At 42.1% G+C, this 115,343-nt stretch carries 93 protein-coding genes, 1 tRNA gene, 1 pseudogene and 1 riboswitch (2 of these 96 only partly in view); of the genes and pseudogenes, 63 read left to right on the plus strand and 32 right to left on the minus strand.

All coding sequences use genetic code 11. The features are described from left to right. Window positions 1-284, minus strand: the start of a protein-coding gene (locus OCU87_RS09935) for an ABC transporter ATP-binding protein (protein WP_062690553.1). 388 nt of this gene lie to the left of the window's left edge; the window shows 284 of its 672 coding nt (coding positions 1-284); the start codon lies at window positions 282-284; the stop codon falls past the left edge of the window. A gap of 252 nt (window positions 285-536) precedes the next feature. Further along, entirely contained in the window at window positions 537-1,904 is a 1,368-nt protein-coding gene (locus OCU87_RS09940) for an MATE family efflux transporter (protein ID WP_062690552.1), read from the minus strand. A gap of 220 nt (window positions 1,905-2,124) precedes the next feature. On the opposite strand from OCU87_RS09940, the gene OCU87_RS09945 reads away from it, so the two are divergent. Next, window positions 2,125-3,591 (plus strand): SDR family oxidoreductase, encoded by a 1,467-nt coding sequence (locus OCU87_RS09945; RefSeq protein WP_261857025.1) that lies wholly within the window; start codon window positions 2,125-2,127, stop codon window positions 3,589-3,591. Between the two features lie 84 nt (window positions 3,592-3,675). Here OCU87_RS09945 and OCU87_RS09950 read toward each other — a convergent pair whose 3' ends face one another. From OCU87_RS09950 to rsuA, 3 genes are all read right to left on the minus strand, one after another. Continuing rightward, the gene (locus OCU87_RS09950; RefSeq protein ID WP_261857026.1) at window positions 3,676-4,341 is read right to left on the minus strand and encodes a DUF2913 family protein; all 666 of its coding nucleotides are present in this window, start codon (window positions 4,339-4,341) and stop codon (window positions 3,676-3,678) included. Between the two features lie 9 nt (window positions 4,342-4,350). Then, a complete protein-coding gene (locus OCU87_RS09955; protein ID WP_094957658.1) occupies window positions 4,351-5,541 on the minus strand; it encodes a Bcr/CflA family multidrug efflux MFS transporter in 1,191 nt (396 codons plus the stop codon). Window positions 5,542-5,778: 237 nt separating this feature from the next. Beyond that, window positions 5,779-6,474: a 16S rRNA pseudouridine(516) synthase RsuA gene (gene rsuA, locus OCU87_RS09960; RefSeq protein WP_261857027.1), complete on the minus strand. Its 696-nt coding sequence runs from the start codon at window positions 6,472-6,474 to the stop codon at window positions 5,779-5,781. A 267-nt stretch (window positions 6,475-6,741) separates the two neighbouring features. On the opposite strand from rsuA, the gene OCU87_RS09965 reads away from it, so the two are divergent. The 7 genes and pseudogenes from OCU87_RS09965 (at window position 6,742) to OCU87_RS09995 (ending at window position 14,750) form a co-directional block, all read left to right on the plus strand. Further along, window positions 6,742-7,236: a GNAT family N-acetyltransferase gene (locus OCU87_RS09965; protein WP_062690547.1), complete on the plus strand. Its 495-nt coding sequence runs from the start codon at window positions 6,742-6,744 to the stop codon at window positions 7,234-7,236. Between the two features lie 81 nt (window positions 7,237-7,317). Continuing rightward, complete coding sequence (locus OCU87_RS09970; protein ID WP_094957657.1) at window positions 7,318-9,063, plus strand: DEAD/DEAH box helicase; 1,746 nt, start codon at window positions 7,318-7,320, stop codon at window positions 9,061-9,063. Window positions 9,064-9,336: 273 nt separating this feature from the next. Continuing rightward, window positions 9,337-9,621 (plus strand): annotated as a pseudogene (locus tag OCU87_RS25000) (PAAR domain-containing protein); the annotation flags it as partial. 197 nt (window positions 9,622-9,818) lie between these two features. Then, window positions 9,819-10,646, plus strand: a complete 828-nt coding sequence (locus OCU87_RS09980) for a DUF4123 domain-containing protein (protein WP_261857029.1) — start codon at window positions 9,819-9,821, stop codon at window positions 10,644-10,646. Further along, window positions 10,636-12,519, plus strand: coding sequence for a hypothetical protein (locus OCU87_RS09985; protein WP_261857030.1), 1,884 nt, complete (start codon window positions 10,636-10,638; stop codon window positions 12,517-12,519). The genes OCU87_RS09980 and OCU87_RS09985 overlap by 11 nt, the downstream gene beginning before the upstream one ends. A gap of 126 nt (window positions 12,520-12,645) precedes the next feature. Then, window positions 12,646-13,770, plus strand: coding sequence for a hypothetical protein (locus tag OCU87_RS09990; RefSeq protein WP_261857031.1), 1,125 nt, complete (start codon window positions 12,646-12,648; stop codon window positions 13,768-13,770). A 41-nt stretch (window positions 13,771-13,811) separates the two neighbouring features. Further along, window positions 13,812-14,750 (plus strand): SEL1-like repeat protein, encoded by a 939-nt coding sequence (locus OCU87_RS09995; RefSeq protein WP_261857032.1) that lies wholly within the window; start codon window positions 13,812-13,814, stop codon window positions 14,748-14,750. A 94-nt stretch (window positions 14,751-14,844) separates the two neighbouring features. Here the strand turns inward: OCU87_RS09995 and OCU87_RS10000 are convergent, their stop codons facing one another. Further along, window positions 14,845-17,001, minus strand: coding sequence for a TonB-dependent hemoglobin/transferrin/lactoferrin family receptor (locus tag OCU87_RS10000; protein ID WP_062690544.1), 2,157 nt, complete (start codon window positions 16,999-17,001; stop codon window positions 14,845-14,847). Between the two features lie 389 nt (window positions 17,002-17,390). On the opposite strand from OCU87_RS10000, the gene rplY reads away from it, so the two are divergent. After that, on the plus strand, window positions 17,391-17,669 hold the full coding sequence (gene rplY / locus OCU87_RS10005) for a 50S ribosomal protein L25 (RefSeq protein WP_062690543.1): 279 nt from the start codon (window positions 17,391-17,393) through the stop codon (window positions 17,667-17,669). 65 nt (window positions 17,670-17,734) lie between these two features. Here the strand turns inward: rplY and OCU87_RS10010 are convergent, their stop codons facing one another. Then, window positions 17,735-17,986, minus strand: coding sequence for a DUF1289 domain-containing protein (locus OCU87_RS10010; protein ID WP_189337872.1), 252 nt, complete (start codon window positions 17,984-17,986; stop codon window positions 17,735-17,737). A gap of 201 nt (window positions 17,987-18,187) precedes the next feature. Between OCU87_RS10010 and OCU87_RS10015 the strand changes: the two genes are divergently transcribed. Next, window positions 18,188-18,499 (plus strand): hypothetical protein, encoded by a 312-nt coding sequence (locus OCU87_RS10015; protein WP_062690542.1) that lies wholly within the window; start codon window positions 18,188-18,190, stop codon window positions 18,497-18,499. Between the two features lie 100 nt (window positions 18,500-18,599). On the opposite strand, the gene OCU87_RS10020 is transcribed toward OCU87_RS10015, so the two are convergent. Beyond that, a complete protein-coding gene (locus tag OCU87_RS10020; protein WP_261857033.1) occupies window positions 18,600-20,984 on the minus strand; it encodes a DNA polymerase II in 2,385 nt (794 codons plus the stop codon). Between the two features lie 72 nt (window positions 20,985-21,056). Continuing rightward, a complete protein-coding gene (locus OCU87_RS10025; RefSeq protein WP_083540926.1) occupies window positions 21,057-21,830 on the minus strand; it encodes a hypothetical protein in 774 nt (257 codons plus the stop codon). A gap of 381 nt (window positions 21,831-22,211) precedes the next feature. Here OCU87_RS10025 and OCU87_RS10030 point away from each other — a divergent pair, with 381 nt between their 5' ends. Both OCU87_RS10030 and OCU87_RS10035 read left to right on the plus strand, forming a co-directional pair. Beyond that, window positions 22,212-23,645, plus strand: a complete 1,434-nt coding sequence (locus OCU87_RS10030) for an EAL domain-containing protein (protein WP_261857034.1) — start codon at window positions 22,212-22,214, stop codon at window positions 23,643-23,645. A 90-nt stretch (window positions 23,646-23,735) separates the two neighbouring features. Continuing rightward, window positions 23,736-24,062, plus strand: coding sequence for an HI1450 family dsDNA-mimic protein (locus OCU87_RS10035; protein ID WP_062690537.1), 327 nt, complete (start codon window positions 23,736-23,738; stop codon window positions 24,060-24,062). 88 nt (window positions 24,063-24,150) lie between these two features. Here the strand turns inward: OCU87_RS10035 and emrD are convergent, their stop codons facing one another. The 3 genes from emrD to OCU87_RS10050 all read right to left on the minus strand — a co-directional run bounded on the left by emrD (window position 24,151) and on the right by OCU87_RS10050 (window position 28,627). Further along, a complete protein-coding gene (gene emrD / locus OCU87_RS10040; protein WP_189337874.1) occupies window positions 24,151-25,332 on the minus strand; it encodes a multidrug efflux MFS transporter EmrD in 1,182 nt (393 codons plus the stop codon). 456 nt (window positions 25,333-25,788) lie between these two features. Next, on the minus strand, window positions 25,789-26,388 hold the full coding sequence (locus OCU87_RS10045) for a GTP cyclohydrolase II (RefSeq protein ID WP_062690535.1): 600 nt from the start codon (window positions 26,386-26,388) through the stop codon (window positions 25,789-25,791). Window positions 26,389-27,334: 946 nt separating this feature from the next. Continuing rightward, window positions 27,335-28,627 carry an alpha/beta hydrolase gene (locus tag OCU87_RS10050; RefSeq protein ID WP_261857035.1) on the minus strand — a complete coding sequence of 431 codons (1,293 nt, stop codon included), beginning with the start codon at window positions 28,625-28,627 and terminating at the stop codon, window positions 27,335-27,337. A 311-nt stretch (window positions 28,628-28,938) separates the two neighbouring features. On the opposite strand from OCU87_RS10050, the gene OCU87_RS10055 reads away from it, so the two are divergent. After that, window positions 28,939-29,844: a manganese-dependent inorganic pyrophosphatase gene (locus tag OCU87_RS10055; protein WP_261857036.1), complete on the plus strand. Its 906-nt coding sequence runs from the start codon at window positions 28,939-28,941 to the stop codon at window positions 29,842-29,844. A gap of 92 nt (window positions 29,845-29,936) precedes the next feature. Here OCU87_RS10055 and OCU87_RS10060 read toward each other — a convergent pair whose 3' ends face one another. Continuing rightward, window positions 29,937-31,199, minus strand: a complete 1,263-nt coding sequence (locus OCU87_RS10060; RefSeq protein WP_261857037.1) for a patatin-like phospholipase family protein — start codon at window positions 31,197-31,199, stop codon at window positions 29,937-29,939. A 164-nt stretch (window positions 31,200-31,363) separates the two neighbouring features. After that, on the minus strand, window positions 31,364-31,453 hold the full coding sequence (cydH, locus tag OCU87_RS10065) for a cytochrome bd-I oxidase subunit CydH (RefSeq protein WP_157072620.1): 90 nt from the start codon (window positions 31,451-31,453) through the stop codon (window positions 31,364-31,366). A 147-nt stretch (window positions 31,454-31,600) separates the two neighbouring features. On the opposite strand from cydH, the gene OCU87_RS10070 reads away from it, so the two are divergent. The 6 genes from OCU87_RS10070 to panP all read left to right on the plus strand — a co-directional run bounded on the left by OCU87_RS10070 (window position 31,601) and on the right by panP (window position 37,785). Then, window positions 31,601-32,203 carry a porin family protein gene (locus OCU87_RS10070; protein ID WP_261857038.1) on the plus strand — a complete coding sequence of 201 codons (603 nt, stop codon included), beginning with the start codon at window positions 31,601-31,603 and terminating at the stop codon, window positions 32,201-32,203. A 395-nt stretch (window positions 32,204-32,598) separates the two neighbouring features. Next, on the plus strand, window positions 32,599-34,080 hold the full coding sequence (locus OCU87_RS10075) for a sodium-dependent transporter (protein ID WP_062690530.1): 1,482 nt from the start codon (window positions 32,599-32,601) through the stop codon (window positions 34,078-34,080). Window position 34,081: 1 nt separating this feature from the next. Beyond that, entirely contained in the window at window positions 34,082-34,183 is a 102-nt protein-coding gene (locus OCU87_RS10080) for a MetS family NSS transporter small subunit (protein WP_141226244.1), read from the plus strand. A gap of 214 nt (window positions 34,184-34,397) precedes the next feature. Continuing rightward, the gene (locus OCU87_RS10085) at window positions 34,398-34,910 is read left to right on the plus strand and encodes a hypothetical protein (RefSeq protein WP_094957406.1); all 513 of its coding nucleotides are present in this window, start codon (window positions 34,398-34,400) and stop codon (window positions 34,908-34,910) included. 119 nt (window positions 34,911-35,029) lie between these two features. After that, on the plus strand, window positions 35,030-36,010 hold the full coding sequence (locus OCU87_RS10090; protein ID WP_261857039.1) for a DUF2860 domain-containing protein: 981 nt from the start codon (window positions 35,030-35,032) through the stop codon (window positions 36,008-36,010). Between the two features lie 119 nt (window positions 36,011-36,129). Then, window positions 36,130-37,785, plus strand: a complete 1,656-nt coding sequence (gene panP, locus OCU87_RS10095) for a pyridoxal-dependent aspartate 1-decarboxylase PanP (RefSeq protein ID WP_062690528.1) — start codon at window positions 36,130-36,132, stop codon at window positions 37,783-37,785. Window positions 37,786-38,240: 455 nt separating this feature from the next. On the opposite strand, the gene torR is transcribed toward panP, so the two are convergent. Then, the gene (torR, locus tag OCU87_RS10100) at window positions 38,241-38,954 is read right to left on the minus strand and encodes a two-component system response regulator TorR (RefSeq protein WP_062690527.1); all 714 of its coding nucleotides are present in this window, start codon (window positions 38,952-38,954) and stop codon (window positions 38,241-38,243) included. Between the two features lie 201 nt (window positions 38,955-39,155). On the opposite strand from torR, the gene torC reads away from it, so the two are divergent. From torC to OCU87_RS10120, 4 genes are all read left to right on the plus strand, one after another. Next, on the plus strand, window positions 39,156-40,322 hold the full coding sequence (torC, locus tag OCU87_RS10105) for a pentaheme c-type cytochrome TorC (protein WP_062690526.1): 1,167 nt from the start codon (window positions 39,156-39,158) through the stop codon (window positions 40,320-40,322). Between the two features lie 71 nt (window positions 40,323-40,393). After that, the gene (gene torA / locus OCU87_RS10110; protein WP_062690525.1) at window positions 40,394-42,922 is read left to right on the plus strand and encodes a trimethylamine-N-oxide reductase TorA; all 2,529 of its coding nucleotides are present in this window, start codon (window positions 40,394-40,396) and stop codon (window positions 42,920-42,922) included. 197 nt (window positions 42,923-43,119) lie between these two features. Next, window positions 43,120-43,770 (plus strand): molecular chaperone TorD, encoded by a 651-nt coding sequence (gene torD / locus OCU87_RS10115; RefSeq protein ID WP_261857040.1) that lies wholly within the window; start codon window positions 43,120-43,122, stop codon window positions 43,768-43,770. 441 nt (window positions 43,771-44,211) lie between these two features. Further along, a complete protein-coding gene (locus OCU87_RS10120; protein WP_261857041.1) occupies window positions 44,212-44,757 on the plus strand; it encodes a hypothetical protein in 546 nt (181 codons plus the stop codon). Between the two features lie 145 nt (window positions 44,758-44,902). On the opposite strand, the gene OCU87_RS10125 is transcribed toward OCU87_RS10120, so the two are convergent. Next, entirely contained in the window at window positions 44,903-45,301 is a 399-nt protein-coding gene (locus OCU87_RS10125; RefSeq protein WP_062690522.1) for a hypothetical protein, read from the minus strand. 173 nt (window positions 45,302-45,474) lie between these two features. Here OCU87_RS10125 and OCU87_RS10130 point away from each other — a divergent pair, with 173 nt between their 5' ends. Together OCU87_RS10130 and OCU87_RS10135 are read left to right on the plus strand one after the other, a co-directional pair. Further along, entirely contained in the window at window positions 45,475-46,638 is a 1,164-nt protein-coding gene (locus tag OCU87_RS10130) for an efflux RND transporter periplasmic adaptor subunit (protein WP_261857042.1), read from the plus strand. Beyond that, complete coding sequence (locus OCU87_RS10135) at window positions 46,638-49,871, plus strand: efflux RND transporter permease subunit (RefSeq protein WP_261857043.1); 3,234 nt, start codon at window positions 46,638-46,640, stop codon at window positions 49,869-49,871. Before OCU87_RS10130 ends, OCU87_RS10135 begins: the two co-directional genes overlap by 1 nt. Before the next feature lie 137 nt (window positions 49,872-50,008). On the opposite strand, the gene hutZ is transcribed toward OCU87_RS10135, so the two are convergent. The 3 genes from hutZ to hutW form a co-directional block, all read right to left on the minus strand. Next, window positions 50,009-50,566, minus strand: coding sequence for a heme utilization protein HutZ (hutZ, locus tag OCU87_RS10140; RefSeq protein ID WP_261857044.1), 558 nt, complete (start codon window positions 50,564-50,566; stop codon window positions 50,009-50,011). 183 nt (window positions 50,567-50,749) lie between these two features. After that, window positions 50,750-51,268, minus strand: a complete 519-nt coding sequence (gene hutX, locus OCU87_RS10145; RefSeq protein WP_261858368.1) for a heme utilization cystosolic carrier protein HutX — start codon at window positions 51,266-51,268, stop codon at window positions 50,750-50,752. A 144-nt stretch (window positions 51,269-51,412) separates the two neighbouring features. After that, a complete protein-coding gene (gene hutW, locus OCU87_RS10150) occupies window positions 51,413-52,792 on the minus strand; it encodes a heme anaerobic degradation radical SAM methyltransferase ChuW/HutW (RefSeq protein WP_062690519.1) in 1,380 nt (459 codons plus the stop codon). Window positions 52,793-53,249: 457 nt separating this feature from the next. Between hutW and OCU87_RS10155 the strand changes: the two genes are divergently transcribed. The 15 genes from OCU87_RS10155 (at window position 53,250) to OCU87_RS10225 (ending at window position 68,260) form a co-directional block, all read left to right on the plus strand. Next, on the plus strand, window positions 53,250-53,996 hold the full coding sequence (locus OCU87_RS10155) for an energy transducer TonB (RefSeq protein ID WP_261857045.1): 747 nt from the start codon (window positions 53,250-53,252) through the stop codon (window positions 53,994-53,996). A gap of 3 nt (window positions 53,997-53,999) precedes the next feature. Continuing rightward, a complete protein-coding gene (locus tag OCU87_RS10160; RefSeq protein WP_094958696.1) occupies window positions 54,000-54,713 on the plus strand; it encodes a MotA/TolQ/ExbB proton channel family protein in 714 nt (237 codons plus the stop codon). Then, window positions 54,710-55,132, plus strand: a complete 423-nt coding sequence (locus OCU87_RS10165) for an ExbD/TolR family protein (protein ID WP_062690517.1) — start codon at window positions 54,710-54,712, stop codon at window positions 55,130-55,132. The genes OCU87_RS10160 and OCU87_RS10165 overlap by 4 nt, the downstream gene beginning before the upstream one ends. Further along, window positions 55,129-55,974: a heme/hemin ABC transporter substrate-binding protein gene (locus OCU87_RS10170; RefSeq protein ID WP_094958695.1), complete on the plus strand. Its 846-nt coding sequence runs from the start codon at window positions 55,129-55,131 to the stop codon at window positions 55,972-55,974. The genes OCU87_RS10165 and OCU87_RS10170 overlap by 4 nt, the downstream gene beginning before the upstream one ends. Window positions 55,975-56,001: 27 nt before the next feature. After that, window positions 56,002-57,039, plus strand: coding sequence for a FecCD family ABC transporter permease (locus OCU87_RS10175; protein WP_083540923.1), 1,038 nt, complete (start codon window positions 56,002-56,004; stop codon window positions 57,037-57,039). Further along, window positions 57,036-57,851 carry a heme ABC transporter ATP-binding protein gene (locus tag OCU87_RS10180; protein WP_241148904.1) on the plus strand — a complete coding sequence of 272 codons (816 nt, stop codon included), beginning with the start codon at window positions 57,036-57,038 and terminating at the stop codon, window positions 57,849-57,851. The genes OCU87_RS10175 and OCU87_RS10180 overlap by 4 nt, the downstream gene beginning before the upstream one ends. A 330-nt stretch (window positions 57,852-58,181) precedes the next feature. Further along, on the plus strand, window positions 58,182-59,186 hold the full coding sequence (purR, locus tag OCU87_RS10185) for an HTH-type transcriptional repressor PurR (RefSeq protein WP_062690514.1): 1,005 nt from the start codon (window positions 58,182-58,184) through the stop codon (window positions 59,184-59,186). A 276-nt stretch (window positions 59,187-59,462) separates the two neighbouring features. After that, a riboswitch (cyclic di-GMP riboswitch) is annotated at window positions 59,463-59,568 on the plus strand. 125 nt (window positions 59,569-59,693) lie between these two features. Then, a complete protein-coding gene (locus tag OCU87_RS10190) occupies window positions 59,694-60,284 on the plus strand; it encodes a TfoX/Sxy family DNA transformation protein (protein ID WP_062690513.1) in 591 nt (196 codons plus the stop codon). Window positions 60,285-60,609: 325 nt separating this feature from the next. Continuing rightward, the gene (locus OCU87_RS10195; RefSeq protein ID WP_239928832.1) at window positions 60,610-61,002 is read left to right on the plus strand and encodes a hypothetical protein; all 393 of its coding nucleotides are present in this window, start codon (window positions 60,610-60,612) and stop codon (window positions 61,000-61,002) included. Between the two features lie 143 nt (window positions 61,003-61,145). Beyond that, window positions 61,146-61,769 (plus strand): carboxymuconolactone decarboxylase family protein, encoded by a 624-nt coding sequence (locus OCU87_RS10200; protein WP_062690512.1) that lies wholly within the window; start codon window positions 61,146-61,148, stop codon window positions 61,767-61,769. A gap of 10 nt (window positions 61,770-61,779) precedes the next feature. Continuing rightward, complete coding sequence (gene lpdA, locus OCU87_RS10205; protein ID WP_261857046.1) at window positions 61,780-63,990, plus strand: dihydrolipoyl dehydrogenase; 2,211 nt, start codon at window positions 61,780-61,782, stop codon at window positions 63,988-63,990. Window positions 63,991-64,031: 41 nt separating this feature from the next. Continuing rightward, window positions 64,032-65,204 carry an ABC transporter substrate-binding protein gene (locus OCU87_RS10210; RefSeq protein ID WP_261858369.1) on the plus strand — a complete coding sequence of 391 codons (1,173 nt, stop codon included), beginning with the start codon at window positions 64,032-64,034 and terminating at the stop codon, window positions 65,202-65,204. A gap of 114 nt (window positions 65,205-65,318) precedes the next feature. Beyond that, complete coding sequence (locus OCU87_RS10215) at window positions 65,319-67,031, plus strand: ABC transporter permease (protein WP_390960823.1); 1,713 nt, start codon at window positions 65,319-65,321, stop codon at window positions 67,029-67,031. Beyond that, window positions 66,997-67,662 carry an ATP-binding cassette domain-containing protein gene (locus tag OCU87_RS10220; protein ID WP_261857048.1) on the plus strand — a complete coding sequence of 222 codons (666 nt, stop codon included), beginning with the start codon at window positions 66,997-66,999 and terminating at the stop codon, window positions 67,660-67,662. Before OCU87_RS10215 ends, OCU87_RS10220 begins: the two co-directional genes overlap by 35 nt. Next, on the plus strand, window positions 67,655-68,260 hold the full coding sequence (locus OCU87_RS10225; RefSeq protein WP_062690509.1) for a CDP-alcohol phosphatidyltransferase family protein: 606 nt from the start codon (window positions 67,655-67,657) through the stop codon (window positions 68,258-68,260). Before OCU87_RS10220 ends, OCU87_RS10225 begins: the two co-directional genes overlap by 8 nt. A 67-nt stretch (window positions 68,261-68,327) precedes the next feature. On the opposite strand, the gene punR is transcribed toward OCU87_RS10225, so the two are convergent. Further along, window positions 68,328-69,230 carry a DNA-binding transcriptional activator PunR gene (gene punR, locus OCU87_RS10230; protein WP_062690508.1) on the minus strand — a complete coding sequence of 301 codons (903 nt, stop codon included), beginning with the start codon at window positions 69,228-69,230 and terminating at the stop codon, window positions 68,328-68,330. 106 nt (window positions 69,231-69,336) lie between these two features. On the opposite strand from punR, the gene punC reads away from it, so the two are divergent. The 10 genes from punC to OCU87_RS10280 all read left to right on the plus strand — a co-directional run bounded on the left by punC (window position 69,337) and on the right by OCU87_RS10280 (window position 81,917). Further along, window positions 69,337-70,545, plus strand: coding sequence for a purine nucleoside transporter PunC (punC, locus tag OCU87_RS10235; RefSeq protein WP_261857049.1), 1,209 nt, complete (start codon window positions 69,337-69,339; stop codon window positions 70,543-70,545). 416 nt (window positions 70,546-70,961) lie between these two features. Further along, window positions 70,962-71,690 carry an arginine ABC transporter ATP-binding protein ArtP gene (gene artP / locus OCU87_RS10240; protein ID WP_062690506.1) on the plus strand — a complete coding sequence of 243 codons (729 nt, stop codon included), beginning with the start codon at window positions 70,962-70,964 and terminating at the stop codon, window positions 71,688-71,690. 143 nt (window positions 71,691-71,833) lie between these two features. Next, complete coding sequence (locus OCU87_RS10245; RefSeq protein ID WP_261857050.1) at window positions 71,834-72,577, plus strand: arginine ABC transporter substrate-binding protein; 744 nt, start codon at window positions 71,834-71,836, stop codon at window positions 72,575-72,577. A gap of 11 nt (window positions 72,578-72,588) precedes the next feature. Beyond that, on the plus strand, window positions 72,589-73,284 hold the full coding sequence (artQ, locus tag OCU87_RS10250) for an arginine ABC transporter permease ArtQ (protein WP_261857051.1): 696 nt from the start codon (window positions 72,589-72,591) through the stop codon (window positions 73,282-73,284). After that, window positions 73,281-73,949, plus strand: a complete 669-nt coding sequence (artM, locus tag OCU87_RS10255) for an arginine ABC transporter permease ArtM (RefSeq protein ID WP_062690504.1) — start codon at window positions 73,281-73,283, stop codon at window positions 73,947-73,949. The genes artQ and artM overlap by 4 nt, the downstream gene beginning before the upstream one ends. A gap of 362 nt (window positions 73,950-74,311) precedes the next feature. Beyond that, the gene (locus OCU87_RS10260) at window positions 74,312-77,452 is read left to right on the plus strand and encodes an EAL domain-containing protein (RefSeq protein WP_062690503.1); all 3,141 of its coding nucleotides are present in this window, start codon (window positions 74,312-74,314) and stop codon (window positions 77,450-77,452) included. 76 nt (window positions 77,453-77,528) lie between these two features. Further along, window positions 77,529-77,873 carry a hypothetical protein gene (locus OCU87_RS10265; protein WP_062690502.1) on the plus strand — a complete coding sequence of 115 codons (345 nt, stop codon included), beginning with the start codon at window positions 77,529-77,531 and terminating at the stop codon, window positions 77,871-77,873. A gap of 747 nt (window positions 77,874-78,620) precedes the next feature. Further along, window positions 78,621-79,844, plus strand: coding sequence for a sodium/glutamate symporter (gene gltS / locus OCU87_RS10270; protein WP_261857052.1), 1,224 nt, complete (start codon window positions 78,621-78,623; stop codon window positions 79,842-79,844). 249 nt (window positions 79,845-80,093) lie between these two features. Continuing rightward, entirely contained in the window at window positions 80,094-80,339 is a 246-nt protein-coding gene (locus OCU87_RS10275) for a YdcH family protein (protein ID WP_062690501.1), read from the plus strand. 345 nt (window positions 80,340-80,684) lie between these two features. After that, the gene (locus OCU87_RS10280) at window positions 80,685-81,917 is read left to right on the plus strand and encodes an L-lactate MFS transporter (protein WP_261857053.1); all 1,233 of its coding nucleotides are present in this window, start codon (window positions 80,685-80,687) and stop codon (window positions 81,915-81,917) included. Window positions 81,918-82,088: 171 nt separating this feature from the next. Here the strand turns inward: OCU87_RS10280 and OCU87_RS10285 are convergent, their stop codons facing one another. Next, a complete protein-coding gene (locus tag OCU87_RS10285; protein ID WP_261857054.1) occupies window positions 82,089-83,387 on the minus strand; it encodes a phosphatase PAP2 family protein in 1,299 nt (432 codons plus the stop codon). Window positions 83,388-84,195: 808 nt separating this feature from the next. Here OCU87_RS10285 and OCU87_RS10290 point away from each other — a divergent pair. After that, on the plus strand, window positions 84,196-86,511 hold the full coding sequence (locus OCU87_RS10290; RefSeq protein WP_261857055.1) for a cytochrome-c peroxidase: 2,316 nt from the start codon (window positions 84,196-84,198) through the stop codon (window positions 86,509-86,511). A gap of 154 nt (window positions 86,512-86,665) precedes the next feature. On the opposite strand, the gene OCU87_RS10295 is transcribed toward OCU87_RS10290, so the two are convergent. Next, window positions 86,666-87,280: a cob(I)yrinic acid a,c-diamide adenosyltransferase gene (locus tag OCU87_RS10295; protein WP_062690499.1), complete on the minus strand. Its 615-nt coding sequence runs from the start codon at window positions 87,278-87,280 to the stop codon at window positions 86,666-86,668. 336 nt (window positions 87,281-87,616) lie between these two features. Between OCU87_RS10295 and OCU87_RS10300 the strand changes: the two genes are divergently transcribed. From OCU87_RS10300 to OCU87_RS10315, 4 genes are all read left to right on the plus strand, one after another. Next, complete coding sequence (locus OCU87_RS10300) at window positions 87,617-89,710, plus strand: methyl-accepting chemotaxis protein (protein WP_062690498.1); 2,094 nt, start codon at window positions 87,617-87,619, stop codon at window positions 89,708-89,710. Window positions 89,711-90,048: 338 nt separating this feature from the next. Further along, the gene (locus OCU87_RS10305; RefSeq protein WP_261857056.1) at window positions 90,049-94,848 is read left to right on the plus strand and encodes a fibronectin type III domain-containing protein; all 4,800 of its coding nucleotides are present in this window, start codon (window positions 90,049-90,051) and stop codon (window positions 94,846-94,848) included. A gap of 278 nt (window positions 94,849-95,126) precedes the next feature. After that, window positions 95,127-96,731, plus strand: coding sequence for an ABC-F family ATPase (locus OCU87_RS10310; RefSeq protein WP_083540922.1), 1,605 nt, complete (start codon window positions 95,127-95,129; stop codon window positions 96,729-96,731). 334 nt (window positions 96,732-97,065) lie between these two features. Next, window positions 97,066-98,244, plus strand: coding sequence for a dicarboxylate/amino acid:cation symporter (locus tag OCU87_RS10315; protein ID WP_261857057.1), 1,179 nt, complete (start codon window positions 97,066-97,068; stop codon window positions 98,242-98,244). Between the two features lie 76 nt (window positions 98,245-98,320). Here the strand turns inward: OCU87_RS10315 and OCU87_RS10320 are convergent, their stop codons facing one another. Then, a complete protein-coding gene (locus OCU87_RS10320; protein ID WP_157072618.1) occupies window positions 98,321-98,488 on the minus strand; it encodes a hypothetical protein in 168 nt (55 codons plus the stop codon). A gap of 249 nt (window positions 98,489-98,737) precedes the next feature. Here OCU87_RS10320 and OCU87_RS10325 point away from each other — a divergent pair, with 249 nt between their 5' ends. Continuing rightward, window positions 98,738-100,024, plus strand: a complete 1,287-nt coding sequence (locus OCU87_RS10325) for a DEAD/DEAH box helicase (protein ID WP_062690681.1) — start codon at window positions 98,738-98,740, stop codon at window positions 100,022-100,024. Between the two features lie 81 nt (window positions 100,025-100,105). Here the strand turns inward: OCU87_RS10325 and OCU87_RS10330 are convergent, their stop codons facing one another. After that, window positions 100,106-101,407, minus strand: coding sequence for a serine hydrolase domain-containing protein (locus OCU87_RS10330; protein ID WP_261857058.1), 1,302 nt, complete (start codon window positions 101,405-101,407; stop codon window positions 100,106-100,108). A 104-nt stretch (window positions 101,408-101,511) separates the two neighbouring features. Between OCU87_RS10330 and OCU87_RS10335 the strand changes: the two genes are divergently transcribed. Next, entirely contained in the window at window positions 101,512-102,399 is an 888-nt protein-coding gene (locus tag OCU87_RS10335; RefSeq protein ID WP_261857059.1) for a LysR family transcriptional regulator, read from the plus strand. 238 nt (window positions 102,400-102,637) lie between these two features. Here the strand turns inward: OCU87_RS10335 and OCU87_RS10340 are convergent, their stop codons facing one another. The 6 genes from OCU87_RS10340 to OCU87_RS10365 form a co-directional block, all read right to left on the minus strand. Then, the gene (locus OCU87_RS10340; RefSeq protein WP_261857060.1) at window positions 102,638-103,153 is read right to left on the minus strand and encodes a hypothetical protein; all 516 of its coding nucleotides are present in this window, start codon (window positions 103,151-103,153) and stop codon (window positions 102,638-102,640) included. A gap of 399 nt (window positions 103,154-103,552) precedes the next feature. Beyond that, complete coding sequence (locus tag OCU87_RS10345) at window positions 103,553-104,125, minus strand: uracil phosphoribosyltransferase (protein ID WP_261857061.1); 573 nt, start codon at window positions 104,123-104,125, stop codon at window positions 103,553-103,555. After that, on the minus strand, window positions 104,122-105,381 hold the full coding sequence (locus OCU87_RS10350; protein ID WP_261857062.1) for a hypothetical protein: 1,260 nt from the start codon (window positions 105,379-105,381) through the stop codon (window positions 104,122-104,124). The genes OCU87_RS10345 and OCU87_RS10350 overlap by 4 nt, the downstream gene beginning before the upstream one ends. Then, entirely contained in the window at window positions 105,378-106,289 is a 912-nt protein-coding gene (locus OCU87_RS10355; protein ID WP_261857063.1) for a radical SAM protein, read from the minus strand. Before OCU87_RS10355 ends, OCU87_RS10350 begins: the two co-directional genes overlap by 4 nt. Next, window positions 106,282-107,514 (minus strand): ankyrin repeat domain-containing protein, encoded by a 1,233-nt coding sequence (locus OCU87_RS10360; RefSeq protein WP_261858370.1) that lies wholly within the window; start codon window positions 107,512-107,514, stop codon window positions 106,282-106,284. The genes OCU87_RS10355 and OCU87_RS10360 overlap by 8 nt, the downstream gene beginning before the upstream one ends. Window positions 107,515-108,140: 626 nt before the next feature. After that, a tRNA-Ser gene (locus tag OCU87_RS10365) sits at window positions 108,141-108,230 on the minus strand. A 287-nt stretch (window positions 108,231-108,517) separates the two neighbouring features. Between OCU87_RS10365 and OCU87_RS10370 the strand changes: the two genes are divergently transcribed. The 4 genes from OCU87_RS10370 (at window position 108,518) to rluA (ending at window position 112,348) form a co-directional block, all read left to right on the plus strand. Next, entirely contained in the window at window positions 108,518-109,522 is a 1,005-nt protein-coding gene (locus OCU87_RS10370) for a putative 2-aminoethylphosphonate ABC transporter substrate-binding protein (RefSeq protein WP_261857064.1), read from the plus strand. A gap of 17 nt (window positions 109,523-109,539) precedes the next feature. Continuing rightward, complete coding sequence (locus OCU87_RS10375; protein WP_261857065.1) at window positions 109,540-110,619, plus strand: TauD/TfdA family dioxygenase; 1,080 nt, start codon at window positions 109,540-109,542, stop codon at window positions 110,617-110,619. Next, complete coding sequence (locus OCU87_RS10380; protein ID WP_261857066.1) at window positions 110,619-111,230, plus strand: HD domain-containing protein; 612 nt, start codon at window positions 110,619-110,621, stop codon at window positions 111,228-111,230. Before OCU87_RS10375 ends, OCU87_RS10380 begins: the two co-directional genes overlap by 1 nt. Before the next feature lie 398 nt (window positions 111,231-111,628). Next, window positions 111,629-112,348, plus strand: a complete 720-nt coding sequence (rluA, locus tag OCU87_RS10385) for a bifunctional tRNA pseudouridine(32) synthase/23S rRNA pseudouridine(746) synthase RluA (protein WP_261857067.1) — start codon at window positions 111,629-111,631, stop codon at window positions 112,346-112,348. 7 nt (window positions 112,349-112,355) lie between these two features. Here rluA and OCU87_RS10390 read toward each other — a convergent pair whose 3' ends face one another. Beyond that, the gene (locus OCU87_RS10390) at window positions 112,356-113,252 is read right to left on the minus strand and encodes a LysR family transcriptional regulator (protein WP_261857068.1); all 897 of its coding nucleotides are present in this window, start codon (window positions 113,250-113,252) and stop codon (window positions 112,356-112,358) included. 146 nt (window positions 113,253-113,398) lie between these two features. Between OCU87_RS10390 and OCU87_RS10395 the strand changes: the two genes are divergently transcribed. Beyond that, window positions 113,399-113,704, plus strand: a complete 306-nt coding sequence (locus OCU87_RS10395) for a monooxygenase (protein ID WP_261857069.1) — start codon at window positions 113,399-113,401, stop codon at window positions 113,702-113,704. Between the two features lie 24 nt (window positions 113,705-113,728). Further along, entirely contained in the window at window positions 113,729-114,100 is a 372-nt protein-coding gene (locus OCU87_RS10400) for a hypothetical protein (protein WP_261857070.1), read from the plus strand. Window positions 114,101-114,224: 124 nt separating this feature from the next. On the opposite strand, the gene OCU87_RS10405 is transcribed toward OCU87_RS10400, so the two are convergent. Beyond that, window positions 114,225-115,343 carry the 3' portion of a ferredoxin reductase family protein gene (locus OCU87_RS10405; protein ID WP_261857071.1) on the minus strand. It continues 213 nt past the right edge of the window, so the window shows 1,119 of its 1,332 coding nt (coding positions 214-1,332); the start codon falls outside the window, past its right edge — the gene reads right to left on this strand; its stop codon occupies window positions 114,225-114,227.

Consider the following 115,343-nt stretch of genomic DNA (forward strand, 5'->3'; position numbering starts at 1 on the left):
AGCAAATTAAATTGTTGAAATACAAGACCGATATTATTACGGCGAAAAGCGGTACGTTCGCGTTCAGAGATAGCATGTAATGCGGTATCACCGACCCACACCTCACCACTGTCGACAGAATCTAGGCCAGCAATTAAGTTAAGTAAGGTACTTTTACCTGAACCGCTCTCCCCCATTAAAGCCAGTTGTTCACCTTGCTTTAACGATAACTCTGCCCCTTGAAGGACGGAGTGATACTCGTTGCCATCTTTGTACCCTTTACAGAGTCCTGCAAGCCGTAACATCTATGTCCTCGAAATTTTAAACGTCAGTAAAACCGCTAGGTCTGATACTAACTTCAACAAAATATTGTCAGTATATGTAGGCAGTGAATTTACCGTAAACCTAGACAGCGAGGAAGCACTTTGAGAGTTTGACTGTGATTAAAATGAAAGATTTTACAAACCGCCTACATATAAACCATCAAGCTTACAGCACACCAACATATTAGGGCATATTGGCACTCTGTGCCTCAGCCCTTTTATCACTATACCCGATTACGCAACCAAGTTGTTCATCCAAGCCTTAGAGCGAACACGGAAAATACACCCAACCCACTTCACTAACTCTTCAATCACTAGCGCAGCATAAATCCATTCTAACGGTAACTTAAATACCAATGCCATCATGGCGGTGATAGGAATACCTATTAGCCACTGAGCAGTTAGATCTTGATAAAAACAAAATCGAATATCCCCACCAGCACGTAATACCCCAACAATCATTGTCATTGGAATACTGCGTATAATGACCATTACGGCTAAGATTGAGAAAAAGTTCTCTGTCAGCTCACGTGTTTCAGGTGATAGTGCTGAAAATAAATCCAGCACGGTGTTTTTCGTAAGCAGCATCAGTACAGCAATCGCGATACCACATAGCACATTGAAGATCGAAACCGCCCATGCCTGCTGATACGCTTCTTCCATCTTATTAGCGCCAAGCTGGTTACCTATCATGACAGCGGCAGCATTAGATACACCAATCAGCATAGCAAGAGCGAAAGATTCAATCGGCGTAATAACAGACAATGCCGCTAATCCCTGCACGCTAACTTGTCCAATGATGGCATGGTAAACAAAAATCCCCATAGACCAAGCCAAATGGTTAAACGTTGTTGGCAGTGACAACGTCAGAAAACGTTTCACCAACGGCCAGTGACAAGCCTCTTTCAACAAAACAAGGTCAAAAGCAAGCAAGTGCTTCTTACCGTATAAATATGAAAACAATAAAGCGACTTCAACCAAACCACTGATCAACGTTGCCCAAGCAGCGCCCGCAATACCCATTGCCGGAAAACCCCAATGGCCAAAAATCAGTATCCAGTTCAAAAACAGATTCAGGCCAATACCAATAGCACTAAAAAAGGTACTAATGCCCGGCTGATGCATTGCGCGTAAACCAACAGCCATGCTGCTACCCCACGCAACAGCAAATAAGCTTCCCGATGTAATCGCTAAATATTCAGCGCCAAGATGAATAACCTCAGGGGAGTCTGTCGCTAGACCAACAACAAATTTAGGGGCGAATAGGAAAAGTCCCCCACTGATGCTGGCTGTAATCGTCGTCATTACTACGGTTAACGCCGTACTCTGTTGTACACCTCGGCGATTCCCAGCCCCCCAGTATTGTGCAGTAAGCAACGCACCACCTGTTGTCACACCAAACAACATAATTGTCGCGACAAAAAGGGCTTTACCTGCAATACCAATGGCTGCAACTTCAAGCTCACCTAATTGGCCAAGCATCAAAATATCGACCAAGCTTCGACTCGAAAACAACATGGTTTGTAACGCAATAGGCAGAGCAATAAGCAATAAGCGACGAAGAAAATCACCGCGTAATTGCTGAAGAACCAGATGACGCATTAGCAGCCTCACATACAGCAAAAGTTGTTGAATATTTAAGGAGAAACCCTTAAGGAAAGACAGCGCGAATTTTATCCACTACAGTTGTAATAACAACCACTTTTACAACGTTTAATCAGATATAATTCATCAAGTGGTTAATTGTTATTAATGGTTATGGACAGCATTAAAGAAACACACTATTTTTGGCTTTTTAAGCTTAAGCATGGAGCATGATGTAATGATAAAAACCGTTCTTGTTGTTGGAGCTTCGGGTTATATAGGTAGTCACCTCGTCCCCGAGCTAGCCAACAACGGGTATCACGTTAAAGCAACAGGCCGTAGTTTATCGCTAATGCAAAAACGTGGCTGGGGTAATATTCATAACATCGAATTAATTGAGCTCGATTTAAGCCTCAAAACCGATCTGACTCCTATTTTAGAGGGGGTCGATGCCGTTTTCTTTTTGGTTCATGGTATGGCTCATGGGCATGACTTTATTGAATATGAACTCGACGTGGCACGTCACTTCAGTTTTGCATTGAAACAAAGTCAAATACAGCGCGTTATCTATCTAGGTGCTTTACAACCAGATCACGGTCATTCAAAGCACCTTGCGGCACGTAAAGCGACAGGAGAAATACTTCGCGAGTCAGGTAAAATCGTGACAGAACTTCGTTCGGGGATCATTATTGGCCCTGGCTCTGCCGCCTTTGAGGTAATGCGCGATTTCGTTTATCACTTACCTATCATGTTTACACCCAAATGGGTTCGCTCACGCAACTCCCCTATCGCACTTAGAAATCTCCTTTACTACTTAACTGAATTGCTTCATTTCATGCCAAGTCGTCATCAAATATTGGATGTTTCTGGACCTGAACCATTAACCTATTCACAGCAAATGAAGCAGCTTGGTACGTTAATGGGCAAGAATATTCATATCGTGCCGTTACCCTTTCTATCCCCCAAATTAGCCGCCCAGTGGTTACGAGTGATCACATCAGTGCCGACCGATATTGCCAAAGCCTTAATTGGCGGTCTACAGCACGATCTCACTGCGCATGGTGAAGCGATCCAAGCATTAATTCCGCAATATCTCCTCACTTACGATGAAGCGGTAGAAGAGGCCTTAGCCCACGAAGAAGAAGTTGTAAGAAGTGAAATGTGGGGATTTGACCCAAATGCCCTTGCCCGTTGGAATAAAGGATTTGGCTATTACCCTAAACATGCAGGCTATACACTTAAAACGGATGCAAGTAAGGAAGATTTGTGGAAAGTGGTCACGCAAATCGGGGGAAAGCAAGGGTATTTCTATGCCAATGGATTATGGCGGATTCGAGAATGGTTAGATGCTCTGGTAGGCGGTAATGCTTTAAAACGTACACCGCGTACGGGAGATAAAGGTAGCCTAAAGCTTGGCGATTATATTGACTCTTGGAAAGTAATTAACATTCACAAAAATCGATTTTTATCATTGCTGTTTGGGATGAAAGCGCCAGGACTAGGTCGTCTTGAGTTTTCAATCGATGACCATGGTGATTACCGTACCATCGATATTCGTGCTTGGTGGCACCCCGCGGGTTTTATGGGGTTACTTTATTGGTTTGCAATGATGCCTGCACACCTGTTTATTTTCAGAGGAATGACATTTGCTTTGGTCAAAGCCTGTAAAGCACAAGCCAAAGAAGGCAAGACGATAACGCAATAGCACTTCAGCAACCTCCCCCCCTGAATTACAGGCAATAAAAAAGCGGGATAATCCCGCTTTTCAAATCCGAATGTTCAGCGATGATTACTGACGCGTTGGCAACTCGGGTAAATAACTACCATTGTTATCAGGTTGAATAATGTATTCACCGTGATATTTAACAATCGATTTATAATCAGTCACTTTGTAAAGCAACAGACCGTTGCCGAATGCAGCATCGATCAACGCTTGTGTATTACCACGAATAAAAATCGAGAGTGGCTTCACTAAGCGCTTCGCATCTTGCCCTTCAGCGGCATCAAATGCTTCTTCAAACTTTTTACAACACACAACAAGTGATGCTTGACCGTCTGTATGGTGCTTCACTTTACGGTTAATTTCGTGTTCTGTTGTCACTTGCCAATCTTGCTGCTCAACTTGACTGAAGAAGTTGGTAAAGTTTTCATCGGTAATGGTCTTAGCAACTTTCTGCTCATCCATCACACCGGCATAAGTTTCAGCTAGGTTTTCAAACAATAAACGAAGTTGAGCATGTTGCCCCATACTTCGCGCTTGTTGCTGCCAGCTCATCAGCGTTTTAGCCATACAATGCTCAAAGCGATGTTGCTTAATCGCCTTTGTTACCCAAGCACTAATGTAATGAGCTTCGCTCACAGGGTTAACAGGTGTTTTACCTGCCTCTTGAGAAGCTTGCAGCTCTGCTAAGCCTTCTGTCACTAACTTATATAATTCTTGATAAAACAGCGTCATTTTCTTCACTTACGCATCACGAGATAAAAATAGATAAAAACCAGCAGATAATACTGCACAAAGCGCCATACTCAAAGCCATTGGCCATACTGTAGCATCTGGCATTAGTGCGACAGTACCACCAACAACTGTACCTGTACCAAATCGCATGGTTCCCGCTAAGGAAGACGCGGTACCCGCCATATGCGGGTATTTAGAGAGCAGGCAAGCCATGGTGTTACTACCAATAATAGAGATAGTACCAACAAAAAGCATGACAGGCACAACTACGGCCCACAAGCCCAAACCAAGCAACTGGCCAACAATCAAACCAAAACCGGCAACTAGCTGTACAATTAAGCCAAAACGTAACATCCAGTGCGAACCTTTTTGCTTAACCATTCGCCCATTAATACTGGTCATCAAAATTAAGCAAACAACGTTAAGCCCAAATAAATAACCAAAGTTTTGAGTGCTCACATGGTACAAATCAATATATACAAACGAGCCAACGGTTAGGAACGTGAACATACCAGCAAACGAAAAACCACTACAAAAAATCAAGCCAACAGCTGTTTTGTTAGTTAGTAGCCGAGCATAATTACGTAACGTTGAGCCAATATTAAAAGGTAAACGTTTTTCTTTAGGTAGGGTCTCTGGGATTTTCATAATAACAGCAAGCAAAACAATCACTGCAAAAGCGGCCAATACCCAGAAAATAGCGCGCCATCCAAACCACACCGCAATGTGACCACCAATCATTGGAGCCGCCAGTGGTGCAATTGTCATGACTAATGTAATAAACGACATGGTACGAGCAAACTCTTCACGCTCAAACATATCACGGACCAACGCCTGCACAATAACCGCAGCGGCTGCGCCTGAAAAACCTTGTGCAGCACGGATCCAAGTCAGTTCTACAATGTTCTGACTTAGTGCGCTAAATACAGCAGCAATACCAAATAAAATGGTACCAATAATAATGATGGGTTTTCGACCATAGCTATCGGCCAATGGACCATGTAACAACTGACCAATTGCAAAGCCTGCGGTATATGCCGTTAACGTGCTCTGGACAAGGCTTGGAGAAACAGCCAAGTCACGTGCAATAGTCGGCATTGCTGGTAAATACATATCTATCGCTAATGGCGTTAAGGCGGAAATTGCCCCCAAGATAAGTATCAGCATAAAGCTTAGCTTTTGAGTTTCTTCTTTGGTCATACAGTCTCTTTTAATGCATAAAATTCAGTGAACCCCCTATTGTACGATATATTTGCAGCATTACTCTTTCTTTGTAAGAAAGGATACATTTCTTATTTTGTACAGAGTTAAAATCAGCTTACAGTCTGTGTCAGCCCTACTAAGCAGTAGCTACATACAACAAAGCCTCCGCTCATTTATATAAATGAACGGAGGCTTAATCAAAATAACGACTTATCTTAGAGGTTAACGCTGCATTTACTTATTAAATGACGCAACTTCTTCAGGGGTCAATTTGCGGAATTCACCCGGCTCAAGATCGTCATCTAGAGTAACTGCGCCAATACGGTCACGGTGTAGCGCTTCAACTTTATTGCCAATAGCGGCAAACATGCGTTTCACTTGATGATACTTACCTTCAGTGATCGTAATAAACGCTTCACGTTCACCCACGATCTCTAGTTTTGCAGGACGAGTAAGCGAATCTTCCCCGCGTAACTCAACACCATTGGCAAAAAGTTCAATAGCAGACTCTTCAAGCGGGTCAGCCACTTCTACGTAATATGTTTTTTCACAAACGCGACGCGGTGACGTTATACGGTGAGACCATTGGCCGTCATCCGTCAGCAGTACAAGACCTGTCGTATCGCCATCTAAGCGACCAGCCACATGCAGCTTTTCAGGGCTAACAATATCTAGCAGCACAAACACGGTTGGATTGTGATCATCAACATGCGAGCACACAAAACCTTCAGGCTTGTTAAGCATGTAATATTGAGGGCCGGTTAATGCCAATGAGCGGCCATTAAACTCCACATCGCAATCATCGGTAATTTTCATTGAAGTACTTTTAACGACAACGCCGTTCACTTCAATCATTTTATTGTTAAGTAGCTTACCGGCTTCACGACGAGTAATGCCTAATGTCGTACAAAGAAATTTATCAAGCCTCATTGGTGGCTCCGCGTGTTACAAAATGTGCCGCTATTATAGAAAGCTGGACTATAACTTGCATTAAAAACTTATCAATATTGGTATCTGATTCTGTGTGAACTCACTGTATATACGCTACGTTTTATATAAGCAAGAATGTTCTTAGCTTTGATATATACATCAAAAAAATAGAACATTCCTGACATTTATTGGTCATAAAAGAGTAACCTTTAATCTTATAATTCGCGTATAACTACAAGCAGAACGCCTAACAATGAAGGTCAGACTATGAACATCTCTCTTGTTGCGCCAAACACCTCATCTATTGATAAGCTACTGAATTTAGTAGAAGAACTGTTTGATTATGAAGCTTTACCACAAAAGGTAGAGCAAACTCAACAAGCTATGCATCAATTACTTAACTCGCCAGAACTCGGCCAAGCGTGGTTTATTGAAGCTGATGAAGCAGGCCAAAAAATGCTGGTTGGTCATATCATTATTAGTTACAGCTTTAGCCTTGAACATGGCGGGCGAATCGGCTTAATTGATCAGTTTTATTTAAAGCCAGAATGGCGCCAACAAGGGATTGGGACACAATTATTGCCTCAAATTGAGCACCATCTTTCGAAAAATGGAGTAAAGGCACTCTCTTTGGAAGTGAATATTGGTAATGCAGGCGCACGTAGCTTCTATGAAAAACAAGGATTCATCCCTCGCCGTCAGTTCTGCATGATGACAAAATCGATTAAACAAGAAGAGGTTTCTTTGCATATTGCATCGTAAATCAAATCGGGTTCACTGTTCATCTATACAGTGAACCTATGCTACACTCGTCGGGTTTCTTCAATCTGGCAGCATACCTACATGTACACCCTTCGCCCCTATCAGCAAGACAGTGTTAAAGCGACTATTCACTACTTTCGCAAACATTCTTCCCCAGCGGTACTTACCCTACCGACAGGCGCAGGAAAAAGCCTTGTTGTCGCAGAGCTTGCCCGTATTGCGCGTGGGCGAGTATTAGTGCTCACTCACGTAAAAGAACTGGTTGAACAAAACCACGCCAAGTATGAAAGCTATGGTTTGAAAGCATCTATCTTCTCGGCAGGTTTAGGGCGAAAAGAAACAGACCAGCAAGTGGTATTCGCGTCAGTACAATCGATGGCAAACAGCCTAGATGCCTTCAAAAATGAGTTTTCGCTACTGGTTATTGATGAATGCCACCGAGTGCCAGAAGATGAAAACAGCGCTTACCGTAAAGCCATAAGCCACCTGCAAAACATTAACTCTGGGATCAAGATTTTAGGTTTAACCGCCACCCCCTACCGACTAGGTATGGGCTGGATTTACAAATACCACACACGTGGCCAAGTACGTACTGAGCAAGATCGCTTCTTCCGTGATTGTATTTTTGAGCTCCCTATCCGTTACTTACTCGACGAAGGTTTTTTGACTGAACCCAAAATGATGGATATGGCAGTAATGGGCTATGATTTTTCAAGCCTAACCCCATCCTCAAATGGCCATTACAAAGAAGCCGATCTAGATAGCGTGATTGAAAAATCAGCACGCGCAACACCGATGATCATCGACCAAGTTATTGACTATGCCAAAGATCGCCGCGGCGTCATGATCTTCGCATCAACAGTTAATCACGCGAAAGAAATCATGGGCTACCTTGCCAATGAAAACGCAGCATTGGTTGTGGGTGATACGCCAATAGAAGAACGTGACCGTATTATCACTGCATTTAAACAGCAAGAAATTAAATACCTTGTTAATGTCTCGGTACTAACAACGGGGTTCGATGCTCCACACGTTGACTTAATCGCCATTTTGCGCCCAACAGAATCCATCAGCCTTTATCAACAAATAGTAGGTCGAGGTTTACGACTGTATGAGGGTAAAACAGAATGCCTCGTTCTAGAATACGCGGGTAACTGTTACGACTTATTCCAACCCGATGTTGGCGATCCAAAACCAAACAGCGACAGTGAAGTCATCATGGTTCCCTGCCCTGCCTGTGGTTTTAAAAATAGCTTTTGGGGCAAGTTAGATCCTGCTGGTTTTCTGATCGAGCACTACGGGCGACGTTGCCAAGGGTATTTTGAAGACGATGACACCGGCGAGCGTGAAGAGTGCGGTTACCGCTTTAGGGCCAAATACTGTGAAGAATGCGGCGCTGATAACGATATTGCCGCAAGACGCTGCCATCTTTGCGACGCGGTTATGGTCGACCCTGATAAAAAGTTACGTGACGCATTAAAACTCAAAGATGCAATGATCATGAAATGTCAGGATTTACGCTTAGAGCCCGGCAAAAACAAATTTGGCAAACCTCAGCTTAAAGTTATTTATATTGGTGACGAAGGTTCTGAGATCAGTGAAATCTGGACGCTTTCAAATAAAGGCCAAAAAGAGAACTTCTTGAAAAAGTTTATCAACCCGCATTTAGTCGATAGACATCGCCCGTTTACTGATACCGCACCGACTAAAGTAGCCAATAACGAACATAGGCTTCGCCCACCAGAAATCATTATTGCAAGAAAAAGCGGTCGATTCTGGGCAATACGCGATAAGCTCTTTGATGTGGACCAGTATCAGAAAGACTGAATAAAATTCTAGCTAATATTAAATTACCATGGAAGGTAATTGATAGTATGTCTATTTATACACGTCAATAGACATACTATTGACTCTATTAATTACACCATGCAAAAAGCTGAGATATAAATCCATAATTTTAATTTTGCATTCGATATAACCCTGCACCAAATTGTCCGCCCCCTCTTCCCCATGATAAGTTTAATTCACATTATTAATTGCTAACTCTCTGCGATTGTTTTCAATTTAGTTCCAACAACGTGTTATATAAAGAGGCTTACTTTGGGTAAACCCGCCGCATTTATTGGTTGCTACCACACCTGCCCTGATCGTACAGGTAAAATCCCTCATGTTGGCGGCCCAGTTGCTGTTGGTTCTCCTAATGTGTTCATTGGCGGAATGCCTGCAGCACGCAAAGGCGATAAGCTTGTATGCATCGGCCCACCTGACAGTATTTCTTCAGGCTCTTCGGGGGTGTTCATTAATGGCAAACCCGCCGCCCGCATGGGAGATTCGACCTCTCATGGAGGCAAAATCATTGTCGGAAATGGCACTGTTGTTATTGGAGAGAAATGCAGTGGGCCAGCGGGTGGAACAACCCGTAGTGAATCAGGTACAAATTCAGAAACACCGGAACGTTTAAATATTAGAGCCAGTGATAATTTTGACGAGTCGATAATAAGAGCAACTCAAGTTGAAGCTCAAATAATTCCCGTCTGTGGCGCACAGAGCAACGGTGATTGCACCTTGGGTGAAAAGTGTAAATGCACGAAATAACCACTAAAGATATCCTATACTCAGAGCGTATGAGCGAGGCTGAAATCTATTTACTATTAGATATCAATTATTATGGAAATATCCAGAAGGATATCTACCCACTAATAATTGATAATGATTGGGTTCCAATATTTTGTAATAGCCCATATAAACATTTACTTGATACCAGCCCTATACTAATAAAAGTAAAACCTTGCAACACCCAATTAATTGAAGATGTAAAGAACAGACTGTCTGGAATTATAGTCACATCTTCTTGTGGAATAAGCTCATTACAAGAAATGTTGATTGATATTCTAACCGTTGAAAGTGATGATAATTGTGAAGGAACATGTTTTCTACGTTATTTCACACCAATAACAGCAACTAGTCTTTTGAAAAATTATAACAGTTTATTCATAGAACAATTAGATGCAATCGCAGTCCCTGATTACACACGAGAATCATGGCTATTACATGATAAATTAGCTGTAAAAAGTAAACCATCCCCGCTTATCACAGTACAATTAAAAGAGACAATCGAAAACGAAAGGATGGCCTATTACCTCGGTTACTTCAACAGATGGAAAGCTGTCAGTAAATCATCCATATCAAAAGTGGCTCTATCGTTAAACATATTATTAAGAACAAATGATATTAATGATAAAACCTTCAAAAAATGGGAGTGTTTACTGTTAAGTGCAACGGATGTAATAGACCACCATTACTGGTTTAACCTACTTGAACAAGATTTAGCTATCGAAGACAAATGGAATCAAGCCTGCTTTCTAATTGATACAATTCGACATAAAAAAGGACTTATTAATGATAAATGAAGTTGAGTTACCAAATCCTGATATGTCGCCCGAGGCTGAACCCTATCCTGCAAATTGTAAAGAAGTAAACAGTTGCGAATTAGAGGGAAAACTTGAAGAATATAAAGACATTGCCTATTTTGTTGGAAGTGACAGTTTTTACTTACTCACAGAAGAAGCATGTGAAAAGTTAGGTGTGGCAGAAGATAAGCTGCAAGAGCTGATTGATAAAGACACAAATATTCTCATAAGCCTTTCGGAAGCCGATGCCTTAGATGGCTTAGTTAAAGCAGACTTAGAAGCCTTCATACCTTTTACTAAATTAAAACAATATAATAGAGATAAAGCCTGGATTAAAAATGCACCAAATGAAGCTAAAAAACACAAAGAAAGTTATGGTTCTTTTGCTCCTCGTGAAGGTTTTACCTATATATATAATGAAAAAAAATCTTTCATAGAAAAATGTCAATTTGAAGCAATAGATATAGCTCAAAAAAAAGGGTACATTTATGATAATGGTTTATTATACAGTCCTAGAGAAACAGAAATAAAAAAACTGTTAAAAAAATACATTACAGCCAAAGCTAACTTTCTTAAAGACAACACAACTTCACCAACAGATCAAATAGTGACATTAGAGAGTGAAATTAAATCCCTTGCAAATTTTTATGCTATCAACAATTTAAGTTATCACGTCGAGGATGCAGCTAAACTTGCTAAACTTCGAAAAGAAAACGAATTAAACAGTAAGGTACGATCCTATAAGAAACTCACTGATACAATAGCTGAACTCGCATTTATTGGAATTGCAACACCAGAGCTAGCCTTAAGTATGGATTCTAAAAATAAAATAGGGTCTTTAAGCGATAGTGATTTAACAGATACAAAAGAGACGACAACTCAAGAGTATGGGCAAAACCTTCTTGCTCTTTATTATGGCTACGAAAGTAAAGAAAATGAGATCAACACAAGGATAAGAACTAAGTTAAGTGAACTGTCTAGAGCTACAAATCAGTATGCAATCCCTCCACAAGCAATTCTTGATACTGAATACGAAACGCTTAAATTAATAATAAAAAAGAAAAACAAGATAAAAAATCATGCTCAACAGGCCGTGGCAAGTAGCAAAGGAACATTCTTTTTAGTATGGGATGTTGATGATTACCAATCAAAGCCGATGCAGTCTTTAATGCAAGATAACTATCCTCTGCGCGAGTACCTGCGCGCTGAGTCAGCACAATCATCAGAGACTAACATAGCTCAAGGTTTAAAATATTTGAGCCTAATTCATCTCCCTCAAACTAAAGAAGATCGTAATAGTGGACTATACAAATCAAGACAGTCACCCGATGACGCATTCTTTAGATTACTCGCTTCAGATGTTAAAAAAATAAGGATACTAAGCAGTTGGTTTGATGAAGATGGTTTTTTTAACGCCGATAAAGTACAAGAACATTTCAAGAATAAAAACATTACTATCCAATCACTTAATGGTGACATTGAAAACTGGCGACTAACAATATCAAAGATACTTTACGCTAGGAAACTAAAAAACAGAATCAACCCTTTCAACGATAGCTATCAAGCTCAGCTAGTAAGACTGATCTCTAAGGCCAGTCGCTCAGAGTATCTAGGTAAGACTCTCTCTATTGAAAATGAAAATACAACAACTTCAAATATTGCTAAAATAAGCAAAACTAATAGCAATAATGGAAAAAGTAAGTACGAGTTAGGTAAATTTGAAGCAAAAACAGAGTTTGCTCTTCGAACTGGAAACATTAGTCTTTTTGAGGCTACTACAGGTGATAAATATTTTAGTCTGCCACAAGACGATAGTATAAATGCTCAATCAACTCTAGATTTTACTTATAAAGACTCAGATGGAAACAAGTAAATCTGTACTTATGCTATAGGAGCACTGCAAGCTAAGTTCTCATGTGATGCTTTTGGTTTCGCGGGTGTAAATCTTGCTGTATCACAACAACTTCAACTTGAAGATGGCAGCTTAAGCATACCAACGTTGTTTAAAAAAGAAGGCAATAGTGGTGACGAGCGATTTAGTTCCGATGCGACCTCATTAAAAGCAGAAGCTAAAATTGGTGTTGAACTTGGTTGCTTTATTCTATGGCACCTACCTATACAGAAAAATCACGAACAACAAGAATGGATACCAGATTATATAGTTCCATCAAATGTAAAAATGATGACACTCATAAAAGCAGCAGTCAAAGTATCTGTAGGTAAAGAGCTTCAGTGCCCTATCTACTTTTCTATGAAAAATAAAAAATTGAATGTTACTGTAACTATTCCAGTAAAACTCAGCCAAGTCCAGTTCACAGGTGAAATAAATGGTGAAGCACTAGGCTCTTGGGTTTGGATGTTCCAACGAATTTTACGTAAGTGCAATTATCACAAAGTGGAAATTGCAGATGATGAAAGCTTTAAGCAACTATCAACACTCAGTCGGGTAATGTTATATACCACAACCAATATCGGATTCTTCTTGGCACAAAAAAAAGACACGTGGGATAAGATTATCGACCTTTTCGATACTAACAATGCGGGTAATGTTGCTTATGCTATAACTTACGGCAATGTTCCTGTGCTAAGAGCATGGGTTAAAAGCATGAACCCAGAAGCTTTAGGCCCCCTAATAAAAAGATTACTAGCTACAAGTGAAAACTTAAAAATAAAAACTGAAAAATCTGAATTTTTAATTTTAAACTCAGTCGAAGTAAGGTTATTGCAACAAACAGCATTATGTAAAATATTTAAATGGCTATCAGATAATTCATCAATATCCGTTATAGAGTTAAGATATACGGAAAGGCAGGTCGAGGAATCATTTTATCTAATTTCGGATAGAATATATCCAAACATTAAGCAGAAGAAATTATTAACTTTCAATGAAAACACTGATCATATCATAAAGTTTCTATCAAAAAAAATACAATTCACTGACATTAATAATAGCGATTTATACTTACTGTATAAACTAGAAAGTCTACATTGGCAGAAGAACTTAGATAAAATCACAAGTCGGCTATACAATGAAACACTTAAAAAAGAAGATACTTACAATAAGCAAATAAAAACAGAACTGTTCAGACGTTCAGAGATAGCTAAAGAGTACATGGGGTTATGATTAAATATCTAACAATAACACTTCTATTCAGTTACAACTGCATGGCAGAGGGAAATAAAACTCTTGACATTGGCAGAATACTTTACTCACAAAACAAGTATAGTCAATCAAGAGAAATATTAGAGCCTTTAATTCAAGAAAGCTCTGCTGCTTCTTATATTTACGCCAAAACTTATGCAGATAACATATTCATTCAAAACAAAAATGAACATAAATACTTATTGAATTCAGCAAGAATTGGAAATATAAATGCTATTGTTGATCTAAGTTTATCAAGATCACTTGGAGATCGAGAAAAATGGAAGAAACTAGCATTAATAATTTTAGAAGAAAGAGCAAAGAAAGATGATACATATGCTATGTACTTGCTATCTATTCTTGATAATAGGATTAAATGGCTAAAAAGAGCATCTTCACTGGGTGATGGTAGAGCTCAATATAACTTATATGAAAGTTATAAAAACGGTGATGGTTTTTTCATATTTGATAGTAGTAGGAAAAATGCTACTCAAGCGCTTTTAACACTATCATTTGAAAACAAATTCAACAAAGCAATCATACAAAAGTCACGTGAAAAATCCCATCAAGGAAATCTAAATATGTCACTGTCAATTATAAAGCCATTATTAGATAAAGGAGATGCTAGCGCTATTATTGCGATTGCCAACATGCATAATTTCACTCACAACGAAAATAAAACCAACCGACTATTAATAGCCAGCCAATATTACGCCATACATAGCCACTTTATTAAGAATGAACAATATGAAGATGGTATTAGCCTATCAAAAAAAATGTCAGACCGAATAAACAAATCATTATCTAGCGAAGATTTAGCCATCGTTAAGGAGAGAACTAACAATTACATCAATGACCATGTTGTTTATTACGAGCACAATAAAGATTATGGTTATTCACTTACAAATGATGAAATGATTTTTTTTAGGAAACGGTTAATTAGTATTGACAGCCCACTTTAGAGTAAATCAAACATTTAATAATATAATTAATTTTTTAATAAAAACCGCACTTTCGTGCGGTTTAATTTAATTACTTTAAATATCTCAAACTAACTTAGAAAGAGTAATCTAGGTTGACACCCCAGTTGCGGCCTGGTTGTGTGCGACGATCAATGCCTTTAGTTGACTCAGTAACACCATTGAGATCTTGGTATAGCCAGTATTTCTCATCGAATGCGTTAAACAAGCCAGCACGAAGCGTAAGGTCTTGAGTTGGGCGGTAGTAAGCTGTTAGGTCAACCACAGCGTAGCTTGGTGCTTCAACGTTAGCTTCCGTGCCTTGAGCTGGTTTTTCCCATTCATCGCCAGATTTAGATGCGACAACGGTTAAGTTAACCACACTACCCCACTTCTCGCTTGGTGAATCATAGCCAACGCCAACGACTGTTGTTAACGGTGCTACTGTTTCAATTGCTTCACCCGTTTCTTTATTCTCGCCTTTTGCATAAGCCACAGACAAACGAGAGTATGTACCCATTGGTGCACCCATTGCTTCATCTAGGTATAAACTACCTTTGAATTCAGCTCCGTATATTTTAGCTTTACCAATGTTTTTCTTGGTGTACACATCTTTATTCTCTGAATCTTTACCAATATGGTCTTCAGCAATAAAGTTTTTGTAATCATTATAGAAACCAATAAGCTCAAGATCGCCGAATTGATTATTAGCACGTAGACCCATTTCGTACGATTGGCTTTCTTCTGGTTTCAAATCTGGGTTTGGTAAGTAAGTCGCCCCCATACCATAGAAGTAGTACAAATCTTGTAGCGTTGGTGCTTTAAAGCCTTGGCTAAATTGAGCGAAAGTACTTACATTTTGGTTAAAGTGGTACACCGCACCTAACTTACCAGTGAAAGCATCACTTTTATGTTTAGGGTATTTGCTGGTATCGGTTGGCTTTGCTTCAAATGCATCGTAACGAACACCTGCTGTAACCACTAATGCATCTTCAAATAAGAATGCCTGATCTTGTAAGAAAACACCCCATTGTGTTGAGTCTGCTTCTGGAATTTCAGGGGCTTTTTCCTTACCAGTGCCTGTATCAAGGTTTGTATCGGTATAGTTAAGTACAAAGCTTTCTTTTAAACCTGAAAGACCATAAATAACTTGATGACGGCTTGAGCCCAGCGCTAACTCTTTGCCAAACTGAGCATCAAACTGATAGCTATTCCCAACACCATTACGATTACGGGTTCTTAAGCCTTTCGCATCGGTATGATCTTGTGTGTCATGATCACTCTCGATTTTTTGCCAGTTTACCTGCCAGTTTAATGTATCAAATGCTACATTATTGGCTAGCCACTCATGTTCGAATCCAACACGGACGCGCTGATCGTCATCTTCCGCATAATTGTTGGTGTATTTATAGCCAGGCATCATTTCGAAGCCTTCTTTGCTTAAAAGACGCCCTTCGCCGGAACGTGTGAAGTATTCACCAGTGAGACCAACGCGGTGATCATCATTTATTTGGTAAAACGCTTTTGCCAGTACATTATCTTGGCGTAATGCATATGGATCAACTTGACCACGCTCAGGGCCATTAATATCTGCGCCGTCACTATGTGCTTTTGTTTCTTTACCGTCTAAGTGCGTGTAGATAACCATTGTTTCTAGGTCACCTGTACGGTTCGCAACAGTTAGCGTTTGTTTAAAGCCTTCGTCCGCACTTTGATAACCCGTTTTGAAACCTACATGAGTATCATCGCCGTGGCCCAGTAAATCTTCAGGGTTTTTAGTACGAAGCATTACAGCACCGCCAAGAGCATCACTACCGTACAGAGCTGATGAAGGGCCTTTGTTTATTTCAATGGCTGTTAGCGTATCGATCTCATACATATTTTGATTAAAACGCATTTCAGCAGAGCCTGGATTGTAAGACACGGGCTGTTTAACACCATCAATCATCACTTTGACATGGCTTTCATCCATTCCTCGGATATTAAAGCCATTTAAACCAAATCGACCACCACCGCCGTTAACACTCACACCGGGTTCGTACTTAACTGCATCACGAATATCTGTTGCTAGATTTTCAGTCATGTCTTCAGAGGAAATTTTAGCAATACTGCTAGATACATTCTTGATACTCTCTTCCGAACGAGTTCCCGATACAACAACTTCATCGAAAACCGATACAGTTTCTTGAGCGTGTATAAGAGGTGATACTGCGAGTAAAATCGATGTCGTAACGAGCGATAGTTTGTATTTCATGTTCCCTGCTTAATAATATTATTATCAATTTGTATTTTGTTGCTGAGAATTATTACAAATACAAACGATAATTACTATCATTAGTAATATGATCCAGATCGCACTTTTGATGTTTATTTGCTTAATTTGGCATTTGTCAATGCGTCATTTTACTTCTATGGTCTTTTTATAGCCACACATCACATCATCCTAACAATATGGCTTTGTTCAAAATTAAAACAACCACATCACTTAATACGCTCGATGACTTTTATATTATTGATTGAAGATAAAAAGCTATAATTCACCTTGCGTTATCTAGTGTGCGACGGTAGAATTCGCGCTCGTTTTTAACGACATTGAGCAAGGTCGCATTGCTCAGTGAATTATTTATTAAAAGAGTATATAAAATGAAATTTGAAGCAGTTGTACGTACAGATCTAGGTAAAGGTGCGAGCCGCCGTCTACGTCTTGCAGAAAAGTTCCCAGCTATCATCTACGGTGGTGAAGCAGCTCCTATCGCTATCGAACTTTTACACAGCGATGTGATCAACCAAATGGATAAGCCTGAGTTTTACGAAGAGATCACTCTAGTAATCGACGGTCAAGAAATTAAGGTTAAGCCACAAGACATCCAACGTCACGTGTTCAAGCCTAAAGTTGAACACATGGACTTCAAACGCATCTAATTGCGTGTTCATTGTGAATTTTGAAAGCGCCTTTTAGGCGCTTTTTTTATGCTTATTAACTGCAATCAAAATAACCCTTGCTGTGGGTTATCCTCCCCGGCTTCAACTGACTCATTCGCTTTGGCTTTTAGCATACGAATATATCGCTGACGACATAAGCGTAGTGTATTTCTTTGTTCAGACGCATCCATTGACTGCCAATTAAACCGCTCATTTCTATTGCGCATACACCCTCTACAATATCCACGTTCATTCATTTGGCATACGCCAATACACGGGCTTGGAATAGAGAAAAATTCTAATTGCTCCACATTCATCTACCCCGCAAATTACTACGCTATTCTATTGAATATAGTCAACAATCACGTATTTATCAGCGTTTAGCCACCACATTAGTGTAATTAAATTGCAGCTAATTTTGTTGGTTTACTTGATGATGCTCTTTATTTGTTATAGCGTTGGTTGAGGAACTATACATAATAGATGCATAGCTATATCGCTATTAGCAGGAGGGAACCATGGATTTTTTTGTACCATCAGCTGAAACTCGCTCTCAAGCAGAATCAGTTTTCACTTCTATCGGCAATCATGTTTCAGCGCCATCTCAAGAAAAACGCATTCATCAAATTGAATGGAAACATGAAGGTGACACATGCCAGTGTGAGGTTGGCAAACCGCTTCCAACCATTTTCCGTAACGATGAAACTGTATTAGCCATTTTCGACTGTGGTGATATATTGAAGATTTGCACTCCTAATCGTGGAGCCATTAAGTTTGATCCGATTCATGCTAATAAGAGTGATATCGTTTCTATTGCTTACTTCGATTAATCTACACGTCACTTAATGCTAAAAAGTAGCTCAGTGGTTTACTGAGCTACTCACTCCGCATGAACTAATCTTTACTATTTGCCTATCCGCCTGATATAAACTAAAACAAGCCCATCTGTGGGGCTATTAACTCTTCAAAGCTCGTTCCAATAAACGGCAATATACCATCTGCTACAGGCTTCAATTGCTTGTCTATATAATGCTGATAATCGATAGTACTTTGCAGTGCTTCTTTCGGCTCTGGGCCATTTAGTGTAATGATATACTCAATCCAACCACCATGCTGGTATTGCAAAGGCCGTCCAAGTTTTTTATTTATTGCATCGGCTTGCCGAGCTGCACGCACATGCGGTGGAACATTTTTTTGATATTCTGACAACTTACGACGCAGCCGTTTGCGATACACTAACTTATGATCAAACTCACCACTATTTGCGCGTTCTACATAATCACGGATGTATTCGTCTACGTCTTCATTATGGAAAACCTTGTGGTAAAGCGCCTGCTGAAACTCTTGTGCTAGCACCGTCCAGTCTGTTCTAACTGTCTCTAGCCCTTTAAAGATGATCTCTTGTTGGCCATTGCGCTCAATTAGCCCGGCATAACGCTTTTTACTGCCCGTTTCTTGCCCTCTTATCGTTGGCATCAAGAACTTATGGTAATGCGTTTCGTATTCAATCTCTAACGCAGACGACAAACCGTATTCTTGGGCTAAGTGCTCTGTCCACCAAGCATTGATATGTTTAACCAACGCATGGCCAATTTTATCCGCAGCTACCGCACTATGAGCAGACTTTAAAGAAACAAATGTTGAATCTGTATCACCATAAATAACTTCAAAACCTTGTTGCTCAATCAATTCACGCGTTAGTTTCATAATTTCATGCCCGCGCATCGTGATTGATGACGCTAAGCGATGATCAAAAAACCGACAACCTGACGATCCTAGTACGCCATAAAAGGAATTCATGATAATTTTAATGGCCTGCGAAAAGGCTTTCTCGCCATCTAACTTTGCTTTATCACGCGCAGTCCATAATGCTTCTATCATCTCGGGTAAGAAGTGTTTTTCACGGTGAAATTGCCCACCACGAAACCCTGCAATAGCTTGATTATCCGCCTTGCCTTCTTCCAGCAATAAACCTTCCACCAGCCCCATAGGATCAATCCGAAAAGAACGAATAATGGATGGATATAGCGACTTAAAATCAAGGACCAGTACCGAATCATATAAACCAGGTTTAGAATCCATCACATAGCCACCAGGGCTTGCGATCCAATTTTCGCTTTCTAAATTAGGCGCGACATAGCCAGCACGATGGAGCTGAGGTAAGTATAAGTTAGTAAATGCCGCGACAGAGCCACCAACACGATCAAGTTCAACACCAGTCAAACGTGAACGTTCAATCGCAAAATCCAGTAGATGAGTGTGTTCAAAAATACGGGTGACAAGTTTACAATCTTGTAGGTTATACCGCGCAAGTGACAGCTTGTCGTGCTTGAACATATGGTTAATTTCAGCCATACGATCATGCACATTATGGATCGACTTTCCTTCACCTAGCAGCTCTTGTGAAACAGATTCAAGTGACCAAGATCGGAAGTTGTACGTTGCCGTTTTTAAGGCATCAATACCATCTAACACCACACGGCCCGGAATCGAGATAAAACCCTGCTGGTTATTATTACTTGATTGTCGCCAATGCGGTGTTTGCTTTCCCCTACCAATCCGTAACGACAAGTTATGCCATTCCGCCCGCTTTAACAAAAGACGAAAATCAAAATCCACCACACTCCAGCCAATCACGATATCGGGATCATACTGTTGAAACCAAACTTCTAGTGCGAGTAACAGGGCTTTCTCATCATCGACCCATTGGATCCAATCAGGCTGATCAGCATGCTCTATTTGTTGCGGTTTACCCACCATGATAACGCGACTATCACGTTCGCTGTGTAACCCAACAGAATAGAGAATGCCTTTTTCAGAGCATTCAATGTCGAGTGAGACCATCGAAAATTCAGGTTGGTATTCCCCTGCTTTTGCTTTCGCTTGCTGAAATTCGACATATCCACCTTTCGTGATGGGCTTACCTGTAAAAACAATACCACCGCGGATAAAGCGCTCCATTAAAAAGCGATCAGCTAAACGTATATCTGCTTCATAACAGGCAATATTTTGTGCTACCAGTATTAATGGGATCTGATGGCTATCGCGTAACGTATCGCAATAGCATGCCCCCATAGGCTGATGTTCAAAGGACGATAATTGAACATCACGCCATGTCGTATTTATCTGTGCTTGTCGTAATAACTGCTGTGCATGCGTTTTGTATTGAGCGGGAATAAAGCAAACGGGTCTATCACCACGAATAACAAGCCGCACTGGTCCTTGATCTGTCTTCACCCAAAGAATGATTTCTGTTTGACCCTGAGAGTCTCGACTTTGTCGGGTTAATACAAACCCAGAGGAATATGAATGCAATGAAGCCTCAGCAATAATGGCAAAAATGAATGGTGAGAGTGCTAACGTTTAAGCAATAAAATAGAGTCGGAATCAACCAATACGACGGTTAGTTTTATCAAATTCTTCAACCAGCCAACCACCAAACTGATCCATTAAAAATATGGCGGCTTTTTTAGGCACTTGAGTGCGACTAGCCAGAATAAACGCTCTTTCTATGTCCATTAAATGCTCAGGGAAATACTCTAAGAAGACATCCGCACCTTTATTGATATCAAGCTCCCACTGTTGCTTACGATGTAGCACTAAGCAATACGCGCTCCAAATCATCTTCTTACCAATATGTTCACAATAATCGAGATAATTTTCAGTCACTTTTGTTTTCATTATTTTATGACGATATTCGCTAAGCTGCGTTTTTATATCACCATTTAAAGTACGCGCTATATCCCAGCTAATTTCAAAGTGACCAAAGCGACTAGAGAGATCATCGCCATTCAAGCAGACAGAACAATGCTTTAACCAGACTCCCCACTCAAAAATACCCGCTAACCCAAGTACATCATCAAGGACCACCACTTTGGTCGTGACATTACGCACGTGTGGATAATGATTGCTTAAACGCCACGTTATAGCATTCAATGCCGATGCTTCATTGCTTTGGAGCTTATGTTTTACAACAATGGTAAAATTGACATCAGACTTTCCCCAAACGGCATCGCGCCTCGCTACACTGCCATTTAAGTAGATACTATGAAAGGCAGTGCTCAAGCCAGATCTAAACTGCTTAACAGCATCTAGCAGTACTGGCATGTATTCTTGTTGAAACCCGTGGTCTCTACTCAAAACGGGCAGTCTTTTTGTCACAATTGTGTCCTGCTTTCTTGTCATTCGATCGTGTTTTATCAGCAAAATAATATACGATTTCGGGCCATTTTGACATGCAATCTCAACGCTCTGCCCTTGCGCATAAAAAACACGCCATACACTTTAAATTCGGTTATTTACCGTACGCAAAAAACAAACACTTTGAAAAATTAATCTAAATCAAAATTTATCAATTTTCCCAGCATTAATGACAAAAAAACTGTGCAACAAGTTTGCTTTACTCTATATTGCTCCACCTTTCTTCGGTTATGTGTTCACCTGCGTATGTTCAGCAAAAAAAACGTTCTTTTTGCCTCTGTGTTTTTTATTCTAGCTATGTCGCTAAATTTCGCGTGGGTAGCCGCTGAAACAAACCATCGAATGAACCATACAGCTCAACGTGCTGTTGTGCGCATAGACAATTTATTCTTTGGCGTTGAACACAAACTAGCAAGCATCGATACCGTTAAAAACTTTTGCAGTCAAAATGATAGGCTGTTGCTCGAAGACATTATTTTCGACTCCGTATCAATTAAAGGTATCAGCTTTATAAAAAATAATAAGATCATTTGTTCTGATCGTAGTCAGCAGCAAAATCTTGATATTTCATCTGAACTTCCTACCAACTTAGCTCAACGATCCGACCGAATAAGTTATACCGCTTACGATCAGCGAAGAAACAAAAAGAACCTCTATTATCTTGTTCCCTACAAAGACATGTGGGTAAGGGTTTCACTTCACTTAGCCTATATGGATTTTTGGATTAGCGATTTCGGTCAGCGTAACATGATGAAGGCGCAAGTAGTATATGGTGGGAAATTCATCGCTGGTAACAAAAATATTAGCAGCAGAGATTTAATCAATCATGTTGAGATTACATCTAAGCACTACCCATTTTCAGTCGCTCTTGGCTATAACAGTGCGCTGTTATTACAGGCATTTAACGACCAAATACTGTTTGCTTTGATGGTCGCTTCATTACTCACAGCCTTATTACTAGTCATGCTTTACTCATACAATAAAACCCGTCGTACGCTTGAATCAGAGATCCAACAAGGCATCAAAAACAATGAATTTACGGGGTACCTTCAGCCAATTGTATGCAGTAATACGGAAAGATGGCTCGGCGCAGAAATACTTCTTCGCTGGGAACACCCTATAAATGGCTTAACATCACCAGCAGAATTTTTAACTATTGCTGAAAACACAGGCTTGATCAACGAGATAACATTAACATTACTGGCAGAAGCCGGTCGTAACAAAACAATACTCGACAAGATATCTACTACGCATTACTTGTCGCTTAATGTTACTGTTTCTATGATTGCGAGCCCTTATTTTGTTCATAAACTCATTAATATCATCCGCCAATTCCCCTCGCTACAGAAAGGATTGGTACTCGAGTTTACAGAGCGAGAAACATTTACCGACGATGAATTAACACAGTTACAAAGTGGCATGACACGCCTGCGAAAAGAAGGGGTAACATGGGCGCTGGATGATTTTGGCTGCGGTTACTCAGGACTATCGCGCTTGCAACAGCTAAGCTTTGATATTTTAAAAATAGACCGCACCTTTATCGCAGCCTCAAGTAACGCAGGCACCACACCTTCAATTCTTGATAGCATTTGTGAACTCGCAAAACGCTTTAAATGCATCGTTATTGCAGAGGGCGTTGCAACCATAGAACAAGCAGATCGGATCCGACAGCTTAATATAGAGTGCTGCCAAGGCTATTTGTTTGCTAAACCTATGAGCGTAAAAAACTACATCCAACAACTACAAGCTAAGATTGTAGCCGAGAACATCATATAGTCACCCATCTATGCCTATGAGATCTCCAAATTACGTTAGTATCAAGATATACTGCCCATAATTGTAAATAGTAAGAGTTATAAGCACTATATGGAAAACCAAGACCTGATCTCTTTCGATGATGTGATCGACGCTGCATACGATATTTTTCTAGAGATGGCTCAAGACAACTTAGAGCCAGTTGATGTGATTCTTTTCACTGCGCAATTCGAAGACCGTGGTGCAGCCGAACTTGTCGAAACGGGTACAGATTGGCCAGAACACGTTGGTTTTGCTATCGATGGGGATGTTTTCGCTGAAGTACGCATTGGCCTTGTAAATGAAGAGGACGATGTACTTGATGACGTGTTTGCGCGCCTTCTTATTAGCCGCGACCCAGAAAATAAATTCTGTCATATTTTATGGAAACGCGATTAAGCTAATCGCATAATTTAAACAAAAAAGGCAGGGCTAACTATGAAAATAGTCACCCTGCCTTTTCTTTAAGTAGAATACCGAGGTTGCGCTACACCAATAGCTCCGTATCGTGCTGCTGACCTTTACGCACCCAACTCAAGCTCACCATGACGATAAAAGACATAACTATCATCACAATGCCTAAGCTTAATTGATTATCCGCAGGCATCATTGATGCTGCTAATGTCGCTAAGCCCGCACCTAAGTTTTGCAAACCACCCAGTACCGCACCAGCAGTACCCGCGTGATTAGGGAATGGTTCAATTGCTGCTGTTGTTGCTGCCGGGAATAATACCCCTGCCCCAATGAAGTACAAGAACGCACCTCCAATCAGTGAACTCACCGTAACTGTACCCGCTAGGCCTGGAACTAAAATAGTTACGGCACCGAGAACAATCGCAGACATACCTAAGTAAAGTACGCGGGTATTACCCATTTTTTTCACTAGGTTAGCAGAAAGCCATGAACCACCAAGGTAACCAGGTAATGGCAAAACAAACAAAAAGCTCACCATTGTTGGTTCTAACTTCAATACGCTACCTAACAACACACCAGCCGCGGCTTCAAATACTGCAATACCCGCAAAGGTAGCAATAAGGCATAAAACATAGCCTTGGAACTGGCGGTTACTGACAACATAGCGGTAACTTACCCATACTTTTTCTTGGCGACGATTTTGCGGTGGTAACGTTTCAGTGAAGAACATCATCATCGCCACCGTGACTAACGCACCAAATAGAAGCAAGAAATAGTAGCTAGCTGTCCAATCAAAGTAACTCGATAAATAACCACCAAGCACTGGCGCAAGCAAAGGAGAAAAAATAATCCCCATACTGACTAAGCTATTAGCACGATGTAAATCAGTGCCGTTATAGCAGTCACGAGTCACAGTACGGCACATTGCCCCACCACAACCAGTACCCATACCTTGAACAAAGCTCGCCAATAAGAACACTTCATAACTAGGCGAAAATATAGCCATCACGGTACCGCCTAAGAAAATCACCATACCAATGATGATCACAGGGCGACGTCCTATGCGGTCAGACAGTGGACCATAAAAGAACTGAGATAAGCCATACGGAATCAAATACGCTGCCATTACCGCTTGAAGGTATGAAGATTCAACGGAAAAGAAATCCGACATAGCCGGAATAGCAGGTACGTACATCGTCTGGGTCATCTGACCAACAGCGGCTAAGATGATTATTAAAAATAACAGACGAGCCATTTTAGTTTCTGGTGATTGCTGAGTCACAACCAAATCCCTCACAACAGAACAATATATTAAAGACGAGTTTCTCATTGAGAAAAAATTGTCCTATCGCAGAATTTTACTCCAACCATAACTCATAAGGTAAATCTATAATCTACCTTAACGATATTATTTAGTTTCTATATCTGCTTTAAGATGCGCAGATAGTAAAGCCGATGATGAAATCTGGCAAGAAAATAGCGTGTTACTCAGCACTATTCTTTATTATGATTTGGATTAGAAAAAGTAATGTATTTTCAGTGGGGAAATCAGCACGCCGTCCTCTACTGAGAATTAGCATAATACCACTTCCTTTTTCCTGAGGCCTATGGACTGCTTACTCTGCATAAATACAGAATATTCGCGCTTATCCACAAGCATAAAAAAACGCCTCACAAGGAGGCGTTTTTAGAATTATATCTATCAGCTATATTAATCGAAATTAAAGCGGTGCTTACCGTGTGAAGCTTTGGTTTTCAGGTAACTTTCATTACCGTCTTTAACATGCGCTTTTGTACCAACAACCTCGGCGATAGTAATACCGTTCTCTTCTAATTCACGGATCTTCTTTGGGTTATTCGTTACTAAACGAATCGTACTCAAGCCAAGTGCTTTAAGCATTAATGCTGCTTCAGTAAAATCACGTAGATCATCACCAAAACCAAGGTGGTTATTTGCCTCGTAAGTATTCATACCTTGGCTCTGTAGCTCATAAGCATCAATTTTGTTGTAGAGGCCAATACCACGCCCTTCTTGACGAAGGTATAAAATAACACCACCTTGCTCGCCCATCTTATTGATGGTTTCATCAAGCTGTTCACCACAATCACAGCGTGATGAATGAAAAACATCACCAGTCAAACATTCAGAATGCATGCGAACTAGTGGCACTGACGCTAGTTTATCAGCATCACGGAAAATTACCGCAACATGCTCTTTACCCGACTCAAGGCCATTAAATGAAAGCAAATCAGCAGGAATATTGCTCTTAAGACCAACTTTAAAAGGCACTCTCGCCCTTACATTTACCATCTTATTCCTAAGTACTTCTTCTTTATGGCCCGAGAACAACGGGTCATACAATTATTCATTCCTTCAGGATCACCCCAAAGGCACATATCTAGGCGTAAAATACACACCATCTCTTTTTCAGTAAGATACAAGAAGAAAACGATAGTGGTAATTCGACCAACTCTTAGTTTGATAATAGCTAAAATCAATCAGTGAAAACAGGTTTGTCCTTACGATCGCCCCATTACGACCAATTGAAAACAACCAACTGGCTAGATTACATACGCTCGTACTCTAAATAAAAACAAAGATGAACAGCGTAGTATGTTGATGACACCAACTTAATAAGCATCAAGGCGCACTTTGTGCAACTAACAGCCATAAACAAGCGCTATTAATTTAAGCTGCTAATTACCAATCAATGAATGCCTGTAGATTATTGTTATATTATAACAATTACAACCCTTTAATTTATAGGGTTAAATTGAAAAGTCTAGCTATAGTGTTTTTCTACTCTTGGATGCATACATAAGCAAGAAGAAAAAATCGTAAAAAAAATCACCCCACCCATAATCACTAATAACCGTTGCCAGTCCTCTCCCATAGCAAGCCTGACACTCAACATGCCATAGGTGGTGTAAATCCAAAATAGTCCACCACTAAAGAGCGTTACTTGACATACACGTAAAATATAATGCTGTCGAATTAGCAGTAAAAGTGGGGATAATAATAAAACACCAAATGCAAAAAAATGACCAAACCGCAAACTATGGGCAGCCAGTAGCCACAAGCTAAGCACAATAGGAAGATATAGCATGACGGTAATCAAGGTGTTTTGTCGAGAGTGTCGATGAGAGTTAGAGGTAGTGTTCATGGTAAATCTCATGCAGGATAATAACATGTAATATATATACACCTTATTATCCTGTATCACGAGCGCTTTTCAAAAATAGATTGAGTTAATCAGCTATATTTGACGATCATCAATTTCGTCAGCAAGCTGAATAAGCCGTGTTAAAATACGCTCACCATCGGCTTTTAGTCCATTGTGTTCATATTCATTTGTTTCCCATGCTTTAGCGTTTTTCAATGTTGTGAGCGTTTCTTTGCTATACGCATATTCAACATACATATCTTCAAGGTAAACGGCGGCAGCAACTGGAACAGTATTGCGAGCTAACTGATCAACATCATACAACAGCGGCCAATCTGACTTTTCAGCTAATAAGTCCGCCGCGGCTTTTAATGGCTTTAAACATTCCAGCTGATCAAACATCCAAGGGAAAACCATTTCACCCGTGAAACAGAAGTCTTGCCCTTTTTGATAATGACATTGAGGGTATTGATCGCGAACACGATGCGCAGACCAAGCCGACGCCGTATGCTGGCAGTAAATCGATTCATGCAAAATCGCATAAATAGGATTAGTTTGGTAGGCCTGCTCCATCAGCATGCTATTTAAAAAGGCATAACTCAGCTCACGTTTATCATCTACTTCAACAAAGGCATCTTCAAGCAAGTAGTACATAGGGAGTTCAGCGCCGCTTCTGCCTAAATTAATCCCAATCAACTGAAATTGTTCAACGGTGAAATGTTGCCCATTAGGTAATAACACATGATTATCAACAAGGTAGTTCGCAATTTCATTACAGCGTTGCTGGGCAGAAGGAAAACGTGAAAAGAATTGTGCGTTCTTATCCAAAACACGTTGATATGTGGCCTGATACACATCATCAGCATGGCGTGTTAACGAAGCAAGCCCACCAGTAATAAAGGCCTGGGTAAGACTCTGAGGGTAATATGACAAATAATGGAGGGCACAAAATCCACCAAAGCTTTGTCCGAGTATCGACCACTGCTTCACTTTCAGAGCCTCACGAATAAACTCAGCATCACGTACAATATTATCCGCTCTAAATTGTGCTAGGTACGCCACTTGCTGATCAGTTGATTGACTGGCCAATGTTTGATGAGAAATAACCGTACTCTGCCCAGTACCGCGCTGATCAAGCAGCAACACACGGTATTCTTGTAGCGCACGCTTTAGCCAACCGCTATTGCTGTCTGGACGTGGCGAAGGGAAACCGGGGCCACCTTGTAAATATACCAACCAAGGCAAGTCAGTATCTTGTTGTTGCTTGGCAACAATCTCTCGCGCAAAGACAGTAATCGTCTTCTCTGAGGGATAATCGTAGTTAAGAGGGACTTCAAATGAATGCGGCCGATAAACAAGATCACCATCGATAAAAGTTGTTTGCACGTATTCCTCCGTGAAAAGTTAAAGTCATGTTGAGAATTTCTCGAGATAACCATCATATATCAAGCACCACAAGGACGCGAAAGCACATTTCCCCCATACGTAAAAACAGTTAACTTTGACGCTAAGCCCTTCAATTAGAGCAAGAAAAAGGTGGGCTTTTAATCAACTAATACGAAATTTGCCACTCGCAATTGTTATTTTTGTGAAAATCTCTAAAATTACGCCATCGAGAAAACTCGATCTAACGATTGAGTACGCCCCATTCAGTCTTACAGCACTGACGCTGTAAAAGACGCAGTAAAGGAAACATCATGATTCAAGTTGTTGGTCACAAGAACCCAGACAGTGATAGCATTTGTTCTGCACTTGTTGGTGCTGAACTTCTTAAAGCTCGCGGCCTAGAAGCGAAAGCTGTTCGTCAAGGCGAACTAAACCGTGAAACTCAGCACATCCTAAAAACTGCTGGTGTTGATCAACCAGAAATGTGTACTGGCGTTGCTGGCGAAAAAGTATGGTTAGTTGATTACTCTGATCTAGCACAAGCACCAGATGACATCGCTGATGCAGAAATCGTTGGTATTGTTGATCACCACCGCCTAGGTGATGTGATGACAGTTAACCCACTGGAAGCATGGATCTGGCCTGTTGGTTGTACTTGTACCATCATGTTCAACCTATTCAAGATGGAAGAAACTGAAATCACGCGTGAACTTGCAACACTGATGATGTCTGCAATTCTTAGTGACACTGTTGGTTTTGCTTCTCCAACTTGTACTCAAAAAGACAAAGATGCAGTAGCAGAGCTTGCTCCACTAGCGGGTGTTGAAGATCTTGATCTATTCATCAAAGAGCTTCTAATTGCTAAAACTGACATCCAAGGTCTATCTGCATCTGAACTTGTAGAGAAAGATCTTAAAGCATACCCATTCAAAGAGCGTAACGTTGTTGTTGGTCAAATCGAGCTAGCAACATTAGAGCAAGTTGACGCGATGATTGAAGAGCTAAACGCTGATCTACAACGTCGTTGTGACGAAGAAGGTCTAGCAATGGCAGCTCTAATGCTAACTGACATCACCACAAGCACAACTCGCCTACTTTACAAAGGTGAATGGAATGCAACTTTAGATACACACGCTAAAGATGGCATGCTAATGATGGCAGACACGCTAAGCCGTAAGAAACAAGGCTGGCCGTGGCTACAAACAGTACTTGCTTAATCTGCAAGCTATTGTAATAACATTAAAAAAGGAGCACATTGTGCTCCTTTTTGTTTAAGTGAATTTAGACACAATTTAGTCAGTAGGCATGCCTACGATGACTCATTGGAATTTTGAATCAGCTCTGCAAAATGACTCACAAACTCCCTTCCGACTACCTTTCCTTCACGGTAATCGACTTCTAAATCATCTTTGTCACTTAATAACGCTCGACTTTTTAGGCCCTTCTCAGGCGCAATTTGGATCACTTTCAAGCCGTCAGGTACGTTAGCCAGAAAATCACACTGTTCACGATAACTTTGATAATACTGCGTCAGCATTTCAATAACGTCAGCATTCTTACCTTTCCCAGTTAACTTTAAGAATCGCTCCATATTATTATGAGCAAGCCATTTCCAGCTACCGTTGTTTGTTTTGGTTAAACGCTTTTCTTTGTGGTTTTGCAAAAACAATTTCACTTTCTCTGGTAAATGAGAATTTGTTCTCAACTCATCAGAGAAATCAGCATCTTGTTGAACACTGTCTTCATCATCTAGCCTTTGCTTCCACAGCTGGAATCGCTGTGACAAGTCTGAATGTGCAGCTCGTAATTTACCAATCGATGGATTCCGATTAATTTTGTCGATGTAATCAGGAATCGACTGCTCAATTTTGTCACGCCAGTCATCGAACATATCATCCCATTCATCTTGCTCTTCTACTGGTTCAGTACGAATTACGATGACTAAATCAGCTCCACGACGCCATGCTTCTTGCACAGGCACAGCAGCACTAACGCCACCATCAACCCACTCAAGATCATTTATATTTACTGGCTGATTATAAAGGACGGGGATAGCGCAAGATGCTCTTAATACATTCTTCCAATCATCATCAAACATCGGTAAATAAATATCTTCTAACGTATCTTTTCGTGTTGTTGATGCTAGAGCAACGCGGTTGGTCAATACGGCTTTGGCTTTATCAATATCTAATGGAAGCGAGCCTGTTGGTGAAACACATTTCAGCGCCCAATCTAAGTCCATAGGCTTTTGCTGACTCAGGTACTTGTAGAGATTAAAAAAGTCATCTTGGGTCGTGTAGTTAACAATAAAGTTGTAGCCAAACCGAGGCTGACGGCTGATATAAGATGAGAGGTTTAATGCGCCAGCTGACGTACCAATATAAAGGTCAAAAGGGTCAAAACCAGCTTCTAAGAAGGCGTCAAATACACCAGCAGTAAAAATACCTCGCTGGCCTCCCCCCTGAACGACTAAAGCAATTTTCTTATACTCAATACCCGCTAATTGGCCGGTAATTTGATCTACTATATGTAAATCTGATTGTTTTAAACTAAATGATAAGCGATTTGTCATATCCAATACACGCAGTGCTATCAGAGGCTAAGTAACCAATATATCATCAATTATTGAATAAAGATGGAACGAGACACCATCAATGTCTCGTTTAATAAGAAGAGTGTATTTTGCGCATTTCCTACCGCAACGCAGTGACAATCAAAGCTATACAATTAAAGCGATTATGCCAAAACAGAAATAAATGAGAACGTTGCGACCACACCCAATGCAGCAGTAACAGCAACTAGTGCTAGTTTTAAATCAATATCCATAATCTAATCCCCTATACAACGTGATGTTTTAACATCTTTGTAACTCTAGTTTAGGCGCAGTTCAAGTTTAAGCGTGAATTATATGCGAGAAGTGCAGATTGCTGTCACAATATCGCTACAAATCAATACTAAATAGAAGGCATAACAATGCGATTACTCTCTCGTTATATCATTCCACTCAGTATCGTTTCCTGCTTCCCAATCAGCAGCTTAGCAAATACAGAAAAAATCTATGTTACACCTGCGATTGGCTACACCTACTCGGGCACAATGAAGAATGACGCAGGTGACAACATTTCCGTCAATCATGCTGCAAGCTATAACATTGCAGTCGAAACCGATATCGAACCTGGTCGAGTTGGCTTTTTCCTTAGCCATCAAAATACAGATACCGAAGAAGTGACGGGCAATAGTCAATTCACCTACCTCCACTTTCAAAGCTCCCTACGCTTTCAACCTACGCAACAACTAAAAAGTTACTTTGGCGCAAGCCTTGGTGGCACCTTTGTTAATGCATCGTGGTCTGAAAAAGATCTGTTCTTCTCTGGAGGCTTATTTGGCGGCATTGAATATGAGATGACTAAAAATGCAAGCATTGTCTTAGAAGGTAGGTGGCTGGCCAATGTTGTAAAAAGTAATACGACAGCTATCTGTACACTGCCAACAGGGAATGAAACATGTAAGATCTCTATCGATTCAAACTTATTTAGCCAGTTTCAAACCAATCTAGGGATGCAGTTTTCTTTCTGATTTTTGTGAATAATTTTTCATTTGGCTGAAAATATCACTGTTTGTCGTACCGAGTGCGGTCTCATACTGATTTCTGGTGGTTTTACAGCCAATAACACTCAAACTGAAAATAAAATATATCGCTAGATATGAGCCCCCCACTAGTGATTTAAACCAGAATGTATTTTTATGCATGGAATCACTGCCAAATCAACTCCCCCTTGCAATAGTTAACACTAAAGCCCAACCTTGTTAACAAAGTTACACTCTATTGCTTTACATTTTTTCTCTCGTTACTCTCGGTATATCAACACGGTTTAACAATCCATAAATCGTGTACAAAAATGGAAATAATCAGCATTTTTCTCTAGATTTTATTTACGAAATAGAGAATAGCAGTACAAAAGGAGTTGTTTATGAAGAGAGAACAATGGGGCTCACGCGCTGGATTCATTCTTGCCGCGGTAGGCTCAGCCATCGGATTGGGTAACATCTGGCGTTTCCCATACATGGCTTATGAAAACGGCGGTGGCGCATTTTTTATTCCTTACCTTTTTGCCATGCTTTCTGCCGGTATCCCTTTCATGATTATGGAATTCAGCCTTGGTCATAAATTACGTGGTGCTGCACCGCGAGCTTTTTCAAAGCTGGGCGGAAAACTTGAATGGCTTGGTTGGTTCCAAGTATTTATTGCTGCCATTATCGCGGTTTATTACGTCGCTATTATTGGTTGGGCTATTTCTTATCTTGGTTACTCGTTTACACAAAGCTGGGGCGCAGACACTAACGCCTTCTTCTTCAGCGAGTACCTGCAACTGGGTGACAACTCACCAAGTAATCTAGGTAGCCTTCAGCTACACATTGCAATTCCTATGGTACTGGCTTGGGGTATTACGTTTGCCGCTATCTTTACCGGTGTAAAAGGCGGTATCGAACGTGCATCTAAAATCATGATGCCACTACTCTTTTTGATGGTTGTGGGACTCATTGGCCGAGTGCTATTCCTACCAGGTGCTATGGATGGTCTTAATTACTTGTTCCAACCTGATTTCAGTAAGATTCTAGACGCCAAAGTATGGTCTGCAGCGTACGGTCAGATCTTCTTTACGCTAAGTGTCGGCTTTGCAATCATGATTGCTTACTCCAGCTACTTGCCTGAAAAATCTGACATTAATAATAACGCCTTCATGACGGTATTAATTAACTGTGGTTTCTCTATCACTGCGGGTGTCTTGATTTTCGGTGTACTAGGCTACATGGCTCAAGAACAAGCTAAACCGATAACAGAGGTAGTTTCAGCAGGTGTCGGTTTGGCCTTCGTGACCATTCCAGCAGCGATTAATCTACTTCCAGCACCTTATATCCTTGGTCCATTGTTCTTCTTTGCGTTAGTTGTGGCGGGGCTTAGCTCTCACATCTCCATCATTGAAGCAGTGACATCGGCCATTATTGACAAACTAAACTGGAGCCGTAAAAAAGCCGCATCCGTGGTGTGTGGTACAGGTTTCGTTGTATCGCTAGCCTTTGCTACCAACGGTGGTCTATTGCTACTAGATTTGGTGGACTACTTCATCAATAACGTAGCACTGCTTGCAAGCTGCTTGGTTGAACTGATTGTTATTGCATGGCTATTTAAAATTTCAGATATACGTGATTACGTGAACAAAATTTCTGAATTCAGCATTGGTAAATGGTTCGAAATCTGTCTTCGTTTCCTAAGCCCTGCAATGCTAGCCATTATTCTGGCAACAAACTTGGTCAACACCTTTACCGACGGCTACGGTGGCTACGCAACATCTGACCTATTAATGCTAGGTTGGGGACTGGTAGCAGCAATGTTTATCGTCGCTGTCATCATTAACGTGACATCTAAACCCGTAATCCAAAAGGAGGCTTAATATGACTACAGGTGCAATCATCATGATGCTATTCGGCCTTGGGATCACATGGGGAGGCGCAGCTTACTGCATCTCTGTAGCGATGAAGAAAAATCGCCAATAATCTAGCTTCATCTAGAAACAATAAAGAGGCTCACTTTTGAGCCTCTTTTTATTTGTATCGACGATTAACACTAAGGAATGCCAAACCCGTATCATTTTAATAAAGAATTCTTTTCTTTCTGTCAATCAAGCCATTACAATCAAACAAATACCAAGCGCACCTCCAACACGTGCTATATGGTCAATAATAACAATGACTTTCTCAAGGATTGGCAATGAAGTTACCTGCTCTACTACTCTCTTTAGCCTTAGTACCTACAACAGCTATGGCGGCTAGCGATACCTGCTTAAGCAATAAATATCACCAGTATATTGATGCTTCTTTGTCATGGTACGAAAGCCTAGTTACCCTATCAGTCCAAAAAGACAAGAACCTACAAGAAGTTGGCCAATGGTTTTTAGATGGGCGTAAACACCACTTTGAACTGAATCGCCAGGCATTTGATTGGTTCTTAGAAAATGATCAGTCTCGCTTAGATTTTTCTCAATCTGTCGAATCTTGGTTGAAGCTTTCTCAACAAGACGTTAAAGCCATTGCGCAGCAAGATGATGAGTTAGGTAAATTTGCTAAACAGGCATTTGATGATCGTCAAAGTACACCACATGCAAAAAACTACGAGTTACGTAGTGCTTTTGCTGATCTACTTTCACATCCTGGTGATATTGAGAAGCCATTAAATGCTTACAATGAAAAAATCACTAAGATTGAAAGTATCGAATGTAAATAATTGATCCAACTAGGCCACCACCCCGTATAATTGTCATAGCTGTTTGTATTCTTACAACTAATAAGAATACAAACCTCTTTGGGCATGATGCCCTCATACTGTGATAACAAGGATGTTATATGAAAAGATACTCGCTTATCTGCCTCGCTGTCATATCAGCATCAAGTTATGCTGGCAGACCCAATATGGATTGGGAGCCTGGTTTTGGCGGTGAAATATCCGTTATTACGGGTTATACGCGCTCAACCTCACAATTTAATACTGATAACAAAACACTCTCTTCCCCCAATGAGAAAGCGTCGACCCAAGATAGCTTTCTTATTGCACCGCTCGGCACGCTGAATTACACATTCGAATCTGCCGACCAGCAAATCTTCTTTGGTACTCGTCGTTCTGATATTGCGCTAGGGCGCTTTCATTTAGAACTCGGATTCCGCCAAAAGTTTGAAGACACAGGCACATTCAGTTTTAGTTTCGTTCCTGGCTTGTTAAAGCAAAAAACATGGGCCGATCCCTTTATCTTGAATGATGAACGTGAAGAAACCAAAGTCAAAACTCGTGCACTGCGTCTAACCGCAGAAAAAATTATGGGCTCGAATTTTTCTGGTGAGCTTGCGGTAGGTCACCAAAGTTATGGCGATGAAAAAAGCGGGTTCGCTAACTTCAGCAAGCAAGATCAAGCATTGCTCGATCGTGATGCTAACATTTTGTTTGCTCAAGGCTCCTACAGCCAATTCATAGGTCGAGGCATGATGCTACGCGGCGCAGTAAACTACACTCGCGTTGATAGCGAAGGTGAAGCTATGGCCCACACTATCTATGGTGGTGAAGCCAGCCTTATACAATTATTCCGTTCATCTAGCTTTGCATTCACCGTTAGCTATGATCACGCCGCATTTGATACTGCTAACCCTGTGTTTAATAAAGAACAAAAAGACAACCGCTGGGGGGCTTTCTTAGCATACGAATATCGCCAACCTTTCGGGTGGAAAGATTGGTCTGCAGTTTCGCTGCTTGGCTACAATCAATCGCAGTCCAATATAACCTTCTATGATGAAGATAGTTTGCTGGTAAGCGTAGGCTTAAACTACAAGTTTTGAGTAAATAACCAGCGATTTAACCTTAATTACACCCTCCCCCCCTATTTATGAAAAATAAGTTTTGTGGGAGTTTGTGGCGAATATGTTATAAGTAAGGAAATTTTTCAGTTAGAAAGCGTATGGTAGTGGATAACCGACAAGCAGACGCGTCGTTAGCATCGATGCATCGCATTTTTACAGTGCCCGAAGCACCCGACTCAACGCTGGGTGCCATTGAGCTGGACATTTCCCAGAACCTCAATGAATTTCTCCGTCACCACATTGCGGCGGTAGAAAAACCTTTGGCCGAAATTGAGAAGGATTTCTCAAGCGCTGATATTCCCGAAACACCGAGTTTTGTTTCCGATCACACCCAATTTTTATTAGACAAGTTAGTGGCGCAATCGGTGCATACTTCTGCACCAAGTTTTATTGGTCACATGACTTCGGCATTACCCTACTTCTTAATGCCGCTATCAAAAATCATGATTGGTCTGAACCAAAACCTAGTGAAGATCGAAACCTCTAAAGCCTTCACACCATTAGAGCGTCAAGTGCTTGGGATGATGCATAATCTAATTTATGACCAAGCAGACGATTTCTACACCCAGTGGATGCACAGTGCCAACCACTCTTTGGGATCATTCTGTTCAGGTGGCACAATCGCTAATATCACTGCACTTTGGGTTGCCCGTAATAACGTACTGAAAGCAGATGGTGAATTCCGTGGCGTCGCACAAGAAGGTCTATTCCGTGCGATGAAGCACTACGGCTATGAAGATCTCGCTATTTTAGTCTCAGAGCGTGGCCACTACTCCTTGAAGAAAGCCGCTGACGTATTAGGTATTGGTCGTGACTGTGTTATCCCTATCAAAACTGATGAAAATAACCGTATTCGTACCGACGATCTAACTAAAACGTTAGCTGAGCTTGAAACTAAACGTATCAAACCTATTGCGATTATTGGGGTAGCTGGTACGACGGAGACTGGTAATATCGATCCCCTTGATGAACTCGCCTCTATTGCTGAACAGCACCAATGTCATTTCCATGTGGATGCAGCTTGGGGTGGCGCGACATTAATGTCGAATAAGTATCGTCATTTACTCAAAGGGATTGAACGCGCAGACTCTGTTACTATCGATGCGCATAAACAGCTCTATGTCCCTATGGGCGCTGGCATGGTTATTTTCAAAAACCCAGCCTCAATGACATCTATCGAACATCATGCAGAATACATACTACGTAAGGGCTCGAAAGATTTGGGTAGTCATACCCTTGAAGGTTCTCGTAGTGGTATGGCAATGTTGTTATTTGCTAGCCTCAATATTATAAGTCGCCCAGGGTATGAATTACTGATCAACGCCAGTATTGAAAAAGCTGAGTACTTTGCTGATCTAATCAACCAGCAAGATGATTTTGAATTAGTCACTGAACCCGAATTGTGTCTACTGACTTATCGTTACGTACCTAAAGCCACCCAGCAAGCTTTATTACTCGCGACAGATGATGAACGTAATACATTACTAGAAGCACTCAATGACTTGACGCAGTTCATTCAAAAACGTCAGCGCGAATCAGGCAAGTCTTTTGTCTCTCGTACACGTATTCATCCAAAGCAATGGCAACGTAAAATAACGACTGTCTTTCGTGTTGTATTAGCGAATCCTCTTACTAGTCACGACATCTTACATGCCGTACTAAAGGAGCAAAGAATACTCGCGCAAGACAGTGAAATAAGCCTGCCTGCAATCAAAACATTGAGCCAAACTATTCTTAAACGCCATAAAGAGTGAGCATTTTCACCATAAAATCAGTATCACTCAGCTCGGCTGAGTGGTACTTGGTGTTTTAATATACGAATAAACAGAAAAAAAATTTAAAAATTTATTTACCCACCCAATGAATCGCCCAATTTTCAATCAACTTCCCTTCACAGTTACTCATTTAATCGCTATTCCTAATACATAACCACTGCCATTTCTCTCAAAACTTAGCGTGACGGAATGAGATCTATGTCGCTCTGCGATTAGAAAGTAAACAACTGCTGTATCAATTACATACAGGCGAGATCTGTGTCACATTTATTACTCATTAATAAGCCGTAATATAAATTGATCATTATCAATAAAAGTGCAGATTAGCGCGCACAAAAAAGCCGCTATACAGTGTATAACGGCTCAAATATGAAAATTTATGAATATTTCAATCAACACAAATCAATAACTTGCATAACGAAATAAACCAACGTTTAGTCACCAGCAAACATGTAACCTTCACCGTGAACTGTCACGAAAATTTGTGGGTTTTTAGGGTCAGCTTCCATCTTAGATCGCATGCGTCGAATCAACACATCGATAGTGCGATCATTAGGTGCTTCAACACGATGGCTAAGCATGTTTAAAATACGATCGCGGCTTAAAACCACATTAGGGTGCGATGAAAATGCCACCAATAACTCATATTCAGCTTTAGTTAATTTAACAGGTACGCCGTTATGGGTTAGTGCTCGTTTATTGATGTCGAACTGCCATTCGCCAAAGCGAATAATGCTGTCTTCTTGTAACTCTACAACAGCCTCATCTCTTGCCTTTTCGACCAGAGAGATGCGCCACAGCAGGTTTTTAACGCGAACTAGCAGTTCACGGAGCTCAAAAGGCTTAGTTACATAATCGTCGGCACCCATCTCTAGCCCAACGATTTTATCGATGCTATCTGTTCGACCAGTAACAAGAATAATACCGACTTCTGAGCGGCTACGAAGCTCGCGTGTCAGCATTAAACCATCTTCACCTGGCAAATTGATATCAAGCATTACAAGGTCAATTTTTTCGCTAGCCATAATGTCACGCATTTGCGTTCCACTCTCAGCCTGACTTACCTTGTAACCCTCATTTTCAAAGTAACCCACCAGCTTAGTACGGGTCACAATCTCGTCTTCTACAACAAGTACGTGATGGCTCATTTCTATCTCTTTTCTAATTATTTGGCTGTCTTGAATACGGTAGCATAACAACTGAACCATTAATAACTTTACATAATTCAGCTTTAACTGTTAACGCCCGCCCTTAACCTTATTCACATCGTGTCTTTAAGATTAAACCATAAAAATTTATACGTCACTGCCACTTAACAGTGACATCATTCTTTAATGGAATCATCCACTATGAAAAAACTTTGGCAAAAGTTGATCAAACCTAGCAGCAAGCTTTCTATTCTTGCACTGGTTTTGGTCGGTATCGGTATCACCCTAGCGGGCACCTTCGTGGTACACAAAGGCTTCGAGGTTACTTCGACTATCGAATTCTGTACTTCGTGCCACACCATGGAGCAAAACTACGAAGAGTACAAAGAAACTGTTCACTTCAAAAATGCTTCAGGTGTTCAAGCAGTTTGTACTGATTGCCACCAGCCAAAAGATTTCCCTGGTAAAGTATTCCGTAAATTGGAAGCAGCTAAAGATCTATACCACCACTTCATTACAGGCAAAATTGATACGCCTGAAAAATTCGAAGATCATCGTCTTGAAATGGCACAAGCCGTTTGGAGCCGTATGAGCAGCCAAAACTCTAAAACATGTAAAAGCTGTCACTCATACGATGATATGGATCACAGCAAACAATCTGCTAAAGCCGCTATGGAAATGAAAAAAGCAGCAGCAGAAAACATGAACTGTATTGAATGTCACAAAGGTATTGCACACGAACTGCCAAACATGGCGGGTGGCTTCCAAAAAGACTTCGAAGTACTGCAAGCTACTGCTAACAGTCAAGGTGCTACTGCTGAGAAACTATATTCTCTTGGCGAAAAAGACCTATACGCTGTTGCTGACGCTGCAAGTAAAGCAGAAGGTAAACTTCTTCCTGCATCTGAAGTAACGGTTCTTGAACGCAAAGACGACATGGTTAAAGTTCAAATCGACGGTTGGCTAGAAAAAGCAGGTAAAGGCCGTGTAATGACTGAGTACATGGGCAAACGTGTATTCAAAGCAACTATCCGTGGCGACGTTAAAGCAACTGAGCAACTGATTGAAGAGAAGACTGACTCTGCGACTGACATCGTATGGCAGCACGTTTCTGTTCAAGCATGGGTAACAAGCGCTGATCTTATCGACAACATTCAGCCAATCTGGAACTACGCAGAAGGTATGTACGCATCAACGTGTAACGCATGTCACGCGGCTCCAGACCCAGCTCACTTCACTGCTAACGGTTGGATTTCTGGCCTGAATGCAATGAGCGCTTACTACCGTCTAAGCAAAACTGAAGAACGTACCCTACTTAAGTATCTTCAGAACCACGGTAAAGACACTGGCGGCGCTGGCGCACACTAATTCCCGATAGGCGGAAGGTATCCCTTCCGCCACATCCACAGAATTTAAAATAATTAAAGGATTCTCCAATTATGGCGACTCAAATTCTAAACAAAGGCATCTCACGCCGTCGTTTCCTTTCGGGAATGGTTGCAGCAAGTGCAGCATCAGTAGTGGGTACCAGCCTACTTGCACCACGCAATGCAATGGCTGCAACTGAATCACAAGCTAAATTCACAGGCGACGTACTGTCTGGTTCTCACTGGGGTGCATTCCGCGCTAAAGTTGTTGACGGTGTTTGGGTAAGTACTACTCCTTTTGAAAAGGATAACCACCCTACTCACATGATCGACGGCGTACGTGAAGTGGTTTATAACCCTGCACGTGTTAAATACCCAATGGTACGTATCGATTGGCTAAAACACGGTTACAAGTCTGACACTACTCAACGTGGTGACAACCGTTTTGTTCGTGTGCCATGGTCTCAAGCACTTGACTTCTTCTACCATGAAATGGAACGCGTTCAGAACAACTTCGGCCCAAGCGCACTGTACGCAGGTCACACAGGTTGGCAGTCAGTAGGTAAACTGCACTCTGCAGGTACTATGATGAGCCGCGCTGTTGGTCTACACGGTACTTACCTAGGTAAAATGGGTGACTACTCAACGGGCGCTGCACAAGTTATTCTTCCTTACGTTGCTGGTGCAATGGAAGTATACGAACAGCAAACGTCTTGGCCGCTAGTGCTTGAGCACTCAGATACTATCGTTATCTGGGGTTCAGACCCAATCAAAAACCTACAAGTAGGTTGGTTGGTTCCAGATCACAGCCCTTACGCGTACTATCAGCAACTTGCTGATAAAGTGAAAAACAAAGAAATTAAAGTTATTCACGTTGATCCAGTACGTTCAGAAACAATGAAGTATGTTGGTGGTGATCAGGTTCCTGTTAACCCACAAACTGACCTTCCATTGATGCTTGCTGTTGCGCACACTCTGTATACTGAAAACCTATACAACAAAGAGTTCATCGCAGACTACACAACAGGCTTCAAGAAGTTCACTCCTTACCTTATGGGTGAGACTGATGGTGTTGAGAAAACGCCGGAGTGGGCAGAGAAAATCTGTGGCATCAAAGCTGACGATATTCGTGCACTAGCTCGCCAAATGGCATCTGGTCGTACTCAAATCATCGGTGGTTGGTGTCTACAACGTATGCAACACGGTGAGCAATACGCGTGGATGCTAGTTGTTGTTGCAGCAATGCTTGGTCAAATCGGTCTACCTGGTGGTGGTTTCGGTTTCGGCTGGCACTACAATGACGCTGGTTCTATTACGTCTAACGGCCCACTAATGTCTGGTTTCAGCGGCGTAACAGGCGTTGACCCAATCCACAACGGTTCTTACAACGGTTACTCAACGTACATCCCTGTTGCACGTTTTGTCGATTGTATCGATAACCCCGGTAAAACCATCCAGTGGAACGGTCACGACATTAAGTTCCCTGAAATGAAGATGGCTATCTTCTGTGGTAACAACCCATTCCATCACCACCAAGATCGTAACAAAATGATCAAAGCGTGGCGTAAACTGGAAACTGTTGTTTCTATCGAGCACCAATGGACGGCAACATGTCGTTTTGCGGATATCGTACTGCCTGCAACCACTACGCACGAGCGTAATGACATCGAGCAATACGGTAACCACTCAAACGCAGGTATCATCGCACTTCCTAAAGTGGTTGAGCCAATGTTTGAAGCGAAAGATGACTTCGAAATCTTCCGTGAGCTTTGTCGCCGTTACGACCGTGAAGAAGCATTCACAGGTGGTAAGACACAAATGGAATGGATTGAAGAGATCTACAACGGTGCGCGTCTACAAGGCCGTGGCCTAGGTGTTCGTATGCCTAACTTCAAGAAGTTCTGGGAAGGTGAAGGTTTCATCGACTTCCCTGCGGGTAACGAATGGGTACGTCACGAATCATTCCGTAAAGAACCAGATCTAGAGCCTCTAGGTACTGCTTCAGGTCTGATTGAGATCTACTGTAAGACTATCGCAGATATGGGCTACGACGACTGTCAAGGTCACCCAATGTGGTTTGAGAAGAAAGAACGTAGCCACGGTGGCCCTCGTTCTGACGCATTCCCACTGCACTTACAGAGCTGTCACCCGAACCACCGTCTGCACTCGCAGCTATGTTCTTCAACAGAACTACGCGCGACTTACGCAGTAGCGGATCGCGAGCCAATCTACATCAACACTAAAGATGCAGCGGCACGTGGTATCAAATCTGGTGACGTAGTACGCGTATTCAACGACCGTGGCCAAGTGCTTGCTGGTGCCGTTGTTACAGACGATTACTCACAAGGTGTTTGTCGTATCGAAGAAGGTGCATGGTACAGCCCACTAGAAGGTGGCAAGCCAGGTACTATCTGTACTTACGGTGATCCAAACGTACTGACGCAAGATATTGGTTCTTCTAAACTTGCACAGGCAACTTCAGCGCACTCAGCGATTGTAAATATCGAGAAGTACACCGGTGTTGTTCCTGCGGTAACTGGCTTCCACGGCCCGTCAGAAGTAACAGATATCGATCCTCTATTCCCTGCTATGAAAGCATAATACAGGTGACGTGTGGCTCTTTATGAGCCACACAGACTTGATGAAGGTAGCTTGAATGAGCTACCTTTATTTTTCTAGTTAAAACCTATTCACATACAAGACGTTATCATTGTCTGAGTAATAAACACTGTATGTGAATATGTTTTCCTAAATAAGCCCTACCCTACGAGCTTGTTTAAAACCGTCTTGGAGTAACCATGCAAGAACTGATTGCCTTCAACGAACAACGTGCTGAAATTTACTGGTGGATGTCTTCACTACTGGCACGCGAACTAACGAACGAAGATCTAGAGCAATACTACGGTGGCGAGATGTACACCTTCTTGTCTGGCCTAGGCATGACAGATGAGTTAAAAGCACCTGTTGAAGCCTTCCGTGAAGCAATTACACGCGTACAAAGCCGCGAAGACGTACAGCTAGAGCTTGCTGCCGATTTCTGTGGCTTGTTCCTAAGTACCCCAAAATCTGGCGCGCTACCGTATGCGTCTATGTACATTGGTGAATCTGGCCTTTTGAACGACAAGCCAGCTCAAGAAATGAATGCTCTATTCAGCCAATACGAGATAGCACAGCGTAAAGAATTCAATGAGCCTGCTGACCATGTGGCGATTGAGCTCGACTTCCTTGGAAACTTAATCATCCTTGCGAACCAGCAAGATGACGCAGAAAAACATGAAGAAGCGATGCAAGCTCAACTAAGCTTTATTAATGAACACCTAATGACATGGCTACCGCTATTCGTTAAAGAATGTAATACACGTGACAAGTTTGGCTTCTATGCTGCTGCTGTTAACTTGTTACTTGCGTTTTGCCAACTTGACTTGGCATTTCTGCAAGGCGAAGAATAAACCCGAATAATAAGTCCTCGCGGCTAACAAAGTGATTTCACCAATCACTGATCGTAGAAATCATTGATCGTAGTAATCGCTGATTTTTATAATCAAGTTACGTCGCGACACTATCTCCTTTGCTGGCAATTGGATTGCCAGCTTTTTTCGCCCTACCCACGACAAGCAGTACCAACTAATACTCAACAACCGCAGATCAACAACCATCCCCAGCTAAAAACCTTCTTAATATTGCTTATTCAGTTAACAGTCAGCCTAACTAACAGAACACTGACAAATGCCAAACCAGAATCCGTCATTTTATTCACACGCTAATTATTCACTCTAAGAACAAGCCTAGGACACGACATATTAGGTCACGCTACTTATTGATATTTCTGCAATAAAGAGCATGCTTATTATGGCTATGGCAATGATTTCAACAACAATACAGGTGACACAATGACTGATTCTCGTATCTTTACTTCGCATTTTGTTAAATCAATCGGTGCCGTATTACTTATCACAGCATCAACACTTAGCTTCACCGCCACCGCCAGCCCTGTCGCTGCAAATTCTTATACCGAACAGCAACGTATCGCGAATGAAGTCGGTGTTATCCAGCAAGAACTGGCCGCTATTAAACAAGAAACCTTGCAAGCTAACCCTGATTTACGCCAGCAACAACTCGATTTTGAAAAAGCATTCGAAGCTAAGGCCGATCAAGTCGGCTATGACCCTGACGCATTCATGGCTAAAGCAAAAGAAATTCAAGATGAATTGCGCTCATCAGAGACAACGCAAGAACAACAAGCCGAATTATTAGAAGAATTCGGCCACGCTAAATCAGTATTGGCAAAGCAACGAGAAGCCATCATGAGCGACACTGCGCTTATGGATCAGGAAGAAGAGCTACGTAAGGCGACCTATACCGCAATGGCTAAACAAGACCCGAAAACAAAAGACTTGTTTGGCGATTTAGATCAGTTGCTAAAGAAAATGCAATAAGAACGGCGTTTAAATACCAATCTGTACCATTTGCTGAATCCACAAAAAAAAGCCCACACAGTGAATCTCACTGTGTGGGCTTTTTATCTATTAAATGATTAATAACCCTCATGTGCCATAACAATCACACAAGTCTTAAAAATATTTAAATTTCTACCGCTTGATTTGCTTTTAAACGCTGCATGCCTTTACTGATTTTAATAAACCAGAAACAAATAGCGGCTAAAGAAATAGCAGCACCAATGTAAGGAATAGCATGGCGGATCATGTCTAAAATATCGCTATGTACCCAATATTCTGCACCTGCGACCATGCCACTTGTCGTTGCAGCAGTTACACCCAACACCACAAAGAATGTAAAGAATAAGAAGAATGTTTTGATGATGGTGTAGTAATGGCTATAGGTAACATCATCTGTGCCTTTATTCATCTGATATGCAGAATAAATAATCGCGATAATACCCGAAATCATAAGCGTGAATGGTGTTAAAAACGTTGCAATATAAGCAAACCAAACGCCTTGTCTATTCGTATCTTTTGTCATGCTAGTAGTCCAAATTAATCAGCAATGAATCCCATAATTATCACACTATTTTTGTGGATTTCAAGAATTTATACGCTATATCTCATGGATTTAATTCAAGCACAGACACATTTAGCCTGAACTGTTACGATGGCTACGTAGATACCCTTTCTAGCTCACAAGGATAGTGACGAATGGCTTCAGCAAAACAATACCTTGCACGTAATCCGTGGATAATCTCTGTTATGATTTTAATCATAATGGGTGTGTGGTTAATCAGTGGCATCGTTAGCTCACCAGAAGCGCCGCCTGCAAACACATCAGCGCAAGAGACAAGTCAGCAAAGCGTTCCCCTTGCTAAAGTCGTCGTTAGTACTGTTACCGCTCAGCCAATCACTCGTACAGTCGCGCTATACGGCCGCACAGCACCAGACAGAAAAGCAACCTTAGGTGCAGAAGTATCAGGCAATGTCGAACAACTACTTATCCGCAAAGGACAGTTTGTCAAAAAAGGGCAAGCCCTAGTCCAACTCAATAAAGCTGATCGAGAATTACAGCTGCAGCGCGCACTTGCTTTACTGTCAGTCAAAAGTAAAGAATTCAACGCTGCTAAATCATTACGTGAACGTGGCCTACAAGGAGAGGTCGCACTGACCAGAGCACAGGCCGGCTTAGTAGAAGCCAAAGCTACCGTTAAAAATCTAGAACTCGCACTAAGCAATACCACAGTGACGGCTCCTTTTGATGGCATCGTTAACATTTTACATGTCGAGCAAGGTGATTATCTCGGTATTGGCGATCCTATTGCTAACGTTGTCGACCTTGATCCTCTCGTCATTACCGCTGATGTCAGTGAACGTCATATTCAAAGTATTCACCATGGCCAAAAAGCCAACATCACCTTATCAACTGGATTATCTCTGGCAGGTAAACTGCGCTATAAAGCCAGTATCGCCTCAGAAACTACCAATACTTTTCCGATTGAAATTGAGGTGGCCAACCCTAATTCATCACTGGCAGCTGGGATCAGCGCCGAAGTGGATTTAATTCTCGATAAACAATCAGCAATTAAAGTCACCCCGTCCATGTTGGCATTAGATGAAATTGGCAATCTAGGTATTAAAACATTAGTAGCAGACAACAAAGTTGCTTTCGCCCCGATTGCTATCGTAAAAGTCGAGCCTGATGGTGTCTGGCTTGGTGGTTTAGGTGAACAGGTAGATGTTATTACCGTTGGGCAAGGTTTCGTCCGTAACGGTGATACCGTTATTCCAGTCGACACCGACCCTATTAATGAAACCTCAGTTAGCGACGATCCTCTCAACAAAAGTCACACTAAACAGACGGGCGGTGAGTAATGTTTGGAATTATTGAAGCAGCCCTCAGTCGTTCTCGTACTGTCATCACTCTACTTGTACTGATTTTGATTGCAGGGGCTGCGATGTATCGCGCCATTCCAAAAGAATCAAACCCAGACATTACGATTCCCATTATCTATGTTTCTGTTTCACACCAAGGAATCAGCCCAGAAGATGCAGAACGCTTACTGGTTCGCCCGTTAGAGAAAGAACTGCAATCCATCGAAGGTGTGAAAGAGATGACAGCGACGGCCTCCGAAGGTCATGCCTCCGTTGTATTAGAATTTAATGCGGGTTCTGATTTAGAAGGTGCACTCACGGATGTGCGTGAAGCCGTCGACATTGCCAAAGTAAAACTGCCCGATGACAGTGATGAACCTACAGTCAATGAAATAACACTAGCAGGTGAAGAGCCGGTACTCTCTATGGTGCTTTACGGCACAGTACCTGAGCGCACCACAATTCAAATAGCACGCCAGCTCCAAGACAAACTAGAAAGTTATCGTCAAGTATTGGAAGTTGAGATCGCAGGTGATCGTGAAGACGTGGTCGAGATCCTCGTTGAGCCATTACTCATGGAAAGCTACGGACTGGATCAAAACGATGTCTTTAACTTAGTTTCCAGAAATAACCGCGTGGTAGCCGCAGGCTTTATTGATAGCGGCTATGGTAGATTTTCGGTAAAGGTACCGTCGGTCTTTGATTCACTCAAAGATATTTTAGAACTGCCCATCAAAGTCGATGGCAGTAAAGTCGTCACCTTTGGTGATGTTGCCACTGTTCGCCGCGCCTTTCGTGACGCCAGCAGCTTTGCTCGTCTTAACGGTCAACCCGCCATTGTTTTAGATGTTAAAAAACGCGCAGGCGAAAACATCATAGAAACGGTTGAGATTGTTAAAGCCGTTGTCGCAGAGGTACAGAAGTTACCTGAGTGGCCTGATAATTTATTGGTTGAATACACACTCGATGGTTCTAAAGATGTTCAGATGATGCTGAACGATCTTCAAAATAATATATTGTCTGCAATCATCTTAGTTGTCGTGGTTATTATCGCGATACTCGGTTCGCGCACTGCCCTACTTGTTGGTATTTCTATTCCAGGTTCATTTCTCACAGGGCTATTAGTTCTTGCTATCAGCGGGCTAACCATCAACATTATTGTACTTTTCTCGCTGATCATGGCTGTGGGAATGCTGGTTGATGGTGCAATTGTTGTAACTGAGTACGCCGAACGGCGGATGCAGGAAAATATCCCACGCAAACAAGCTTATCGAGAAGCGGCAAGGCGTATGGCGTGGCCGATCACGGCATCAACCGCTACGACATTAGCAGCCTTCGGTCCGCTACTCTTTTGGCCAGATACCACTGGCGAGTTCATGCGTTATCTGCCACTGACGTTAATTGCGACATTAACGGCATCACTCGTCATGGCGTTAATTTTTGTACCAGTACTTGGCAGTGTCATTGGTCGCCCTCAATACACGAGTAAGGCGGTCCAGCAACGTAAAATCGCAGTAGAAAATGGCGATTTTTCGCAAGCCGTTGGCCTCACCAAGCTGTATTTAAACAGCCTTGCTATTGCCATTAAGCACCCTCTTAAAATACTCCTATCTGCATTTGTTCTAGCGGGCATAATTGGCTATAGCTACAGTGTGGCCGGTTTAGGCGCGGTATTCTTCCCAGAGGTTGACCCACCCCACTTCAGCTTGAAAGCACGATCACATGGCGATCTTTCGATCTATGAGAAAGATGCACTAATGAAAAGTATTGAAGCCCGCGTTATAAATACCGAAGGCATCAGCAGTATTTACACCAAAACAGGGGGAGATGATGAAATTGGGCGTATTCAATTTAACCCTCTGGATTGGCAATACCGCCCGCCGATCACCGAGATCATCGCTAACCTAAGAGACAAAACCAAGGATCTTGCTGGGGTTGAATTAGAGTTTAAATTTCCTGAAGCGGGTCCACCTAACGAGCATGATTTGATCATCGAGATCACTGCTCGTAATAACGACGAAATGACTCCAGCCGTTACCGCTGTGCGTCATTGGTTAGAAACACAACCTGCATTCACCAATATTTCTGATACAGGTAATAAACCGGGGATTGATTGGGAAATCAAAATCAACCGTGACGATGCTGCACGCTTTGGGGCAGATGCCACATTGGTCGGTAACACTGTCCAATTCGTGACTAACGGTCTTAAGATCGGCGAATACCTACCTGATGATACTGATGATGAAGTCGATATTTTGGTCCGCTATCCAAAAGCAGAGCGTGACATTGGCCGCTTTGATGAACTTAGAGTCAAAACACAATACGGCTTGATCCCCATGACTAATTTTGCACAAGTGAACCCATCACCGAAGCAAAACAGTATTCATCACATTGGTGGTAAGCGCGTACTGGAAGTTAAAGCTGACATGGCAACAGGCTACAACTTAAGCCTTGAGCTGCCCAAAGTCGAAGCTGCACTGGCAGGCCTACCGCTAGGGAAAAGTGTGCAAGTTGCACTGCGAGGACAAAATGAAGAGCAAGATAACTCATCAAAGTTCTTACAATCTGCCTTCTTAGTGGCGCTCGCCGTGATGGGGTTAATCTTGGTCACGCAATTCAATAGCTTCTATCAAGCCTTGCTGATTTTGAGTGCGGTGTTGTTCTCAACGGCTGGCGTGTTCCTTGGCTTACTGATCTTCCAACGGCCATTTGGCATTATCATGTCAGGCATTGGGGTGATTGCGCTTGCTGGCATAGTGGTGAATAACAATATTGTACTGATCGATACTTACAACCAACTGCGCAAAAAAGGATACGATAAAGTTAACGCTATCATGCACACTGGCGCGCAACGTTTAAGGCCTGTATTGCTGACAACGATAACGACAATCCTAGGTTTGATGCCGATGGTGCTTGAAATGAATATCGACCTTATCAATCGTAAAGTTGAATTTGGCGCACCTAGTACTCAGTGGTGGTCTCAGTTAGCAACAGCCATTGCGGGCGGCTTAGCCTTTGCCACTGTACTGACGCTTATCCTGACACCTTGCCTATTGATGCTGGGTCGAGAGAAGAATAAACCATCCTCTTCGCATTTACATCGTACAGACAGCCCTTTAACTCACAATAGCAGTGACCCCGGACACCAAAGTCATGCCACCAACAGCATGGTTAGTCCAGCAGATGTGTCTGGGAGTTCACCACGAAAGCAACTAGATACTGAGCTAACATAAGCCAGTTTCACCCATTAAAAAAGCCAGCATTTATATGCTGGCTTTCTCTTTTCTATCTTTGTCGGTTCAGGCTTCTCGGTGCCAGACTTCTCTTTTAGGAGAAACAACTAAGTCTTATAGAACAAAACGGATGATTCTTATAACTCTTCAGTCGGTGTTTCAACTTCACTGCCATCTTTAACTCGGCGATGACCTTCAGTCAGGTGGACAAAATCAACTAAATCATCGCTTGATACTTGGAAAGCTTGACCAAAACCTTTTACAAATAAACCTTGAGTCGGCGCAAGGCGGAACATAGTGAAATCTTCTAAGCCGCTAAGACCGTCAACAATATCGCCAAATCGCGCTTTTAAACCAGCAACCGCTTCTAGCCAAGTATCACTCTGACGCTCAACCACGGATACATCAGCTTCAAACGTTAAACGCTTACGTGCATACAAGGTTTTCGACATGCCTTCATCTTCAATCATCATTAAAGATACTTGTGGGTTTTCAAGTAAATTACGTGCATGACGCGCAATTTGGCTGATAAGAACGTAATAACCATCTTCCAATAATGCAAATGGCGCATAGCTTACATTTGGCTTGCCATTCGCATCCACAGTAGCAAGTTGTAGCGTTTGGCACGCTTCACGAAACTCTTTAATTTCTGGCCCTAAACGATTTTGTAAACGTTCTTGTTTTACCTGATTCATCCTTTCTCCTAATAATTATTATTTTAGCTTATCAATATCGCGCCTAACTTTAATCGTAACCCCATTACGTGAGCTCAATAATGGCATTGGTATTACGCGATCATGCTAGATGCTGCTATTTTTGATTCAATACGCTATCAATAAGTTCCCATCACAGTGTGAGAACTTATTTTCACGTTTTCGTTAAATGTATTGTTGTTTTAATCCGTTAAATTTCTCAATTTGTTCTGGGAACAATTTACGCTGCTTATCACGGCCTAAATACACTTTAAATACACATTCGCCTTGCTCAGCAAAGAAGCCAATGAAGTAACTTTCTTGCCCCATAAATTCTTTACTGACCAATGCAATATTGGTAACAAGATCTAAGCGAAGGTGACCATGCATTTCGCCTTCTTTACCCATTAAGTTATAGTATCCACGGGCTTCTTTACCTTTTGGGAAAGGTGCTTTCACCTCAAAAATAGAACCCATGGAATGCACAATACTTGTCACTGGTCCCCATGATGGTAAGTCTTCTAAAATCGCTTTCGCGTGCTCACCGGCAAGGCGTACAACCAATTCTTCAGGAAAAGCAAAAACCACTTCACCTTCAGTAAGGTTCAATTGCTGAGCAATCGCACCTGCATGTAATTTTGGATCAGCGTTTAGAATTTCACTGACTTGAGATTTCACGTTTTCAAATGTAGAAGATGCGTACACAGTGTTCTCTCTATTATCTTTGTTGGATTCATAGACCAAGGGCAAACCGCACTTAGTTCTTGTCATTAGTTCTTGTTATTACAGCTTGTCGTGTTGCATTCAGTTCTATTGCTGAACGGAAGTGTTCAAACAAGCCTCCATAAATTATGCGGCTTGCTGGTTAGCCGTTTGTTGAACAACCTGGAGCATCCCTTGCGCTAAGGTTACTGACCAAAACTGCCCTGCAAGCGTTAATGATAGATAGTCATCTTCAAGGATAACCAATCCATTTTTTTGCCATGCTTTGAACAAGGGTAAACAGGCTTCAAATACATCGTATTGCGCTGCGCTTTGTAACTGCGTTCGGGAAAGCACACCACGGTCAAAGCTCGCCTTAATGACCGAATTTAGCACGGCACTGGCTGGGGTCTTTGTCATCATGGCTACGGGTGTATGACCCGCATTAATCGCTTCTATATAAGCATCTAATGTTCGGTGCTGCATAAATCCATAGCCACCAACATTACCACCAGCCCCCGCCCCTAAAGGCAATACTTCAGCAGAGGTTTTTGCCAAACTGTTATAGACGCTGCGCTCACGGTTATCTCGCGCCCAGTGGTTAACACTGAGGCGGCGTAAATGGTGCTTATCCATAAACGCGCTGCCTTGCTCAAACATGGTCGCTTTAGTAGCAGTATCTGCAGGATGAGGGAGTTTGCCCTGCTCTATCATGCCTTTCATTGGGGTTCCCCCCATCTCAATCAGCTGATAAAGGTCGACCCCATGCGCTCCACTTTCTAAAAAGTCAGCCAAATCTTGTTGCCATACGTCTACATCTTGATATGGCAAGCCATATAACAGGTCAATAACGATAGGTGCCGCGTCTGATGCACTTAATGCTTGGATACGTTCTAACACATCTTCACGATCATCTAAGCGCTTTGCTTTACGACGAACTTGGGTATTAAAGCTCTGCACACCAAACGAAAATCGGTTGAATCCGCCTTCTAATGCTGAATCAAACAGTTCATCACTAAACCGATTGATACGCCCTTCTAAGGTGAGCTCGCAATCTGTCGTTAATGGAAAATGACGACGGATCATCTCACCCAAGGTTTTAATCTGTGCGGCGGTTAAATCTGTTGGCGTACCACCACCAATATAAACAGCATGGAATGGTGCCGCTTGCGTCCACGGCATTGCTGCTTTCACTTTTAGCTCAACCATCAGTGCTGCGAAATAGTCATCTATTAGTTGCTGACTAGACGCATACTGAAAAAAGTTACAATACGTACAGCGCACACGACAAAAAGGGATATGTACGTATAAACAACGTTTACCCAACTGCTCAGGTACTTGGTTCATAACCAACTGAGCGACATTTTGATGCTGACTCTTATCTACAACCGTAGATTGCCCCCCTGCATGCGCCGATTTCTTTTGTTGAAAAGCATAGCGCAATGGATCAGGTGTTGAGATACCCGTCACTTCGGGCGTTAGTAACTCAGAGACAACTTGGGAGACTGTTTCATTTATTTGTTTCATGGCTATTTGCTGGAAAAATACCAGCCTCTTTTGCAACGATCAGCGAGAGCAATCACTGAACTACACAATGCTAGCGATGGCTAGCCCATCATCAAAGACTAAAACTTAACTTTCGTTGAGATTGAAAATCAAACCTTAATTGATGCTTTATGAGCACGTTTAACAATACTTTCTGATTGCAGCCGCTCAATTGATATATCTGATTCACCACGGTATCTAACAGCACTAAATTACATCTATATCATTGTTTTTATTTATATAAGCAAGTTACTACTTCGCGATCTGCCTTGTTTCAGAAAGCATGATATTCAGACTCAAATAATATTGCAAATGATAATTGATATTATTCGTCTTTCGTGGATAATGGCTTCAAATCTTATTGAAAACCACTTTTGATAGTTCTGTTAGTTGGTGGCGTTCACAAGGCAATATTTATTTCAGCGTGGTAGATGAAACCGTGAATACAAAACGATATTTACTTGCAGGTACGGCATCTGTTCTTTTTCATAGCCTAGTCTTCTCAGCGATTCCCAACACTATGGTTATGGCAATGCCTGTGGGTACTGAATCTACCCGCGTTTCATTAAATTTAGTGTCTGTTCCCCAACAAGCACCGAAACCGCAAACAATTGCTGAAGCTCCAACCAAAGCGGTAAAAGCCAAACCGAAAAAAGAAGTGAAAACCGAGCAAAAACGTTTGGTGAAAAAGCCCAAAGTGACAGAAGAGAAAGCCGTTAAACAACCGGTGACAAAAGATATTGTTAAAAAGGCAACACCCAAGAAAAAGCAGCCTGTCGTAAAAAAGGACGCGGTGAATCCTGCAGAAAAAACAACCAAGCCTAAAGAGGAAATGGTTAGTAAAGCGGATTCACAGCCAAAACCTGAAGTAAAAGCACAAGAGGCCGCAGGGGTAAATAGCCCTCCACAACTGGTTAATAAGCCAAACTTCAGTTCAACGCCAAGTCCAGTTAGTTACCCAAAAATCGCTCAACGGCGAGCGCTAGAAGGCAAAGTATTATTTGAAGTCTGGATTGACAGCTCAGGCAAACAAATTAAACAAATACTAGTGAAGTCATCGGGCACGAATGTACTCGACGATGCAGCGTTAGCTGCCATTAAACGCTGGCAATTTTCATCTTATATCGTCGATGGGCAAGCTATTGCGCATCGTGTACACATTCCTGTTCGTTTCAAGTTGGATTAAGGCATGAACACCATCACAAGCTTTCAAGAACAATTTGGCCTAATGGCTTGGCCTCTCTTCTTATGTTCAGCAATCACTTTAATGATTTTGCTGGAGCGTTTCATTCAAGTCTTACTCTGTACGGGAGTTGGCCATTCTAAAATCAATACGATCTTGGCTAAACAAGATCATAATAACCAACCACAGCTTGATCAACTCGTAACCGATCTAAAGCAAAAAAGGCCTCTGCTCTATAAAGGCGTAGCAATGTTAATTGCCCATCGTCATTTCGACAAAACATTGCGAGAAGATGCAGCCAGTATTTGGTTACAGCAAAAACGTAAACAACTGCGATCTGGGCTGCGCTTACTGGCACTGATTGGGGTTATCAGCCCATTACTTGGCTTATTGGGCACAGTGCTTGGTCTGATTGATATGTTTAAGGGCATTGCAGCATCAACGGGGTCAGTCACTCCAAACGATCTTGCCGACGGGCTCGGCCTTGCCATGCGCACCACAGCCGCAGGCTTGATTATTGCCCTACCCGCTATTACTGGATCACAACTTCTAGGCGTTTGGGCTGACAGCATTACCTCTAAATTAGAGCACTCACTCAATCATTGTAACCTGTGGATTGAAGGCATTAACTTCCATACCTCAGATGATTCAGCAGTAACTGAAAGCTCTGCAGCAACCCAAACCGCAGCAGTAATGAATGGATCTAAGGTGCAACCATGATCCGCGCATCAAACACCTCATGGGACAGTGACGAACTCAAACCTGATCTTACGCCTTTACTCGATATCATCTTCATTGTAATGGTGTTTTTATTACTGACAGCCAGTGTGAAACTTCAATCCCTTGATGTGGAATTGCCGCAAACAAGTACCGAAGTGTTACAAGAAACCCATGCTGATCCCATTACGATCAACTTATTGGCAAAAGATCCCTACTGGGCTCTACAAGGTAAAGAAGCGAATAACTGGCAAAGCTTTAGCATCAACTTATTAAAAGAAGTAAAAGCTAACCCTAAAAAGCCCGTTGTTATTGGTGCAGATAAAGGCGCATCAGTCGAACACATGCTCAAGCTTTTGGCACTACTTCAACAACATGAAATCAAAGCAACACAATTACTAATGGAAGAGGAAGCATCATGAAACGCTTAGTCTTAGCTACAACTCTGCTTTTAACCGCCACATCAAGCTTGGCTAATGAGCGTATCATCAGTGCAGGTTCAGCCATTACTGAACTTTTAAATGCTATCGGTGCAGAGCAAAACATTGTCGCAGTCGATGCCACCAGCAGAAGCTTAGTGAATAAAAATATCCCGACGCTGGGTTACCATCGCGCATTATCTGCAGAGAGCCTGATCGCGTTAACCCCTACTCGCTTATTAGGTTCGGAAGAAATGGGGCCAAAAACTACCCTCGACCTAGTGAAACAGGCTGGTGTTGAGGTGAATATTCTCAATTCAGGCGAAACAGTGAATGATCTTCTAAATCGTATAGATAGCATTGGCGAAATCACAGGTAAGCAAAACAAAGCAAACGAGCTAAAAGAAAAGGTAAAGCAGCAAGTTGCTAATATTCAAAACAATAACAAACGTGCTTCTACCGTAAGTAAAAAGCCTGTAAAAGTCTTATTCCTATCGATTCATGAAGGTCGCCCTGCAACTGTAGGTGGACGCAATACAACAGCAGATACCGTTATTAATCTTGCGGGTGGTATTAACCCAGCAGCGCAAAAAGTGGAGTCTTATAAGCCGATTTCCGCGGAATCTATGCTTGAAATGCAACCCGATATCATCATGCTAAGTAGCCGTACTTACAACTCAATCGGCCAAGCTGACGGTCTATTCAAAGAACTTCCACTCCTTGCTGCCACCCCAGCAGGCATTAATAAAGCCGTTGTTGTTATTGATGGCACGGCACTTATTGGTGGCCTTGGACTTAAAAGCCTCAGTGAAGCAGAACGCTTAAACCGCGTTTTCTACCCTTAATCGTCGAGTATTGATTACGTGTCCGTTATGCAAATCCAAAGACTTCCATTAAAAATCGTTTTCCCCGTTGGGTTGAGCTTGCTCTTCCTTGCGGTGGCTACATCCGTGATTGTTGGCCCTATGGCTATAACTCTCAGTCAAAGCTTAAAAGCCTTTACGCCTTGGCAAAGTGAATTACCCGCACACATCCAGATAGTGATCCAACAAATAAGGCTGCCAAGAACACTATTATGTATTGCGATTGGTGCCATTCTCGCTTTATGTGGTGCTGTTATGCAGGGGCTATTTCGAAATCCGTTGGCCGATCCTGGCATCATTGGGGTTTCAGGTGGTGCGAGTTTAGGTGCTGCACTGGCTATTGTTCTTTTTGGTTCTTTAGCATCATCTTTCCCGATCCTATTAACATTAGGTACTGTGCCTATCATGGCGTTTCTTGGTGGCGCAGTAAGTACTTGGTTGGTATATACACTGGGGACAGATAAAAACGGAACATCCGTTACTATCATGCTACTCGCTGGGGTGGCTATCGGAGCACTTTCTGGCGCAGCTTTAGGCTTAATGAATTACTTTGCCGATGACCAAGCTCTACGTGATTTATCACTGTGGACAATGGGATCACTCGCGGGTGCTACATGGCCAGGTATCGCACTCGCCTTCTCAACATTCGGTATTCTTATGTGGGTGTTTGATCGCAAGGCCAACGCTCTAAATGCCTTTCTACTTGGCGAAGCTGAAGCAAAACACATGGGTGTGAATGTCCAAGCATTAAAACGCAGCCTAATTTTGTTGTGTGCTGCTGGTGTGGGAGTGTGCGTATCGCTAACAGGCGTGATTGGCTTTATTGGTCTTATTATTCCACATTTAGGCCGTATGCTTACCGGGCCTAACCATAAAAGCTTACTGCCATTATCAGCCTTGCTTGGCGCATTAATTTTGCTGATTGCAGATATGATCGCCCGTGTTATTGCGGCTCCCGCTGAATTGCCCGTAGGGATCATTACCGCCATCTTAGGTGCCCCCTTCTTTATTCTGTTACTTATTAAACAAAAAGGTCGCTTATCATGATGGTTGATGCTCATATATCTGATCAATGGCAGTCGACCCACCATGATAGCGTTGCGATCGCAGCTAAAGGGTTAAACCTCAGCCTTGGTGGTAAAATCTTACTTGATGATTTTAATCTCGAGATTAGGCATGGTGAGGTGACCGCATTACTTGGACCTAACGGCGCAGGCAAAAGTACACTACTCAAAGTACTGTGTGGCGAGTTGGATGCAGGAGGTGATATCCGCATTCATAATAAGAACCAAGCTAAGTGGCCAGCTAAAGCGTTAGCCCGATATTTAGCCGTTTTACCTCAACACAGTAGTTTAAGCTTTGCATTTACCGCACAAGAAGTAGTCGAACTCGGTGCTTTACCACTCGATCTTCCCCGCGCGGATGCAACGGCGACAGCAGCTGAAATGATGGAAAAGACCGATGTCACAACACTCGCCGACAGGTTATATCCCTCTTTATCTGGCGGAGAAAAGCAAAGAGTTCATTTTGCGCGAATTCTGACACAACTGAGTGAAGCAAATGAAAATGCGATTCTAATGCTTGATGAACCCACATCGGCTCTTGATTTGGCTCATCAGCATAAGACGTTACAATTAGCGCAGAACATGGCTAAAGCTGGCGCTGCCGTTATCGTTGTATTGCATGATCTAAACCTAGCGGCACAATATGCCAATCGCTTGATTATTGTGAATAATGGCAAAATACAAGCAGATGGCGATGCGTGGCACGCACTCGAACCGAGTAACATTGAACGAGTCTACGGTTGGCCAGTCACTATGACAGAGCATCCGGTGCACAAACACCCCGTGATTTTGTAGCACTTTACTTGCGTATTTATTACATTACCCATGCGAATGCATACTAACGCATCAAAAATCACCATAGTTACATTATTATTGTTGATGTCTATCAAGTATTACCATCTTGATAAACAGAAACGTTGCACTGTGCGCTACACTCAGTAAAATGTGAACGCAAGCGATTAACAATGTAACGCTACCCTAATCTATAAAAGCCGCTCATCCTAGAGAAGCGGCTTTTCACTTTTATGGAAGGTCTAAAGCGACACATGCACTCAACGTAAAAAGAGTAGGCGTGTTGGATGGCTTAGCTAGACCCTCTTTATTGCAATTATTAGAAGAATAACTATGGCAACGATTAAAGATGTTGCACGTATGGCTGGTGTTTCAACGACAACAGTCTCTCACGTGATAAACAAAACACGCTTCGTAGCAGAAGCAACACAGAAGAAAGTGTTGGCTGCCGTCGATGAACTGAACTATGCGCCAAGTGCTGTTGCTCGCAGCCTGAAATGTAATACTACTCGCACTATCGGTATGTTAGTAACGAAATCGACTAACCCGTTCTTTGCTGAAGTTGTACATGGCGTAGAAGAATACTGTTACAAAGAAGGCTATACCTTAATTCTATGTAACACCGAAGGTAACCTCTCTAAGCAACGTGATTACTTGCGCATGCTGGCTGAAAAGCGTGTAGATGGCTTGATGGTTATGTGTTCAGATCTCGACCAGCGTTTATTAGATCTATTAGAACGCCAAAGTGATCTACCTATGGTTGTGATGGACTGGGGCCCAGAAAGCCCACACACAGATAAAATCCAAGATAACGCAGCAGTCGGTGGTTATGTCGCGATCAAGCACTTTATCGAAAATGGCCACACTAAGATTGGCTGTCTATCTGGCCACAATGAAAAATCAACCTGTCGTGAACGCTTGAAAGGCTTCCAAAAAGCGATGGGTGAAGCTGATCTAGATATTAATGAAGATTGGATCATTGAAGGTGACTTCGAGTGTGAGACTGCCGTACAAGCAGCTGAACAGTTTATTGCAATGAAAGAGCGCCCTACTGCTATCTTCTGTTTTAACGACATTATGGCAATGGCGATGATCAGTACTTTCGTTCAACATGGAATTCGAGTGCCTGAAGATATCTCAATCATTGGTTACGATAATATCGAGCTAGCACCTTTCTTCTCGCCACCTTTGACAACAATCCACCAGCCTAAACGCCGCTTAGGTAAAACAGCGATTGAAATCTTGATGGAACGCGTAAAAGATAAAAAACATGAGACCCGTGTTTTTGAAATGTCACCGGCACTCGTTGTCCGTAAGTCAGTTCATAAGCTCAATTAATTATTCTTATTGCGCATAAAAAAACAAAAAACCGACAATATTAAACGTCGGTTTTTTTATAAATTCACATCGCTTAAAATTCGATTTTTTCACACAAACACTTAATCTATAACAATAAGTTTACTTATAAAATTGAAATAGTTCTCTTCAATTTACTGCTCATTTCATTTCACACCTGAATATTCTCTCTCTCTTAATAGTAATAATTGAAGCAACATCACACTTTGACCCCCGTAAGTTAAACGATTTTCTGCTATTTACGATATGCTTATTCAGTCACGAACAAGGCAAACCATTTGAAAGAATGGGACGCAAAGCTTCCGGCCTAACAGAGTGTTATTTGGGTAACATTTAACACTTTTAAGGTAGCGGGGTTACCGATGGATTTAACGCAAAACCTGCTTCAGGATTTGACATGCTTTTGACATATATTAAGTGTGCTTTGCTAATCTAAACTCCTCGCTTATATGTTAGGTGACTCCCAGATTTATTTCACCGAGAAGTCGCATGGATAAACCAATACTTAAAGACACCCTAAAATTATTCGACTGCTTTGACAGTGTTAAATCACGGTCCATGTTTGGCGGTTTTGGCATTTTTTCAGGTGAAACGATGTTTGCACTTGTCGTAAAAAATAAGTTACACCTTCGTGCCAATGCTAAAAATATTGAGCAGTTTAAAAAAGCTGACTTAACCCCTTATGTTTATGAAAAACGCGGTTTTCCCGTTGTGACTAAGCATTTTGCAATACCTGATACCTGGTGGAATACTCCAGAGATGATCATTGAACACGCACGCGGTTCTTTAGACGGTGCAAATAACGACAAAGAAACAAAAAGTAAAGTTGGGCCTTCACGTATCAAAGATTTACCCAATTTACGGTTAGCGAATGAACGTATGCTGAAAAAAGTAGGTATTGATACTGTCGACAAGCTTGTAGAAGTTGGCGCTATTGATGCTTATAAAGCACTACTCGATACACATGATAATAATCTCAACATCGAGTTGCTTTGGGCTTTAGAAGGCGCGATCAGCGGCAGACATTGGTCGGTGATCAGTGAAACAAGACGCGGAGAGTTGTTAGGTTTATTACCTTAAGCCATTCGGTCAAAAACAACACTTTTTACAATATAAAAAACGGGGCTTTGGCCTCGTTTTTTATAGCTCCAGCCTCCTGAATGTCAGGATTACGTCAAAGATTGACTCTTCTCACAAATACTGTTCACAAAAGCATCAGTTAACTTTTAATCTTACCTTAAATAAGTAAAATACTGGCTAGCAGCAGAACAACCAACGTCAAAAAATTGTTTTTAACTACTTATGGCAACTGTTGCATGAAGGTAGCGCCACTTTAATGACGCTTCATAACCTTCGCCATAACCAACGTGCAGTCTCTTTATAGATTGCAAAAAGTGAGGCAAGTATGCTCTGTTCAAAGCCTTTTCCTGGGCAAACAGACCACATATTCAAAGACAAATTTAACAAATGGCCAAAGTTATTCCGTGCCTTTGTTCTTCTTAGCCTACTCCCTCCAGCTTTAGTCATGCTACTAGTCTCTCAGCAACTGGCTCCACTTAATGCACTCATTGATACAGTTACCCTGACATGCGGCTTTAATATCATGCTGATTGTATGGGGCGTATTACTCAAAGTTCGCGCTCGTAAATACTGGTATCGAAACTATCACATTGGCAAAACACTGGTCCTTGCATGCCTGCCTTTCATCGCATCAGCTTATATCGCTTTGTCTGATATTCCGGATAACCGTGTTGTGCAACAAGAACGTAGCCAAGCTGTAGAAGTAGCCATTAACTAAAAAGCTGCTCAAATTACAGACACTCAGCGGCTATTTTCAGTTTTTCTCTAATTAATTGAAATATTTGCGTCCTTCGTTGGGTCTCCTTTATTACCTTGGTATAGCATTGGTGCTATATCATGTGTTCATAAGGAAACGACGCAGTGCGCCTCGCGAAAAAAAACAAATACTCCATCTTTGTCCGCCCATTACTTTGGCTACAGAAGCGTAATTTCGGCGCAGAACTGAACCCTTCTTTGCTGTGGGGACGCCGTCCACCACTCTTTTGGTTAGTCGCAGGATTTTTTGGCTACCTTGATCGCCGCCACTCTCCACTTTCACCTGTTACGCGCTCTCTTGTTTGTGTCCGTGTTTCACAGCTTAATGATTGTGAGTTTTGCGTCGATGCCAATGGAATGCGCCTAGCAGAGCGTTGTGATTCTGTTGAAAAGATCAAAGCCCTCTCCCAGTGGCAACAAAACATCACCTTATTCACCGATGAAGAAATAGCGGTGCTGCATTATGTTGAAGCCATGACTATTACAGGGCAAAAAGTAACAGAAACGATGCTAGCTGATCTGCAACAGTGGTTTGATGAAGATAGCCTCGTTGAACTTACTGCACTGATCGCTTTTCAAAATCTATCAGCTAAGTTTAATACCGCGCTAGATGTGCCTGCGCAAGGCTTTTGCTCCATCCCTATCACATCTGCACTGAACGATAACAACTCGGCCGATAAACAGGACGCGTCATCGGCTACACAACCTCCACCATCAAGTAAATCGTAGGAGTTATCTCATGGATAAAAAGAAACTACTGCTCATTACCATAATTGCCACGCTTATTGGAAGTTGGTTCCTGTTTGATTTAGGCCAGTACTTCACATTAGAGCAAGCGAAGGCGCAGCAAGTCGCATTGCAAGATACGATAGCAGCACGTCCCTTCTTCGCGAGTATCGTGTACTTTTCGATTTATATTGTTGTAACGGCACTCTCTTTACCGGGCGCGGCAATCATGACTCTACTGGGTGCGGCATTATTTGGTTTTTGGTGGAGCCTGATTTTAATCTCGTTTGCGAGCACCATTGGTGCGACACTCGCTTTCCTATTTAGCCGTTATATTCTTCGCGACTGGGTACAAGCTAAATTCGGGCATCGTCTTGCGCCTATCAATGCAGGCATTAAAAAAGACGGTCCTTTTTATCTATTCACACTGCGATTAATCCCAGTGTTCCCGTTCTTTCTGGTGAACCTACTAATGGGGTTAACACCGCTATCAACCAAACGCTTTTACTTAGTCAGCCAAATAGGGATGCTGGCAGGTACGGCTGTTTATATCAACGCGGGTACCCAACTTGGCGAAATAGATTCACTCAGTGGCATTATTTCAGCCCCTGTGCTTATTTCTCTCGCGCTATTAGGGGTTTTTCCACTGGTCGCGAAATTTGTTATGGGCATTATCGAGCAGCGCCGCGTATATGCTGACTGGACACCGCCTGAAAAATTCGACCAAAACATGGTCGTGATTGGAGCGGGTGCGGGTGGCTTAGTCAGTGCCTATATTGCTGCAGCAGTAAAAGCAAAAGTAACGTTAATTGAACGTCATAAAATGGGTGGCGATTGCTTAAATACAGGCTGTGTACCCTCAAAGGCTGTTATTCGTGCGGCACATGCAATGTCTGAAATTACCCGAGCAAAAGAATTCGGCATTACTACGGGCGATGTGAAAGTCGATTTTAAACAAGTCATGACGCGCGTTCATACTGTCATCGACAAAATTGAGCCACATGACTCTGTTGAACGTTATTCGTCGTTAGGTGTGAACTGCGTATCTGGTGAAGCGCGTATCTTGTCGCCATGGGAAGTAGAAGTAAACGGTGAGCGCATTACCACCCGAAACATCGTGATTGCGACGGGTGCTCGCCCACTGGTTCCTAATATTCCGGGTCTACAAGATGTTAACTACCTTACCTCAGACACTATTTGGCAGCTAAAAGAACAACCCAAGAAACTCCTTGTTCTGGGTGGCGGGCCGATTGGCTGTGAACTCGCACAAAGCTTCCAACGATTAGGCAGCCAAGTTACCTTGGTCGAAATGGTTGACCAACTGCTTATCCGCGAAGATGCTGATGCCGCAGAGTTAGTGCATAGCAAATTACAAAGTGACGGCGTCGAGGTCAAACTAAACCACAAAGCCTTACGCTTTGAATCTATCGAGCAGGATGATGGCTCTCGCATCCAACGTGCTTACCTTGAGCACCAAGGGCAGACTGTCACCACTGACTTTGACTATGTCATGCTCGCGCTTGGGCGTGTTGCTAACGTACAAGGTTTTGGCTTAGAAGAACTCGGCATTACCACAAGCGAGCGCGGCACAGTAGAAGTGAACGACTACCTGCAAACAAAATACCGCAATATCTTTGCTGTTGGCGACGTTGCAGGGCCTTTTCAACTGACTCACGCTGCTGCGCATCAAGCATGGTTTGCGGCGGTAAATGGCCTGTTTGGGCAATTTAAAAAATTCAAAGCCGATTATTCGGTACTGCCCGCAGCCACCTACACATCACCAGAGGTTGCTCGTGTGGGGATCAATGAAAAAGAAGCCAAAGCGCAAGGCATTCAATACCAAGTCATTACTTACGGTATTGATGATTTAGATAGAGCGATCACAGACGGTGAAGATTATGGCTTTGTCAAAGTCATCACACCCAAGGGCAAAGACACTATCTTAGGCGCAACAATTGTTGGGAGTAATGCTGGTGAAATGTTAGCTGAATTCACCCTAGCAATGCGTCACAACTTGGGGTTAAACAAGATCTTAGGTACAGTTCACCCTTATCCAACCATGAGCGAAGCCACAAAATACGCAGCGGGACAATGGAAGCAGGCTAATGCCCCTAAAATGCTGTTAAACTGGGTCGAGAAATACCACGAATGGATGCGCCAAGGTAAAAAGCAGCCTGTCGCAAATCAAGCAGCCGAGCCGCTAAAAGAAAATAAGGATATGTAATGCAACGCTCACCTTCTTTCAAGCGCCTGTACTCAGGCGCAATGACACTACTGACCGCCTTAACCATAGCGGCAAGTGCAAGTACAGCCTATGCGGAAGCACCTTCAATGGCAACCGAACAAGATTGGCAGCAAGTACTTCAACAAGCCAAAGGTGAAACGGTTTACTTTAATGCGTGGGGCGGTAGCCAAGAAATCAACGAATATCTACGTTGGGCTTCTCGCGAACTACAGTCGCGTTACAACGTCACGCTAAAGCAGGTGAAAGTTGCTGACATTGCAGAAACCACGCAGCGTTTACTTGCAGAAAAAACCGCAGGGAAAAATAACGATGGCAGCGTTGATCTGGTGTGGATCAACGGCGAAAACTTCCGCTCGATGAAACACAGTAATCTTTTATATGGGCCATTTGTATCTTCATTACCTAATTGGGCGTTGGTCGATAAACGCTTGCCTGTTGATGTTGATTTCACCGAACCGACTGAAGGGTTAGAAGCCCCTTGGGGAGTGGGACAGTTAGTCTATATTCATGACACCAAGCAATTAAATAACCCGCCTAAGAACTTCTCTGAGTTATTGAGCCTAGCTAAAGCCTACCCCGGTCAGATTAGTTATCCTCAACCTCCAGAATTCCATGGCTCGAGCTTCCTGAAAGCGGCTTTGATTGCATTAACTAATCAGCCTGAACGTTTAGCCACGGCGATTGATGCGACTCAACAAACTGAATTGTTCCAGCAAATCACATCGCCACTGTGGGCGTACTTGGATCAGCTTCACCCTGTTGCATGGAAACAAGGCAAACAATTCCCATCAGGGAGTCCGCAAACCATTCAGCTATTGGATGATCGTCAATTGTTGATGGCGATTACCTTTAACCCTAATGCCGCCAATGCAGCTATAGAAAATGGAAAACTACCTGAAACCGCACAAGCTTATGCGTTTGATCAGGGGGCTCTCTCCAATATCCATTTCCTTGCTATTCCATGGAATGCTACAGCGAAAGCTGGTGCAAAAGTTGCAATCAACTTCTTGCTAAGCCCTGAAGCACAAATGCGTAAAGCGGACACCCGTATTTGGGGTGACCCATCAGTGCTTAAAGAAGAGGCCTTACCAGCAGGTGAACGTGGGTTTGCACTGTTCAAACCAATATCTGAACCACATCCAAGCTGGCAAATCGCATTAGAGCAAGAATGGCAAAAACGTTACGGCCACTAGCGCCTACGCGTTAAGGCTTTGCTCAGCAAAGACTCCGACTTTACCACCGCGCTTATGGTTCGTATCTATGACCATAAGCGCAAATAGACAAGAAATGGACAGTTAGACTAGATGTTGATCCACGTGTTGTTTTTAAGTGCCATCTTACTGTGCATCTTACCGCTTCTTCCGGGCATGGCAGGGATATTACTTCCGGCTTTCTCTTGGCTACCTGTCGCTGGAGCTAATCAGTTTATAGGGCTTGATGCCGTTAATCTGAGCGGATTTCATCAAGTGCTTTCGTGGCCGGGTGTATCACAATCCATTCAGTTATCACTCTTTACGGGTATCACCAGTAGCCTAATTGCTTTGGCGCTCACCTTCTTTATTCTTCAAGCTAATTGGCACAAACAAAGCTGGCAGAGAATTGAGCGCATGCTCTCGCCTATGCTAGCGATGCCTCATGTTGCTTTTGCGATTGGCTTTGCCTTTCTTTTCTCGCCGACAGGTTGGATTTACCGAGTAATCGAAGGGCTTGGTTTCACAACTCATAACGCACCATCGTTAACTCAAGATCCCTATGGCATCGGTCTAACCCTAGCGTTAGCAATAAAAGAGACCCCATTTTTGGTGCTGATGAGCGTCTCGGTATTAAAGCAACTCAATATTGACCGACTGTATGCTTCAGCATCTGGGCTTGGCTATAACCGTGCCGATATTTGGCTGAAAGTTATTTTGCCGCAATGGCTACCCAAAATGCGCTTACCGTTTTATGCCGTATTAGCGTTTGGGTTATCTGTCGTCGATGTAGCACTTATTATTGGTCCTACCCGTCCACCCACATTTTCGGTCTTAATTTGGCAATGGTTTAATGAACCCGATCTTTCTTTACTTCCACGTGCAGCCGCAGGGGCATTATGTCTATTAATACTTGCCTTGATCACTTTGGCTACTGCACGTTTTGGGGAATGGTTAGTATTACAATACTGGCGTCGATGGCAAATTAGTGGGGCGAAAGTTCGCCAATTGATAGGTAACACGGGTTATTTACCTTTAGTGATTATTCCACTGTGCATTATTCCAATTCTAATTATGTGGTCTTTTGCTCAACGCTGGCGATTCCCCGATATGTTGCCAAGCCGTTTGAGTGATCGCTTCTGGCTGCAAGAGCTACCAACACTGTGGGAATTATCATTCAATAGCCTTGTACTGGCTGTCATCAGTACTGCTATTGCCCTTATATTAACCATTGGCTGTCTAGAATACAGAGACAGACACCAACGCAGCATCCCGTTTTGGCTTATTGCGATCCCTATGGTAATCCCGCAATTATCATTACTTTTTGGCTTACAAGTCACCACGCACTTTATTCCAGGACAGCATTATTGGTTATGGGTTTGCTGGAGCCATATCCTCTTTGTGTTTCCCTATCTCTATTTAGCGTTAGATGGCCCATGGCGTAGTTTTGATGTTCGTTTGTATCAATCAGCCCGTAGCCTTGGCTGCACACACTGGCAAGCATGGTGGAAAGTGAAGCGGGTTTTACTTCAGCCCAGCCTTTGGATTGCCGTTGCAATCGGCTTAAGTGTCAGCCTTACTCAATATCTGCCTACGCAAATGTTAGGTGCCGGTCGCGTAACAACAATAACAACGGAAGCCGTTGCGCTTGCTAGCGGGCAAGATCGACGAGTAAGTGCAATATACGGTATTTTGCAGGGTTTATTGCCTTTCATTTTCTTTTCGCTAGCCCTTTTTGCTAGCAACCATAGTGGTGTTCGCCCACAATCAAACACGAAACGGAGTACAAGCACGGATGAGTTTATCTGTGGAAAACCTAACTATAAGTAACACTTTCGCATCGGCAGATTCAGCCGTATTAGTTAACGCATTAAGCTTTAGTATTGATAAAGGTGAGATTCTGACAATTATGGGCCCAAGTGGCTGTGGAAAATCGACACTATTAAGTGCAATTGCTGGCCATTTAGTCTCCGCATTTTCTTTGTCCGGTGATATCACCCTTAATAACAGCAGTATTCTTGATCTTGAACCTAACGAACGCCGAGTTGGTATTCTTTTTCAAGATGACCTTCTTTTCCCGCACCTGACTGTTTGGGAAAACTTGGCGTTTGGTTTGCCCCAAAATATTCGATACTCAACACGAAAAGCACGGGCATTTGCCACCTTAGTTGATATTGATTTAGTTGAACTTGCCGAGAAGATGCCATCAGAAATTTCTGGTGGTCAACGTGCACGCATCAGCCTAATGCGTACCCTACTTTCAGAGCCTCAGGCCCTGCTACTGGACGAACCTTTCAGTAAACTTGATAAAGCGCTACGAGAGACATTTCGCGCCTTCGTTTTTCAACAAATACAGCGAAGTAACATACCCGCAGTAATGGTCAGTCATGATGTGGATGACATCCCGTACGGTGGTGCTGTTCTTGAATGGCCATGGACTCAAGGAGTAACGCATGCTTGATCAATACGCCATTAAAATTATTCGCTGGCCATTAAAAACCTTATCCGCTTTGCCTGATAAACTCGGTATTACCGCAAACCAAGTAACCGTTACAGGCTTTGTTATTGGCTTATGTGCATTACCTGCCTTAGCGTTTCAGCAATACACCTTGGCTTTGTGCTTTATTGTTATTAATCGACTTTTTGATGGTTTAGATGGCGCAATCGCTCGCCGCCAAGGTATTACCGACTGCGGCGGATTTCTGGACATTACACTCGATTTTCTATTTTATTCCATGGTGCCATTTGGTTTTGTTATCGCAAACCCAGAAGCCAACGCCATCGCTGGTGCATTCTTGATTTTTTCATTTATTGGTACAGGTTCCAGTTTTCTTGCTTTTGCCATCATGGCGAGTAAACGTAATATTGAGAGCCCAGTATATAAACAAAAGTCGCTTTACTACATCGGTGGATTAACCGAAGGGACAGAAACCATTGGTTGCTTCGTCCTGTTTTGTTTACTGCCTCAGCACTTTGCTCTCATTGCTTGGATTTTTGGCACTTTGTGTTGGATAACAACCACCACACGTATTTGGGCTGGTTACCAAACATTAAAATAAAACCATTCGTTTCATATGCTCATTTAAAGGTGGCGCATTCGCCACCTTAACTCTATATTTTGGTCAATCATCGCATCCATTCTTGATGCAACTGCTCACTATCACCTAAATATTGTAAAAGCCAATCGACTGCTGGGTTTTTACTCTCTTTATTCCATGCCAAACAACATGGGCTATCAAACGGTTTTTTTTCTAACTGACACTCAACCAACTCCCCTTGTTCAATCCGAGGGATCGCCATGTGCGTTGGTACAACAGAGATCCCTAAGCCAGATTTAATACACTGTAAGGCACTATGCCAATTAGGCACCATAATACGGCGCTGATTATCAACCAACCAGGTCGTACGTTTAGGTAAGGTACGCGCTGTATCTTCAAGGCAAACTGCTGGGTATTGCGCTAAGTCTTTATCCCCTAAAGGCGCTTGGACATTCACCAACGGATGATTAGGCGCAACGACAAATTTCCACGTCAGTATACCCATGTCACGATAATCAAAATTGCCACCAACAGGAATAGCGGCTGTTGCGCCAATGGCTATATCCGCACGCCCATCAGCCAAGGCATCCCAGACGCCGTTAAATACCTCCATGGTTAAGTGCAGTTCCACATCAGGAAACGCTTTATAAAAATCCCGAACCAAGGTATTTACGCGACTTTCACGCACCACAGTATCCAACGCAACTGAAACATTTTGCGACCAACCATTTGCTACACGCTGTGTTTGCAAACGAATGCTATCCATCTGTTTTAATAGATCCCTCGCCTGCTCAACAAAATAATGCCCAGCAGGGGTTAATTCTACCTTACGGTGTAACCTAACAAATAATTCGACAGCTAATCGCTCTTCTATTAACCGAACGGTATAACTGATCGCACTCGGTACTTTATGCATCTCTTCCGCTGCGGCAGAAAAGCTTCCTCTACGCGCAACCACATCAATAACTTGCAGATCATTGTACGAAAACATATCAAATCAATTTTTTTGAAAGCAATAGTGAAATATTAACGTTTCACAGCTGTAACTACCAGATTTATCATAGCGGCAATAAAATAATGAAACTCGGTCAATTAACATGAATAAACAACCTTCTAATCTTACTTTAGTGTGGTTTGCTTGCTTAAGCATGCTAGGTTTCCTAGCAACAGATATGTACCTACCTGCTTTTGAAGTAATCCGAACTGATTTCGAGACTTCTCAATCGCTTATCGGTCTTACTTTAAGTGTTTTCCTACTAGGTATGGCACTAGGTCAATTGGTTTACGGACCACTTTCTGATCGCATTGGTCGTATTAAAGTTCTTCTTGGTGGCATGACGCTATTCAGTATTGCTTCTGCCCTTTGTGCGATGGCGCCAAACGTTGAAATACTTCTATTTACTCGTTTCCTACAAGCTTTAGGTGCATGTAGTGCAACTGTAATCTGGCAAGCAGTGGTTATTGACCGTTACGAAGGCAAAGTATCTGAGCGTGTTTTTGCGACCATCATGCCTTTAGTTGCGCTATCACCTGCACTTGCGCCGCTAGCAGGTGCACTCCTTGAGCACCAACTAGGCTGGCGTAGCATTTTCATTGCACTGGTTGCTTTTGGTGCAGTATTAGCAGTTATGACGCTTAAAGAAACAGAAAGTGCTCCTGTTGATAAAAAACAAGAGAAAGTGCTGGTTCAATTGAAACGAGATTACCAACAAATCTTAAGTTCAAAAAAATTCGTTGGTAACATGGTTATCTTTGCTGCCTGTTCTGCTGCGTTTTTCGCTTACTTAACAGGTTCACCGTTTGTTATGTCAGCAATGGGTTATTCCGGCGCAGATATCGGTTTAAGCTATGCACCACAAACTGTGGGCTTCATCATTGGTGGCTACGGTTGCCGTGCTCTGCTAGCGCGTTTTGAAGGTAATCAAATTCTACCTTGGTTGGTTAAGCTATTCTTCGCAAGTGTGCTTGTGATGTTCTTAATCTCTACCAACACTGAACCGACAACAATCTGGCCTATCCTGATTCCATTCTGCTTCTTAGCCGTTGCCAATGGTGCGATTTATCCAATCGTTGTTAGCCAAGCATTAGAAGACTTCAAAAACTGTAGCGCAACTGCGGCTGGTCTTTTGAACTTCCTACAAACTATGATTTGTTTTGCAGCAAGCGGTATCGTGTCTGCATTCGCTATGCACGGCCTATTAACCGTAACAACGGCTATGTTTGTCGCGGGCTTCCTTTCAATCATTGGCTTTGCCATTGTTGTTAAAGCGCGTCGCCAAACAGTACTTAATGAGCAAACTGCATAACGTTAAGTTTCTGGCATAACAATCCAATAAGGCTACCTTCGGGTGGCCTTTTTTATCTTCGTCATAACCTCGTTAGAACCCTCTGCTCTAAACTCTTTTCTTACTTTTAAATATAACTTCACTTCGTTATTTACCTTCTCGTGCACGACTTCTTTATTCACTCTCTACCTATCAAGTAATTAAACTCAAACAGGTTAAAATCAAGCTCAGTCGCCTCTAGGGTTCTACAGGCTATTTTCCTCACTTTTCTCTGACCTATCTAGTCCCCCATCAATTAGCATTCAGTACCTTTACCTATAAAAAGCACAAAAAACAAACAAAAATGCAACAAAATGGATTTTTTATACATTTTTCTTGCATAATAATTCCACATAAGTAGTATAACCAACAAGTGATGATTAATTCAGTATTTAAGCATGAGTATTCAAGTTAGCAACATCGATAAACATTACGGCGATACGCAAGTGTTGCATGATGTCAGTTTCAGCTGCGACGCTGGTGACACGCTTGTTTTACTAGGCCCAAGTGGCGCAGGTAAAAGCTCGTTACTGCGAGTGCTGAATTTACTAGAAACAGCAACAATCGGCGAGATGACTGTCGCAGGCTGCCAATTCAATTTCAGCAACACAATTGAAGAAAAAGCCAGCTCCGCACTACGCAAAAAAGTCGGCATGGTATTTCAGCAATATAATTTGTGGCCGCATATGACAGTGCTGCAAAACCTAATTGAAGCACCAATTAAAGTTGCAAAAATAGGTAAAGAGCAAGCTAAACAACAGGCTCTAGAAATCTTAACCATGTTACAACTTGCTGATAAAGCAGATAATTGGCCACTACAGCTTTCGGGTGGCCAGCAACAACGTGTGGCTATTGCCCGTGCACTTATGATGAAACCCGATGTTTTATTATTTGATGAACCAACGGCAGCACTAGACCCAGAGATCACCAACCAAGTAGTCAATATTATAAAGACACTCAGCCAAACGGGTATTACACAAGTTATCGTTACGCATGAAGTCGACTTTGCGAAAAAAGTCGCCAGCCACGTGCTTTACCTTGAGCAAGGCAAGATTGTTGAGTACGGCACTCATCAGGTATTTACCACGCCTGAGACGCCAGAGTTTACTGCGTATTTATCACATTAGTTCCCGTAAAAAGACATGTATACCCAATGCTGTTACTCACACTTATTGGCATAACAAAGTGAATAACGAAGCAAAATGAATAATAAAGCCTGCCAGTTTATTCAAAATAAGGGCAGGCTTACGCTAACACACGGAGTTTTATCATGAAAAAGATTGTACTTGCTTCTCTTATTGGCCTGGGTCTGGGCTTGTCTTCTGCACAAGCAGCGGCGCAACAAGAAATCAAATTCGTTATGGAGGCGACGTACGCTCCTTTTGAATACGTTGATGCAAATAATGAAATTCAAGGTTTCGATGTTGATTTGGCGAATGCACTTTGTAAAGAAATCGACGTCAAGTGCAGCTTCCACAATCAACCATTCGACAGTCTTATTCCTGCGTTAAAATTCCGTCGCTACGATGCTGCTATTTCAGGTATTGATATAACAGATCAACGCCAGCAGCAAGTGAGCTTCACCGATGCTTATTACGACAACGCAGCTGCTTTTGTCGCATTAAAAGGCAAAGTTGCAGACCAAGCAGCCTTAGAAGGTAAACGTATTGGGGTGCAAAATGGTTCGACACACCAAAGTTATTTAATCGATAAAATGTCTGGTGTGACTGCAGTACCATACGCGAGTTACCAAGATGCCTTCATTGATATGCAAAACGGCCGTATTGATTCGATATTTGGTGATACTGCAGTGGTTGCAGAGTGGTTTGAGAAAAACGACAAGCTGGCCTTTGTTGGTCAGCCAGTAACAAACGCTAAATACTTTGGTAATGGCTTTGGTATCGCGATAAACAAAGACAACCAAGCACTTGTGACTCAATTAAACCAAGCCCTGAAAACCATGAAAAACAACGGCCAATACCAAGCCATTTTTGATAAATACTTCGCTAAGTAATAGGTGTAGATATGTTAGTACCTGAATTTCTCACGGGATATAGCGCTGCCCTGCTTTCAGCTGGCTGGGTAACCATTAAACTTTCGTTGGTTAGCGTACTCGTCGGCTTGGTATTAGCAGTCATGTTTGCAGGTGGTGAAATGTCTCGCCACCGCTTTATCGCTTGGCCAGTAACTGCCTTGGTAACGATATTGCGCGGCTTGCCTGAATTGTTAGTCGTCTTGTTTATCTTTTTTGGTTCGACCCAGATATTATTTTTACTAACAGATCAGTACGTTGAAATTAGCCCATTTCTTTCTGGTGTTATTGCACTTTCCCTTATCTTTGCTGCGTACGCATCGCAAACATTACGGGGAGCGTTAAAAGCAGTTCCTGCTGGCCAACGCGAAGCTTATCGTGCGCTAGGTATCCATCCGCTTCATGGTTTTGTTCGTATTATATTACCTCAAGCAATACGCCATGCACTGCCTGGGTTAACGAACCAATGGTTAGTCTTACTCAAAGATACAGCACTGGTTTCTTTAATCGGCGTGACCGATCTGTTGAAGCAAGCACAATTAACTTCAGCGGCAACACACGAAAGTTTTACTTGGTACGCAGCCGCTGCGGCTATCTACCTTATTATCACGTTAATTACACAACGTGTCGTTAAACAGCTAGACAATAAATTTAGTGCGCAAGGCTTTTCACAAGGAGTTAAAGCATGAATGAACAGCACATGTGGCAACTCACAGATGGGTTATTGACCAGTCTAGAGCTAACAGCCGTTTCGTTAATTGTGGGTTGCTTGTTAGCACTACTCATGACCGTTACCTTGATAGCAAGAACACCCATAGTGCATTGGCTAAGCCGCGGTATTATTACCCTATTCACAGGCACACCTTTATTGGTGCAAATATTTTTGATCTATTATGGTCCAGGGCAATTTGATGCTATTCGTGAAAGTATTGCATGGCACTGGTTAAGTCAGCCATGGTTTTGTGCCATGTTAGCGCTAGCATTAAACACCGCAGCTTATAGCACTCAACTTTTCCATGGCGCCTTTAAAGCAATTCCTCATGGACAATGGGAAGCTTGTAAAGCGCTTGGTATGGAAAAAGTAGCGACCTTAGGCGTGTTATTGCCATATGCCATACGTCGGGCCATTCCAGCTTATTCCAACGAGGTGATACTTGTTTTTAAAGGAACATCGTTGGCTAGCACCATCACAATCATGGATTTGATGGGCTATGCCCAGCGTATAAACGCACAAACCTACGATACACTAACCGTGTTTGGTTTTGCTGGTGCTTTCTATTTGGCGGTAAATGGTGTGCTTACTTTGGTTTTTCGACAGGTAGAAAAACGGGCATTAGCATTTGAAGCAGCCTAATAATTAATAGTTTACTCTTACTTTACAGCCTCATACCCTCGATTCATCACTAAGCATCGTACCCTCGGTGCTTAGTAATTCTCCTCGAGAATAGACAACCTACCTCGTTTTATACTTACAGACCTCACCTACTTTGTATCAGCTAACATTAAACAATGGCAGTGCCCTACAATTTATTGATAACTTTCATAATGTTAATTCAATCCTCAATTATCTCAGCCAATAGTCAATGTGAAATACCTAGTGAGGATAATAATGATTACCAACTTCACATAAATGCATATAAAAACAATGTAATATGAAACTAATATCACCGAATGTATATACTGAAACTAGCCAGATCTAATTATCATGGAAGATAAATGAAAGCAGTATTATTTCGATTTTTAGCTATTTTATTACCCTTGATTGTTGTTACCACAACAATCACTCTTTATATTTACAACGAAGATATAAAGCAGCTTAAGCAAGGGATAAAAGATCGAGAATTAGGTCGGCAGCAGTCTTCCATGCAAATGACGCAGTTGCACTTCAGTCCAATTGTCGATGATTTACAGCTGCTTGCGCTTAAAGTGAAAGAACTCAATATCAAGAAAAAGTTATCTGTAGATGAACAACAAATCATTACCAATGATTTCAAACATATTATCACTACCCGGAGCTTTTACGACCAAGTCCGCCTTCTAGACAGCCAAGGCAACGAAGTTATTCGCGTCAATAACGCTGACGGACAAGCATATGTTTTACCCGCATCAGAATTACAAGATAAAAGTGAGCGGCCTTACGTTCAGAAAGCACTCCAGTCGCCACCAGATAGTTTATATACCTCTCAGTTTGACCTAAACGTAGAGAACGGAATCATTGAGTCCCCCAAAAAGCCCACACTACGTTTCATCACTCGTATATCTATCAATGGTAATGATTGGCTGGTTTCTCTTAACTACCTTGGCTTTACCTATTTATCGCACTTACAAAAAGAATACAGTTGGAAAAACAGTGAACGTTGGTTAGTCAATGGTGATGGCAACTGGTTACTAGGCCCTGATGAATCATCTTCATGGCTCTTTATGGATCAAGTCGCCAATGAACACGACTTCAATGCTCAATATCCTGCACTGTGGAAAGGGATTTTAGCCCATAGGCAGGGGCAGATTATTGTAGGGGACTACCTCTATACTTATTCTCGATTTTTCTCTAATGACACTAACAATCAGGATGGTCTTTACACCTTACCTTTCGGCGGGACGGATTTACCTTGGACGCTCATTTCAAAAGTAAATATTAACCAAGCTGTGACTATGATTTCCTTCACACCGGATCGAATCATCAAGTTTGCACTCACAGGTTTTTTAATTGTTGCTTTATTATCAGGGTGTCTCGTCATGGCTTGGCACCTCGCCCGCCGCTTGCAACAAGAGACAGAATTAAAACAACGATCTGAGGATCAGGCCCACCAATATGAAACCCTCGTCAGAAATACACCCAATGGCCTGATCACCCTTGATTACGAGCAACATATTACCAAAATTAACCCCGCAGCCGCTCAGATGCTTCAAGTCGCCAGTGAAGATGTCGTTGGTAAGCCAATCAGTAGCCTTGAGCTAGGTGTTAAAGCCCAAAAACAAGTCACGAGCTTAATTAATAAAATCAAGCAATCAGCAGGCATGGGCAGCCAAGCGCCAGTGAAATCACAATTAAAGCTCTCTGCAACCAGAAAACAACACCTCGAAATCATCGGCGTAGAAACCCAATACAGTAATAGTAGGGAGATTTTGCTGACTATCCGTGATGTGACTTCCTGGGTTAAACGCGAATTGAAACTTAAAAGCTTATCACGAGCACTTGAACAGAGTGACGACACAGTATTGATAACCGATTGCCGCGGTATTATTGAATACGTTAATCATTCGTTTGAAGAGCTTTCAGGCATGCGAGCAAAAGAATTAATTGGCTCACAATCGGAACCACTACTTAAGAGTGCCTTAGATTCACTCTATGATGTTCGTAGTATTCAAAGCCAGCTTAAAACAGGTCAAACCGTTCACCGCGTAGTGTCTAGAGAACATGGCGAAACAACACTATATGAAGAGAAAACCATCTCTCCGATTCGTAATGAAAGGGGAAAAATCAGCCATTACATATCAACAGGTAAAGATATTACAGAACGTGTACTTTTTGAAAGCCAGCTTCATAAACTTGCTCATTATGATGCTCTTACAAGCTTGCCAAACCGCACGCTTTTCTACCAACAATTAGAAAGTGCGGAGCAACAAGCCCGTATTACAGATGAGCCACTTGCGCTTATTAACATTGACCTCGATTTGTTTAAGCAGGTTAATGATTCGCTGGGGTATGATTTAAGTGATCAAGTGCTAATTATTGTGGCAAAACGGATTCGAAGTGCATTGCGAGACAACGACATACTGGCTCGCTTAGATGGCGATGAGTTCTCTATCCTAATCAAGTCACAAGTCACACCTGAAAATATAGCCCAACTGGCAAGCCGACTTTTAAGCACGATTAGCAGTTTAATTTCAATAAACAGCCAAGAACTATGGTTAAGTGCCAGTATTGGTATTGCGCTATACCCTGAAGATGCCAAAACTCACGATAATCTAATTAAACGTGCAGATATAGCTTTGTCGCGTGCAAAGCACGATGGCCGTAATCAAGCGAAGTTCTTTACCCAACAAATGGCCGTTGATAGCAACAAACTACTGAATCTCGAAAGTGAGTTACGCAGAACGCTTGGGACTTCTCGCTATACCCTGTTCTATCAACCAAAGGTATTAGCTGGCAGCCATGAACTATGTGGTATTGAAGCATTATTACGCTGGACCGACGATTCTGGGAAAGTTCAGCCGCCAAATGAAGTGATCCCAATTCTAGAAAGCTCCGGTTTGATCATTGATGTCGGCGAGCAACTTATCTACGAATCCTGTATGCAACTAAAGAAGTGGCAAGATAACGGTCATTACTTTAACTACGCTTTAAATATTTCAGCACGCCAACTATTAAACTCTAATATTGTCGATACGATGCATAAAGCCATCACCGAATCTGGCTGCGACCCTCACTATTTAGAGATGGAAATAACAGAAAGCGTCGTTATGTCAGATGTACGCTCCGCCTTTGATAAACTGGTAAAGCTTCAAGCATTAGGATTACGTATAGCGATTGATGATTTTGGTACAGGGTATTCGTCACTTGCTTATCTCAGCCGCTTCCCAATACATATCCTTAAAGTCGACCGTGAGTTTGTAAAAGAGCTGCCTATGAATAAAGACAGCATCACAATCACACGATCCATCATCGAGCTGGCCCATAACCTCAACATTGAAGTGGTTGCTGAAGGCGTTGAAAACATTGACCAGGTAAAATTTTTGGAAACCATAGGTGTAGAAGAATTCCAAGGCTTCTATTTTGGTAAGCCTATGCCGCTAGCCGATTTTGAACGAACATGGCTAAATGTTTCTCAAATGGAAGATAGCAGCATTAGTTAGCGACATAACCTAGAGGTTAAGTCAAAAAACGATTAAGATAAAAGTGTCAACGATTAACAGACATTCTGGAATACCTATGAGCTTTAGCGATTATTTAGATGACTTCATTAAGCAGCGTGACCAAAAAGGCACAGCAGCCCCCTCTTCTAACCGCGCTGCTTTTCGTCAACAACAGGTCGTTGCGGACGCAACTAGCCAAAGTATCGCGCGAGAAGCGCTAGCAAAATCTCAAGAAGATGCATTTACCCGCTCATCTATTGAAACGAAAGAAGATCACTATCGAGTAAATGGTCGCTGTGTTACTCAGGATGAAGCTCAGGCTATTGCACAACTACGTGTTCAGCCTAAACCCGTAAACACAGATCGTATTGCCTACATCAAGCAGCTTCGCAAAGAACTCCACTTAAAAAAGCGTAGTTAGCGCAATATTTACTGCTTTACTGTATTTCCACCTTAAAGACCACGTTCGCGTGGTTTTTTTATATCTATCCATCTTTTTCTTTCTATGTTTATTATTCTTCAATTGCTACATTCACCACCACACCCGCGCAAACGTTTGCCACGCTCAATTAGGGGCATATTTTATGCTTCAACACTCACGATGAAATTTATTCATTAAATAGATTTGCTCATAAAACAAACTATTTAACTCTCCTTTTAAACCCATAAAACAGCCGAATAGAAATAGTTAAAAAAAATATCAAATAAAAAACAAATGAAACGTTGTTTTTTATATTCACTCATGATTCATCTTTGTTGCATTTGTTACAATTAAGATAAATTTATTAACGTCGGGATTAATTAACTGAAGTACAGGTTAATAAATTATCGATAAAATAATATATGGATTTAGCTCCCCGACACCACCTGAGCATAAATCATTGATATATAAAGGATAACATATATGATTAATTATCAACCTTATACATTCAGAAACACACTTCGCCTGATAGGCAACTACGGGCTTATTCTTATATAGATAATTGATCTTGCAAGACCTTAACCTTAAAGAAAAAAGAGAATAGTGAATAAATCGCTGCAACTTTACTGCATTTTTTTACATAAACACGATGACTGCTACACTATTAATGACTAATAGACAAGATAGGCAGGCTCACTTTTTGCCGTTAAAATTAGCCCTTAAGAAAAGTATGAAAAAGAAAACATTATGAACTCACTTATTCAAATAAATGAGCTTGAATCAATGCTCATTGCGATTATCGTGCTTTTTCTCGGCTACTTTATAAATAGCAAAGTAAAGGTTCTACGCAGGTATAATATTCCGGAACCAATCGTAGGTGGCTTAATCGTTGCTATCTTCGTTGCTATTATGCATGCACAAGGTGTCGATATCGCTTTTAACGTTCCTTTAAAAGACACATTAATGCAGATGTTCTTTGCAACCGTTGGCTTAGCAGCAAGCTTCAAATTACTTGCTCAAGGCGGTTCACGCGTATTTTTGTTTCTTGGATTAGCAACTGCATTCATCATTATCCAAAATGGCGTGGGTGTTGGTTTAAGTTCACTTTTAGGCTTAGACCCATTACTAGGCCTAATTGTTGGCTCAATTACTTTATCTGGTGGTCACGGTACAGGTGCTGCTTGGTCACAAACATTTGCAAGTGAATATGGTCTACACACCTTAGAACTGTCTATGGCATCGGCTACATTCGGTTTAATCATGGGTGGTATTATTGGTGGGCCGATGGCACAACGCCTTATCAATAAATTCAACTTGAAGTCATCATTTGGCGATGGTCAAAAGCACCATATTGAACACCCAGACCTTGTAACTTACAGCGACAAAGAAGAAGACCGCATTACATCGAAAAATACGATTGAAGTGCTCTTTATCTTACTGATCTGTGTGGCTGGTGCTTCACATGTCAAAGATCTAGTCGATAGCTTTGGTATTAACTGGTTGCGTATTCCTGATTTTGTTTACGCCCTCTTTATTGGTGTGTTTATCACCAACGTTTGTGAAGGAACAAAAGTCTACAAAGTAAACAGCGAAACCGTCGATGCTTTAGGCACAATTTCGCTCTCTCTATTCCTTGCTATGGCCCTTATGAGCCTGCAGCTATGGGAACTGATGGATCTAGCGTTACCAATGCTTATCATTTTAACGGTTCAGACGCTAGTTCTAGGGCTCTTCGCCTACTTTGTGACGTTCCGAGTTATGGGCTCTACCTACGATGCAGCAATCATTGCTGGCGGCCACTGTGGTTTTGGTATGGGCGCAACACCTACGGCCGTGATGAACATGGGATCATTAGTCTCTCGTAATGGTCCTTCACCACAGGCCTTTATGGTTGTACCTATTGTTGGCGCATTCTTTATTGATATTGCAAACCTGATTGTTCTGCAAGGTTACATTAGCTTTATCCAATAGCATTTAACCCTGTAGCAATTGTTCAAAAAGCGCGTCTTTTATATAAGACGCGCTTTTTTATATCTCCGCTGGTATCCCCGCAAAGACTTTCCTCGCACGACGCGACAACCTTTGTCACGTCTCTCTTTACTACCAATTGCCCTATTTACAGCTATGCTTAACATGTTCACATGGGGTGCGTAGAAACACAGCAACTTCAATAATAAACACAGTAATCCTTCCGATAATATGTTTGACGGAGTAGCGACAATGTTAGATGAAAATCACTCTCTTGCGATCGAGTTCCCTGAGCATCAAAACACCATACACCAACTTAAAATGGCTAACGCAAATTTCAAGTCGATGGCTGATCGGTATCATAAATTAGACCATGCAATACGAGGATTAGAAAACCAAAGCCTTCCCATTGGTGATACTAGCTTTAGCCAAATGAAGTTAGAAAGAGCACATTTAAAAGATAAAATCTTCGAGATCATAGGGCAGACAGATAAGTAGCACTCTACTAACTGCTAGAGAAAGCCTATTCAGCTGCAAGTAATTTTGCTTTAGTTGTAACATTATATTTTGACAAAACATGCTTAAACTACACACTCGAGTCAAACCTGCCAGCTAACCACCTACTGTAGCTGGCTTTTTTTCGATAGCACCTAAAAGCCCTCTCAATGAAGATAATATTACAATTGTAACATTGTATGTATCTGACACTTTTCACCATCTTTTATTGATAGAATCCGCGCGCTTAAAACGAGATATTCAACTTTTGTTGAAAATGTTTAATTTTTTTAGAACTGTTTTGGATAGCCATGTTAATGGTGTCCATTGCGCGTATTGAGAGTAAGAATGAAAAAGTTTGATAGAGCTATGCAAATCCTAGTTGCTGGATTATGCATCAACTTGTGTATGGGTATCCTATACGCATGGAGTGTATTCAAAAAAGCATTGGTTGTAGATTTAGGTTGGTCAAATGCTGACGCATCAATGCCTTATACAGTAGCCATCATTACTTTTGCTCTTTCTCTTCTGGTTGCTGGTATCTTGCAAGATCGCATGGGTCCACGCCGCGTTCTTATCATGGGTGCTGTAATGGTTGGCCTTGGTATGATTGCGTCAAGCTTTGCGACTACTCCTCTAATGCTAGTACTCACTTTTGGCGTACTAACAGGCTGTGGTATCGGCTTTGGCTACGCATGTTTAAGCCCTGCAGCTATGAAGTGGTTCCACCCTTCTAAGAAAGGCCTTGTGAATGGTCTTATCGCCGCTGGTTTCGGTCTAGCCGCTGTTTACCTTGCACCATTAACATCAGCACTGATCGCACAGTACGGTATTAACACGAGCTTCCTTATCCTAGGTTGTGCAGTTCTTGTTATTGCAGTGCCACTTGCATTTACTATTAACAACCCACCAGCGGATTACACACCAGAACTTCCAGCGGGTCTTACTGGCGATGCAGCGAAAGCAAGCAAGCCTGTAGATATCAACTGGCGTGGCATGCTTAAAACACCACAGTTTTACTCTCTATGGTTCATGTTCGCGTTAGCGTCTTCTGCTGGTCTTATGGTCATCGGTAACATTACGTCTATCGCATCACTACAAGCTGATATTGCAGATGCCGCTTACCTTGTTGTTATTCTTGCAATCTTCAACTCTGGTGGCCGAATTGCAGCTGGCATCCTGTCTGATAAAATTGGCGGTGTTAAAACACTGATGCTTGCTTTTATCATGCAAGGTATCAACATGGTTATGTTCGCTACTTTCCAAAGTGATTTCACACTAATGATTGGTGCAGCAGTAGCGGGTGTTGGTTACGGTACCCTTCTAGCGGTATTCCCATCTATCATTGCTGATTTCTACGGCCTTAAGAACTACGGTGCTAACTACGGTGTACTTTACACTGCTTGGGGTATCAGTGGTTTCATCGGTCCTGTACTTGCTGCTGTTGCAGTAGATACCACAGGTACTTACACAATGGCATACACTATCTGTGCTGCAATGGTAGGTGTTGCTATCTTCCTATCATTCATCACTAAGCCTGTAGATGCTGAAGCGCTAGAGAAGAAACTAGCGAACGCGTAATACTCCTGCTGTGATTGCAGAGTTATTTGATTACATAAGCTATTTAATAACTTGGTTGTGTGACTGCATAGCAATCCAGTAAAAAATTAAAGCCCAGATACTCTTCAGTATTTGGGCTTTTTTATCGCTACTTAAACCAATGATTATTTATACCAATTTGGGTTGGTATTATTAGAAACGATTAGCAAACGTCAGCGCAAAAGCTTGGCTATCATATACAGCATTGAACGCACTATTACTAAAGCTTGAGTCGGCATAAACATATTTAATGCCCATGTCCCACTGGTTATTCAACTTATAATTCACCCCGCCTTCAGCTTCAATATAACTATCTGTCGACCACTTTTGGTACTGCCCTTTCGCAACCAACGACAAACTATCTGTTATCTCATAGTCAAGTTTCATCGCCAGGTTTGGCATTAAGCGCCAACTATCTTCTTTCGCGTAATTACCACCGTTCTTATCATCATCCATTTGAAGTGATAACAAGTGATAGTAGATGCCCAAACCAAGGTCGACATGCAATGCATCTAATGGCTGGTAACCTTTATATACCGTACCACCTAGCTTAATATGCTGAAAATTAGCCAGCACTTCTTGCCCTTGCTGATATTTATTTTTTCCTAACTTTTGATCAGCAGCAATCACGCCACGTTCACGAGAATCGGTACTGTTTAAATAAATCTCTGCATGATTGTTATTACTCAGCACATGTTGGTAGTTCATATATACAAATGGCTTAAATTCTCGCTCGAATTCAGGTGCTTCTGTAAATGCCTGCCCAGCAACCAAAGCACCTCCATCTGTCGTATTCCCCCCTAGCCCTAACTCAAAACGGCTATCATAATGCGTTGGCAATACTGGCTGCGCTCCACGCTCTGTACGTTCCGTATTAAAGGCTGCATTGTTTATTTGTATATTGACACCAACGCCACCATCAACAGCCATTGAACTCACTTGGATATTTTCATCAAAATAGGGTGAGACAAAATATTGATTAACTAAAATTGAGATACCTGCTGATGCCATAACATCATCGACATGATGACGTTTACCATGCACACGGCTGTAAGCCACAAAAGTAGCAGCGCCATATGCAGGAATACCCCATGCAGAGCCATAGCGAGACTGTAGAAACGCAGCGCCACTGAAAGCTGCGGCAGTATGTCCTGAAGGGAAAGAACTGGTCCCTAGTTCATTAGGGCGCTGGCGTTCTGTCGATTTTTTAAGCCCCTCAACAATTGTTGCACTAACGATTGTTGAGTAAGTCACTTGCTTTGCACCTTCCCAATCATCATGCATCCAAGCAGCAAATAAGCCAGCGGCTGGCACCATAATTTGCAGTACATCACCAGCGACGACAATATCATCCTGTACGGAAGAGTTAATTTGGTTTGAAGCAATTGCCTGCGAAGTAGCAGGAAGCGTCACTGCTGCCCCTACGAGTAAAGAAATAATTGTTTTTTTCATTTGAGTTTTTATATTACGTGTAATTATTATCGAAATAATTCCCTCAACGCATAGAGCGCTGTATTAACTGAGTGCGATAAGGGAAATAATGCGTTTTTTATTTAACAAAGAAATATTACAAGAAGATAACATAAGCAGACAAGCTGAAATTTACATTCAATCATACTTTAATTTAATAATGTGGATATCAGTGTGAGCTGGTAAAATAAGCGTATATTTGCAAGATCATTTATATAAACCCTGATGTATATTGCTTCTCTCCAAGATTATCATTTCGTTGTTGTTTGATTTTTAAACAACCATGGCAGGTTCCATTACATTTTAATACGTCTTTAGGCTCACTATTATTTTCAATAGTCCGTGCTTTTTATCTTCCTCTTTGCGTACTTTTGTACCTTCACCTTATTACTACTTTAGAGTTAAGGTAAAGTAGTAATCTTTCTTGAAGATCTTAAATTTGCTAACAGGTCTCACTTATCGTTTAACTGTCATCCATCTCGCAGTCTACTAATTTAAATACCCCTAAAATAATCACATTTACAAGTCATCATAATATTAATACTTATTATAATTTGTAAGACCCGCTAACGAATATCAAGCACCTATACCATTTTCATACAACACCTGCTATTAAATCTAATACCCTATTTCATTTTCAATACGATTCTTAAACTTCTTAATACTTATGCTATACCTTTTATTCAGTTGGTATCAATATTAATAACTGAAACTCAATTAATCAGTCATTCTTAAATAGCTGGTAACAGCTAAACATAATAATAATTTCTACATAAGTTTGGGAATGGCTATGAAAAATAATAACTATCTAAATAAACGATTGCTCTGCGCAATAATTTCCTCAAGCCTTTTAACAGCACCATTGGCTTACGCTGAAGTATCTCATCACCCCGATCCGCAACCGACGCCCCCCCCCCTCCCCAGTAATTCACTGAAAGGCGTTGCGCCACCTGAAGTACCTGGCATAGAGCGTTATGTCAAAGATAAAAAAGCGGCCATCAAATTAGGTAAGGCACTATTTTGGGATATGCAAGCTGGTAGTGAGGGACAGAGTTGTGGTTCATGCCACTTCAGTGCTGGTGCGGATAATCGAGTGAAAAACCAAATAAGCCCAAGCGTATTACACGAACGCGATGGCATGGCACGTAAATACAATATGCCAAGTTTCCCTTATATGGGGTCTGGCAAAGACGGCGGCCCTAACTACACACTTACCTCTGATGACTTCCCTCTTTATAGGTTGGCCGATGAAAAAAATCGTAATTCTGAAATCTTATACGAAACCGATGATGTCGTATCATCACAAGGGGTAACACCGACAGAGTTTGTTTCTCTCGGTTTTTTTGGTCTCGATGAAAAGTGTGAAAATGTTGAAGATGTATTCCATGTAAACGGTATGAATACCCGTCGGGTTGAGCCACGTAATACACCTACTGTTATTAATGCCGTTTTTAACTTCCGTAATTTATGGGATGGACGTGCCAATAACATCTTTAACGGTGTAGACCCATTTGGACGACGAAATACTGAAGCAAAAGTACTTCGCTTCGACTTAAAATATGGTCGCTTAGAGCACGAAACCGTTAACCTCAAAAACTCCAGCCTTGCGTCTCAGGCCGTCGGACCAGCAGTAGACGAATTTGAGATGGCTTGTGGCGGAAAAACATTCCAACATATTGGACGTAAGTTACTAAACACGACACCACTAGCATTGCAACAAGTCGATCCTAAAGACAGTGAGCTGGGCTGGTTATCAGCCTATCCAGCAAAAGGCTTGAATACCAATTATCGTACTTTGATTATGGAAGCGTTTAATCGCGAATATTGGATGAGTCCGACGGGTAAAAATGGCTTTAGCCAGATTGAGAATAATTTCTCTTTATTCTGGGGACTCGCTATTCAGCTTTATCAAAGTACGCTCATTTCGGATGACACCCGCTTTGACCGCTTTTTAGATGGTGATACGCAGGCACTTTCGATTGCTGAAACACGAGGTGCTGGTGTCTTCTTTGGCCAAGGCCTTTGTGTACGATGCCATGGTGGCTTAGTGTTTACCGCAGCCGCTCAAGAGATCATTCCTGATAACTTCCGTGGGGAGCTTGTCGACAGAATGATCATGAGTGACAACAACAAAGCCCTGTACGACACAGGATTTTACAACATTGGCGTTCGTCCAACCGAAGAAGATCTTGGTCTTGGTCGTACCGACCCACATGGTTATCCACTGTCGTTTACTCGTCAGTTACAACAAGGGCTGGATGGCGATCATATACCCGATGAGTTCGATATCGACAGCGATCGATTTGGCATCGATCCAGGTGTTCCAGCTGGTAAAGGTGAAACAAACGCAATTGATGGCGCCTTTAAAGTGCCGGGACTACGTAATGTCGAATTAACAGGCCCGTACATGCACAACGGCAGTATGTCTACATTGACACAAGTTGTAGAGTTCTATAACCGTGGCGGTAACAGCCGTGATTTACCTGATGGTTCGAATACGACTGCGTTTGGTGATATTGACTCTAACCTCGACCGCGATATCAGACCACTAGGACTAAATGAGCAGCAAATATCCGACCTTGTTGCTTTCCTTAAAGCCTTAACCGATGAACGTGTTCGCTGGGAGCAAGCCCCATTTGATCACCCTCAACTGTATGTACCCAACGGCCATATTGGTGATGAATATTCAGTTAGTGTAAACCATGAAGGACGAGCAGAAACAGACTGGCTTGAGATCCCTGCCGTTGGTGCAGATGGACGAGCGGCTAAAGGTTTACCAGCGTTAGAACCTTTCCTCACTGCCAGCACCACAGATCCTGTGCCCAATGGTCCTAAAGCCATAGATGACAGTGCGAAAGGCCCTTTTTATAAGGCTATCACGATAAACGTACTCGATAATGACGTATCAGACCTACCGCTAGATATTGGCTCCGTCGAAATAATTGATAAGCCAAAATCAATGACAGGTAAAGTGATCAATCACCTTGATGGTACTGTAAGCTATAAAGCAAACAAGAACAAAAATGTGACCATCACTTACCGTGTGAAAGACACAGCGGGTAATGTGTCTAACATTGCGACTATTCAGGTTAAAACTCACTGGTAGTTGGCATACACATACCTCACTTTGACGTAACTTAAACGATGAGGCGATATTAGGAGCCATTAAAAGCGATTAAGCCGCTGATAGATATCATCAGCGGCTTACTTGTTTTCATCAACACTGGGATTTTTAGACGACACTAAGCGAACTGCAGTAATTAAAACTCGATGCCCTTTCGCGCTTTCAACCCTATTTGCAAACCATGTTTGACACAATCGACACGCGACACTGTATCTGCGTATTCGCGCAACTTACGATGAGCAGCCCTACCCGTTAAAATAACAGACTGATTAGCAGGACGCGCTTCAAAAGCGGCGATCATCTCATCGACATCAAGGTGCTTACGCGCCACCATATAAGTGACTTCATCGAGTAACAGAACATCTATACCTGGGTCATTCAAAAATGTTAACGTTTGTAGCCACACTTCTCGTGCTCGAACACGTTCCCGTTCAGCACAATAACCCTCTTTAAATGAGCACCCTGTATTCATAGTGACGACAGGTACACCCAATTGCTGCAAAAGGTTACGCTCACCACTTTCAGCGTCACCTTTCAAATACTGAACAACCGCACAGCCTTGGCTATGACCCAAGGCTCTGAAGATCATACCAAAACCTGAACTGGTTTTTCCTTTGCCATTACCTGTTAGTACTAACACCCGCCTTTTATCATCAACAGCAAGATCAGATTTTTCATGAACTTTCATCTTCATCACTTTATGCCGTGCTGTTTGTTGCGCTAACTTATTTTTTTCTTCAATGGGAAGCATAACTCGCCTTTGGTTCTATTTTAAATCAATATAGCAACTTGTGTCTAAATGGAGCAAGTAAATTTAACTCCCACTCTAATCAACTGAATATAATAGATAAATTCCAAGATACTTATTAAGTATTACGCGCCTATTAATGCTCCAACTAAAACCATTTATTCACGCCCCACCTGCCATTCACAAGCTGTTAATACAAAGCATTAAGCTTACATATCGCTAAATCATCCATTTATAAAGTTAATGTAAAATATCTCAGCATAATAACAGGTAGAAAACCTGCAAAAAAAAATAGAAAAAAGTCACTTTTTATTAATAACTTACACTAGAGGGAACACCGTGTTTAAATCTATTAAAACACGAATTGCGGTCAGTGCTGGCCTAGCAATGGTATTCACACTTAGCATTGCAATGGCTTTTACAACCTATTCATTTAGTAACGTCCAACAGCAAATCACAGAACAAGTTTCTGAGCAGCTAACCCAAGCGACAAAAGATAACCTGCTTGCCACCGCTAAAGAACAAAGTAACACGCTAAATAGCCAGCTAGCACCTGTACTTGCGAACCTAGATCAGCTTCGTGCCATGCTGGAATTAAGCAGTACGGCTAACGCTAGTGCTGACTTACTGGTCGATCAATTTATCGCTGGCTTAAAAACCCAAGATGAAAGCGTCTTTGCAGGTTATATGGTTTGGGAAGATAAAGTATGGAGCGATGCGATAACAAGCAATGGTATGGCATCGATTAACGAACAAGGCTATTTATCTCCATTTTTCTCTCCAACATCTTCTGGCGGCTTCGAGCCAGCAGCAATGGCTTCGTTCCGCAACCAAGCACTTAATAACAATGGTGAACGTATTGATGAATGGCATTTAGCGCCATTTGAATCTGGCCAAACTTTTGTAATGGAACCTTATTACTACGATGTTCGTGGTAATAAAGAACTGATTACGACTATCAGCCAGCCACTAAAAGTGAACGGAAAAATTGTTGGCTCGTTAGGTTTTGACTGGTCACTTGCTGAATTCCAAGGCCAAAGTGAACAGCTTGCTCGTGATCTATTTCAAGGCCAGGGCGATGTAATGATTACCTCATGGGAAGGCAATGTTATGGCTCATAGCAAAAAAGCCTCCGATGTAGGCCGTAAGGTATCCGGTGAGACGCAACAGCAATGGGCGAACATCCAAGCGCTTGCCTCGACTAACCGTAACGAACTACTCACCATTGGTAATGAAATGGTCGCGGTATCTTCTGTTAACACCACAGGCAACCCTTGGATTGTTCTCGTATCTATCCCTTCAGAAGTATTGGTTAAAGATGTTACTCAGTTTACCAACTGGAGCGAAACGCAGAGTGAACAAGCGATCTCGAAAGGTATTCTCGCTGGCGTATTGGCGGCAATCGCAGGCATTGTTGCTATGTTCGTACTCGCGACTCGTATTGGCAATACTATGGCTGAGCTGGTTGATCGCATGCGTGATATTGCAGAAGGTGAAGGTGATTTAACTCGCCGCATTCAAATCAATAGCGCCGATGAAACAGGCCAACTGGCACAATGGTTCAATACCTTCTTAGGCCGAATGCAAGACACATTGCGCCATGCAACATCCACAGCGGAAAGTGTTGACGCAAACGCTAGCTCGGGTCGAATTAAAGCAGAAGAAGCCAAAGATAAACTGATGACCCAGCTAAATGAAGTGAACTCTTTAGCAACAGCCATCAATGAAATGAGTGCGACAGCCCAAGAAGTGGCAAACTCAGCCGTTCAAGCTGCAACAGCCGCTAACCAAGTTCAAACAAGTAGCCAAGATGGTATTGCGAAAATGGACTACGCAGCAACATCAGTCACCCAACTGGCTGAGCGCATTCACAACGCACAAGACCAAATTCAAAGTCTAGCCGCTTCAAGCGCCGCTATTCAGAGCATCTTGTCTGAAATCGGTGGTATTGCCGATCAAACCAATTTACTGGCATTGAATGCCGCAATTGAAGCTGCGCGCGCAGGTGAATATGGCCGAGGCTTTGCTGTTGTTGCTGACGAAGTTCGGAATTTAGCAAACCGTACTCAAAAATCGACAGAAGAAATTCAAGGCATGCTGGCTCGTCTAGAAGATGAAACACAATCGATTGTGTCGTTAATGGTAGAAAGCCAACAACAAGCATCAGATACGCGTGAAGAAACACAAGCGGCTCAAATTGCACTTGAAGAAATCAACGCAGCTATCAATGTGATTAACGATATGAACAACCAGATTGCCTCTGCCGCTGAAGAGCAAAGCTCTGTGACGGAGGAAGTGAACCGTAATGTTGTCATCATCAACGAAACCGCAACCGATGCGATGGACAGTATGAATGACTCTGCAGACATCACTATTCGCCTTGCTGATAGCGCAACAGATTTACGTAAAGAGTTAAATAACTTCCGTACCTAACCTGCTGCTATCATTAAATTTAAATAGTAATAAAAGCCAGTTAACCCTGTTAGCTGGCTTTTTCTTCTTCAAGCGCCATATACTCCAAAAAACTTACCGGCTGACTCAAGATCACAATTCTTTTAATTGTCCCCCAAGTTACAGATAACTTAACGTTAATTTAGATAACTAGCATCTTTTCACTTTTATTAATAACCGTCATAATTATTCCGAAAGCCAATCAGTTACCACTCTTATGTAAAGAGTAAGGTACTCATCAAACTTGGTATTTTTAATACAATAAAACGTGCTGGTTAGCCAGATTGCTATAAATCAATAATTATAAAGATTACGCAGACATGAAGATTACTAAGCCTTTATTTATCATAACCTCCTTGGTGCTTCTTGCCGCTTGTGGCGGAGAGTCAGGTAGTGATGCAAACACACAAAAACCAGTGACACCCAGCATTCCCGTAGAACCAGAAAAACCTGATGTGACCAAACCTATGCCGCCAGTTTCCCAGCTACGCTTACTGGCAACCGCAGAAACATCGGTGACCTTAGGTTGGCAAGACGCTCACAACGCATCAGGCTACTATGTAAACCGTGACGGACAACAAATCTCGGTGATCAAAAAAGGTTTCCACGCATTTACAGACAATGGCTTAACCGCTAACCAAAGCTACCTCTATGAAGTCTTAAGCTTTAATGATGATGGTAAAGTATCTGAACCGATTAGCTTTAAAGCCACACCACAAGCCAACGATGCGCCTGAGATTACCAGTCAGCCGACACCAATTGTGTTAGCTGCGGATGCACCTCATGGTTACTCAGTAAGTCAAATACTCGCGACAGATAAAAACCATGACCCTCTGACTTACCACCTTGCTACTGCTGATGCTCAACGTTTCTTTAGCATTAATGAACAAGGGATACTTTCGGTAAAAGCCTCCCCTATTGAACTGGCCAATAAAGTCATGCAAGTGCTGGTTGAAGTCAGTGATGGATTAAGCGTTTCAACTACCGAGTTGAAACTTGGCTTTATCAGTAAGGAACAAAAAGGGGTACACCGCGAGGTATATACTGGTGCCAACATGCATGGCAACCTTGCTTCGCTAAAAGTTCACCCGACCTATCCGCAAGCCCCTTCTTCGGTCAGCACTGAAGCAAGCTTTTCATCACCACGTAATACCGCAAACTGGTACGGACAGCGTATGTCTGCCTATATCATTCCCCCCGTTACCGGAGACTATCAATTCTGGATAGCAGCAGATGATGAAGCTGAACTGCTGCTAAGTAGCACCACAAGTGAAAAAGACTTCACTAAGATAGCCGCAGCCCCAACGCACACGTCGATCAACCAGTGGGATAAAAGTCCTGAACAACAATCTAAACTGATCACGCTCGAAGCGGGCAAGCCTTATTTGTTGCGTGCGATAATGGCAGAAGGGAGTGGTGCTGATTTTGTCGATGTCGCTTGGGCCATCCCAGAGGGTACGCGAGAGATCATTGCTAATGAATTCCTACTCCAACCTGTTGATACCGAAAACCCAACGCCCATCAGCAACTTTAACTGGCTGAAAAAAAGCAAAAATGACATTTTACTAGAGTGGTTAGCAGCCTCTGACAATGTCGGCGTCGATCACTACGCCGTTTATAACAATGGCAAGCTACTCAAAACAGTCAATGGGCTAAGCCTTGAGTTAACAGGGCTAACAAGCAACACCCGCTATAACATTACCGTCAAAGCCGTTGATAAGGCGGGGAATGAATCAGCAAGCAGCCAAACTGGGGTCATTATCATTAACGATATTATCCCACCATCTCCAGTCACTCAGGTTACGCTAACCAATATCAGTCACGATGGCTTGACGGTTAACTGGATGGCACCTGGCGATGCGCGCCAAGCTAACCTACTCTACAAAATTTATGCAAATGGCAAACTTGTCGGCCAAACATATGCTACTCACTACCCACTAACGGCACTCGAAGCAAACCGACGCTATAAAATCCAAGTTGAGGCCATCGATACGGCGGGTAATAGCAGCGAGTTATCAAGTGAACAACAAGCCACAACATTGGAGCTAGCGGCAGGTACACCGACCTTTAACTATGCTTCTTTTACGTTTGCTTTTGCAACCAATAGCCTCGCTAACAGTCAAGTGGGTACGCTTTCTTATACCAGTAACAATACCCCAGCCTTTACCATCGAATCAGGTAACAATGAGGGTTACTTCGCTATCGATGACCAAGGCAATATCAAGCTAGTAAAAGCACTTTCAGCGACAACGAGTGCCAATACGCCAAGCTTTTTGCTCACAGTTCAAATTAAAGATGGTGCTTTAAGTACCACATCGAAGGTTAAAGTCGTTACCCTTGCCGCTGCACAACTGCAACAACAAGGCGTGCTTCAACAAGTTTGGACGGGGATTTCTGGCAACTCAATCAACGACATCAACACCCTAGCACCAGTTTCATCGCAAAACGTGCTGCCTCAATTTAAAAGTATTGCTGGTATGGGTGATAACTATGGCCAGAAAATATCAGGCTATTTGCGCGTACCCGAAACAGGGCTATATAACTTCTGGATTGCCTCTGACGATGGTAGCGAACTGCGCATTAGTGAAGATCTAACGCCAGAGAAAGGCGTTGTCACTGCACGAATCAATGGCTATACCTCTATCGACAACTGGAGTAACAACAACCAAGTTACCAAAAATATTCAGCTTAATGCAGGGCAACTTTACTACATTGAAGCCATGCACAAAGAAGGCGGTGGTGGTGATCACTTATCGGTGGCATGGCAAGGGCCAAGTATTACTAAGCAGCTATTAAAAGGTGATTACTTAATCCCGCATAGTAGTCTCTACCCTGCGATAGCAATCATCGAAAATGGTTATCAGAGTGGCTTAACCAGCAATGGCAATCAAATCACTATTGATTTCTTACTTGACCAAAGCGCGGTCGATAGCGATGTATGGGTCTATTACGGTGAAAGGGATGCTGGCAATAATTCTCAAGGCTGGCAATACCGCATCAAACTTAGCGATTTAAGAGAAGGTAAAAACAGAGCAATATTAGACAATATCCTCCCCGGCCGTCGTTACTATGTGCGTATTGAAACACAAGGTGCCGCGGGAAGCTCATGGACATCAACCCCAGTGATTATCGATACAGTCGTGATCGATGAAAGCAAGGTAGCAGGTGAAGCACTACCGCGTTCAATTGCGCTATCGGTCACCCATGAAGGCAAGCAATACAACCTTTCGCTGACCAAGCATTCTGTACGTTCGCCGCATTATCAGTTACTCACTTACGATGAAAGACGCGAACAACAGTTCATGCCTGTTGTGCCTATGCCTGAAGTACGCACGTACCGCGGCATTGTAGATAATGATCCAACGCTCACTGTAACAGGTGCTGTAGATTCAAATGGCAAAATGTACCTCTCTTTATGGGGCGGGGATCGTCTTCGCTGGACTCATGACATCAGTATCAAAGATCGCATTAACAAAGATGCGCTGGGTAATAGCGAAATCACTAATGACGAGCTCATCATCGATTTTGATATGCCTGTCATGACCAATAATCGTTTGTACTTGCCACAACCTGGGCTTGATTTTCATAACAACCTAGGGCGAATCACCTTCACTCACAACAACTCGCAGTTCGTTGCAAACGCAGGTAGCAACATCATCAATGCTGTTGCTCAAATGGAAGGGCATATTAATGAGCTCGATTACACGTGGGCACAAAAAACGGGCCTACGTTGGGATATCGCACGCTCACTGATTGAAGTGAATGGTGATTCAAGCAAAGCCACAGATCCTCGCCCTGCTGCAAGAGACGCTGCAAACTTTTCAATTCAGTTTCAAGATTCGAAAAACGGTGGCTATTGTTGGGGGGGCGGCGACTGGGTTGGCTGTATTGCCAACTATCGAATGAACTGGGGCTTCACCCATGAAATTGGTCATAACTTTGGCTTAGGCCACGGCGAACAAACCGACAACAATGAACAAATCCAAACCCCGTCCACCCACATGGGTAACATGCAGGCATGGAAAACAACGGGTCGCTTACAACATGGCTCTAAGTTTAAAGCAGCAACAGCGCTGACCGATCCTATGCTACCTGCCACATTTAAAGACTACATCACGGTATATCAAAATGAATCTGGCTCAGTTAATCCACTGGCCAACGACTTTGATGCCAACGGTGAAATATTACGCATCAGTCACTTTGACCGCATGACAGCAAAAGGTGGCACAGTTACTCAAGTGGGTAACACCCTGCACTACACCCCACCAGCTGATTTTATCGGTGTCGATCAGCTCCTCTATACTGCAACAGATGGACAATTTGAAACCACAGGCCCAATTCAGATCCAAGTGATTAAGCGTGACATCGCTGGCAATTGGGATCTGGATACCTTAGATGGCAATACCATCAAGGATGGTTCAACTAATCACTACGATTTAACCGCGCCAGATATCGATAAGATTACAGGCAAAGATATTCTCAATACGCAAATCTCTGGACCCGGTAATGACAACGGCCTCACGATTCCATTAATCGCGTCAACCAAGATGGAGAACGATGCGCTTGGTCATGCGTTATTGCCGCATACTCTAGATCCCGGCCATAAAAGCTTTACCGCTTCCATGTGGTTCAAAATGGGAAAAACAGAGGGTAATAAGCTACTGATCGGCAAATCGTCATCTGGCCCCAACAACATGCAGTACGGCGGTTGGGAAATTCGCTCTACTGCTACAGGCGTTGAAATGCAGGTCAGTTTCCGTGACCGACTGATGAAAGATAATAAAGTCATCATCAGCCAAGCAGCCTCCATTGATGATGAACAATGGCACCACGTAGCCATGATAATAGATCGCGAGAACAACAAGCTGCAAGGCTACTTAGATAATGTGATGTTTGAAGGGGACTTGCTCGCCAGCCAAGAGCCTATCATGGCGGCGATGAACAGCTCAGGCTACGGTGGTGGATCACCTTTCAAAGTGGGTGGACATACTGCGGTGGTTTGTGCAGAAAACCAAACCGAGAACTGCCCTATCACAGAGGTTCAAGCGTTTGATAGTGTCAAGGTGTACCACAAAGCACTGACAGAAAATGAAATAGCCACATTATTTACGGAGCATTAATCAGGACTAACATTTAGTTTTAGCTGAATTACAACGCACGGGCTCATGCTTTTGAGCCCGTAGCACAGCGGCCAAACGGCTTATTCCCCCCTTAAATTAGCTAATCTCTTTTCTTTTCTGGTTTTTCCAACCAACTACCTTCTGTGACTTACCTCTCACATCTGTTCTTTATCGAATTTATCTGTATAATTCGCCGCCTAATAATTCGTGCTTTCATTTCTGTTGATTTGGCATATCTGACTAAGCAATTAGCCCATCTTATACCTAGGAATACTTCTTTGATCTCAACCGCTAACATCACCATGCAATTCGGCGCCGAGCCTTTATTTGAAAACATTTCTGCTAAGTTTGGTAACGGTAACCGTTACGGCTTAATCGGAGCCAATGGATGTGGTAAATCAACGTTCATGAAGATTCTTAGTGGTGCACTAACGCCAAGCTCTGGCAATGTGTCGATCACCCCTGGACTTAAGCTTGGCGTACTTAGCCAAGATCAGTTTGCTTTCGAGCAACACAACGTTATCGACGTTGTGATCATGGGCGACCGAAAACTATGGGAAGTCAAAAAAGAACGTGACCGTATTTACTCTCTACCAGAGATGAGTGAAGAAGACGGCATGAAAGTTGCTGAACTTGAAAGCGAATTCGCTGAAATGGACGGCTACACAGCAGAAAGCCGTGCTGGCGATATTTTGCTACAAGCGGGTATCGAAGAAGAATTCCACTTCGGTCTAATGCAGCAAGTAGCACCAGGCTGGAAACTGCGTGTGTTACTTGCACAAGCACTTTTCGCAAACCCAGATATTTTGTTACTAGATGAACCAACAAACAACTTGGATATTCATACTATTAACTGGCTGGCTGAAGAACTGAATCAACGTAAGTGTACAATGATCATCATCTCGCATGACCGTCACTTCTTAAATTCAGTTTGTACTCACATGGCAGACATCGACTATGGTGAGCTGCGCATTTATCCTGGTAACTATGAGTACTTCCTAGAAGCATCTGGTCTTATTCGCGAACAGCTACTCGCTGGCAATGCTAAAAAAGCGGCTGAAATCAGCGAGCTTCAAGACTTCGTAAACCGCTTTGGTGCAAATGCCTCTAAAGCGAAACAAGCAAGTTCTCGCGCCAAGAAAATGGATAAAATTAAGCTAGACGAAGTGAAATCAACTAGCCGTATTAGCCCATCAATTGACTTTGGCGAAGGTAAAAAACTGCACCGTCAAGCACTTGAACTACAAGATTTAGGCCATGGCTTCGATGATGGTTTACTGTTTGAAAAAGGTAACCTACTGCTAGAAGCAGGTACACGTTTAGCCGTTATCGGCGAAAATGGTGTGGGTAAAACAACATTACTACGCTGCCTAGTAAACGAATTAGAACAAAAACACGGTATCGTGAAATGGTCTGAAAATGCGTCTATTGGTTACTGCCCACAAGACAGCACTGCAGATTTCGACAACGACTTAAGCATCTTCGATTGGATTTCACAGTGGCGTACAACCAAGCACGATGACTTGATGGTACGTGGTATTTTAGGCCGCCTTCTATTTACAGCTGATGATGCCAACAAAAAAGCCAAGAACTGTTCTGGTGGTGAAAAGAACCGTCTATTGTTTGGTAAGTTAATGATGCAAGACATCAACGTACTCGTGATGGACGAACCAACGAACCACATGGATATGGAAGCGATTGAAGCACTTAACAACGCACTGAAAGGTTATGAAGGTACGCTTATTTTTGTAAGCCATGACCGTGAGTTCGTTTCGTCGCTTGCAACATCTATCATTGATGTGAAGGATAAGCAGCTAGTGAACTTCCAAGGTACTTTCGATGAATACCTTGCACACCAGAAAAAAATGCTCGCAATCGCATAGAGACAGCATTTTAATCTCGCGTTTTTAAACCAAAGAGGCCACTGAATTCAGTGGTCTTTTTTTATCATTAAAATACTACCCAGCACTTGCCTTACAACCAATAACTAGAACCAATCGGTCTATTATCCCTACCGTTTGTTGAGCACTCAAATAAAAAATATTAATAAACTTTCAAAAAATGACACAGCGGCATAAAAATGCTAAATAGTACTTACGGTTGTAAATAATAGCCTTGAATCGCCATTTCCTAAAATATAATGCTACTCAATGCACATTAATGGCTAATTCACTACAACAGGCTAACCGTTCGCAAACACACAGCTGGATACACAAAATGAAATTAATATTGAAACTGATCGCCGGTATTGTCGCCGGTATCTTACTTGGCTTTTTTGCTCCCGATGAAATCGTTCGCATACTGCTGACCGTTAAATCGATTGGTGGACAACTGATTGGGTTTACCATCCCCCTCATCATTCTTTTTTACATCACCAGTGGAATTGCAAGCTTACCGAAAAACTCGGGTAACTTGCTGGGTAAAACCGTGGCACTGTCATACGGTTCAACGATTATTGCAGGCAGCTTAGCGTTTATCGTTGCTAGCTCTGTTATTACTGGTATTCCAAGCCCAGACCAAACCACTGTTGATGCTGGCGCTAAACTAACCAGCTTTATCAGCCTAGAAATTCCACCAATGTTTGGCGTAATGACAGCACTAGCTACCGCTTTCTTATTTGGTTTAGGCATCAGTGTCACTAACAGTGTTCGCCTAAAAGAAATTGCCGATGATGGCCGTAGTATCATTGATCTGCTGTTATCTAAAGTCATCATTCCACTACTGCCGTTCTACATTTCAGGCATTTTTGCCGAAATGGCAGCGGAAGGCACAGTCTTTACAACCCTGAAAACATTTGGCGTTGTTTTAGCATTGGCTGTATTCATGCACTGGGTATGGATCACCATCCAATACACAATCACTGGTTTAGCATTAGGCATGTCTCCAATTAAGCTGATCAAGAACATGCTTCCAGCGTACTTCACCGCAATTGGTACTATGTCTTCTGCTGCAACAATCCCTGTTACCTTGCGCCAAACCAAAAACAACGGTGTGGATGAATCTATTGCTAACTTCACCATTCCACTGTGTGCCACTATCCACCTGTCAGGCTCTACTATTACGCTCGTCACCTGTTCAACAGCAGTGATGGCGCTTAGCCAACACATTGCGCTGCCTTCGTTGCTAGAAATGTTGCCTTTTATCATGATGCTAGGCATTACCATGATCGCAGCACCAGGTGCACCGGGTGGCGGTGTCATGGCGGCATTAGGATTAATGGCGTCTATGCTTGGTTTTGGTGAAGCCGAACTGGCACTGATGATTGCGCTATACATGGCTCAAGATAGCTTTGGCACTGCATGTAACATTACAGGTGATGGGGCGATTTCACTTTGGGTCAATAAATTTGCTCAAAAACAACCTGCATCTACCGCGGAAACACAAACTGCTAAGTAATCAAATTGTAGCTTGATTGATAACATAAACCGCTGACTGTTCAGCGGTTTTTTGTATCTACAAAATGAAATCACACTCAATAAAGGGCAGAGAAAATAAATACAAAAAGAAGGAATACGAAGAAACCACCTGATAGTTCCAACTTATGAAGAGTTTGACCATCAAAGACGTCGATCTCTTCTTTATCAAAACAAAATGCTTTGTCTATTTCTGAAATAAAGGCTTGGTGCTCAACTAATCTCATACACTTCCCCATTCAAGTTTAAAACATAGAGGTATGGTCTTACGCTTATCGATAATGACATCAAACAGGTCCAACCAGATAGGTGTTATCATCCATTGTACACCTTTGGCACTTTTTGATAATGACGTAATACTTGAAATCAACATTCGGTCTAACCGAATTGAATAAGGTGAAAGTAGCCCCTACTTAATGTGGCATAAATACGTTAAAATACCGCGCTATTATCTTAGCTCTGAGCCCTTTATATTAATGACTACTGCCACAACGCCAGCCAACTTCGCGGAACTTGGCCTTATTTCACCTCTTTTAAATCGATTAACTGAGCTGGAATACCAACAGCCAACCCCTATTCAAGCGCAAGTTATTCCAAGTGTCTTAGTAGGACGTGACTTAATTGCAGGCGCTAACACTGGCTCGGGTAAAACAGCGGCTTTTGCATTACCTATCTTGCAGCACCTTGCGACACAGAGTGATCGCTCTACTGGCGGAAAAGGTAATTACGTTAGTGGACTAATTTTGGTTCCTACCCGTGAACTTGCTAAGCAAGTTGCTGATAGCATTAAGTCTTACGCTACGCATTTTAATGGGGCGATTAAAACCGTTGCTGTTTTCGGTGGTGTGTCAGCGAATACTCAAATGCTTGCACTACGTGGCGGTACAGATATTTTGGTTGCAACGCCAGGCCGTTTACTTGATCTGATTTCAAGTAATGCGATTAAGCTTGATAAGGTTAAAACCTTAGTGCTTGATGAAGCCGACCGCATGTTAAGCCTTGGTTTTACCGAAGAACTAGCGGAATTATTGGCACTGCTACCGAAGAAAAAGCAAACCTTGCTATTCTCGGCAACATTCCCAGAGCAAGTACAAACGTTAACGCAAGAGCTGCTAAACGACCCTATCGAAGTTCAGCTACAAAGTTCTGACGCCAGCACCTTAGTACAACGCGTATTTAACGTGAACAAAGGTGAGAAAACAGCCGTACTCGCACATTTGATCCAACAGCATCAATGGCGACAAGCACTGATTTTCGTGAATGCTAAAAACAGCTGTGAACACTTAGCGGATAAACTTCACAAACGTGGCATTAATGCAGAAGTATTCCACGGTGATAAAGGCCAAGGCGCCCGTACTCGCGTACTTGATGCGTTTAAATCTGGTGAAATTGAAGTATTAATTGCGACAGATATCGCGGCTCGTGGTTTAGACATTGAAAAACTGCCAGTAGTAATCAACTTTGATTTACCACGCAGCCCATCAGACTACATGCACCGCATCGGTCGTAGTGGTCGTGCGGGTGAAGTCGGCTTAGCATTATCACTGCTTGATTATGAAGATTACCATCACTTCAAAGTCATCGAGAAGAAGAACAAGATCCGTCTTGAGCGTGAACAAGTTGAAGGCTTCGAAGTGGATGAAAACATCACAGCAGAACTTCTAGCGGCCATTAAACCTGTGGCGAAGCCTGAAGGCACAGGTAAGAAAAAGCGTAAAAACAAAGCATCATCAAATGCCGATGTTTGGTTAAACAACTTTTAATCTACCCTCTTTCCGAGAGCGCTTTTAAATCACCGACTGAGCCCAGCACTTGCTGGGCTTTCTTATATGCGGTGACTATAGCTATAGCGATTCAGCTAACGATTCGAATGCTTGAACTCTTGCCTTTGAGGTTTCACGAGCGGCATTGGATGCGCTATCAGCCGAAGAGAAAGTAGCAATGACGACATTCTTTTCTTGGTTGATATAAAGGAACTGGCCAAATACCCCTCGAAAGGTCGCAATGTTTTTCTCGGAGTCATGTACCCAAAGGAAGTTTTTATAACCCTCTAGGTGTGGGTCAAACACTGCACTATCCGCGTTTTTATACACGCTATTCATCATGTGCGTATTTTCTTCTTTGGTGATAGTAAAGCTGTCTTTCACCCACTTTTCAGAGAAAACCTGCTCGCCGTTGTACGCACCATTATTGGCCATTGCTAGGCCAACACGTGCAAAGTCTCGTAGCGTCGTATTGAAGCCCCCTGTCGCTACAGGATTGTAGTTCATGTCGGTCATGAAGAAAGCATCATGCTCCACCCCGAGTTTGCTCCAGATATTATCAGCAATGAATTTGTTAAGTGGCTGACCAGAAACACGCGCAACTACCCAGCCAATCACATCAACGTTCGGGCTATGGTATTCAAACTTATGGTTAACCTTCAAATCTTTGTTCTTTTCGAACATGGCAGCAAAGCTCAACAGATCTCGTGGAGTGTCAGCCTTCATCGGATCTAATGCCATCAAATCGTACGCAGGAATAAACCCTAAGCGACGAAAGTATTCGAAATGCACATCACCGGGTGCCATGTTTACATAGTCTTCACTGTAGTTAACAGCGGAAGTCATATTCAAAAGCGTACGAACGGTTTGCTTCCCAAAGTGCGTCCCTTTCAATTCAACAATATAGGTACTCACTTTTTCATTAACATCGACCTTCCCCTGCTCAACCAATAAGCCTAACGCCTGACCAACGAGTGACTTTGTGCTTGAAGCCCACAGATGATGGTCTCTTGCGGTAAAATCACCAAAATATTCTTCATGCAGTACTTTGCCATCTTTCAGAATAATGTAGCCATCGGTATGGTCGTTAATCATCGCCTCACGAAATGACAACACTTCATCACCATAGGAAAACTTGTGTTGAACAACATCTGGGTTAAGCGCCTGAGGAATATCATTGATTGCCCCATCACGAGCGACCATCACGCTTGGGTGGATCCCCATATTTTGGAATGCCCACTGATTGAAAGGAACATGGGTATAGTTACTCAATGTTACTTGCTCATTCGGCTGTGCTGGCACTGTCGACATTGGCTTAACGTCGGCAAACACTGAGGTAGAAACTAGACCTGTCACCATGAGTGAAATAATCGACTTATTCATCTGAAATCCCCGTTAACAATCTTGTGTGTACGGGACTAGATTAACTTGTTAGATTCAAACATATAAATCCAAAATGTACGCTCAAACAGTACAAAGGTGATGAGATGATTTCGATAGAGCAAGTGGCCTGCTTTACCAGTGTTTACGAACTGCAAAGCTATAGCGCCGCCAGTAATAAACTGGGTAAAGCGCGATCAACGGTACGAGAACGCATTAACGCACTGGAAGATATGATGGGCGTGACGCTTTTTTCTATCGAAGGGAAGAAGGCAATACCCAGTGATACGGCGCATCGGCTGTACCCACGTGCAAGGTTATTGGCTAGACAGTCTTTGGAGTTCGAGAATATTGCGTTGTCTGCCTACAAAGGTAAATTAAGCAACATTACCGTTTATCACGACAGTTTAATCCCCTCACAATTGCTGTTGAGTATCGAGTCAGAGATTAAATCGCTTCAACCAAGCATGATCATTAACTGGTTGCAAAGGGATAGAAACCACTGTTTACAGCAAGTAGAAGACGGCGATGCACTGTTTGCTATCATGCCGGGTATGGGTAACCTCCACCCTAGCGCGGGCATTGGCAGTATCAACCTTGGCTCTTTTCATCTGAGTATCTTTACTGCTACCAATTCAACAATCCCTGACAAACCGGTATCTATCGCTGAGTTGGCGACTTTTCGCCAGCTTATAACAGAAAATGATCTCGCCAATGAGTTAAGACACACTAAGCTCAGCAGCGAATTTGAGATTGTCAGCTCGCAACACTTGCTCATCGATAAACTAAAACGAGGCGGATGGACAGTGTGTTCACCCGACAAGATGAGCCACCACATCACAAACGGCGATATTCGAGAAGTGGAACTACAAGAAGCCCCAAAAATGGTGCGCCAAGACTGTATTTTGTTTTACAACATGTCATCCATTTCTTCTCAACAAGAGTCTGAAATCCTCGCCGTGGCGACTCAGGTTGCGAAGAAACTTAATCTGTAGCTATGAGCCGTGGCAGCGTGTTTTTGGACAAATGTAAGTTAGAGTCAGTTACCTTATTGTCACCTTTGTTATAAGGAAAAGTATCGCAAAGCTAGGAGTGTTACTCACAAATCTTGGCCGAGGACTTTACACTTCCAACCTGTTGATTACAGCTTTGGTCTATTTTTATAACCCTATCCCTTTCAGGTCGAGATTAATAGTACACTTCGACCTGATCAAAACATAGGAATCACGGCCATTAAGCTGTTTCAGTCACAGCCTTGGGTTTTACACGCTCCTCTAGTACTGCCTCGCAAAAAATGTCATTACCTGGCGATTTTTTTGACTCTTTAAGTCTATTAAGGCCTAATGAGGCTAGAAGATCTAATACATCAGATTCCGTTAACCCCACAAGTTCAGGCGCAATTTCTTTTGCTGAATATTTTGCCATATAATGCGTTACGTTTTTAGCTTCAAATGTTGCTAAGTCACTCTTCCACGATGCTTTTTTTTGACATTCAGCAGTTAAGAATTGCTTTCTTGCTGTAGGTGAAATATGTTTGTCAGCCCATAACTCAAGCATTTTGAGACGCTCAATGTTTGTATAAGCGTTATCTAGTAACATAATCAAATGATGTGCCTTGGCTGATGTCAAACGACTGTTGGTGTATTGCTCATAATCTTCACAAAACTTGTCGCCTTCCAGTGAGCTAAGGTTTACTAAGCACTTTTTAAAATACCTTACAAAGCTTAACGCATTGTTATAATTTATCATTTTGTCTAAATCCAGAACAGCAAATGCTATAACTTATTGATTCACAATAATTGCGAACCTGTATACAAAAACACGAGTAATCGTAGCTGTATATACGTACACTGGATGTGCTGTTGCAGAGCTCCCTCATATAGGCATCAAAATAACTACGAGCCTTACTGACGATCATTTCCGCAACCTGATCTTTCCGCTCCCATTGGTTGAGATAGCCAATTTATCTAAACAGAGTTTGTTAGATCAATTGCTCTAAGTAAGTTTGGGACAAAAATATTGAGCTAGAGGGTTTGCTCTAGCTCAGATCATTTGCAGTAGGAAATGTAACCTACACTATTTAAATTACCTATCGTCTTCATCTCGTACATTTAAAAGAGATTGCACCTGTGTACTATAATCCATTTTTTAATAAGTATTAAATAGTCTGTCACCAGTATCAGGGCCTTTCCCATCAGATATTTTGTTAACTTTTGCCCCTTTATACTGATTTTCTGAAGTCCTAACAGTGAAAAGTTTTAAACCATCAAATAAACAAACTGAACTATTTGGAATTACCGTAGTTGCTAATTTAACTGAATTATTTCCATTTTCAGGCAGCTGATTTAGTAAAGTGAAAACACTCTTGCCAGAATTGATAACAGCATCAACAATGATAATTTCCTTATCAGATAACATATCTAAGTCCTCAGAAGATATTGTATCGTCGTTAATAAATATGATGGTTACGGACGCCCCTAGCTCTTCGAGCTTATCAGCAATGCCACTTCCATAGCATAAACCTGCACGCATCAAAATTAGAACAGCATATGAATTACTGTTGGATGCACTCATTATTTGTGTTGAGATAATTTCACCCAGTTGATAGTGTGCCTTACGAAGTTCCCCACCCATTATCATTGATGAACTTTTACAAATTTCGATCAATGACAAAACTTCATCTTTCCTATTGTTATCTTTATCTAAAACAAACACACTCATGCCACTTCCAACTCACTAACATTACTTAAACTATAACCAAATTCACTTCTAAATATTTGTTTTATCTGAGTAGACTTTTCTTGAACTAAATATTTTTCTACTACTCTATTCACCTTTTCGTGTGCAACAATATAACCAAAATCAGCTGATTCTAGCATTGGGATATCTATGATGGAATCACCGATAGCAGTTACATTTTTTTTCCTTTTTTGGAGTTCTAAAACAATCGATCTCTTTAATAAAGGCGTTACATAGTAATCAAGACTATTAGAACAAGTATTGCCAATTAGAACATTAAAAAGGTCATGTTTCTTTGAGATTAAATCCCATATCTGATATACACCAGATGTAATACCTATAACAAGTGCATCACGTCTATTTTTAATTAAACCTAATATATCATTACTCAAGTTAGCTCTTTCTAAAGAAATTTCTGATGCACTAACTATTAGCGGTGCTTCTTTTGATTTGTATAAACACCACACCTTATAAAACTGATAAGATGTATATCGATCATTACGAAATATTTTTTTCAGCGCATATGAGTCAATATCTAACTCTTGGCAGAAATCATATGTTACATCGTTGGTAGAAACTGTTTTATCGCAGTCTAACAATAAAACTTCATTTACTTGGCTCAATTCATTAGTTAAACCGTCTAAAATGTTATTAGCCATTTTATTATAAGAGTATTTTTCATCAAAACCTTTCACCCACGATTCGATGAAATCAACACAAGATTGAGCATCCTCATCCAAAATGACCAACTCTTTATCTAATAACGAACAAACCTTTTGCAATTCATCCTTTTCATACAATTTCCAATTAAAAACTTGTTCTTCAGTTATATCTAAGTTTCTTTTTTCACCTCCACTATTTCTAGCAAACTTGATAATCATATGAGATGGTGTATCCAGATAAAAAAAGTGATCGTAAGTATTTTTATCTTCATCGGTGAAAACTACGTTGTATGAGTTTTCATTTATAAAAGAATAGTGTCCATCAACAATCACTAATTGATATTCTTTTTCTTTTTGATTAACAATATCTACAAACTTTTTCCTTAATGCTACTTTATCAGATTCACATAGGCTCTTGAAAGAACGCCCATATGTTTCAAATGCGATGCTATTTAATGTTTTGGAACCTTCTATATGACATGCTTTAATATCACTATTCAAGTTGAGATGATTAACAACTCGATCAATCAGGTAATCTTTACCTGACCTCGATACACCATAGATTGCAATCTTCAATTTATCACCTCTAAATATTTATCAAAGTAACATTCGCCATCTTTTAAGGACTTCATTTTCTTCATTTTAACTTCAAGATCATTAAGACTCATATCGAATGAACCATAATTATATTTTTCATGTCCATAAAACCTACCGCAAGGGTAAATTCCTTTTTTTGTAATGAAGATATTCGTTCTACCTACACCACACAGAGTCCCATACATTGTGCAGTCGTACTTTTTCTTGTTTTTTTCATCTAATTGACGAATATCAAACTGACTCCCTTTGAATTCAGAAAGTAAGTTTTTGTATTCTTTTTCTGATATTGTCATATTTACATCATGAGAATCAAATAATCGTGAAAATGTCACATCTTTGAAGCTTTCATTTTCAAGATAACTACGTAACTTGTTTTTTTTATTAATTGTTTCATGATGTACTGTACAATTTATAGGAGGTTTTTCACCGAATACTGATTCATACATTTTTATGCCATTATAAACCATATGATATTTTTCTCTTCCTATGTTGTGCAGTTCTTCATATCCGTCCAAAGAAAAACATAGTTTGATGAAATCTCTGTGCTCATAGAAAAAATTTAAAATTCTATCGTTAAGTATTGTGCCGTTTGTGATCGTATAGAAAGTTAGTCTGTTTAAATTATTATTTTTCACATAAGTAATTAACTCAACAATTTTTCTATACTGTAAAAGTGGCTCTCCCGAACCTACAATGCCTATTTTAAACGTACAAACATCATTACTTATTGCGTAATCGTTAATCTCGCTTACTATGTTAATCAATTCATCAGCACTAAACTCTTGAGGTCTACCACTTATTTTTCCATTGTTTTCATTGTGAAAATGACAATAACTACATTTCAAATTGCATTTTTCACCCAATGATATACAAGCTCTATCAATCAATTTCTTTTCCTTTAAACAATTCAAATATGTCACTGCTTTTTGAATTATTTGCATCCAAATAATCTATGGCCTTCTTGTCGTTTCTACACCTAATAGTTAGATCTGTTTTATCGATCAACTTTTCAACTATTCTCCTATCATGCTTTATACAAGCTTTCATCAAAGGTGTATAGCCATTGCTATCCTGTTGATTTACGCATGAATCGTGAGACAAAAAGTAATCTACCCCATCCGAAAAACCACTCCACGAAGCAATCATCAAAGATGTATTTCCAGCATTTTTGCCACCACTTCCATAATCTATATCTGCGCCATGCTCTACAAGTAGTTTAATTATCTTCAAATTTTTCAATTGCGTAGCATGATGGATGGCAGAAAATTTGTATTTATGTTTATCTCGAACATCCAGATCAAGTTCTTTTAACTGTAACAAATACTTGATCATAGATATGTCTCTATTTCTAACGGCACAAATCAAAGGTGTTAAACCGCTATCTGGACTGTGAAAGTTTATATCAACACGACTGAGATCAAACTTTTTGACTTCTTCATATTTTCTATTTTTTACAAGTGATACAAACTCAATAGAACGAACACAGTCATAATCTTTATGAGTACTATGGAAGGTCTCAATATATTTCGATGGTGTAATTGCTGACAAATTATGAATGTTTTTTGTCAGAAATTGAAAGTAGATATCATCAGACAATAGATAGACCTCATCATTAGGTTTCGATGCGGCTCTCCTTCTTGCAATATCTGCTATTTTTTCATCATTATTTCCGTCATTTTTTATGGTTGGTTCTATACAAAATCTACTCTCTTTTTCTGTTATAAACTTCATCACCAACCAAGCTTTTTGCTTTGTCGATGGGTTCCCTCTATCTTTTAGATTGTTAAGCTCCGAAATTACAACATGGGGAATCACAACTTCATCAAAGTAGTTTTCCAACTCATCAACGATGGAGGGACGCTTGATCAATGCAGATGTATCAACAACGATAACCTTTTTTTTAACAGATGTATTCCCTACAAGCTCATCAGTTGATGTCTTAAATATCTGCGACAATTTTAGAAGTTGTGAAGAAGATGGTTCGTTCTTGCCGTTTTCCCAATTTGAGATTACAGGTCTTGCTACATGCAACCTTTCCGCAAGTTCCTTTTGGGACAAGTTAAACTCATCCCTTAATTTTTTTATATTTTTCCCGATCAACTCTGTAACCATAGCCCACACACGCCCTCTTTAACTTTGCATTCAATATCTTATGTGTAACGTACCATAACGGTAGGAATGCACTGCGGCAAGTTGAAATTCAAGTGTGTTCATATTTATTACAGCGTGTAACTGTGGATGACACATGTAGGAGGGAGACTTTGCTCAGTTAATCTCTAGATGAGAATGAGTATTGAATAGCCAACATCTAGTAAGCAATGAGTGCACAATGCAGCCATTAGAAAAACTTGGACAAATTGAAAGTACAGAGATATGTTACAAGCAACAACTCTAACGCGAAATGGGGCAAAAGCGAGTTAGAAAGTGCTATCAACACTTACTCATTCCATCAACAAAGAGATAGGGATTTACTGCTCGTAAACTCGCGCCCTTCGGGCTATTGCCTTTTCGCGCCTTCGGCACGGGCAATGTGCTTTCGCTTCGCTCAGGTGAACCCTGAGCTAGGGTTCCGCACCCTATCTCTAATCACAAAATTTAGACGAAAAAAAACCGCTGATATTTCAGCGGTTTTTTCGAATGTGGCGGAGTTCTTTGGGTATGGAGGATTTGGTACAAATCCTTTTCAAGGTAGCTCAAACGCAAAAAAGGCGCTAATAAATTAGCGCCTTTCTTAAATATGGCGGAGAGATAGGGATTTGAACCCTAGGACGGGATAAACCGCCGCCGGTTTTCAAGACCGGTGCTTTCGACCACTCAGCCATCTCTCCATGGCGCTTATATTAGGTTTTCCCTCTGCTGCTGTAAACCATTAATTCCTAAATTAAAGATTAAGTGAACGGCATTTATACAAGCCGTTGCCTCATCGTACGAATCAGATAAATTGGCGTGCATTATTCATACTAACCGCACCAATACGCGCTATAACCCTAGATAGCTAAAGCGCGCTTACGCCCTCCCCTCATCAAGACAATTAACCTATTCGTAACAAAAATCACACCTAGCCTTCATTAACCACTCTTATTATCGCCAAGCTCACAATAACTAAGGATGGAAAATGAAACTTGCACATTGCCTAGGCGCAACCCTATTACTTGCTACGTCAGCCCACGTTTACGCAAAAGAAACAATCACTGTCTATACCGCCTTTGAAACGGACTTACTGTCCGATTTTAAAAATACATTTCAAAAAAGCCATCCTGATATCGACATTAATTGGGTCCGAGATTCAACAGGTGTCATCACCGCGAAGTTGCTGGCAGAAGGGAAAAACACCCAAGCAGATGTTATTTGGGGACTGGCAGGCTCTTCACTTGCGTTACTTAAAGAGCAAGGCGTCATCAAACCTTTTACCCCCGTAGGCATGCAATCATTAAAACCCACCATGATCGATCCGCAAGCCAACCAAGCTTGGTATGGTCACGATGCCTTTTTTAACGTTGTCTGCTTTAACGAAATTATCGCCAAGCAACTTAACTTGCCGAAACCAAACACGTGGGAAGATCTCACTAAGCCAATTTACAAAGGCCACATTGTTATGCCTAACCCGAGTTCTTCAGGTACGGGCTATACCCAAGTCTCGGCATGGTTACAAACTATGGGGAACGAACAAGGCTGGGATTACATGGCGCGATTAGACAATAACATCGCCAAGTACACCCATTCAGGCTCAAAGCCCTGCGTTGAATCTGCCCAAGGGGAAACGGTGATTGGTATCTCGTTCGCGCTTCGCGCCGCTAAGCTCAAATCACAAGGTGCCCCTATTGATTTGATATTACCAAAGGGTATTGGCTGGGATACCGAAGCGGTTGCACTGGTGAATACTGATTCTAAAGCCGCACAAGCCTTGGTTAACTGGTCTATCTCAAAAGAAGCCAACGAGCTTTATAACACCGTCTACCCTGTCGTGGCCCATAAAGAGGTCAGCGGCAAGGTAAAAAACTACCCCGATGTTGAATCCGCTATTGCTGATATTGATTTTAATGCCATGGCAAATGACCGCGCTGCTGTTTTGAAAAAATGGTCTGCGCATTTTGAATCCCGCACTGAAAACAGAAGCTAATAAGAAGTAGTCTTAACATGAATGTATTATCGATTTTTGACACCCACTTAACGGTTAACAACGCGCCTTTTCATTTCTTCTGGCTACGTGATAACTGCCCATGTTCAGAGTGCCTACATCCGTCTGGTCAACGGCTACAAGAAGTCATTAACCTTGATCTCGACATTAAGATCCTTGATGCCCAATACGATAACGATCAGCTCTTTGTTGAATGGCAAGATGGCCATCAATCTGTCTACCCGCACGCACTGCTATTTCCTTCTGATGCTTTGAGCCACACGACAAATACCGATGAAGGTATGACGCTATGGGGAAGCCAATTAGATCAAGCCGCAGTCAGTGTTGATTACCGCGACCTCGATAAACCAGAGTCAAAATATCAGTGGCTTAATCATGTTAACACCCACGGTATTGCGTTTCTTCGTCACGTACCTAATCACGATCAGCAACTATTAGAAGTAGTTGATAAATTCGGCTACGTGCGTGAAACCAATTACGGTAAATATTTTGAGGTTATCACCAAAGAGAACCCAGAGAATTTGGCCTTTACGCCAAAGCCACTGAGCCTGCATACCGATAACCCTTATCGTCACCCTGTACCTAGCTTGCAGTTATTACATTGTTTAGTGGCGGCACCTGAAGGTGGGATCACTGCCCTAGCCGATGGGTTTTATGCCGCGCAAATATTGAGAAAACAATATAAGCATCACTTCGACACCTTGAACCACACCATACTGAGCTACCGTTTTAAAAGTGCCGAAGCCGATCTACAAAGCGGTGGCAGCGTTATTGAAACAGATACCCAAGGTAGAGTTACGAAAGTACGCCTTAACAACCGTTCGATTCAAACTATCCGCTTGCCATTCAATGAACAACGCGCCTTTTATGAAGCTTACCAATGCTTTATGGAAGTGCTACACAGTGAAGAATGCAAGTTCACGTGCAAGCTACAGCCTAGTGAATTAATGATGTTTGATAACGAGCGTGTGTTGCATGGTCGTGAAGTGGCCGCTATAGGTGAACGTCACTTGCAAGGTTGCTATGCCGACAAAGACTCCTTGCTGAGTACCATGCGCACCATTCAAGGAGAGCGATAATGAAAGTTATCGATTTTATCCACCAGCAGTTCATCGAGAACGGCCATGTCGCCTATGGTGAACGTATCTCTATGGCTGAGCACATGATGCAATCCGCTTACTTTGCCGAAAAGAAAAACAGCACTCGCGAGGTGGTTGTCGCCGCTTTTTTGCATGATTTTGGCCATTTAATTTTAGGGCTACCTGAAGATATAACAAAAAACGGTATAGATGGCTTCCATGAAGATATTGGCGCTGATTTTCTTCGCCCATATCTGCCAAGCAGTATCCTTGACCCCATTCAGCTTCATGTCGCGGCAAAGCGCTACCTGTGTACGGTAAAGCCCGGTTATATGGCTAAACTCAGCCAAGCCTCTAAAGACACTTTGCATGTCCAAGGTGGCACAATGAGCGATCGTGAAGTACATCTATTTGAAGCAGAGACTTACTATAAAGATGCGATTCAAGTGAGATTATTTGACGACCTTGGTAAAGAAGAAGCATTAGCGCATCCTAGTCTTGATTATTATCTGGCGTTAACCGAACAATGCTTAACCCAAGCCGTACTGATTTCAAATAACAACACAAATGCAGCAACGTCCTTGCACACGGATAGCTGTTCAAGCTCCTAACCTGTGCTTCACGACTGGAACTAAACAACTGAAACTACACAACTGAAACCACAATAAACGATGAGCAGCCAGTAACGAGTGGAATACCATCCCAAGACTAAAAACGGCTGCTCACTATTTACGTAAAAAGATGAAAATATTGTTCCCACAATTCGCTTGGTTGGAGTAGAATCCGCGCAAATTTAGGGCCTAGATACATACTGCAGAATCCCCTCTCGGCAGCCATGCATCGCTTAGAACTAGGCTTTTACTAACATCTTTTATTGCAAACACCGAATGCCCCCAGCGTTCGGCAAACTGTTTTAACGAATAGCACCTTTATTGATCTCCCCAAAAAGATCAAATAGCTCGATCAACATTGTGATTGAGGGACTTCCCCTTGATCGGAGAAAAACCGCGTGACCGATTTTATCTATAACCCGCCAATGTCCCCATGGCTGGATGTTTTACACCTAGACAAAGATATTATTGCTATCAACAAACCTTCCGGCTTGCTTTCAAATCCAGGTCGAGATCCTGCTCACCAAGACAGTGTATGGACACGCGTTTTAGCAGATTACCCGCAATCTCAAATAATCCACCGCTTAGATATGGCGACGTCTGGCCTTATCGTACTCGCACTTCGCAAGAAAGCGGAGTGCCATATGCGAAGCCAATTCCAACACAGGCAAACCAAAAAACTCTACTACGCAAGAGTGTGGGGAGAGGTTGAAAACAACAAAGGGGTGATTGATTTTCCATTAACTTGCGACTGGGAAAATCGTCCATTACAAAAGGTGTGCTTCAATACAGGTAAGCCATCGTTGACTCACTATAAAGTGATTTCACGGGAGCAGGGTACGACATTACTGGCGCTATTTCCGACCACAGGTCGATCGCACCAGCTACGGGTTCATCTTCAAGCGATAGGGCACCCTATTTTAGGGGATCAGTTCTATGCCCATGAAGAAGCAATTGCTAAGGCGCCACGGCTTCAATTACATGCCGCAGAGCTAACGTTCAGACATCCTTATTCTGAACAACCCATGCACATATTTGCGCCCTGCGATTTTTACCCTGACGCACCCACGCAGTTATTGCTTGGCAATCATGCTTCACAAGTGAAGCGACGCGCTTAAACGATTTTTATCGTCTCGAACTGGCCGAACGCAGCAAAATATCATAAAAACTTTTTGCTGCGGGGCCAGTTTTCGCGCCTTTAGGGAGCGTTAAATGCAAAGGGACTTGGTACTGGTCGGCGTTTTCAACCTTCAGTACAACGACGCTGTCGTTCTTGCGACTTTGCACCACATGCTCAGGAAGGCGGCAATACCCTACCCCTTGCTCCACCGCACGAAAGGCGTGGTCAAAATTATCAACAGTGATTCGCTGACGTGATTTCAACCACCCTACATCTTGCTTGCCAGATTGATGAAGCGTACGCCCTAAATCCCGAATAACAATCTGCGTGGTGGTAGACATATCCGCTAAACATAAAGAGTCTTTAGACGCTAACGGATGATGAGATGCCACGACAGGCACCATAGATGTCACACCAAACGCTTCCGCAGGATAATTGGTGATAGGCAAATTGACGATAGCCACATCGGCTTGCTCATTAATCACCATCTCTGTCGTTTTTGATAACGATGTCTCTATGATTTGAATCGAGGTCGTACTGTTCTGCGCCACAAACTCAGCCATCGGCTGATATAACCACGCCAGATCGCACAGGTGATCAACCGCGATGGTGATTTCTGATTCAAACCCTTTAGAAAGCTGCTCGCTTATTTCTTCTAGTTCGCGGGCTTGCTCTAGCATAGTCGTTGCACGACGCAGCAAAGATTTTCCATCTTCTGTCAGCACAGCCCTGCGCCCTTGTACTTCCACCAAGGACACCGCTAATTGTGATTCCAGCTTTTTAACGGCATAGATCAAGGTGGTATGACTCTTATTCAGTGCTGTTGCGGCCGCCTGAATACTCCCTGCCCGATCAATCTCATACAGGGTTAGCCACTGTTCTAACGTGCTCTTTAATCTCATTGGTCTATTTTTTCCACAGTTAACCACAATATTATGAACTTTTCTGTTCGTTTTTTATAGATAAGAATAGATCCATAGCAAAGAGCTAGCAGCCGATATGGTAACTGACTTTATCGACTATTTTTTATTTATAAGGAGACAGACCCATGGCTAAATTACTTCAAGTTGATTTCGATTTTAATGGCCCATTTGGTGAAGAAATGGCGACAGCATTGGTTGGCTTAGCAGAATCAATCAACCAAGAACCTGGCATGATTTGGAAAATTTGGACCGAAAGCGCACAAGATAAGCTAGGCGGTGGCATCTATCTTTTTGAAGATGAAGCAACAGCCCAAGCCTATTTAGCAATGCATTCAGCACGCTTACAACAAATGGGCGTTAATGATGTTCGTGGGGTTATTTTTGATATTAACGAACCACTAACAAGCATCAACAAAGGGCCAATGGCTTAACCGTCTGAGCAGTAAGGTAAGAAGATGACCAACAAAACGTTTTTAACACTACACGGCAGCATTTATTTTGTTTTCGCATTGGCGCTATTTTTTATACCAAGCCTCATGTGGCCGATGTATGGCGTCGAGATCAACGACCAATATGCGTATTTCTTGTCGCAACATACCAGTATTTTCTTGGGTGGCATCGCCGCTGTTAGCTTAATGCTGAAAGACATTGAGGCAGGTATTACCGCCAAGAAGCTATTAACGGCTCTACTCATTTCGAACATGTTAGGGGTGATTATTACCGTTTATGCAGGTGTAACAGGCATTTTTGTTGGTTTTGGTTGGAGTGATCCTGCTTTCTTCACCTTCCTGTCTGTTCTGACGTACCTACAGCTTAAAAAGCAATAACGCCACGCACAGGCATCAGATATACAAGAAAAGCCCACTTTTGGTGTCAGTCCAAAAGTGGGCTTACTGAAACATAAAAACAAATGAGACTTGAGGGCTAGAGTATCCACATAATGTCTACACTTTAACGCATCACAAATAGTTCTTCATGATAGCTCTGCTCAATATTAAATTGATGTGCATCTAGCTCTTTTTTCAGCGTTTTAGAGAACACTTCTGGCCCGCAAAAGTAAAACTCGTAGTCACTTAAATTACCGCATTGGCTCACGATTCGTTGTGTATTTAATCGAGGCGAATGCATAGTATCTATCACACTTAAGCTCACGCCGGCTTGATGCGCAAGGTGCCACAACTCATCGACCAAATGATCATCGACACCACGGGTACAATAAAACAGCTCAATACGAGGATGGTTCTTTTCTCTTTTGAGCGCTTCTAGCGTCGCGAAAAATGAAGCGATGCCCACACCACCAGCAATCCAAATTTGTGGCTTACTTAAGTCAAATTCAAGGCGGCCATAAGGCCCTTCAATCGTGACTGCATCGCCCTGTTTCACTCGTTCATATAGCCCAGTGGTAAAATCACCCAGTTCTTTGATCAAGAAACGTAATTCTGAGTCTTCACTACCCGAGACGATAGTGAATGGATGTGGGTCTTCATCACCAAAACGTAAGTACGCGAATTGCCCTGCTGTGTGTCCTTGCCAAGCGGCGTCTGGTTTTAACACCAATTCCATGATTTCCGCTTGTGGAAAGTAACGCGTTGTCGCAACAACCGCAGAGTAGCGATTACCACGCCCAACAAAGCCGAATAAGCTGTAAAGCGCAGCAATAGATCCAACAAAAGCAAATGCCAACGTTAGGTAATAAATAGGCTCCCCCAAATAAGCATGCTTAAGAAGGAACACAGAGTGCACTGCGATCAATAAATACGCGACAGACATAAGACGGTGTGACAATTTAAACGGTTTATATTTCACCGCTGCCCATAACGACACCGCGAGCAAGACAAGGAGCAAATAAAAGCCCCACTCACCGATACCTTGAGCGAACTCACGCAGCTCACTCACCCATAGCGTCCAGCCAGACAAATTACCTGCAGGCCCAGAGCCGTCATGGTGAACTGGCCTTGCTAATACGCCAGACATAACTAGCCATTTTGGAATTTGGTACCATAGCCAGTGCGTAACGCCTAACGCAACCCCACCGATACCAAGCCACTTATGTACACGGTAAGCTTTATC

Origin of the sequence: Photobacterium sanguinicancri, from assembly GCF_024346675.1 — a bacterium.
Classification (GTDB): Bacteria; Pseudomonadota; Gammaproteobacteria; order Enterobacterales; family Vibrionaceae; genus Photobacterium; species Photobacterium sanguinicancri.

What these genes read in the sequence shown, in the direction of transcription:
- artQ (WP_261857051.1), top strand. Translation starts at nt 72,589, where the DNA reads ATGTTAGTACCTGAATTTCTCACGGGATATAGCGCTGCCCTGCTTTCA.
- OCU87_RS10280 (WP_261857053.1), top strand. Translation starts at nt 80,685, where the DNA reads ATGAAAAAGTTTGATAGAGCTATGCAAATCCTAGTTGCTGGATTATGC.
- OCU87_RS10380 (WP_261857066.1), top strand. Translation starts at nt 110,619, where the DNA reads ATGAAAGTTATCGATTTTATCCACCAGCAGTTCATCGAGAACGGCCAT.
- OCU87_RS09945 (WP_261857025.1), top strand. Translation starts at nt 2,125, where the DNA reads ATGATAAAAACCGTTCTTGTTGTTGGAGCTTCGGGTTATATAGGTAGT.
- OCU87_RS10360 (WP_261858370.1), bottom strand. Translation starts at nt 107,514, where the DNA reads ATGGTTACAGAGTTGATCGGGAAAAATATAAAAAAATTAAGGGATGAG.
- OCU87_RS10175 (WP_083540923.1), top strand. Translation starts at nt 56,002, where the DNA reads ATGCAAATCCAAAGACTTCCATTAAAAATCGTTTTCCCCGTTGGGTTG.
- OCU87_RS10135 (WP_261857043.1), top strand. Translation starts at nt 46,638, where the DNA reads ATGTTTGGAATTATTGAAGCAGCCCTCAGTCGTTCTCGTACTGTCATC.
- OCU87_RS10305 (WP_261857056.1), top strand. Translation starts at nt 90,049, where the DNA reads ATGAAGATTACTAAGCCTTTATTTATCATAACCTCCTTGGTGCTTCTT.
- OCU87_RS10045 (WP_062690535.1), bottom strand. Translation starts at nt 26,388, where the DNA reads ATGGTAAATGTAAGGGCGAGAGTGCCTTTTAAAGTTGGTCTTAAGAGC.
- hutZ (WP_261857044.1), bottom strand. Translation starts at nt 50,566, where the DNA reads ATGAATCAGGTAAAACAAGAACGTTTACAAAATCGTTTAGGGCCAGAA.
- OCU87_RS10390 (WP_261857068.1), bottom strand. Translation starts at nt 113,252, where the DNA reads ATGAGATTAAAGAGCACGTTAGAACAGTGGCTAACCCTGTATGAGATT.
- OCU87_RS09980 (WP_261857029.1), top strand. Translation starts at nt 9,819, where the DNA reads ATGCACGAAATAACCACTAAAGATATCCTATACTCAGAGCGTATGAGC.
- OCU87_RS10060 (WP_261857037.1), bottom strand. Translation starts at nt 31,199, where the DNA reads ATGACAAATCGCTTATCATTTAGTTTAAAACAATCAGATTTACATATA.
- OCU87_RS10010 (WP_189337872.1), bottom strand. Translation starts at nt 17,986, where the DNA reads ATGAATGTGGAGCAATTAGAATTTTTCTCTATTCCAAGCCCGTGTATT.
- rplY (WP_062690543.1), top strand. Translation starts at nt 17,391, where the DNA reads ATGAAATTTGAAGCAGTTGTACGTACAGATCTAGGTAAAGGTGCGAGC.
- OCU87_RS10030 (WP_261857034.1), top strand. Translation starts at nt 22,212, where the DNA reads ATGAACCATACAGCTCAACGTGCTGTTGTGCGCATAGACAATTTATTC.
- OCU87_RS09950 (WP_261857026.1), bottom strand. Translation starts at nt 4,341, where the DNA reads ATGACGCTGTTTTATCAAGAATTATATAAGTTAGTGACAGAAGGCTTA.
- OCU87_RS10225 (WP_062690509.1), top strand. Translation starts at nt 67,655, where the DNA reads ATGCTTGATCAATACGCCATTAAAATTATTCGCTGGCCATTAAAAACC.
- OCU87_RS10220 (WP_261857048.1), top strand. Translation starts at nt 66,997, where the DNA reads ATGAGTTTATCTGTGGAAAACCTAACTATAAGTAACACTTTCGCATCG.
- purR (WP_062690514.1), top strand. Translation starts at nt 58,182, where the DNA reads ATGGCAACGATTAAAGATGTTGCACGTATGGCTGGTGTTTCAACGACA.
- OCU87_RS10195 (WP_239928832.1), top strand. Translation starts at nt 60,610, where the DNA reads ATGCTCTGTTCAAAGCCTTTTCCTGGGCAAACAGACCACATATTCAAA.
- OCU87_RS10265 (WP_062690502.1), top strand. Translation starts at nt 77,529, where the DNA reads ATGAGCTTTAGCGATTATTTAGATGACTTCATTAAGCAGCGTGACCAA.
- OCU87_RS10035 (WP_062690537.1), top strand. Translation starts at nt 23,736, where the DNA reads ATGGAAAACCAAGACCTGATCTCTTTCGATGATGTGATCGACGCTGCA.
- OCU87_RS10340 (WP_261857060.1), bottom strand. Translation starts at nt 103,153, where the DNA reads ATGATAAATTATAACAATGCGTTAAGCTTTGTAAGGTATTTTAAAAAG.
- OCU87_RS10275 (WP_062690501.1), top strand. Translation starts at nt 80,094, where the DNA reads ATGTTAGATGAAAATCACTCTCTTGCGATCGAGTTCCCTGAGCATCAA.
- OCU87_RS10130 (WP_261857042.1), top strand. Translation starts at nt 45,475, where the DNA reads ATGGCTTCAGCAAAACAATACCTTGCACGTAATCCGTGGATAATCTCT.
- OCU87_RS09965 (WP_062690547.1), top strand. Translation starts at nt 6,742, where the DNA reads ATGAACATCTCTCTTGTTGCGCCAAACACCTCATCTATTGATAAGCTA.
- OCU87_RS10290 (WP_261857055.1), top strand. Translation starts at nt 84,196, where the DNA reads ATGAAAAATAATAACTATCTAAATAAACGATTGCTCTGCGCAATAATT.
- torC (WP_062690526.1), top strand. Translation starts at nt 39,156, where the DNA reads ATGAAAAAACTTTGGCAAAAGTTGATCAAACCTAGCAGCAAGCTTTCT.
- OCU87_RS10055 (WP_261857036.1), top strand. Translation starts at nt 28,939, where the DNA reads ATGATTCAAGTTGTTGGTCACAAGAACCCAGACAGTGATAGCATTTGT.
- OCU87_RS10260 (WP_062690503.1), top strand. Translation starts at nt 74,312, where the DNA reads ATGAAAGCAGTATTATTTCGATTTTTAGCTATTTTATTACCCTTGATT.
- punC (WP_261857049.1), top strand. Translation starts at nt 69,337, where the DNA reads ATGAATAAACAACCTTCTAATCTTACTTTAGTGTGGTTTGCTTGCTTA.
- OCU87_RS10320 (WP_157072618.1), bottom strand. Translation starts at nt 98,488, where the DNA reads ATGAGATTAGTTGAGCACCAAGCCTTTATTTCAGAAATAGACAAAGCA.
- hutW (WP_062690519.1), bottom strand. Translation starts at nt 52,792, where the DNA reads ATGAAACAAATAAATGAAACAGTCTCCCAAGTTGTCTCTGAGTTACTA.
- OCU87_RS10075 (WP_062690530.1), top strand. Translation starts at nt 32,599, where the DNA reads ATGAAGAGAGAACAATGGGGCTCACGCGCTGGATTCATTCTTGCCGCG.
- artM (WP_062690504.1), top strand. Translation starts at nt 73,281, where the DNA reads ATGAATGAACAGCACATGTGGCAACTCACAGATGGGTTATTGACCAGT.
- panP (WP_062690528.1), top strand. Translation starts at nt 36,130, where the DNA reads ATGGTAGTGGATAACCGACAAGCAGACGCGTCGTTAGCATCGATGCAT.
- OCU87_RS10330 (WP_261857058.1), bottom strand. Translation starts at nt 101,407, where the DNA reads ATGAATAAGTCGATTATTTCACTCATGGTGACAGGTCTAGTTTCTACC.
- OCU87_RS10070 (WP_261857038.1), top strand. Translation starts at nt 31,601, where the DNA reads ATGCGATTACTCTCTCGTTATATCATTCCACTCAGTATCGTTTCCTGC.
- OCU87_RS10190 (WP_062690513.1), top strand. Translation starts at nt 59,694, where the DNA reads ATGGATAAACCAATACTTAAAGACACCCTAAAATTATTCGACTGCTTT.
- OCU87_RS10120 (WP_261857041.1), top strand. Translation starts at nt 44,212, where the DNA reads ATGACTGATTCTCGTATCTTTACTTCGCATTTTGTTAAATCAATCGGT.
- OCU87_RS10370 (WP_261857064.1), top strand. Translation starts at nt 108,518, where the DNA reads ATGAAACTTGCACATTGCCTAGGCGCAACCCTATTACTTGCTACGTCA.
- OCU87_RS10125 (WP_062690522.1), bottom strand. Translation starts at nt 45,301, where the DNA reads ATGACAAAAGATACGAATAGACAAGGCGTTTGGTTTGCTTATATTGCA.
- OCU87_RS10400 (WP_261857070.1), top strand. Translation starts at nt 113,729, where the DNA reads ATGACCAACAAAACGTTTTTAACACTACACGGCAGCATTTATTTTGTT.
- artP (WP_062690506.1), top strand. Translation starts at nt 70,962, where the DNA reads ATGAGTATTCAAGTTAGCAACATCGATAAACATTACGGCGATACGCAA.
- OCU87_RS10325 (WP_062690681.1), top strand. Translation starts at nt 98,738, where the DNA reads ATGACTACTGCCACAACGCCAGCCAACTTCGCGGAACTTGGCCTTATT.
- OCU87_RS10015 (WP_062690542.1), top strand. Translation starts at nt 18,188, where the DNA reads ATGGATTTTTTTGTACCATCAGCTGAAACTCGCTCTCAAGCAGAATCA.
- cydH (WP_157072620.1), bottom strand. Translation starts at nt 31,453, where the DNA reads ATGGATATTGATTTAAAACTAGCACTAGTTGCTGTTACTGCTGCATTG.
- OCU87_RS10160 (WP_094958696.1), top strand. Translation starts at nt 54,000, where the DNA reads ATGAACACCATCACAAGCTTTCAAGAACAATTTGGCCTAATGGCTTGG.
- OCU87_RS10165 (WP_062690517.1), top strand. Translation starts at nt 54,710, where the DNA reads ATGATCCGCGCATCAAACACCTCATGGGACAGTGACGAACTCAAACCT.
- OCU87_RS09955 (WP_094957658.1), bottom strand. Translation starts at nt 5,541, where the DNA reads ATGACCAAAGAAGAAACTCAAAAGCTAAGCTTTATGCTGATACTTATC.
- OCU87_RS10285 (WP_261857054.1), bottom strand. Translation starts at nt 83,387, where the DNA reads ATGAAAAAAACAATTATTTCTTTACTCGTAGGGGCAGCAGTGACGCTT.
- torR (WP_062690527.1), bottom strand. Translation starts at nt 38,954, where the DNA reads ATGAGCCATCACGTACTTGTTGTAGAAGACGAGATTGTGACCCGTACT.
- OCU87_RS10180 (WP_241148904.1), top strand. Translation starts at nt 57,036, where the DNA reads ATGATGGTTGATGCTCATATATCTGATCAATGGCAGTCGACCCACCAT.
- OCU87_RS10080 (WP_141226244.1), top strand. Translation starts at nt 34,082, where the DNA reads ATGACTACAGGTGCAATCATCATGATGCTATTCGGCCTTGGGATCACA.
- OCU87_RS09970 (WP_094957657.1), top strand. Translation starts at nt 7,318, where the DNA reads ATGTACACCCTTCGCCCCTATCAGCAAGACAGTGTTAAAGCGACTATT.
- torA (WP_062690525.1), top strand. Translation starts at nt 40,394, where the DNA reads ATGGCGACTCAAATTCTAAACAAAGGCATCTCACGCCGTCGTTTCCTT.
- OCU87_RS10335 (WP_261857059.1), top strand. Translation starts at nt 101,512, where the DNA reads ATGATTTCGATAGAGCAAGTGGCCTGCTTTACCAGTGTTTACGAACTG.
- emrD (WP_189337874.1), bottom strand. Translation starts at nt 25,332, where the DNA reads ATGGCTCGTCTGTTATTTTTAATAATCATCTTAGCCGCTGTTGGTCAG.
- OCU87_RS10395 (WP_261857069.1), top strand. Translation starts at nt 113,399, where the DNA reads ATGGCTAAATTACTTCAAGTTGATTTCGATTTTAATGGCCCATTTGGT.
- punR (WP_062690508.1), bottom strand. Translation starts at nt 69,230, where the DNA reads ATGTTTTCGTACAATGATCTGCAAGTTATTGATGTGGTTGCGCGTAGA.
- torD (WP_261857040.1), top strand. Translation starts at nt 43,120, where the DNA reads ATGCAAGAACTGATTGCCTTCAACGAACAACGTGCTGAAATTTACTGG.
- OCU87_RS10170 (WP_094958695.1), top strand. Translation starts at nt 55,129, where the DNA reads ATGAAACGCTTAGTCTTAGCTACAACTCTGCTTTTAACCGCCACATCA.
- OCU87_RS10085 (WP_094957406.1), top strand. Translation starts at nt 34,398, where the DNA reads ATGAAGTTACCTGCTCTACTACTCTCTTTAGCCTTAGTACCTACAACA.
- OCU87_RS10000 (WP_062690544.1), bottom strand. Translation starts at nt 17,001, where the DNA reads ATGAAATACAAACTATCGCTCGTTACGACATCGATTTTACTCGCAGTA.
- OCU87_RS10315 (WP_261857057.1), top strand. Translation starts at nt 97,066, where the DNA reads ATGAAATTAATATTGAAACTGATCGCCGGTATTGTCGCCGGTATCTTA.
- OCU87_RS09985 (WP_261857030.1), top strand. Translation starts at nt 10,636, where the DNA reads ATGATAAATGAAGTTGAGTTACCAAATCCTGATATGTCGCCCGAGGCT.
- OCU87_RS10375 (WP_261857065.1), top strand. Translation starts at nt 109,540, where the DNA reads ATGAATGTATTATCGATTTTTGACACCCACTTAACGGTTAACAACGCG.
- rsuA (WP_261857027.1), bottom strand. Translation starts at nt 6,474, where the DNA reads ATGAGGCTTGATAAATTTCTTTGTACGACATTAGGCATTACTCGTCGT.
- OCU87_RS10245 (WP_261857050.1), top strand. Translation starts at nt 71,834, where the DNA reads ATGAAAAAGATTGTACTTGCTTCTCTTATTGGCCTGGGTCTGGGCTTG.
- OCU87_RS10295 (WP_062690499.1), bottom strand. Translation starts at nt 87,280, where the DNA reads ATGCTTCCCATTGAAGAAAAAAATAAGTTAGCGCAACAAACAGCACGG.
- OCU87_RS10090 (WP_261857039.1), top strand. Translation starts at nt 35,030, where the DNA reads ATGAAAAGATACTCGCTTATCTGCCTCGCTGTCATATCAGCATCAAGT.
- gltS (WP_261857052.1), top strand. Translation starts at nt 78,621, where the DNA reads ATGAACTCACTTATTCAAATAAATGAGCTTGAATCAATGCTCATTGCG.
- OCU87_RS09940 (WP_062690552.1), bottom strand. Translation starts at nt 1,904, where the DNA reads ATGCGTCATCTGGTTCTTCAGCAATTACGCGGTGATTTTCTTCGTCGC.
- OCU87_RS10345 (WP_261857061.1), bottom strand. Translation starts at nt 104,125, where the DNA reads ATGAGTGTGTTTGTTTTAGATAAAGATAACAATAGGAAAGATGAAGTT.
- OCU87_RS09995 (WP_261857032.1), top strand. Translation starts at nt 13,812, where the DNA reads ATGGCAGAGGGAAATAAAACTCTTGACATTGGCAGAATACTTTACTCA.
- OCU87_RS10210 (WP_261858369.1), top strand. Translation starts at nt 64,032, where the DNA reads ATGACACTACTGACCGCCTTAACCATAGCGGCAAGTGCAAGTACAGCC.
- lpdA (WP_261857046.1), top strand. Translation starts at nt 61,780, where the DNA reads ATGGATAAAAAGAAACTACTGCTCATTACCATAATTGCCACGCTTATT.